Genomic DNA, 96,302 nt, shown 5'->3' with positions numbered 1-96,302 from the left:
GGCAGGCTGGCTATATCTGGCAGTGCTGCTTGATCTTTACTCACGCTCGGTTGTCGGTTGGAGCATGACGGAAAAGGCTGATCGAAATCTGCTGATCAGTGCTCTGCAAATGGCTCTTGCCAGGCGCAATCCCGGCCAGGGCTTGATGCACCACAGTGACCGCGGCGCGCAGTACAGTTCATCAGAGTATCGAGGATTGCTGACCAAGCACGGCATCGCCATCAGCATGAGCGCCAAAGGCGATCCCTATGACAACGCGGTCGCCGAGAGCTTCTTTAGCAACCTGAAGAACGAATTAACGCACCATCAGGTCTTCCATAGCCGCGAGCACGCCCGTATGGCAATCTTTAACTATATTGAGGTGTTCTATAACCGTCAGAGAATCCACCAAGGTTTAGGCTACAAAACCCCTGCTGAGGTTGAAGCCGCTGCCCCTTAACCAACCTGTCCGAGAAACCCGGGGTAGCCCAGTATGACCTCTACTGGCGGGTCCTCAGGCGAAATTTCGTTTAGAGAAAGCAGGCGGCGGACAAAGGGATAGGCCACTCCTGTTTTTAGTGGTTCCCTTTCCCTGGCGCGTTGGTACTCACGATAGATTTGTTCTCCATCGCGCCTGAACACCTCATCTGATTCGGTCAAATCAAAGAGGGCGCTTGAGGCAAGGCCGATAACTAAACGATTGCTGAGGTCGTACGGCATGATATCCCTAGGTCGGGGCGATAGGAATGCAATTGGGCATTTGGTGTAGCGGTAGTGTAATTAGAAAGCGCGATATATCCGTAGCTCCCGTTTTTCAAGCCGTGCTGCATGTACGAATAGTTCTACGTCGTAGCCATCAGCGCCGCCGCCTTGCGCGCCAGCCGGGCTACGCCGAAGCTCGTGGCCAATTCATGCCCTTCCAATTCCGCCAGCGGTACCCAGCGCGCGTCGCGCGCGTCGTCGCCTGCAACCGGCTCGCCGGACTGCCACCGGCACAGCACGGCGATCAGGATGAAGTGGCGGCGCAGGGCGCCGGCTTCGTCGCGGTCGAAGACGTCCACCGCGTCGAACACATGCAGCGGTTCGGCGACCACGCCGGTTTCTTCCAGCAGTTCGCGCGCGGTCGCCGCTTCGATGGTTTCGCCCGCGTCGATCTTGCCGCCCGGGAAGGCCCAGCAGTTCTCGTCGGGCGGGTTGGCGCGGCGCACCAGCAGCACGTGGCCGTCGCGGACGACGGCGGCGATGGTGGCGGGAATGGGGCGGGCGATGGGGGTGGTCATGCGGCGTTCCGACGTTGGGGCAGCTTGAAAGGGTACGCTTCCTGTCACTTAGCGCAAATCCCCGTGGTGCCGGACGGCATCCTTGGGCACACTGTAGCCGCGCCGAATCGAGCGCGTCAGACCAGAATCAAGGGGCAGCGCCATGGATACGCCGGACCGGCAGTTACGTTACTTCGTGCGGATCGCGGAACTGAAATCCCTGTCGCGCGCCGCCGAGGACCTGGACCAGACGCAATCCGGCCTCAGCCGGCAATTGGCCGCGCTGGAAGCGCACGTCGGCAAGCCCCTGTTCACGCGGACGGGCCGCGGCGTGGAGCTCACCGAGGCGGGCAGCCGCCTGCTGGACGGCATCCAGCCCGCCTACCAGAGCATCGACCGTGTCGTCGACACCGTGCGCCAGCTCGAAGGCGTGACCCACGGCACGGTGCGCCTTGCCACCGTGCATACGCTCAGCTACTACTTCATGGCCGAGGTCGTGGCCAGCTTCGTCAGCAGCCATGAACACGTGAACCTGTCCGTGATGGGGCGCAGTTCGCCCGACGTGGTGGCGCTGGTGGAGGGCGGCAAGGCCGACGTGGGCTTTGTCTATGACGCGGCGGTGGCCTCGGACACGGTGACGTCCACGCCGTTGTTCGACGACGAGATGTGCCTGATCGTGCGCCAGGACGTGCCGCTGGCCGACGCGGTGGACCTGGGCGGCATGCCGTTGCGGCTGGTCGGCTTTCCGCCCCACTATGCGCTGCGCAAGATGATCCACAGTGCGGGCCTGCAGCCCGAATTCATGGCCGAGGCCGAAACCATCGATGCCATGCTCAAGCTGGTGTCGTCGGGCGTGGGCGCCTGTATCCTGCCGTCGCGCATCCCCGAGAAGCTGCTGACCGACTACGGCTTGCGCAAGGTCGGCATCCGCAGCCCCGTGCTGCGCCGGCGGGTGGTGGCGATCACGCCGGGCCAGCGCCAGCCCTTGCCGCTGGTGGCCGAGCTTCTGGCTTGCGCGCATCGCATCGCGGCGGCCTAGAGGCTGCCAAGCCGCAGTCGGCCGAATAGCAGCTATGAGCCTGGCTGCATGGCTAGATCGCGCGGCGGTTTCCATACTGTCCTGACCTTGCGCGGCGTCCGTCGACGCCGGACGCACAGGACATCAAGGGGAACCCATGACCACCGCATTGCGAGAGAAATCCTATTTCGACACCCGCGCTACGCAGGAAATGGCGCGCCATCTGCAGGCCGTGCCCCGCAGCATCCAGGAAACCATGGCCTACGCGTGCCGCATCCTGGCCATGACGGAGCAAGAGGCGGGCCTGGCCGGGCAGATCAGCGTGCGTTCGGCGCGCCCGGGCGCATATTGGACCCTGCGCTTCGGCCTGGGGTTCGACGAGGCCACGCCCGCCGACTTCATCGAGGTCGACCGCGACCTGCACACCCTGACGGGCGACGGCATGCCCAACCCGGCCACGCGTTTCCATCTGTGGGTCTACGAGGCGCGGCCCGACGTGCAGTCCATCATCCACACGCATTCGCCCTGGGCGTCGGCGCTGGCCGCGGCGCGCCAACCGCTGGTGATCTCGCAGATGGACATGACGCCGCTGCATGACGATTGCGCCTTCCTGGGGGAATGGCCGGGGGTGCCGATCGCGGATCAGGAAGGCGTGATCATTTCCGAGGCGCTGGGACGCAAGCGCGCCATCATCCTGGCCCACCATGGCTATCTGACGGCGGGCGGCTCTTGCGAGGAAGCGACGTATCTGTCGGTATACCTGGAGCGCGCGGCGCGCATGCAGATCCGCGCCCAGGCGTTCGGGCCGTTGACGCCGGTGGACGACGCCCTGGCCCGCGAAGCGCACGACTACCTGCTGAAGCCTTCGATCGTGCGCGCCACGTTCAACTACTGGGCAAGGCAGACGCACGGCATCGCGCCGCTGCCGCAGCCCCAAGCCTGATTCCGCTCGGATCCGATCACGACCTTTTCAAGGGGAGTCACGATGATGACGACCAAGCCTGCTGCTGCGCGCTCGCGCCGCGATTATGTGACGGCTGGCCTTGCCAGCATGATGGGCACCACCATCGAGTGGTACGACTTTTTCCTGTACGGCACCGCTGCCGCACTGATCTTCAACAAGATCTTCTTCCCCGCCTTCGACCCGCTGACGGGCACGCTGGCGGCGTTTGCCACGTATTCGGTGGGGTTCTTCGCGCGGCCGCTGGGCGGCGTGATTTTCGGTCACTACGGCGACAAGATCGGCCGCAAGTCCATGCTGTTGATCACCCTGCTGCTGATGGGCGTGCCCACCATCCTGATCGGGCTGATCCCTTCGTATGAGCAGATCGGCTATTGGGCCGCGGTGCTGCTGGTGCTGATGCGCTTTCTGCAAGGCATTGCGGTGGGCGGCGAATGGGGCGGCGCGGTGCTGATGGCGGTGGAGCATGCGCCGGAAGGCAAGAAGGGCTTCTTCGGCAGCCTGCCGCAAGCGGGCGTGGCGCCCGGCCTGATCCTGTCGTCGCTGGCAATGGGCGCGGTGGCCGCGCTGCCGGAAGAGGACATGCTGTCCTGGGGCTGGCGCCTGCCGTTCCTGGCCAGCGTGGTGCTGTTGCTGGTGGGTTGGTTCATCCGGGTGAAGGTGGCCGAGTCGCCCGATTTCGAGCAGATGCGGGAAAAAGGCGCCAAGGTCGAGGTGCCGGTGGCCGAAGTGCTGAAGCACCATCGCCGCGCGTTGCTGGTGGTGGTGGGCGCGCGTTTGGCCGAGGTGACGTGGTTCTACACGGTCGTGACGTTTTCGCTGGCCTACGCCACGGGCACGCTGGGCATCCCGCGGTCGGTCATGCTGGACGCCACGATCTGGGGGGCGGCGCTTGCCTTGTTCACGATGCCGCTGTTTGGCGTGCTGGGCGACAAGATCGGCCACAAGTGGGTGTTCATGGCGGGCACGGTGGGCATCCTGATCTGCGCGCCGGTGTTTTTCAGCTTGCTGGGGTCGGGCGACAAGGGCTCGATCATCGTGGCGGTTTGCCTGGCGGTGGGGCTGGTATACGCTTGCCTGTACGGCCCCGAGGGCACCTTGTTCTCCAGCCAGTTCCCCGCGAACGTCCGGTATACCGGCATTTCGCTGGCGGTGCAGGTGTCCGGCGCCATCGGCGGCGGCTTGGCGCCCATTGTGGCGACCTGGCTGCTGGCCAAGGGCGGGGGCGATCCGAAGTACGTGGTCTGGTACTTGAGCGCGTTGGGCGTGGTCGCCTTGATCAGCGCCTGGCGCATGCAGGGCGAGGCCGCCGCGCCGCCCGCGCTGCGCGTGCCGTCGGCGGCAAGAACCTGAGGACGCCATGAAAACGATCGACTATTACTTCTGGATGAATTCCGACTGGGCCTATCTGGGCGCCGACCGGCTTGAAGCGCTGGCCGTCCGGCAGCAGGCAGCGATCCGATACTTGCCCGTGGACCTGCCCGACGTCTATTCGCGCACCGGCGGCGTGCTGCTGGGGCAGCGGTCGCCCGAGCGGCAGGCGTACCGCGTGGCGGAGCTTGCGCGCTGGTGCACGAAGCTCGGCATCCACGTGAACCCGCAACCGGCGCACATGTGCCCCGACGCGGGGTTGGCCTCGCGCATCGTCATCGCGGCGGACCGTGCCGGCACGCCAGTGCTGGCGCTGTACAAGGCGATCCTCAAAGCGGAGTGGGTGGACGAGCAGGACATCTCCGACCCCGCCGTCTTGCGCGGCGTCCTGGAGCGGCTGGGCTTGCCGGCCGACCGCCTGCTGGCGGCGGCGGAGGACCCCGTCGTCGACGCCGCGTATCGGCGCAACACGGACGATGCGGTCAAGGCCGGCGTCTTCGGGTCGCCGTCCTATGTGTTCCGGGGCGAAGTGTTCTGGGGCCAGGACCGGCTGGACATGCTGGAGGAGGCGATCGCGGCGGCCCGGGAGGAGGCCTAGCGGGCGGTCGCGGACGGCGGGTTGCGGGTCAGGAAGCCGGTGGCGCGGACGATGTCCACGTCGTTGCGGCGGTCTTCATCCATGTAGGGCACCTGCTTGCGGAAATCCCGCCACAGCGCGGCCGTTCCCGTGCCCAGTTCAAGGTCCGGCCGTTGGGCGCGCCGCAGGTCCACGGCCTGGGCGGCATGCATCAGTTCCACCGCCAGCAGCATCGTCAGCCGGTCGATCTGGACGGCGACCCGGCGGCCGGTGGCGGGCGCGTTGGTGCCCACGTCTTCGATGTTGCCGGCCTGCGCTTGCACGTCGGTCACGATGGGCAACGACAATGTCCGCACATCGGTCGCCAGCGACGACACCGTTTTCTGGATCGGGCCATAGCCGATCGCGCCGTTGCCAGGGCTCAGGAATCGGGGTAGCGAGGTGAAAGCAGGGTCGGTCAGCCGCAGCGTGCGCTGCGCCGACAATTGCGCCGTCTGGGACAGGGCGACGCCCAGGCTTTGCAGCGGCAGCACCCAGGCGCTGGGGTCGAATCCGGCGGACGGCAGGACGGCGCCGCGCACCGGCCCGTCCGTGACGTAGAACCGGGCTTCGTAGCCCTGGGCGTCGGCCGCCGGCTGCGCGTCCAGCGCCACGGTGGGATTGTCGTCCGAGCTATTGATCTGGATCTGAAGCTGGCGCCGCAGCAGGCCCAGCATGTCGCGCGCCGCCCCATGCGCCTGGCTGACCGTGCGAAAGCTCAGGGGGTCTTGCAGGGCGCGTTTGGGGTCCGGTTGCCATAGGCCGCTGCCCTGCAGCAGGGCCAGCATGTGCGCCGCAGTTCGGCGCTGCCCGTCGTAGGGCCGTTGCGCCTGGGTCGCGGCCAGCAAGGGCGCAAGGTTCCCGTCCAGCCCTTCCAGCGACAAGGCGGCCACCGCGTCGGCCTGGTCCAGCAGACGGGCCGCGTCCAGCGCCGCCAGCGACGCGACGGCCGCGCCGTAGGCGTTTGAGCTGACGATGGCCAGGGCATCCTTGCCGAACGGGCGCACGGGCGTCAGGCCGGCCCGTTCCAGCGCTTCCGCGGAAGGCATGCGGCGGCCCTCGTAATAGGACTCGCCTTCACCCATCATCGCCAGCCCGATCTGCGCCAGGATGGTGATGTCGGCCTGCCCGACCGAGCCTTCGCCGAACATCACCGGCGTGATGCCGCGATTCAGGAACTCGGCATACTGGCGCAGCACCTCCACTTGCAGACCGGACCCGCCGAACAGCGCCGAATTCAGCCGGATCAGCATGGCCGCCCGGGTCGCGTCCTGCGGGGCTTCGGCGCCGTAGGCGGCGCTATGCGAACGCAGCAGGTTCCGGTTGAACTGTTCCGACACCTTGCGCACGTCGGGCGAGATGTCGCCGCCCTTGAAAAGCGTCTGGTCCTTGTTCAGGCCGACGCCGCGGTTCAAGCCGTATACGCGGCGATCCAGCCTGGCGTAGGCAAGCAGCAGCTCGAAGGAGCGTTGCGCGCGTGCGGTGGCGTCGTCGGCCAGCGCCACGCCGCAGCCCTGCCGGGCTACCGCGCCGACTTGCTCCAGCGTGAGCGACCGGCCGTCCAGCGTGACCGGGGCGCAGGCGGCCGACGCGCCGGACGGAAGCCATAGCGCCAGCAGCAGGGGCGCCATGAGGCCGGCCCGGCGCAGGGCCGGGGGCAGGGCGGCAAGGCGCGCGCCCGGGCGGGCGGCACTGGGGCGACGAAGCGGACGGGCAAGCGCGTGCGGCGCATGATGCATGGGCATTGCGGCTCCTGAAGGGACGGTGGCGGGACTGCGGGACCGTGGAAACGGGGCGGGCCACTAGCGTGGCGCGGGCGCGCCCAGCGGCAGGCGCATCAGGTCCTGGCCCAGCACGACGGGCCCCTTGAAGGTCTGGCGGGCCTTGAGCCAGTGTTCGGCGGGCGCGTCGCCGGGCACCAGGTGCGACAGCACCAGCGTCTTCACGCCCGCGCGGGTGGCCACGTCGCCGACCTCGCGCGGCGTGGTGTGCGCTTCCAGCAATTGCCGGGCCAGCGCCACCTGCCGGGCGTCCCAGGGCTTGGGGCCGACGATGTGGTCCACCCAATCCGGGTCGATCGCCTCGTGCACCAGGATGTCCGCGCCGCGCGCCAGCTTGACCAGGTTGTCGCTTGCCGCCGTGTCGCCCGAAAACACGACCGAACCGGCCGCCGTATCGAAGCGGTAGGCGAAGTTGGGGTACACGAGCCCGTGCGGCACCAGGATGGCGCTGACCTTCACGCACGCGTCCTGCCACACGGTGAACGGTTCCATGGGCGGCGCGGGATCGGTGTTCGGATCCTTGACGACGCCGGCCGGCACCGCGATATCGTGCGCCTGGAAGAACTGCCGGATGTCCGGCACGCCTTCGCTGCGCACGCGGATGTTCAGGTCCGCCGCCATGCCCGCGACGATTGACGCCACCAGGTCTTGCGTGCCGGGCGACGGGTTCTCCGGATGGATGACGACATCGTCCTTCATGCCCGGCGCCAGTGGAGGCAGCACCCCGCGCGGGCCAGGCCCGAAGACTTGCATGGAGGCCTTGGCGCGTCGCCGGGCGCTGGGGTCGTAGGCCAGCAGGTTGGCCAGATCGATGATGTGGTCGGTGTGCAGGTGGGTGAGGAACACCGCCTGTTCCGCGCCGGGTTTGATGCCCGCGCGGCGAAGCTGGCGGTAGGCGCCGGATCCCAGATCGACGATGTAGGCGCGCCCGTCCACCACCAGCGCCGACGAAATCCCGTGGGGCGAATCGTCACCGTACCAGGTAGGGCCGCCCGCCACGCCCAGCAGCACCAGTTCCGCAGGCGGCGGTTCGGCGGAGGCGGCCAGGGATGCCTCCGGCGCGAAGCCCGCCGCCGCCAGCGCGACCGCCACGGCGCCCAGCCGGCCCCAGCAAGTCCAACGGCCCCGACCGCCGGGCCGGGCCGGTTTGGCCTTATCCATGACGGCCTTGCGGCAAGACGGTCAAGGCCACCAGGGCAACGACGCAGGCGCCCATCACATACAGCGCGGGGGCGAAGGCCACGCCGGTGGTGTAGGTGATCCAGGTAAGGATGGCGGGTGCGAATCCGCCCAATATCGTCACCGCCGTGTTGTACGACAGGGACATGCCAGAGGACCGCACCGAGGTGGGGAAGACCTCGGACAGCGCCGCCGGCGCCACGCCGACATACATCGCCACCATCAGGCAGAACAGCGATTGCACGACGATCAGCGTGGTCTGCGTGTGGGACGCCTTCAGCCACATCATCAGCGGGTATACGGCGATCAGCAGCAGCAGCGCGGCGGCGCGCAGCACCGTGCGCCGGCCGTAGCGGTCGGACAGCGTGCCCGAGAACACGCAGCCGCCGATCAGGAACAGGTTGCCCACCAAGGCCGCCACGAAGGCCTGCGAACTGGAGAAGCCCAGGGATTTCTGCACGTAGATCGGCATGAAGATGATCAGCGCGTACGGGCCCACCGCCCACAGCACGGACATGCACAGGCCGGTCAGCAGTTCCCTCGGGTAGTCGCGCACCACGGCAAGCAGCGGCGTCTTCACGCGGTCGTTCTGGCGCGCCTGGCGTGCCTGCTCTTCGCGGAAGTGCGGCGTTTCGTCCAGCGCGCGGCGCATCCACAGGCCGACCGGCGCGATCGCCAGGCCGATGATGAAGGGAATGCGCCAGCCCCATTCGCCGACTTGCTGCTCGGTCAGGAAGGTGGTGACCAGCGTGGCCACCAGCGCGCCCAGCAGGTTGGATATGCCCATGCTGGCCTGGAGCCACGACGCGTACTGGCCGCGCTTGCCTTCGGGCGCATGCTCGACCAGGAAGGCAGTGGCGCCGCCCACTTCGCCGCCGGCCGAAAAGCCTTGCAGCACGCGGCCGCAGACGATCAGGAGCGGGGCGCCCACGCCGATGGCGGCGTAGGGCGGGGCGGCGGCGATCAGCAGCGTGCCGACGGCCATCAGCATGATGGTCAGCGTCAAGGCGGCCTTGCGGCCGGCCCGGTCGCCGTACGAACCCAGCACCAGCGCGCCCAGCGGACGCACCACGAAGCCCAGCCCGAAGGCCAGGAACGACGCCATCAGCTGCACGGTCGGGTCTTCGTTGTGGAAGAAGTTCTGTCCGATGTAGACGGCGAACAGCGCGTAGACCGTGAAGTCGTACCACTCCAGCGCGTTGCCCGCCGATGCCGCGATGACGGCTTTGCGGCCACTGCGCGATTGCGCGGAGGCCTGGGAATCGGCGTGGCCCGGCAAGGCCCCGATTCCCGGATTGATGACGACGTCTTTCATTGCATTCCCCATTGAGATCGTTTGCGCTGGAACCGCGCTATGTATTACCGCTGTCCGACTTTCCATTGGCTGAATCGCCTTGCGGCCCTATTGGCCACCCGCGCCGCGCGCGCCGGTGTCGATGCGGGCGATGCCCTTTATCCGCACCTCGTCCAGCGCGTCCTCGTAGCCGGCGTCCGCGTAGCGCAGCACGCCGCTGGCGGTGTCGTTGGTCATGGACAGGCGCAGGCGCTGCTCGGCCGCGTCGGTGCCGTCAGCCACCACGGTCACGCCCGCGCTGGTCATGTAGCCGCTGTAGCCGCCGCCGCCTGAGTGGATCGCGACCAGGTCCGCGCTGGACGAGCAATTGATCATCGCGTTCAGCAGCGGCCAGTCGGCGATGGCGTCCGAGCCGTCGCGCATGTTCTCGGTCATGATGTTCGGGTGCGCCATCGCCCCGGCGTCCAGGTGGTCGCGCGTGAAGGCGACCGGCGCGCCGAGGATGCCCTCGCGCACCATGCGGTTCACCTCCAGCGCCAGCTCGGTGCGTTCGCCGTGGCCCAGCCACGCGATGCGCGCGGGCAGGCCTTCGAACGGCACTTCCTTGCGCGCCAGCCGGATCCAGTTGGACACGATGGCGTTGTCGGCAAAGCGCGCCAGCACGAAGTCGTCGATCTTGCGGATGTCGTCGGGGTCGTTGGACAGCGCGATCCAGCGGAACGGCCCGATGGCGCGCGCGAACAGGGGCCGCAGGAACGCTTCGGTGAAGACCGGGATGTCGAACGCGCGTTCGACGCCGCCCTGCTTCGCGTGGGTGCGGATCAGGTTGCCGTTGTCGAACACCACCGCACCCTGGTCCTGGAAGCCCAGCATGGCGGTCACGTGGCGCACGATCGACGCGCGGCTGGCGTCCATCAGGCCGGGGATGTCGGTGCGGCGCAGTTCCGCTACCTGTTCAAGCGTATGGCCGGCGGGAATGTAGCCGTAGACCAGGTCATGCGCCGACGTCTGGTCGGTGACGATGTCGGGCACGATGCCGCGCGCCAGGATTTCCGGGTAGATGTCGGCGGCATTGCCCAGCAGGCCCACCGACAGGGGCTTGCGGCGTTCCTGCGCTTGCCGGATCAGGGCCAGGGCCTCGTCCAGCGTGTCCGCGCGATGCTCCAGGAAGCCGGCCTTGATGCGCTTGTCGATGCGCTCCGGGTTGATTTCAACCGTCAGGATGGCCGCGCCCGCCATGCGGCCGGCCAGCGGCTGCGCGCCGCCCATGCCGCCCATGCCCGCCGTCAGGATGAAGCGGCCCGCCAGGTCGTTGGCGAAGTGGCGTTCGGCGATGCGTGAAAAAATCTCGTAGGTGCCCTGGATCACGCCTTGCGAACCGATGTACTGCCAGTCTCCCGCTGTCAGCCCGCCCCAGCAGATCAGGTTGTCGCGTTCCAGCTGGTAGAAATTCTGGGCGTGGGCCCACTGGCCGACCATGTTGCAGTTGGCCATGATGACGATGGGCGCCATCGGATGCGTGCGCAACACGCCGATCGGCTTGCCGGACTGCACGATCAGGGTCTGGTCTTCTTCCAGTTCGTGCAGCGCGCGGACAATCGCGTCGTGCGAGGGCCAATCGCGCGCGGCGCGGCCCAGCGCCGCGTAGACCACCAGGTTGTCGGGGTCTTCGCCCACGGCCAGCACGTTTTCCAGCAGGCGCAGCAGCGCTTCCTGGCGCCAGCCTTTGCAGCGCAGCACGTTGCCGCCGGGGATGTTGAATTCTCGTTTCACGCCCATGTCCTCAAGGTGCCAACGCGTAGTCGGTGAAGGTCATGCCCAGCGCCTTCTCCACGATGGGGTAGACGGACGGGTCCGTCACACTGGAGGACAGGGGGATGTGCTGCTTGCGGACATGCAGAATGCTGACTTCCAGTCCGTCGCGCAGCTGGCCTGCGCTGACGGGGTTGCCGTCGGCGTCCAGCGTGGTGATCACGTCCGGATAGCAGGCGATGCGTTCGCCGTGGCTGTCGGTCACCGCCATGTGTTCGTTCATGACGTGGATCACGCGCTTGCCCGCGCCTTCGCCGATCTCGACCGTGCCGATATCGAAGGCCTCTTCGGTGTACTTGAGCGTGTTGCGCACGACCTTGCCCGTGCCGATGATCTCGCCTTGGGTGGCCTTGCAGATCGCGTCGATCACCGCGCTGCCGCCGCGCGCCTGCGCCGCCAGGATGGCCTCGCCCAGCGCCAGCGCGCGGCTGATGCCGCCAAGCGCCGCATGGCGGCGCACATACGAGGCGCGTATCGGGTTGCGGCAACTGGCGATGAAGCCGCCCGCCATGTCGGCCGCCTTGCGCAGCACGGGCGACACCCGGCCGGTGGCGCCGTGGATGGTCAGTTCCATATAGGCGTTGTTGGCGCGGTTGCCGCCGACGGCGCACTGGATCATGGGTTCGGGGCTGCCGGCCAGGCCCAGCGAACCCATGTCGCCGGTGGGATGGGCGCGGATATCGCCCACGGCGTCCACCACCTTGGTGCCCAGCACGGCCGACGGTAGCCAGCCGTTGAGCGTGCTGGACATGCCGTTCTGGCCGATGATCAGGCCGTAGACCCGTTCGCCCAAGGCGTCTTGCAGCCGCTCGGCCGCGCGGACATAGTCGATGCCTAGCATCTGCCAATCGGTCAGGCCGCCGGGCGCGCCGATGGCGGCCGCGGTGGCAATCCAGGCGTCGTCGGGCACTTCGTCCATCGACACCAGTTCGGGGCGGCCGATGGTGACCGCCAGCGACCCGAGTTCGCGTCCGTGCTCGGCCCAGCCGCCGCCGCCACAGGCGAACACCGAGCCGCCGCGCACGGCTGCCTCGACATCGCGCATTGTCAAAATCCTACCCATGATGACCTTCTCCCCGATTGCCGTTTCAATAGTTCCCCGCATGCTTTCGCGGGACAGACGGGGGCATCATAGGAACCAATTTTGATAATGTCGTATTACCTTTTATGCCTGCTGCATAACATCGTGTTAATGGTGGGCGGCAGCTCATAGCAGAGGCGAACCACCACGGGATTCCGTCCTAAGGGATATCCCCAGGGCATTGGCGCGGCAGGGGCCAGGCCTCAGGCGCGCTGGTCCATCGAATGGAGAACATCGATGAACGCCTGCGCCAGCCGCGACAGCGGCTGGAGTTGAAGGTGGAACACATTGACGGGCGCATTGACGGTTCCGACGATAGGCACGGTGACCACGTCCGACCAGATCGGGCCGGCCACGGTGATCTCGTCCACCAGCGCCACGCCGGCGCCGGCCTGGACCAGCGCACAGGCCACATGGGCCTGCTGCACTTCAATGCGCGGTTCGGGCTGGGCGTCGCCGCCGCCGAACAGCTTGTTGATCAGCATGCCGAACGGGATGTCGGCGCTATAGCCGATCAGGGGTTCATCCGCCAGGTCTTTCACCGTCACCTGTTTGCGCCCCGCCAGCGCGTGGCCTTTGGGCAGCACCGCCACGATGCTGTTCTCGTAGAGCGGCTGCCACGCCAGGCTGGGGTGGTCCACCGGCATGTAGGCCACGCCCAGCTCCACCTGCTGCGTCAGCAGCGATTGCAGCATCACCGACGGGATCAGCGTCTGCAGCACGATGCGCACTTCGGGGAACTGCCGGCGGAATTGCGCGATGGCGCGGGGCAGCAGCGATTGGCCCAGGCTGGGGCTGCACGACAGGCGTAGCTGGCCCTCGCGGTTCTCAGCCAGGTTGTCCGCCACTTCATTGACCCGCTGGACGTTCTGGTACAGCGCCGTCACTTCCACGAACAGGCGGCGGGCTTCCGGGGTGGGGTACAGCCGGCCCTTGATGCGCTGGAACAGCATCAGCCCCAGGCGTTGTTCGGTATAGGCGATCAGCCGGCTGACCGCGGGTTGGGAGACGAACAGCAGCTTGGACGCGCCGCTGATGGAACCGCTGAGCATGATGGCCCGGAAGACCTCGATCTGCCGCAGATTGAGTTTCATATGCTTAACCTGATGTTAATTCCTACGCACATATAAGCATAAGACGTTTTGCCCTGGCCGTTACTACACTTCCAGCACTCAACACAGGATGGAAGCGGTCATGAGCGAATTCGATTTGGTGGTGCGCGGCAATATCGTGGACCCGGACGGGGTGGCGATGGACGGTTGGCTGGCGGTGCGGGACGGCCGCATCGCGCAGCGTGGCACGGGCGAGGCACCCGCCGGCCGCGACAGCGTGGACGCGCGCGGCATGTGGATCATGCCCGGCGTGGTCGACGGCCAGGTGCATTCGGGCAGCCAGTTGAACCAGGAAGGCCTGGGCTGGGCGTCGCGCGCCGCCGCCGCCGGCGGCGTCACCGTCATGGTCGACATGCCCTACGATGACCCGGAACCGGTCGCCTCGCGCCCGCAGCTGGACGCCAAGATCGCCGAAGTCGAGCGCGACTGCCACGTCGACGTGGCGCTGTTCGGCACGCTGAATACGCAACACGGGTTGCAGGCCGCGGCCGGGTTGATCGAAGGCGGCGTCTGCGCCTTCAAGTTCTCGACCTTCGAAGCCACGCCGGGCCGCTTTCCCCGCATCGAGGAAGACGACCTGTACGACGCCTTCCGCCTGATCGCGCCGTCCGGGCTGGCCTGCGGCGTGCACAACCAGATGCAGGAGATGACGCGCAAGAACATCGCCCGCCTGGTCGACGCCGGCGACACGGGCTGGGACGCGTTCATGCGCGCCCATACGCCGCTGATCGAAAACCTGGCCACCGCGCTGATCTACGAGATCGGCGCCGAAACCGGCGCGCGCGCCCATGCGGTGCACGTGTCGACCTCGCGCGGCTTCGAGATCTGCAACATGTACCGGCAGAACGGCCATCGCGCCAGCATCGAGACCTGCGTGCAGTACCTGATGCTGAACCACGAAGAGCACACCCGCCGCTTCGGCGCCAAGACCAAGCACTATCCGCCGATCCGGCCCAAGGCCGAAGTGGATCTGCTGTGGACGCACATCGCCAACGACGACTGCACGTTCGTGTCGTCGGATCACGTCAGCTGGGGCCTGGAGCGCAAGCAGAACCCGAACGTCTTCAAGAATTCGTCGGGCGGCCCCGGCCTGGAGACGCTGCTGCCGGCGTTCTGGACCGGCTGCCAAGAGCATGGCATTTCGCCGTCGATGGTGGTGCGGCAGCTTAGCCGCAACCCGGCCCGGCACTTCCTGCTGGACGACCGCAAGGGCACGCTCGAGGTCGGCAAGGACGCCGACATCGTGATCCTGAAGCCCGAGCGCTACGCCTTCGACCCGGCGGGCAGCCTGTCGGCGGTGCAATGGAGTTCGTTCGAAGGACGCGAGTTCACCGTGCGCGTGGCGGGCACCTGGTGCCGCGGCCAGCAGGTCTACGACGGCCAGCGCATCGTCAACCAGAAGGGCGACGGCCGCTTCCTGCGTCCGCGCCAGGCATGAGGACGATGATGAACCCCGCCGGATCGTCCCCCTTGCCATTTCCCCCGCTCAATGCCGACCGCTTGTGGGCCCGCGTTGAAGCGTTGTCGCGCTTCACGCTGCCCGACGTGCCCTGGACCCGGCGCGCCTTCTCGCCGCTGTTCGACGAGGCCCGCGCCTGGCTGCGCGGCGAGTTCGAAGCCGCCGGCCTGGCCACCCGCCTGGACGCCGGCGGCAACGTGATCGGCACCCGCGCCGGCCGCGACCCCGCCCGCAAGCCGATCGCCACCGGCTCGCATTGCGACACCGTCATGGCCGGCGGCCGCTTCGACGGCATCATCGGCGTCTTGGCCGGCATCGAAGTCGCGCACACGATGCAAGAGCACGGCATCGAATTGGCGCACCCGTTCGAGGTCATCGACTTCCTGTCCGAAGAGCCCAGCGATTACGGCATCTCGTGCGTGGGCAGCCGCGCGCTCTCTGGCCAGCTGACGGCCGACATGCTGGCCGCCCGCAACCCCGGCGGCGAGACGCTGGCCCAAGGCATCGCCCGCATCGGCGGCGACCCGGCGGCGCTGCACGCGCCGCTGCGCGGCCCGGACGGCACCGCCGCGTTCGTCGAACTGCATATCGAACAAGGCCCCGTGCTGGAAAGCCGCGGCCTGCCGATCGGCGTGGTCACCAACATCGTGGGCATCCGCCGCGTGCTGATCGTGGTGGAAGGCCAGCCCGACCACGCGGGCACCACGCCGATGGACATCCGCCGCGACGCGCTGGTGGGCGCCGCGCGCATCATCGACGCGGCCAGCCGCCAGGCCAGCGCCGCCAGCGGCAATCCGCATTACGTGGTGGCCACCGTGGGCCGGCTGGCCATGACGCCCAACGCCGCCAACGCCGTGCCCGGCCGGGTGGAACTGACGCTGGAAATGCGCAGCGACAGCAACGCCGTGCTGGACACGTTCCCGGAAACGCTGATGGCGGGCGTGGTCGAAGACCTGAAGGCGCTGCGCCTGACGGCGGGTTTCACGCCGCTCAGCCGCGCGCAGCCCACCGACTGTTCGCCGCTGGTGATGGACGCGGTCAAGGCCGCGGCCGACCAGTTGGGCTACGCCTCGATGCGCCTGCCCAGCGGCGCGGGCCACGACGCCGTGTACATGGCGCCCACCGGCCCCATCGGCATGGTCTTCATCCCGTGCCTGAACGGCCGCAGCCACTGCCCGGAAGAGTGGATTGAACCCGCGCAGTTGCTGGACGGCACCCGGGTCCTGTACCAGTCGGTGCTGGAACTGGACCGGGTCTTGTGCAACGGGCTGCGCGGCTGAGCGGGGAACTGCCGGCTACTTCTTCACCAGCGGGCAGGTCGACTTCGACAAAGGCATGAACGCCTGATCGCCCGGCAGCGTCGCCACCAGCTTGTAGTAGTCCCACGGCCGTTTGGATTCCGACGGCTGCTTGACTTCAAACAGGTACATGTCGTGCACCATGCGGCCGTCTTCGCGGATGCGGCCGTTGGTGGCGAAGAAGTCGTTGATGGGCAGGGCCTTCATCTGCTTCATCACGGCGGTGGGCTCGTCGGTGCCGGCCGCCTGCACCGCTTTCAGGTAGTGCATCACCGACGAATAGGTGCCCGCCTGGCTCATGTTGGGCATCTTCTTCAGCTTGTCGTAGTAGCGCTGCGACCAGGCGCGGGTCTGGTCGTTCATGTCCCAGTAGAAGGCTTCGGTCAGCGTCAGGCCGGCGGCGGCTTCCAGGCCGATGGCGTGGATGTCGTTGATGTACAAGAGCAATCCGGCCATTTTCTGGCCGCCCTTGGTCAGGCCGAATTCGCTGGCCGCCTTGATGGCGTTGACGGTGTCGCCGCCCGCGTTCGCCAGCCCGACGACTTGCGCCTTGCTGGCCTGGGCCTGTAGCAGGTAGGACGCGAAATCGCTGGATCCCAGCGGGTGGCGCGAGGCGCCCAGCACCGTGCCGCCGTTAGCCTTGACCACTTCGGTGGCGGACGCCTGCAGCGTGTGGCCGAAGGCGTAGTCCGCCGTCAGGAAGTACCAGGTCTTGCCGCCTTTCTCGACGGTGGCGCGCGCGGTGGTGTTGGCCAGCGACCAGGTGTCGTAGGTGTAGTGGACGGAATAGGGCGAACACAGGTCGTTCGTGATGCGCTCGGTGCCGGGGCCGCTGAAGACGACGATCTTCTTCTTTTCGCGGGCCACTTCCAGCACGGCCAGCGCGGGGGCCGACCCCGCCACGTCCATGATCGCGTCCACCTTCTGGGTGTCGTACCATTCGCGCGCCTTGGCGGCGGCGATGTCGGCCTTGTTCTGATGGTCCACGACCATCAGGTCGATCTTCTTGCCCAGCACCGTGCCGCCGAAGTCGGCGATCGCCATTTCGGCGGCCGTGGCGCTGCCCTTGCCGGTCACGTCGGCGTAGACGCCGCTCATGTCCAGGATCAGGCCCAGGCGGACGATGTCGTCAGAGATCGCGGCGGGTTGGGTCGCCGGTTGGGCGGCTGCCGGGGCCATCATGGCCGCAGCGATGCCCGCGGCCATGGCGGTGGTGGTGAACAAGCGGGAAAGCGTGCTGCGGCAATGCGATGAAATCCGGGGCGTGTTGGCGTAAGCCATGGTTTGTCTCCTCTTGTGCCGGATCTGTCTGGAACCTGCTGGCGCTTGATTGGCGTGATGCCGCGCTCTATGGGGTCTGGCCGCGAAACGGGGGGGTGATGGCGGGATAGGCTCCTTGGGTTGTCGGGGTGAAGGATGGGATCAGCGCTGGGTCAGCAGATCGAATTCCATCCGCACCTTGCGGAACGGGAACTCCAGCCGTGCGAAATACACCACGCGGCCGTCGATGCAGGCGTAGCGCCGCAGTTCGGCAACCGGCGACGACACGGGAATCTGCAGCGATTCCGCGGACTCCTGGCCGGCTTCGATCACGTTCAGCACCTGGCGCGCTTCGGTGATGCGGGCGCCGTAGAACTGGTCCAGCACCGGCGCGACGGTGCTTTTCTGGATGCGGGCGCGGTGTTTGCGGAACAGGCCGCTTTCCAGGAACACCTCGCTATAGCAGAAGGGGCCCGCGTCGGTGGTGTGCACGCGCCGCAGATACTGGAAGCTGCCGCTGCGGTCCGCGCCGCAGGGCATGCCCAGCGTATCGGGCAGCGGCGAATCGGCGCTGGATTCCACCAGCGACACCGTGCCCAGCTGATTGCTCAGTTCCACCGTTTCCGCCCAGGTCTTGGGGATCAGCAGCGTCGGCGTTTCCGGCAGTTCGGCATTGACGAACGTGCCCGACCCGCGCGAGCGCCGGATCAGCCCGTCCTGCTCCAGCAGGCCGAACGCCTGGCGGATGGTCGCCCGCGAGATGCCATAGGTTTCCATCAGCGACTCCAGCGGCGGAATCTGCTGGCCCGGACGCCAGGTGCGGTTCTGGATATGGCTGCGGAACAGCGCCGCCGCTTGCAGGTAAAGCGGCTGGGGGCTGTGCGAGAAAAGCTTGCGGGCGGACATGGTCAGGGCGCGGGCGGGGGTGAAGGATCCGAGAGCATAGCCTCCGCCATGTCGCGCAGGCGGTGCTTCTGGATCTTGACCGAGTTGGCGCTTTCGACGGAAGGAAAGGCCTCCAGCACGGTGAAGCCCGCCGGCGCCTTGAAGCCGGCCATGGCGGCTTTGCAGGCGGCGGTCCAGCCCTCGGGGTCGGCCGCCGCGCCTTCCTGCAGCAGCACGAACGCGTAGGGCACGGTCTTGCCGTGGCGCGTGGCGCCCACCACCTGGCAGGCGCGCACGCCGGGCAGGGTCTCGACCACTTGCTCGATTTCAACCGGGTTCACCAAAAAGCCCGACAGCCGCAGGGAATCGCCCATGCGGGTCTGGAATACGAATTGGCGCGGCGTCAGCGTATAGCCCAGGTCGCCCGTCCTGAAATAGCCGTCGTCCGTGACGGCGTGGCGGGTGGCTTCGGGGTTGTCCAGATAGCCCTGCATCAGGCTGGGCGACAGGATTTCGATTTCACCGGACTGGCCGTGTGGCAGCACTTGCCCGGATTCGGGATCGCGGGCGCGCACGCGGGCCTCGGGGTAGACCAGCGTGCCGCCGGGCAGGTGCCGCGCCGAGACGTCGCCGTCGGCGGGGTTGCGCGGCTGGCCCGCCACCAGCGCGATCAACTCGCTGGACCCGTACAGGCCGGTCAGCGGCACGCCGGCCTCGCGGGCCAGGTCCAGCATGTTGTCCAGCGCGGGCGTGAAGCTGGCGAAGCCGAACAACCGCGCCGAGGCGAAAGCGCCGGGCGGCGCGGCCTGCATCATGCCCACCAGCGCCTCGTTGTTGGCGTAGGTGTGCGTGACGGCGTAGCGGGCGACGGCGTCGGCCGACTGCGCGGCGTCGAACACCGGCGCGCAGACGACCGGCACGCCTTGCGCCAGGCCGCCCGCCAGGGTCGCGAAGCCGAACGCGCCGCAAAACGGCGCGCTGGCCAGCACGCAACTGCCGTCGTCGTAGCCGAAGGCCTGCGCCACTGCCGCGCCGTGGCGCAACAGGGTCTGCTGGTCATGCAAGACGAATTTGGGTTTGGACGTGGTGCCGGACGTGGTGAAGCACAGCACGCCCGCGTTGCCGTGCGCGGGCGGCGGCGGGGCGTCCGTGGCCAGCAGGTCCGCGTAGCGGTGCGCCGGCTTGCCCGCGAGGGTTGCGACGGCGGGTTCGTCCGCGCCGGTCAATGCCACGACCCCTTGCAGGCGCGTCAAGTGGGCGGGGTCGACCCCGTCGAGGATGCCGGCGAAGTCGATACCCTTGAAGCCCGGCCAGAACACCAGCCAATCCGCTTGCCCGCGCCCCAGGATGTCGGCCACTTCCAGCGCGCGAAAGCGCGTGTTGACGGCCAGCACCAGGGCGCCCAGGTGCGCAGAGGCCAGGAAGGATTCCACCCAGGCCGCGCAGTTGGGCAGCCAGACGGCCACGCGGTGGCCGGGGCGCACGCCGATGCGGGCCAGCCCGGCGGCCAGCGCCCGGCTTTGCGCACGCAATTGCGCCGCGCTGATCCGTTGGCCCTGGTCGATCAGCAGGGGGGCGTCGGGGCGGCGCGCGGCCAGCGCGTCCAGATGGCCGGAAAACGTCGAAGTCAGTACGGACATGGCTTACACCGTGGCGATCGGCGTCACGGGGGAACCCACCGCGCCGGGCATGCGCAAGGGCGGGGCGGTCAGCAGGAAGCGGTTGCGTCCCTGCGCATGCAGCCAATCGGCCAGGTCCTTCAGATACCAGAGCTCCGCCAGCGGCACGCCCAGCTTGAACAGGCAATGATGATGCAGGGGCAGGATCGAATGGCCGGGGCCGGACGTGCGCGCCGGGTAGGATTCCACCGCGTAGTTGTCCGCGCAAATGGCGGCCACGCCGCTGGCGGTGATCCAGTCCAGCAGCGCGGCATCGGCGCCGTCCAGCACGGCGCCGGTCTGTTCCAGCGCGTGCGGATCGGGCTGGCCATTCATGGCGACCAGGCTTTCGGCGAAACCGGTGCGCAGCACCAGCATGTCGCCGGGCTCTACGACGACGTTCTGGTCGCGCATCGCGGTCTGCAATGGTTCGTGGCCCACCAGCGTGCGGCCGGGGCCGAACGCGCGCGCCAGGTCCACCAGCACGCCGCGGCCCTGCATACCCTTTTCGGCATAGCGGCTGACGCTGAGCTTGCGGGCATAGGAGCCGCCCGGCGGGCAGCAGGCGTCGCCGGAGGCGTCCGGGTCGGCGCCGCCGAACACGTCCACGCCGGCGGCGTAGCCGTTGTAGTAGACGCGGCGGGCTTCACCGTCGCCCTGGATGTCGAACAGGGCGCCTACGTGGCACAGCCCGTCCCATTGCGTGGAGTACTGCATGGACATCGTCACCTGGTCGTCCGACAGCACGTCGACCGCCTCGGGCTGCACCTGCGACATCGCAAAGTTCAGATAGGGCGTGCCTTCGCGGAAGGTCGGCTTGAGCACGGGCGCATGGCGGCGCGGATTCAGCACGTTGCCGCCGGGCAGGTCCAGCGGCAGCGACAGGCAGAAGACCTTGCCCGTGCGCACTTCGCGCACCGCCTGCAACACCTTTTCTTCCGTCAGCAGATTCAGCCGGCCCAGTTCGTCGTCCGGCCCGAAGTCGCCCCAGGTAGATCCTTCGGGGCGTTGCGTCCAGCGTTTCATTTGCTTGTCTCCTATCGGTTTTCTATGTTTTTATAACTATAGTACGTATTTACGTACTTTGAGTATCCCCAACGCCTTAAGAAGAAATCCGCAACCAGCGGGTTCGATAGGAGACAAGACCATGACGCATTTCGTGCACCTGCGCGCCGGGCGGCGCTGGCTGGCAGCCGCCGCCCTGGCCGCCGTGGCGCTGCCCGCGGCCCACGCCGCCGGCTATCCCGACCATCCCGTCACCGTCGTCGTGCCGTATCCGCCGGGCGGCGGCGCCGACATCTTCGGCCGCGCCATCGCCAATGCGCTGCAGCCGGGCCTGAAGCAGACCGTGCTGGTCGAGAACAAGCCGGGCGCGGGCGGCAACATCGGCATGGCCTATGTGGCCCGCGCCAAGGCGGACGGCTATACGCTGGGCCTGGGCACGATCGGCACGCAGACCATCAACCAGTTCCTCTACAGCAACATGACGTTCGATCCCGAACGCGATCTGGTGCCGATCGCGCTGGTGTCCACGACGCCCAACGTGATCGCCGTCAGCGCCAAGTCGCCCTACAAGACGGTGGCCGACGTCATCAAGGCGGCCAAGCAATCGCCGGACAAGAAGCTGACCTACGCCTCGCCCGGCATCGGCTCGTCGGTCCATCTGACGGGCGCGTACTTCGAGTCGATGGCGGGGGTGACGATGCTGCATGTGCCGTTCAAGGGCACGTCCGCGTCCTTGCCGGCGGTGGCCGGCGGACAGGTGGACCTGCTGTTCGACAACCTGCCGGGCGCGCTGGCGCAGATCAAGGACGGCAACCTGGTGCGCGGCGTGGCGGTCACGTCCGGCCAGCGCGACCCGTCGGTGCCGAACCTGCCCACCGTCGCCGAATCCGGCCTGCCGGGGTTCGACGTCACGGCCTGGTTCGCCCTGTACGCGCCCCGCAACACCCCGGCGCCTGTGGTCAAGCAATTGATAGACGCCGCCCGCAGCGGCCTGCAAAGCCAGGCCATCGCCACCAATTTCGCCACCATGGGCGCCAAACCCGGTACGCTTTTCGGCGACGACCTGGCCGCCTTCGAGCGCGACGAACGCAAGAAATGGGGCGGTCTCATCAAAGACAAAGGAATCACCGCGCAATGAACACCCCCATCGCACTGGTCACCGGCGGCAGCCGGGGCATCGGCCGCGCCATCGTGGCGCGGCTGCTCGAAGACGGCTACCAGGTCGTCAATTTCAGCCGCCGGCCGCCCGACGAGGCGCTGCCCGGCGAAACCTTCCGCTCGGTCGACCTGGGCGATGCGGCCGCCACCCGCGAGGCGGCGCGCGAACTGGCCGTCGAACGGCCCGTGCTGCACCTGGTCAACAACGCCGGGATGATCCAGGTGGCCAACATCGAGGACGTGTCCGAAGAAGACCTGCTGCGCACCATGGCCTTGAACGTCACGGCGCCCGTGCTGCTGATGCAGGCGCTGCTGCCGGGCATGCGCCAGGCGGGCTACGGGCGGGTGGTCAACATCGGCAGCCGCGCCGCGCTGGGCAAAGGCGGGCGGACGGTCTACGGGGCGTCCAAGGCCGGCTTGGCCGGCATGACGCGAACCTGGGCGCTGGAGCTGGCCGCCGACGGCATCACCGTGAACACGGTATCGCCGGGGCCGATCGCGACTGAATTGTTCAACCAGTCGAATCCGCCGGGCCAGCCCAAGACGCTGGCGCTGGAGGCCTCCATCCCCGTGGGTCGCGTGGGCCAGCCGGAAGAGGTGGCGCACAGCGTCGCCATGCTGCTGGACCGCCGCGCGGGCTTCATCACGGGGCAGTTGCTGTACGTCTGCGGCGGTATGTCGGTGGGGCTGGCCGGCTAAAGGCTGTCGTCCAGTTCCCAGGGGAATTCCGGCGTGACCTGCAGCGACAGGCCTTGCGGCCATAGCAGCTTGTGCAGCCGGATCACCTCAAAGGCGTAGACGTTTTCCGCCACGGGCGAGTCCTGGTCGAGGATGGCGCGCGCGGCGTGGACGCCGGTGCCCAGCGTCGCCGACAGGCGGGCGATGGCCGTCGCCCGCGTGATGCCTTGGGGGCGCGCGCGCACCGTGTAGGGCGTGCGGTCATGGAACGGGTGGGCCGGGTTGGTCGTGGCCACCATCCAGCCGCAATGCGCGCATTCCGCGATCAGGCTCATGCCCTGCGTGCGCGTGGCTTGGGGATGGCCGCATTGCGGGCAGGGGCTGTCGGTGATCGGCATGTCAGGCCAGCGGGTCCGGCCGGCCGTGCAATGGCCCCACGTGCCGTTCGACCGCCTTGCGCGGCATCTTGCCGGCGCTTTGCAGCGCGCTGGCCCGTTCTTCGCGCAGGCGCCGCAGCACTTCGGTAGGCGCCACGCCGAAGTGCGCCGCGAATTTGCGCTGGAACGTGCGGCGCGACATATGGCAGGCATCGGCCATGTCGTCGACCGACCAGCGCGCCGACAGGCGGGCTTCGATCATTTCGACCAGGTCGCGGAAAGGCGCGGCCACGCGGTCCTGCAGGCGCAGCGTCTGGCTGTATTGGCGCTGGTCGCCGTCGCGGCGCATGAAGACGACCAGCCGGCGCGCCACCTGCTGCGCCAGCGCCGCGCCGTGGTCGCGTTCGATCAGCGCCAGCGCCAGGTCGATGCCTGCCGTGACGCCGGCGGACGTCCAGTACTTGCCGCTTTCGATGAAGATGCGGTCGTCCTGCACGCGCAGGGCGGGATACATCTGGCGCAGCCGGTCCGCCGAGCGCCAATGCGTGGTGACGGCCAGGCCGTTGAGCAGATCCGCCGCGGCCAGTATGAATGCACCGGTGCAGACGCTGCACGTGCGCGCGGCGCCGGCGTCGCGGCGGCGCAGCCATGCGCGCGTTTCCGCATGGGCGCTGGCGCGGTCGACACCGGGGCCGCCCGGCACCAGCAGCATGTCGACGGGGGCGTCGCCATCGTCCTCGAAGGTGACGTCCACCTGCATGCGCAGCCCTTGCTCCCAGGTGCTGACCACGGGCGCGGCGGCGATGGTGTTCAACTGGTAGAGGGGCATTCCCGCCTCTTCGTTGGCCGAGCTGAACGCCTGCCAGGGGCCGGCCAGGTCCAGCGGCTGGAAGCCGTCGAACAGCATGAACAGCACGCGTTGTGGCGCGTTTTCCGCCATTTGTGGCGCAACGGCGCCGGCGCGTCCGCCTATGCTGGGCGTTGGCGTTCTTGAAGGAGCATCGTCATGCATGTGAATTTTCTCTTGTTCGAAGGGCTGACCCAATTGGACATGACCGGTCCCTATGAGGTCCTGGCGAACGCGCCGGGCTTCACCGTGGATTTTGTCGCAAAAACGCGCGATCCGGTGCGATGCGACCGCGGATTGCAATTCGTGCCCACCCAGACGCTGGCCACCGCGCCGCAATGCGGCCTGCTGGTCGTGCCTGGCGGGCCGGGCACGGATGATGCCATTGTCGACCCCGATTGGGTGGCGTTTACGCGTCGGCAGGGGCTGGGCGCGCAATATCTGTTCGGCATTTGCACGGGGTCGTTGCTGTTGGGGGCGGCGGGCCTCTTGCGCGGCAAGCGGGCGTCCAGCCATTGGCGCGCGCGCGAGCTGCTGTCGCACTTCGGCGCCACGCCCAGTGAAGAGCGCCTGTGCGTGGACGGCAACGTCTACACCGCCGGCGGCGTGACCTCGGGCATCGACATGGGGCTGAAAGTGGTGGCGGCGCTATGTGGCGACGACGTCGCCAAGCTGATCCAGTTGCAGATCGAATACGACCCCAAGCCGCCGTTTCCGGGCGGCACGCCCAAGACGTCCGAGCCGGCGGTGGTCGAGCGCTACATGGAGTTGTCGCAGGCGCGCTTCGAGCGGCGGCGGGCGGCGGTGGAGCGGGCGGCGGCGGCCATGCCGTAGGGGGGGCCGGGCTACTTGCCCAGGTGATCCAGCGGCAGCGGGCTTTGGGGCTTGACCGTCTGGATGGCGAAGTTGCTGCGGATGTCCTTCACGCCGGGCAGCTTCAGCAGCGTGCCCAGCAGGAAGCGTTCGTAGCCGCGCAGGTCCGGCACCACGACTTGCAGCAGGAAGTCGGATTCGCCGGACACCAGGTGCGCCGCGATCACTTCCGGCAGCGCGCTGACTTCCTTGCGGAACTGGTCGGCGTCGCGCTCGTGGTGCCGTTCCACCTTGACGCCGACGAAGACGGTCAGGCCCAGGCCGACTTCGTCCGGCGCCAGCCGGGCCTCATAGCCCTGGATCACGCCGGCTTCCTCCAGCATGCGCACGCGGCGCAGGCAGGGCGAAGGCGACAGGCCGATCTGCGCGGCAAGCTCCACATTGGTCAGACGGCCGTTCTGCTGCAATGCTTCGAGAATGCGCCGGTCGTAGGCGTCTAGTTCATGTTTTGGCATGGACTGAAGAAATGGGTAAGTAAAGAAGATGGATATGCCAATCATGGTAATCGGATTGGCATGAATTGCAAGCACATGCCAGCCCGATTTTCCTAGAATGGTCGCCTTGTTGAGCCTGCGTGGGAGAGAGCGGCGATGGCCGATATGGCGATGTTTCTTGGGGCCTTGCTGATTGTCTACGTGGTGCCCGGGCCGGACATGATCCTGCTGCTGGAAACCGGGGTGCTGCGTGGCCGGGGGCAGGCGTTGGCGGTGGCCGTCGGGCTGGCCATCGCGCGCGCCGCCCATGTGACGCTGGCCGCGTTGGGACTGGCGGCCTTGTTCAAGACCCATCCGTGGGCGTTCGATGCCGCGCGCACCGTGGGCGGCATCTACCTGATGTGGCTGGGCGTGCGGCTGCTGCGTGCCGGGCCTATGGTGCTGGACGCCTCCGGCCAGGAGCCGCCGCGCGGTTCGGGCCTGGGCGGCGCGCTGCTGGCCGGGGTGCTGACCAACGTGCTCAATCCGAAAGCGTTGCTGTTCTGCTCGGTGCTGCTGCCGCAGTTCGTATCGCCGGCCCATGGGCCGATCGGCCAGCAGTTCGCGGTGCTGGGCGTCATCCTGGTCGGCCTGGGGTTGGCATTCGACGTCGTCTGCGCGCTGGCGGGCGGGGCGGTGGGGCGCTGGATGTCATCCAGCCCCCGGGCGCAGAAGGCGCAGAGCGTGGTGTTCGGCACCGCGCTGATCGGTTTCGGCCTTCGGCTGACCTTCGCGCAGCGTCCTGCCTGAACCTCCCTTACTTGCCGAAAGCGTAGGCGCCTTCGTCCACGTCTTCCTCCTTGGGAGGGGGCGGCGTGGCGCCGTCCTGCAGCAGTTCCGCCGGCGTCAGGCCCTTGGTCAGTTCCAGGGCCTGGCGTTCGAACAGGCGCCGGTACAGGCCGCCCTTCAAACGGATCAGCGCATCGTGGCTGCCTTCCTCGATGATGCGGCCACGGTCCATCACCAGCAGGCGGTCCAGCGCGCGCACGGTCGACAGGCGGTGCGCCACTACCAGCGTGGTGCGGCCTTCCATCAGCCGGTCCATCGCCTGCTGGATCAGCACTTCGCTTTCGCTGTCCAGGCTGGAGGTGGCCTCGTCCAGGATCAGGATGGGCGAGTCCGCCAGGAACGCCCGCGCGATCGCCACGCGCTGGCGTTCCCCGCCCGACAGCTTCACGCCGCGTTCGCCCACCAGCGTGTCGTAGCCCTTGGGCAGCGACATGATGAAATCATGCGCGCTGGCAAGCCGGGCGGCCTGCTCGATCTCGGCCTGGGAGGCGCCGGGACGGGCATAGGCGATGTTCTCCGCCAGGGTGCGGTGGAACAGCACCGGGTCCTGCTGCACGATGGCGATCTGGCTGCGCAGCGACGCCTGCTTCACCTGGGCGATGTCCTGCCCGTCGATGGTGATGCGGCCGTCGTTCACGTCGTACAGGCGCTGGATCAGCTTGATGAACGTGGTCTTGCCCGAACCCGAATGGCCCACCAGCCCGACGCGTTCGCCCGGCGCGATGCGCGCGGAGAATTTGTCGTACAGCGCGGTGTTGTGCGACCCGTAGCGGAACGTCACGTCCTCAAAGCGGATTTCGCCCGCGGTGATGCGGATCGCGCCCGCGCCGGCGCGGTCGGCCACGCCCAGCGGCTGGCGTTCCATCGCCACCAGTTCTTCCATGTCGTTGACCGAGCGCTGCAGGTTGCGGATGTGCATGCCCACGTCGCGCAGATAGCCTTGCAGCACGAAGAACATCGTCAAGGTGAACGTGATATCGCCCACAGTCGCCTGGTTGCGCGACCACAGCAGCAGCGACGCGCCCAGGATGGCCGCCTGCATCGCCACCAGCATCGCGCCCTGGATGCCGCCGTTCAGCGTGGCGCGCACCCAGGTGCGGCGCGTGCGGTTGCGCCACTTGTTGACCACGCGGTCCAGCCGGACTTCCTCGCGCGTTTCCGCGCCGAAGGCCTTGACGACCGCATTGCAGCTGACGGCGTCGGCCAGCGCGCCGCCCATGCGCGTGTCCCAGGCGTTGCCCAGGCGCGCGGCCGGCGCCACGAAGCCGAGCGACAGCGCGGCGGTGACGGCGATGTACAGCACCGAACCCAGGCCCACCACCAGCCCCATCAGCGGCCAATGCGCGCCCAGCAGGGCCGTGGCGCCCACCAGCATCACGACGGACGGCAGCAGCGCGACCAGCAGCGTGTCGTTCAGGATGTCGACCGCCCACATGCCGCGCGTGATCTTGCGCACCGTCGAACCGGCGAAGCTGTTGGCATGCCAGTCGGTGGAAAAACGCTGCACGCGATAGAAGGCATTCGACACGATGCCGTTCATCATCTTCAAGGTGAAGGTGATGATGTTCTGGAACACGGCCTGGCGCAGCAAGGTGCCGCCCACGCCCAGCGCCACCAGCAGCCAGAAGGCGGTGATGGCGGCGCTCCAGGCCAGCTCGTTGCCGCTTGAGCCGGACGCGACGGCGTCGACCAGACGGCCCGCGTACATCGGGGTCAGGATGTCGGCCACCGCCGACAGCAGCGCCAGCACCACGATGACAAGCGTGCGCCAGGGTTGCAGGCCCCAGTGGCGGAAGGTGAAGCTCAGGACATCCTTAAAGGCCTGTCCTCGAAAGTCAATTTTTTTTCTAGCCATAACAATGGCCTGGCGGCACAAGACACGCCAGGATGTCCTTGTGAGGAAAGAGGGATAACAAGCCGGATGCCAAGGGCACCGGCGACTGCGTTCAGGAGTTTGGAGCGGGCACGGAGGACCAGTCGCTAGGTAACGGTCTAGCGATGGATCCGCGCGGGCGACGACTTAATGGCGTCGCGGGGACACGCGCGGGATGGCGTTGGGCATGGGGTGAGTCATCATGCAGCCTCCCTGTCGGTGATTTGAGTGGACGAAAAAAGGAAATGGGCAAAGGCCCGTATTGCTGATTCTATAGAAGTGATGTAGGCGAATCAACGGGGGCGGCGCCCGTTGCATGCCGAGTGTGGGTTTTTTTCAACTCGGGCACGGCGCGGCACGGGACGTGGCGCGGCGGGCGGCCCGCAGCGCAAGCCGCATGGCCAGCCCCCATCACGCGGACGTGAACAGGTCGGCAGGCAGTTGCGCGACGGCTTCGTAAGTCAGGCGGATGTGGGCGGCCAGCAGCGTGCAGGCGTGGTCGGCGTCGCGCGCCAGCGTGGCGTCCAGAATGCCCTGGTGTTCATCGTGCAAATCGCGGGCGATGGGCTTGTGAGTGACGGTCAGGCGGCGGTAGCGCTCGGCCTGCTGATACAGGATGCCCAGGAAATGATGCATCCAGCGCGACGGACAGGCGCTGATCAGTTCGCGGTGGAATTCGCGGTTGCGCTGTTCCCATTCTTCGAAGCGCGCTTCGGGGTCCGTCGCCAGGCGCTGTTCCGCCTTGCTCAGCCGGTGGAAGGCGGCCAGCACCGCGCTTTCCCAGGTGTCGTCGCCCACGGCGATCGACTGGCGCAACGCTTCGGTTTCCAGCAGCACGCGGTTTTCAGTGATGTCGCGAAAGTCTTCCAGCGAAATCGGCGTGACGTGAAAGCCGCGCTGCCCCTGCGCGATGACCAGCGCGTCGGACACCAGCAGCGCCAGCGCTTCGCGCAGCGTACCGGCGCCCACGCCGTAATCGTCCTTCAGGTGCTCGACCCGCAGGCGCGAGCCGGGCGGATGTTTGCCCTGGATGATGTCGCGCCGCAGATTGACGTAGGCCGTGCCCACCAGCGTGTTGGCCGAGGCGGTGTGGGCAAGCGAGGGGAGCGGGGTTCCGTCTGACATGAAGAGCACTGTAGCACTACGCCGAAAAAATCTCGATAAAAATTGTTGACTTCGAGATTTACGCTGCCTATCGTAGAAAAAAGCGCCGCCACACCGCGGAAAAATTCCCCCGGCACCATGTCGGCGGCAGGCGCACGAGGAGACAAGCAGTGATACGGCTACATGACATCCGGTACGTCCGGCTGGGCACCCGTGATCTGGACGCCGCGGTCCGCTATGCGACCGCGGTGCTGGGGCTGGAGCTTGCCCGCAAGGAACACGGGGCGGCGTATTTCAAGTCCGACTCCCGCGACCACACCCTTTGCTATTTCGAAGGCGATCCGCGCGACCACACCGCCGCGTTCGAAGTGGATTCGCCGGAAGAGCTGGAGCGGGCCGGTGCCGTGCTGGAACGCAGCGGCTACCAGGTCGCCGCCGGCCGGCGCGAAGACGCCGAGCAGCGCTACGTGCGCGATTTCCTGCAATTCACCGACCCGTCCGGCAATCGCATCGAACTGGTGCTGGCGCCGCATCACAGCGGCCGGCGCTATTTTCCCGGCCGCGATGCCGGCGTCACCGGGTTCTCGCACATCGGGCTGCGCACGCTGGACCCGCGGCGCGACGAGGCCTTCTGGACAGGCCTGCTGTCCGCCCGCGTCAGCGACCGCATCGGCGAGGCGCCGCTGCTGCGCATCGATGAAGTCCATCACAAGATCGCGCTGTTCCCGTCCGCGTATCCGGGCGTGCAGCACATCAACCATCAGGTCGAAAGCATCGACGACATCATGCGCGCCTGGTATCAGCTGCGCGAATGGAACGTGCCGATCCGGTTCGGCCCCGGCCGGCATCCGACCTCGGGCGCGATGTTCCTGTATTTCGACGGCCCGGACGGGATGATCTACGAATACTCCACCGGCGTGCGCCTGATCAGCGCCGAAGAGGAAAAGACCCACCGGCCTCGCAGCTTCCCCGCCGTGCCGTCATCGTTCTGCATGTGGGGCGCCAAGCCCGATATCCCGGAGTTCAAGACATGAGCGCAGTGCGCAAGGACGCCAGCGATGGGCAAGAGACGCTGGTGCGCGTCGCCGCGCGCGCGCTGGCCCGGGCCAACCTGGTCCACGCCTACGGGCATTGCAGCAGCCGGCTGGACGCGGATCATTTCCTGGTGTGCGCGGCGCGGCCCATGGGCCTGATCGCGCCCGGCGAGGCGGGCACGGTGGTGCCGGTGCATGGCGAGCTGCCCGACGGCGTGCTGGGCGAAGTGCGCATCCATCAGCATATCTATCGGCTGCGCCCCGACGTCGGCGGCGTGGTGCGTTCGATGCCGCCCACCGTCATGACGCTGTCTTCGGCGCGTGTCACACCCGCGCCGCGCCATGGCATGGGCTCGTATTTTTCGCCCGCCGTGCCGCTGTGGGACGACCCCCAACTGGTGCGCAGCGATGCGCAGGCGCGCGGCGTGGCCGAGACGCTGGGCGCGGCCAGCGCGATCGCGATGCGCGGCAACGGCGCCGTGGTGGCGGCCGCGTCGCTGATGCACGCCACCGTGCTGACCTGGTATCTGGAAGACGCCGCCCGCATCGAATGGCAGCTGCGCGCGGCGGGGCTGGCCGACGGCGGACCCGTCCTGTCGCCGGAAGAGGCCGCCGCGCGCGCGGTGGGCACCGGCCGCATCTATGAACGCATGTGGGAATTCCTGATTGCCGGCGACCCCGAAGGCGCGCTGGCCGACCTGTCACAACCGAGGGCGCAATGACCGATTTCCGTAATTTCATCGACGGCCGCTGGGTCGAGACCGGAAAGACCTTTGACAACCGCGACCCGGTCGACAACCGGCTGATCGGCCGGGTGCACGAGGCGGGCGACGCCGAAGTCGACGCCGCCGCGCGAGCGGCCAAGGCGGCGTTGCGCGGCCCATGGGGCACACTGAAAACGCAGCAGCGCGTGGAGTTGCTGCACGCGGTGGCCGACGGCATCACCCGCCGCTTCGACGATTTCGTCGACGCCGAGATCGCCGACACCGGCAAGCCCTACGATCTGGCCAGCCACTTGGACATTCCGCGCGGCGCCGCCAATTTCAAGATCTTCGCGGACCTGATCCGCAACGTCCCCAACGAGACCTTCGACCTGGAAACGCCCGACGGCGGACATGCGTTGAACTACGGCGTGCGCGTTCCGCGCGGGGTCATCGGCGTGATCTGCCCGTGGAACCTGCCGCTTTTGCTGATGACCTGGAAGGTCGGGCCGGCGCTGGCCTGCGGCAATACCGTCGTGGTCAAACCGTCCGAAGACACGCCGGGCACCGCCACCTTGCTGGGCGAAGTCATGAACGAAGTCGGCGTGCCGCCCGGCGTCTACAACGTGGTGCACGGCTTCGGCCCCGACTCCGCGGGCGAAAAACTCAGCCGCCATCCCTTGGTGGACGGCATCACGTTCACGGGCGAGACCCGCACCGGCCAGGCCATCATGCAGGCGGCGGCCGTGGGCGTGCGGCCGGTGTCGTTCGAACTGGGCGGCAAGAACGCGGGCATCGTGTTCGCGGACGCCGACTTCGACCGCGCCGTGGCCGGCATCGCGCGCGCGGCGTTCGACAACACGGGCCAGGTCTGCCTGGGCACCGAGCGCGTCTATGTGCAGCGGCCCATCTTCGAGCGCTTCGTCGCGGCGCTGGGCGAGCGGGCGCGCGGCTTCAAGCTGGGGCGTCCCAAGGACCCGGGCGTGAACCTCGGGCCGCTGATTTCGCAGCGCCACCGCGACAAGGTGCTGAGCTACTACGCCCGGGCCAAGGAAGAGGGCGCCACCGTGGTGGCGGGCGGCGGCGTCCCGGACATGCCCGACGGCCTGGCCGCCGGCGCCTGGATCCAGCCGACCGTGTGGACCGGCTTGCCGGAATCTTCGGCGGTCATCCAGCAGGAAATCTTCGGGCCGTGCTGCCACATCGCGCCCTTCGACACGGAAGAGGAAGCCATCGCCCTGGCCAACGCCACCCCCTACGGCCTGGCCGCGACGGTATGGACCAGCAACGTGGGCACCGCCCACCGCCTGGGCGCGGCGCTGGACGTGGGCATCTGCTGGATCAATTCGTGGTTCCTGCGCGACCTGCGCACGGCGTTCGGCGGCGCCAAGCAATCAGGCATCGGCCGCGAAGGCGGCGTGCATTCGCTGGAGTTCTACACCGAGCTGCGCAATGTCTGCGTGAAGCTCTGACGCGTCAAGGCAGGCGCCGCACAGAACGGCGCCGCCGCCCAACCCCCAAGGAGACATCTCATGCAAGCAATCCCAAGCGGCCTGGCCGCGCTGGCCACGGCGGCGGCCCTGGCCGTGGCGGCGCCGCAATCGGCGCGCGCCGACATCCGCATCGGCTTCACGGGCGTGCTGTCCGGGCCGCAGGCGGCGCTGGGCCAGGACCAGTACGACGGGCTGATGCTGGGCATCGAGCAGTTGGGCGGCAGCCTGGGCGGGCAGAAGGCGGTGGTGATCCGCGACGACGATCAGCTCAAGCCCGACGTGGGCGCGCAGATCGTGCAGAAATTCATCGAAAAGGACAAGGTCGACGTGATGGTCGGGCTGGGCTTTTCGAACGTGCTGATGGCCGAGCTGCGGCGCATCAAGGAATCCGGCGTGGTGGCGCTGTCCACCAATGCGGGGCCGGCCCCGATCGCCGGCCGCATGTGCCTGCCGAACCTGTTCGTGCTGGGCTGGCAGAACGACAGCATGTCGGAGGCCATGGGCAAGTACGTGAAAGACCTCGGCTACAAGCGCGCCTATCTGATGTCGGCCAACTACCAGGCGGGCAAGGACAAGCTGGCGGGCTTCAAGCGCTTCTATGGCGCGGCGCCGGCCGACGAGGTCTATACGCAGTTGGGGCAGCTGGACTATTCGGCCGAGATCTCGCGCATGCAGTCGGCCGGCCCCGATGCGCTGTTCGCCTTCTACACCGGCGGCGTGGGCGTGAACTTCGTGCGCCAGCTGCGCCAGGCAGGGCTGATGGACAAGCTGCCGTTCTTCTCGGAAAGCCTGATCGACTCCAACACGCTGACCGCGTTGAAAGAGCAGGCGGTGGGCGCCATCTACGGCACGCCCTGGGCCACCACGCTGGATAACCCGCAGAACCGCAAGTTCGTCGAGACCTTCAAGGCCAAGTACGGCCGCCTGCCGTCGGAGTACGCCGTGGGCGGCTACGACGCGGCCTACCTGCTGGACGCGGCCGTGCGCGCCCAAGGCGGAAAAGTGGGCGACAGCAAGTCGCTGGCGGCGGCCGTGAAGGCGGCGGGCGCCACCTTCCCGTCGGTGCGCGGCAAGTTCCGCTTCAACACCAACAACATGCCGGTGCAGAACCTGTATGCGTACCAGGTGGTGAAAGAGGGCGACGGCATCGGCCTGAAGCAGCTGGCCACCGTGCTGACGGACCATCAGGACGCCTACGTGGCGGACTGCCCGCTGAAGTGACGGGCCGGCGGCCCTCGGGAGACGTCCGATGAACGGATCGCTGCTGTTGTCGCAATTGCTCAATGGCCTGCAGCTGGGCGCGTTGCTGTTCCTGATGTCGTCGGGGCTGACCCTGATCTTCGGCATCATGAACTTCATCAACCTGGCGCACGGTTCCCTCTACATGATCGGCGCCTTCCTGGGGGCGACCGCCTACAACGCCAGCGGCTCGTTCGCGTTTTCGATCCTGGCTGCGGTGGCGGGAAGCGGCTTCGTGGGCGTGGTGCTGGAAAGGCTGATCGCGCGCCCGCTGTACCGGCACGACCATCTGTACCAGGTGCTGGCCACGTTCGGGCTGATGATGTTCTTCAATGAACTCGCGTCCGTCATCTGGGGCAGCCGGCCGTACTACGCCGCCGTGCCGCAGGGGCTGGAAGGGGCCGTCAACCTGTTCGGCAACGACTATCCGGTGTACCGCCTGATGATCATCGGGGTCGGGGCGCTGGTGGCGGTAGGCGCCTGGTTCCTGATCCAGCGCACGCGCTTTGGCATGCTGATCCGTGCCGGCGCCAGCAACGCGCCCATCGCCAGCGTGCTGGGCGCCAACGTCGACCTGCTGAAGACGCTGCTGTTCCTGCTGGGGTCGGTGCTGGCCGGCGTGGCGGGCGCGCTGGCCGGGCCGATCCTGTCGGTGCAGTCGGGCATGGGCGAACCGGTGCTGATTCTGGCGCTGGTGGTGATCGTGGTGGGCGGCATCGGATCGGTGCGGGGCACGCTGATCGCGGCGTTGCTGATCGCGATGATCGACACGCTGGGGCGGGCCTTCCTGCCGGACCTGCTGCGCGCGGTGTTCGATGCGCCCGTCGCCAATGCAGTCGGGCCGGCGCTGGCGTCGATGCTGATCTACGTATTGATGGCCGTGGTGCTGGCGGTCCGCCCGCAAGGCCTGGTCTTTTCGGCGCGCCGTTGAACCGCGCGCCAATGAACAAGGGCAATCCATCATGCAAGAACCAATCTGCCGGCGCTGGGCGCTGCCGCTGCTGTTCGTGGTCCTGGCCGCCGTCCCGTTCGTGGCGCAGTGGCTCGGCGAACCCTTTTATGTGACGCTGGGCGCGCGCATCCTGATCTACGCGCTGGCGGCGCTGGCGCTGAACCTGGTGCTGGGTTTCGCCGGGCTGGTCAGCTTCGGCCACGCCATGTTCCTGGGCCTGGGCTGCTATGCCGTGGGTATCCTGAGCTTTCACGGCATCGGCAACGGCTGGGCGCAGCTGGCCGTGTGCATCGCGGTCTGCGCGCTGGTCGCGCTGGTGGTCGGGACGGTGTGCCTGCGCACGTCGGGCATCGGTTTCATCATGATCACGCTGGCCTTTGCGCAGATGTTCTATTTCCTGGCGGTCAGCCTGCGCGAGTACGGCGGCGACGACGGGCTGAACATCTACGAGGCCAGCGCGTTCGGCCTGTTCGACCTGGACGGCAGCCAGCCGGTCTATTGGGCGGCCTGGGCGCTGCTGCTGGCGGCCAGCCTGGGCATGCTGCGGCTGCGGCGTTCGCCGTTCGGCATGATCTTGCGCGCCACGCACGCCAATCCCCGGCGGGTGGACGCGCTGGGCTACTCGGTGTTCGGCGTGCGGCTGGCGGCCTACGTGGCGTCGGGCGTGCTGACGGGCATCGCGGGCCTGCTGCTGGCCAATCTGACCGCGTTCGCCTCGCCCAGCTACATGTCGTGGCCGGTGTCCGGCGAGCTGATCGTCATGGTCGTGATCGGCGGCCTGGGCAATGTGCTGGGCCCGATCGTCGGCGCCGTGGCGTATCTGCTGCTGGAAGAGGCCTTCAAGAGCGTCACGCAGCATTGGATGCTGCTGATGGGGCCGGTGGTCGTGGTGATCGCGATGCTGGCCCGGGGCGGCTACGGCCGATCGCTGGCGTGGCTGCGGCCGAGGCGGCCCGCGCAGCCGCCGCTGGACGTGGAAGCCCAAGCCCAGGCCCAGATCAAGGTCAAGGAGGCATCGGTATGACGGCCGCCGCGACTGCCGCAAGAACCGATGCCGCGGGCGCCCCGGCGGCGCTGGCCACCCGCGACCTGGTGCGCCGCTTCGGCGGGCTGGCGGCGACAGACGGCGTGTCGCTGGATGTCGCGCCCGGCGAGCTGCACGCGCTGATCGGCCCCAACGGCGCGGGCAAGACTACGCTGATCAACCTGCTGTCCGGCGAACTGCGGCCCGACGGCGGTTCGGTCAGCCTGGGTGCGGCGGATGTTTCGCGCGCGACCGTCCAGGAACGCGTGGCGTTGGGCATGCTGCGCTCGTATCAGGTGACCTCGGTGTTCGACAGCTATACGGTGCTGGAGAACGCCTGCCTGGCGGCGTTGCGCAAGCGCCGGCGCGGGCTGTCGGCCTGGACGGCGCTGCGCGATTGCGCCGACGTGGTGGAGGCGGCGCGCGACGCGTTGCGCGCCTGCCGCCTGGACGCGGTTGCCGAGTCGCCCGTGGAAAGCCTGGCCTACGGCCAGCGGCGCCAGCTGGAGATCGCCATGGCGCTGGCGGGCCAGCCGTCCGTGCTGCTGCTGGACGAGCCGATGGCGGGCATGAGCGCGGCCGAAAGCGCAGGCGTCATCGCCTTGCTGCGAAGCCTGAAAGGCCGCTACACGATTGTGCTGGTGGAACACGACATGAACGCAGTCTTCGCGCTGGCCGACCGCATCAGCGTACTGGTCTACGGCAAGGTCATCGCCACCGGCACGGCCGACGCGATCCGCAACCACCCCGACGTGCGCCGCGCCTATCTGGGCGACGACGCCGACGCTTAAAGGAGCCGCCATGTTGACGATACGCGGATTGACGGCCGGCTACGGCCACTGCCAGGCGCTGTTCGGCGTGGACCTGGACGTGGGGCAGGGGGAAGTGGTGGGGCTGATCGGCCGCAACGGCATGGGCCGCAGCACCGTCATCAAATGCCTGTTCGGCCTGCTGCCCGCCAGCCAGGGCAGCATCCAATACGGCGACCGGTCGCTGCGCGGCATGGCGCCGTACCGGATCGGCCGGCTGGGCTTGTCGCTGGTGCCGGAAGGGCGCCAGATATTCCCCACGCTGACCGTGGAAGAGAACCTGGTGGCCACCGCCAGCGAACGCGGCCGCGCCCAGGCCTGGACGTTGCCGCGCGTGTACGCGCTGTTTCCCCGGCTGCGGGAACGCCGCGCCAACCTGGGCACGCAACTGTCGGGCGGCGAACAGCAGATGCTGGCGCTGGGGCGCGCGCTGATGACCAACCCCAGCCTGCTGGTGCTGGACGAAGCCACCGAAGGCCTGGCGCCCGTGGTCCGGGCCGAGATCTGGCGCGTGCTGGCGCAACTGAAGTCCGAGGGGCTGTCGATGATCGTGGTGGACAAGAACACCACGGCCCTGCTGCGCCTGTCCGACCGGAACGTCATCCTGGACAAGGGCGCGACGGCGTGGCGCGGCAGTTCGGCGGAATTGTCCGCGCGGCCCGACCTGGTGGCCGCTTACGTGGGAGTCTGAAATGAAACTGCAGGACAAGGTAGCGCTGGTCACCGGCGCGGCGGGCGGCATCGGGCTGGCGATTGCGCGCCGGTTCGTGGACGAGGGCGCCTACGTGCTGCTGGCGGACCGCAAGGAAGCCGAACTGGCGGCGGCCGTGCGGTCGCTGGGCGAACGTGTGGCGGCACACGTCGCCGACGTGACCGACCCGGCCGCGGCTCAGGCGCTGGCGGATGATTGCGTGGCGCGCTGGGGCGGGCTGGACATCTGCGTCTGCAACGCGGGCGTGATCCGGGCGGCGGATTTCCTGGACCTGACGCTTGAGGACCTGGATGCCGTCATGAACGTGAACGTGCGCGGCACCTTTCTGGTGGCCCAGGCGGCGGCGCGCGCGATGGTCGCGGGCGACCGGCGCAACGGCGCCATCGTGACGCTGTCGTCGATGACCGCGGAGCTGGCGATGCCGGACCAGCTGGCGTACGGGGCCAGCAAGGGGGCGGTCCGGCAGATGACGAAGTCGATGGCCTTGTCGCTGGCGCCGCATGGGATCCGCGTGAACGCGATCGGGCCAGGCAGCATCGACACCGAGATCCTGGCGACGATCACGAACGACCCCGTCGCCCGGCGTACCGTCTTGTCCCGCATTCCCATGCAGCGCCTGGGGCAGACGGACGAAGTGGCGAAGGTGGCCGTGTTCCTGGCGGGCGACGATGCCAGCTATGTCACGGGGCAGACGGTGTACGTCGACGGGGGACGGCTGGCGCTGAACTATACGGTCGCCGTGCCGGAGTGACCGCCGCGAATCCCGCCCAGCATTGCTGCGTGAAGGTGTACAGCGCGTCTTGCGCCGTCAGGGGCGTGCGTCCGGCCAGGCGCGCCAGGACGTAGTGGCCCTGGCGTTGGCGGTCCGGGGGGATCGGCACTTCCACCAGTTTCCCGGCCGCCTGTTCATGGCGGGTGACGCAGAGCACGCCCAGCAGTAGCGTGTCGGTGTGCAACGCCAGGTCCACCAGGGGGTCCAGATTTTCGCAGCGCGTCGTCACCATCGATTCGGGCGCGCCGCCGGGCCCTAGCGTTTCGGCCAGCCGCAGCGAGACTTCGGGGCTGAGCGTGCTGGACGCCACCGGATACTGGCGGATCTGCTCAATGCCGACCCGCTTGTGGGACAGGATAGGATGGCCCTTGCGGCACACCATCCCGGCGCGCAACGGCGCAAGCGGCCGCGCATCGATGTCGGCCGCGTCATACAGCATGCGCGCGTCGCAGACCATCGCGTCGATGCGTTCGCCGCGCAGCATGTCCAGCAGCGTGGCCGTGGCGCCCAGTTCGACCCCCACGCGCACCTGGGGATGGTTGGCCGCCATATGGGTCAAGAAAGGCGACAGCAGCAGGGACGCCGGCGTGGGGCTCAGGCCGATGGTCAGCGTGCCGGATTCGCCGCTGTGCAGTGTCTTCAATTCCCGCTGCAGCTCCGCTTCTTCGAAACGCATGCGGCGGGCGCGTTCGGCCACGCAGGCGCCATAAGGCGTCAGGCGGACCTGGCGCGTGCCGCGGTCCAGCAGCGGCAGGCCAAGCTCGGCCTCAAGCGCCTGGATGCTGCGGCTGAGCGCCGGCTGCGACAGGTTCACCTTTTCCGCCGCGCGTGAAAACGTGCCGTGTTCAACGACGGCCAGCAGGTGCTTGAGTTTCTGGAAGTCCATGTGGTAAGCGCATGAAAGCTATGAAATAAATGCATTGGAATTATAGTTTGGCGCTTCGTATCATGGTCCGTAGACGGCGCCCGCAAGAGGTGCCGCGCCCCGCGCCCGGGTCTCGCACCGCGGCGCGGCCTATCAATACGGAGACAGATTCACATGAAGCAGCACTTGTTGTCGGCCGCCATCCTGGCGGCCTGCGCCGGCGTGGGCGCGGCCCACGCGCAACGTTCCACCGCCGTTGACGCCTCGCCTGTAGCCGCCGCGCCCGCAGGCGCCGAAGCCCGCGCATCGCGCCCGGCCGGTGGCCAGGTGACGATCCGGCGCGACGAATACGGCATGCCCCACGTCTATGCCGGCACGGTGTACGGCATCTTCTACGGGTACGGTTATGCGGTCGCGCAAGACCGCCTGTTCCAGATGGAGATGGCGCGCCGCAGCACACAGGGCAAGGTGGCCGAAGTGCTGGGCGAAAAGATGGTGGCGTTCGACAAGTCGATCCGCGGCAACTTTTCGCCGGAGCGCATCCAGCGCCAGTTGGCCGCGCTACCGGCCTCTGAACGCCAGATCCTGGACGGCTACGCGGCAGGCATGAACGCCTGGATCGCGCAGGTGCGCGCCAAGCCGGACAGCCTTACTCCCAAGGAATTCAACGACTTGCAGTTCCAACCGTCGGACTGGACGCCGTATGACGTGGCGATGGTGTTCGTGGGCACCATGGCCAACCGGTTTTCGGATGCCAACAGCGAGATCGACAACCTGGCGCTGTTGACCGCGCTGAAGGACAGGCACGGCGACGCGCGCGCCATGCAGATCTTCAACCAGCTGCGCTGGATGACCGACAGCCGTGCGCCGACGACGGTGCCGGAAGAAGAGGGCGTCTACCGGCCAGAAGCGGCGATGGCGCCGGCCAGGGTGTCGTACGCATTGCCGCGCTACGACGGCACGCCGCCCATGCTGGAGCGCGTGGCGCGCGACCCGCAGACGCGCGGCGTGCTGGACGAGGCGCCCGCCGCCGTGCCGGCTCGCCTCCTGGCGCAGTTCGCGGATTCCGGCCAGCCCGGCATCGCCGGCTTTCCGACCACCAGCAACATGTGGATCGTGGGCCGCGACCACGCCAAGGACGCGCGCTCGATCCTCTTGAACGGGCCGCAGTTCGGCTGGTGGAACCCCGCCTATACCTACGGCATCGGCCTACATGGGGCGGGTTTCGATGTCGTCGGCAATACGCCGTTCGCGTATCCCAGCATCCTGTTCGGGCACAACGCGCACGTGACCTGGGGGTCGACGGCGGGCTTCGGCGACGACGTGGACATCTACGCCGAAAAGCTCGATCCGGCCGACCGCACGCGGTACTTCCACAACGGCGAGTGGAAGACGATGGAAAAGCGCACCGAGCTCATCGCCGTCAAGGGCGGGGCGCCCGTCCTGATGGACGTGTACCGCACCGTGCACGGCATCGTCACCAAGTTCGACGACAAAGAGCATGTGGCCTATGCCAAGGCGCGCGCCTGGGAAGGCTACGAGCTGCAATCGCTGATGGCCTGGACGCACAAGGCGCAATCGCGCAACTGGGACCAATGGAAGCAGCAGGCCGCGCGCCATGCGCTGACCATCAACTGGTATTACGCGGACGACCGCGGCAACATCGGCTACGCGCACACGGGCTTCTACCCCAAGCGCAAGCCAGGGCATGACCCGCGCCTGCCGGTGCCAGGCACGGGCGAAATGGACTGGGACGGCATACTCCCGTTCGCCACCAATCCGCAGGTCTACAACCCGCGACAGGGCTTCATCGCCAACTGGAACAACCAGCCCATGCGCGGCTATCCGTCCACCGACCTGTTCGCCATCGTCTGGGGCCAGGCCGACCGCTACGCCGAGATCGAGACCCGCCTGAAGGCCATGACCGCCAACGGCGGCAAGGTCAGCCCGCAGCAGATGTGGGACCTGATCCGCACCACCAGCTATGCCGACGTGAACCGCCGCCACTTCCTGCCGTTCCTGCAGCGCGCGGTGGCGGGGCTGCCCGCCGACGACGCCCGCGCGAAACTGGTCGCGGGATTGCAATCGTGGGACGGGATGGGCACCAGCGACAAGCAGCCGGGTTTTTATGACAATGCCGGGCCGGCGGTGATGGACGCGTGGCTGCGCGCCATGCTGAAGGCGACGCTGGCCGACGAGATGCCCGCCGACTTCTTCAAGTGGTACAGCGCCACCGGCTACCCCACACCGGCCGCGCCCGCGACCGGATCGGTCAACCTGACCGTCGGTGTCAAGGTGCTGTTCAACGCGTTGGCCGGGCCGGACGCCGGGGTGCCCCAACAGGTCGATTTCTTCAACGGGCAGCGTCCGGAAGCCGTCAGCCTGGCTGCGCTGGACGAGGCGTTGGCCACCTTGCAGAAGGCGTATGGCCAGGATCCCGCCGCATGGCGCATCCCCGCGCCGCCGATGGTGTTCGCGCCCAAGAATTTCCTGGGCGTGCCGCAGGCGGACGACAAGGCGGTGCTGAGCTATCCGGCCACCCAGAACCGCGGCACCGAAAACAACATGACGGTGTTCGACGGCAAGGGCGTGTACGCCGTGGACGTGGTGGCGCCGGGGCAGAGCGGCTTCGTCGCCCCGGACGGCACCCCGTCCGTCCACACCCGGGACCAGTTCGACCTGTACAACCGCTTCGGCAACAAGCGCGTCTGGTTCACGGATGCGGAAGTGCGCGCCAACGCTACGTCGGTTGAGACGCTGCGCTATTGACCGCGTAGCCGCCCTGGTGGCTGGCCAGGCGCGCATAGGCCCCTTGCTTTCTCAGCAACTGGTCGTGCGTGCCGGCCTCAGCCAGGGTGCCGCGCTCCAGCACCAGAATCAGGTCGGCGTCGCGGATGGTGGACAGCCGGTGCGCGATCACCAGCGTGGTGCGGTGGCGCATGAGCGTGTCCAGCGCGCCGCGCACCTGCATTTCCGACAAGGTGTCCAGGTGCGACGTGGCCTCGTCCAGGATCAGGACGGGCGCGTTCTTCAGGAAAGCCCGCGCGATCGAAATGCGCTGGCGCTGGCCGCCGGACAACTGCATGCCGCGTTCACCGACTGGCGTCGCCAGGCCCTCGGGCAGCGTGCGCACGAAGTCCGTCAGCGCCGCCTGGTCCAGCGCGCGGGCCAGGTCTTCCGGCGTGGCTTCGGGACGGGCCAGCCGGATATTGCCTTCCAGCGTGTCGTTGAACAGATAGGTGTCCTGCGTGACCAGCGCCACGCGTTCGCGCAGCCCGTCCAGTTGCAGCTGGCGCACGTCCACGCCGTCCAGCTTCACCACGCCCAGGCGCGGATCCCAGAAGCGCAGCAGCAGGCTGGCGACCGTGCTTTTACCCGCGCCGGACGCGCCCACCACCGCGACAGTGGCGCCGGCGGGCGCCTTGAAGCTCAGGTCTTTCAGCGTGTCTTCGCGCTTGCCCGGGTAGGTGAAGCTGACATGCTCGAACGCCAGCGACAGGCCGTGCGTCGCCACGGGCGGGGCCAGCGGGCCGTCGGTGACCGGCTCCGGTTCGTTGGCGACCACATGCAGGCGGCGGGTGGCGGCGATGGTGTCGGCCAGTTGCCGGCTGACCTGCGAGATCTCGGAGACGGGCAGGAAGGTCGCCAGTGCGATCAGCACCAGCAGGGGCAGCATGCTGGCCGACAGCGCGCCGGCCGACACCTGCAATGCGCCCACGACGGCCACGGCCAGCCCGCCCAGGCCCATCGCCACTTCGAACCACGCGGTCTGGCGGGACAGGTCGCGCAGGATGTCCAGGCGGCGGATGCGGTACTGGTCGGCGACTTTCAGGAACTCGTCGCGCCGGCGGCCTGTGGCCTGGAACGCGGTCAGGTCGGCCAGGCCCTGGATGGTGTCGGTAGTGTGGGCGCTCATTTCGCCCAGGGCGTGACGGGCCTTGTCGCCCAGCGCATCGACGTGGCGGCGGCCGCGCACGGGGGACACCCAGGCATAGGCCAGGAAGGGCAGCAGCGCCAACGCCACGGGCCAGCTGTACACGCCCAGGAAGCCCAGCACCGACAGCGGCACCACCACCGACACGATGGCGGGGGCGATGGTGTGGGCGTAGAAGTATTCGACCATCTCCACGTCCTGCGTCGCCAGCGCCACGAGGTCGCCGGAGCGGCGTTGCAGCAGGTAGGCGGGCGCCAGGCGTTCCAGCTTGTCGTACAGCTTGACCCGCATGTCGGCCAGCAACTGGTAGGCCATGGCGTGCGCCAGCCAGGATTCCAGCCAGTGGAACAGCGCGGCCAGCGGCGCGGCGATCAATAGCCCGACGATCAGCCCCGACACCTCGCGGCCGTCGCGGATGGCGGCCACGATCAGCGCGCTGAAGACGCCCACGCCGATGAATGCGGCGACGCGCGCCACCCCCAGCAGGATGGTGGCGGTCAGGGTGCCGCGCCAGGGACGCACCACCGACAGCAGCGTGCCCAGCGTGGCGCGCCAGCCGACCTGCTCGGCATCCTGGTCCAACGAGCGCAGGGCGGGGCCTTGCTTGTCGTCGGAGGCAACCGCGGCTGCCTCGTGCGGCTGCGCCAGGGCGGCTTGGGCCGGCGCGGGCGATCCGGCCGACGGGTTCTGGTGCGCGGCAGCCTGCTCATGCATCAGGCGGTAGTACAGCCCGCGCTGCGTCATGAGGTCCGCATGCGGGCCGGCTTCCACGACGCGGCCCTGGTCCAGCACCAGGCTGCGGTCGGCGCCGATCACGCTGGCCAGGCGATGGGCCAGGATCAGCGTCGTGCGTCCCGCCATCAGGCGGTCCAGCGCCTGCTGGATCAACGCCTCGTTTTCGGTGTCCACTGACGACAGCGCTTCGTCCAGGATCAGAATGGGCGCGTCGCGCAGCAGCGCGCGGGCAATCGCTACGCGCTGGCGCTGGCCGCCCGACAGTTGCAGGCCGCGCTCGCCGATGCGGGTCGCATAGCCGTCCGGCAGCGCCATGATGAAGTCGTCGATATTGGCGGCCCGGGCGGCCGCGCGCACCTGTTCATGCGTGGCGCCGGGTCGCCCCAGCCGCAGGTTGTCGTCGATGGTGCCATGGAACAGCGTGATGTCCTGGCTGACCAGCGCGATGTGCGACAGCAACGTCTGGGTGTCCAGTGTGTTCACGTCATGGCCGCCGACGCGGATGCTGCCCGACTGGGGCACGCACTCGCGCAGCAGCAGGCGCACGATGGTGGATTTGCCCGCGCCGCTGGGGCCGACGATGCCGACCCGTTCACCGGCCGCGATGCGGAACGCCAGCCCCTGGTGGGCGTGGCGTTCTGGCGTGTACGAGAACGCCACGTCGTCGAATTCGATGGTGGGCGCCAGGCGGGCGGGCGCGACGCTTGCGGCGCGGGTGTCCGGAGCCGGGGTCAGCGGCTGCGCATCCATCAGGGCGTGGATGCTGACCGCGGCGGATTGGCCCAGCATGCCGCGGTGCAAGACCGACCGCAGGTCGCGCAAGGGGCGGAAGATCTCGGTGCCCGCCATCAGCACGATCAGCAGCGCTTCGACGCTCATGTCGCCAGCGGCCACGCGCCAGGCGCCGAGCGTCAACGCCAGCGCCGCGCCCAGCGCCACGCCCAGGTCGCTGATGCCGCGCGTCAACAGGCTGACCGATAGCACCCAGAAGGTGTTGTCCGACAGGCTGCGAGCGCGGGTGGCCAGCCGTTGGCCCCACGCCTTGCCCTGGCCATAGGACTTCAGGGTGGGCAGGCCCTGCACCGCGTCCAGGAAGTCTTCGCCGAACGCGTTCAGCGCGCGGGTGCGCGCCTGGCTGGCGCGGCGGTCAAGCATATGGACCGCCATCGGGCCGAACAGCGCGAACAGCGCCGCCGCCAGGAAGACCAGCGCGGTGGGCACGTCCCAGAACGCGATCACGGCAAAGATGGCGAAGGGCGCGGCCGCAGCGATGGCGACTTGCGGCAGGTACTGGCCGAAGAACGTCTGCAACTGCTCGACGCCGTCCACCACCGTCAGCATGACGCCGCCGGTGCGCTGGTTGGCGAACCACGCCGGCCCAAGGCTCACGATGCGGTCGTACAGCTTGCCGCGCAGCGTCTGCTGGATGGAAGCTGACGTGCGATTGGCCTGCACGGTGCGCCAATGGTCGAACACGGCGCGCAGCAGCACCATTGCGCCGACGCACAGCGCGGGCGTGATCCAGTCCTGCCAGGGCGCGCCGTCGAACACGCGGGCCAGCAACTGGCCCAGGAACACGTAGCGGGCGATGCCCGCCGCCAGCGCCAACAGGCCCAGGAAAATCCCGCCCGCCATGCCGGCGCGCAAGCCGGCCGTCAGTTGCCACAATCGAGAGTCGAAATACATATCAATGCTCCATCCAGAGCCTGCATGGTCACTGATCCGATGCGCGCGCGAAAGCGATAGTTTTTCAATCATGGGTTGAGATAAACTCAACCCATGGCCGACCTTCCCACCCATACGCCGCCGCTTGCCGCCTTGCGCACCTTCGAAGCCGTCGCCCGGCTGGGCAGCCTGAGCCGCGCCGCCGCGGAATTGCATGTGACCAAGAGCGCAGTCAGCCATCAACTGCGCGCACTGGAAACCGACCTGGGCGTTGCATTGCTGCGGCGCGGCGGCACCGTGCGCCGCGCCGAAACCACCGAAGCCGGCGCCGATCTGCTGGTTTCCGTACAACAGGCGTTGACCCTTCTGGACACCGCCTGCCGCAATGCGCGGGCCACGGCGCGCGACCGCCGGCGCTACACGCTGAACGTGTCGGCCAACCCGTCTCTGGCCGCGCTGTGGCTGGCGCCACGCATCGGCCGCTTCATCGAATTGCATCCCGACATCGGCGTCCAGGTCTACCTGCACGCCAGCCAGGACCCGGCCTGGAAGGCGCAGGACATCGACCTGGCGTTCCTGCACGTGCGCACCCAGGGCCCGCATCTGGCCGAACCGGGCGACATTCCGCTGATGACCGAAACCGTCGTGCCGGTGTGCAGCCCCGCGCTGATCGCCGAGGCCGACCGCAACGACCCGCGCGCCTTCCTGCGCCATCGCTGGCTGGAGGAAAAGCACATCGACAGCCCCGAAACCGATTGGCGCACGTGGAGCGCCCGGCTGGGCCTGTCCGATGCCGACCGGCAGGCCCCGATGGTGCTGAGCGGCCTGAGCACCATCGTCGCGGCAGCCGCCGCCGGGGTCGGCATCGGGCTGGGCCGCGCGCCGCTGATCGACGAAGACCTGGCCAGCGGCCGGCTGGTGCCGCTGATGCCCCAGTTGCGCATGCCCGGCTCGTGGGGCTACGTGATGCGCCTTCAGGCCAACCGGCCGATGGACGCGTCGCTGCCCGCGCTGGTGGAGTTCCTGGCCGAAGAAGGGCGCAGCACTGGCGCATGGCAGGACGGGGCGCCGGTGACCGCCGAGCCGATATCGAGGATGCCGTGAATCTGATACGGAGACCGGCCGGCCTGGGCCTCGCCGCATCGCTGTTTTTCCTGCTGGGGCTGGCGGGCGAGGCGCCGGCGCAGACGCCGGCTCCGGCCGACGCCTTGTCCGACTGGGACGCCCACGGCCGCGCCGAAGGGTTGGCGAGGCCCGATACGCCCTGCCAGGACTTCCTCAAGGCCTTGGGCAAGAAGCCGGACTACGTCGAATACCTGGGGTGCGAGCAGGACGACGATTCCTACATCCAGCCCATGGAGGCCCGCTATCGCGTCAGCGGCGACGTTGCGGCGAAGATGGAAGCCTATCTGGGCCAGGCCTTCGGCATGCCGGCGCTGGAATACGTCTGCTGCGGTTGGGGCAATCGCGGGCCGTTCTTTTGGCGCGACGGGCCCGGCGGCGTCAACTACGAAGTCAGCATGGGCGTTGAAACGTTGCGGATCCCGCGCGACCAGTGGCAGAAGATCCCCAGCTTCAGCGTCCGGGTCGGCGTGATCAGGAAGAGTCCGTAGCAGACCGCAGCCGCACCCAGGCCTAGTCGCTCGTCAATTCCATGCTGCGCGTGACCTCTTCCTGCACGCGTTCCCAGATGGACCGTTTCAGCTCCACGAAACGCGGCGATAACTGCACGTCCGCGCTGCGCGGATGCGGCAGGTCGTTCTGGATGTCCTGCACGATGCGGCCAGGCTTGGATCCCATCACCGCCATGCGGGTGGACAAGGTCAGGGCCTCGTCGATGGAATGCGTGATGAAGACGATCGTCTTGCCGCTTTGCTCGTAGATCGACAGCAACTGCTCCTGCAGCACCTGCCGCGTCATCGCGTCCAGCGCGGCAAACGGCTCGTCGAACAGCATCACGTCGGGGTCGTTGGCCAGCACCCGCGCGATCGACACCCGTTGCTTCATGCCGCCGGACAACGCGTGCGGATACTTGTCGGCCGCTGCTTTCAGGCCCACCATTTCGATGTACTTGCGGGCGATCGGCGCGCGTTCCTGCCGGGACATGCCGCGCATCTTCAAGCCGAATTCCACGTTTTCCTGCACGGTGCGCCACGGGAACAGCGCGTACTGCTGGAACACCATGCCACAGGCGGCGGTCACGTCGGTGACGGTGCGGCCGTTGATGGCGACGGAGCCGGTGTTGGGCGTGATGAAACCCGCCATCAGGTTCAGCAAGGTGGACTTGCCGCAGCCGGACGCGCCCAGCAGCACCAGGAATTCGCCGCGCTTGACCTCCAGGTCGACGCTGTCCAGCACCGGCACGTCGCCATAGGACTTCGAGACGCCTTTCAGCTGGATCATCGTGTCGTTCATCGTTGCCATGCCAGCACCCATCGCTCAAGAAGCCGCAAACACAGATCGGTCACCAGCACGGTGAAACTGATCAGCACCATGCCCAGCACCACGGTGTCGGTCTGGAAGAATTCCTTGCCGTTCATGATCATGAATCCCAGGCCTTCCTTGGACGCCACAAGTTCGGCCGAAATCACACAGGTCCAGGACAGGCCCAGGATGATCTTCATGCCCGACAGGATCTGCGGCAGGCAGCCCGGGAACAGCACTTCGCGCATTACCTGCCAGCGGTTGGCGCCGAGGTTGCGCGCCGCCCGCACCAGCACCGGGTCGATGCTGCGCGACGCCTCCATCACATACAGCAGCGCCGGCACGAACGATCCCATGAACACGATGCTGTACTTTTGCGTTTCGGTGATGCCGAACCACAGCAGCGACAGCGGGATCCAGCTCATGGAAGGCAGCGGACGCAGGAACGAGATGATGGGGTCGAACACCGCGCGGGCCACCTTCGACGTGCCCAGCAGGATGCCCAGCGGAATGGCGACGACGACCGCGGCCAGGAAGCCCACCATCACGCGGCGGGTGGAGGCCAGCACGTTGTAGAACAGGGTGCCCTGGTCGGACATCGACAAGGCCCGCGCCAGGACTTGCGACGGCGCGGGCAGGAAAATGGGGTCGACCGCGCCGGCGCGGCACAGGCCTTCCCACAGCAACAGGAAACCGAGAAGCGAAAACACGCTGATCCAGATCAGCCGTGTTTCCCTGGCAGGCGAACGCGAAGACATAGGCGAACGTCCCGCGCTTACAGCGACGGCGCCGGCAGGTACGAGGCCTGGACCCAGTCCTTGACCTGCGGCGCCTTGTCGATCTGCTTCAACGTCACCAGCATCTCGGCCAGTTGCTGCATGCCCGCGACGAAGTTGCCCGGCTCGACCATCAGCCCCTTCTGGTCCGCGGCGGAATACCACTGCGTCTGCTTGATGACGGCCAGTTGCTCGTCCTTGGACAGGCCGGTCAGCTCCAGCAGCACGCCGGCAGCCTCGTCGGGCTGGCCGGTCAGCATGGCGTTGGCCTGGAAGATGGCGTGCAGGAATTTCTTCACGGCCTCGGGGTTCTCGCGCCCCAGCTTGGCGTGTGTCAGCAGCACGTCCGGCCCGGGGGTGATGGCGTACTGCTTGTAGAGCGAGAACGCGGTGTCGTCCAGCAGCACATGCGTGCCCGGCACGGCCTTGATGCGGTCGAAGGCCGGCGTCCACGCCACCGCCGCGTCGACCTGCCTGCCCTGATAGGCGGACAGCAGGTTGGTGGCGGGAAGATTGATGATGGAGACGTCGCGATCCGGGTTCAGGCCGGCCTGGCGCAGCACGTCCAGCAGCAGCACATGGGCGCTGGACGCATAGGTCACGCCGATCTTCTTGCCCTTCAGGTCTGCCACCGATTTGACGTCTTCGCGCACCAGCACGCCTTCGGCGCGGCCGAAATTGTTGGGCGTGGCGATCACCTGGAACTGGCGCGCGCCGGCGGCCATCAGGGCCAGCGACGACACGACGCCGGTGCCGGCCAGGTCGATGTTGCCCGCCATCACGGCGCTCATGCGGTCGGACGACGTGGCGAAGCTCTGCCACTTGATGTCCAGGCCCTGTTTGGCGAACAGGCCCGTCTTCATGGCGATGTAGGCGGAATAATGGCCCAGCCAGGCCGAGCCGCCATAGGTGTACGAGGCGCTGGCGGCACGGCCGACCATGGGAAAGCCCAGGGCGCTGGCGCCCGCCAAAGCTGCGGTGCGCACCAGCATGGCGCGGCGAGTCATGTTCATATTTTTCCCCTACTGGAATGTAGATTGACCGATAGATGTCATGTCGCCGGCACTCTGGGGTGCGGCAGGCCAGACTGTCACCCGGTAGCCGCCCTGCGGCGTGAATATAAGGAGCGGCGATGGTCAAAATTCGCCGCGCTTAAGCAATCCGCCCGGGCGGCCGGCATTTCATCGGCGGCTTTATTAAGTATTCGCGCTGCTTATATTGCGGCGGCCGCGAACGGGCAGGTTCACACTCGCGGCACTTGTCCTTGGAGCCTTGTCCGTGAAAAGTTTTGACGTGATCGTGATTGGTGCCGGCGTGATCGGCAGTTCGGTAGCCTTCCATCTGGCCGAGCTGGGCGCAAAGCATGTGCTGGTGCTGGACCGGGCCACGATCGGCGCCGGCACGACATCCCAGTCGTCCGGTATCCTGCGCACCCACTATTCCGTGCGCGAGAACGTGGAACTGGCTCAGCGGTCCTGGAACGTGTTTAACAATTTCGCCAGCTACGTGGGCGACGACGAAGCGTCCTGCGGCCTGGTCAAGTGCGGCTATCTGATCAGCGCGGCCGACAACGACAAGCTGGAACCCTTGCGCGGCGCGCTGGCGCAGCAGCGCGCGCAGGGCATCGCGCTGGAACTGCTGAACGCTGCCCAGGCGCGCGAGCTGCTGCCCATCGCCTCGTTCGATGACGCGGCGCTGATCGGCTTCGAGCCCGAGGCCGGCTTTGCCGACGCTTACCTGGTGGCCACCAGCTTTGCGCGCGGGGCGCGCCGGCGCGGCGTGACCATCCGCGAAAACGTCGACGTGCGCAACCTGCTGGTCGAAGGCGGCCGCGTGGTGGGTGTGTCCACCTCCGAAGGCGACTATGCCAGCCCGCTCGTGATCAGCACGCAAAACATCTGGACGTCGGAACTGGCCGTCTGGACCGGCGTGGCGATGCCTGTCGCGCCGGAGCGCCACGCGGTGCTGGCGTTGGAATGCGAGGCCGCGCCCTACACGTATTCGATGCCGGTCTATAAAGACCTGGCGTCCCCCGGCATGCTGTATTGCCGCAGCTACGGCGGCAACCAGATGCTGGTCAGCGAGGGCATCGTGGGCGAGGCCCTGCAAAAGAGCGACGCCGAACAGGGCGATATCCCGCTGGACTACGTGGCGGAAGTGGGCGAGCAGGTGGCCGCGCGCTTCCCGGCCTATGAGACCGCCGGACTGGCGTCGTCCTGGACCGGCGTGTATGACGTGACGCCAGACTGGAACCCGGTGTTGGGCCGCGTGCCCGGCGTGCAGGGGCTGATCGTGGGCTTCGGCTTTTCGGGCCACGGCTTCAAGTTGTCGCCGACGGTGGGCCGCGTGCTGGCGCAGGAGGCGTTGGGGCTGGCGACCGACGTGTCGCTCAAGCCCTACGACATCGGCCGTTTTGAACGCGGCGCGCTGCTGACCGGGAAGTACGGCCTTGGCGCCGTCTCCTGACCGTATGCGTATCGCGCAGGCCGATTGGCAGGGCTTGCCGTCCGAGCCGTGGAAGAACGGCGGCGGCGTCACGCGCACGCTGGCCGTGGATGCGCAGGCGCCGCCGCGTTGGCGCATCAGCATCGCCGACATCGAGCGCGACGGCCCGTACTCGCGGTTTCCGGGCCATGACCGCGTTTCGGTCGTGCTGTCGGGCGAAGGCGTGGTGCTGCAAGGCGGGGGCGAGGGGCTCGTCTTGCTGCCTGGCGTGCCGACGGCCTTTGCCGGCGACGTCGCTTTCCAGTCCCGTTTGCTGGGCGGCCCGGTGCGGGTCTTGAACCTGTTCGTGCTGCGCGGCGCGGCCCAGGCCACCGTGTCCTGTTCCGGCTGGGGGCAAACCGTGCCGCTTGCCTTGGCCGCGGGCTCGCTGGCGCAGGGCGCCGGCGCAGCGCAGGTGTTCGGCTTCACCGTCGAGGGAGGCGGCGGGCCGTTGCGCGAGGGCCGGGCGGATGCCGTGCAGCTGGACCTGCGCGTGGCTGCGCCCCGCATCGCCTGACCTGCCGTTTCCCCGCACCCGGTGGCGGGGCAGTCAATGAATCCTTACTTCAGGAGTGTTCGCATGAAGGTATTAGCCGCGGTCAAGCGCGTCGTCGACTACAACGTCAACGTGCGCGTCAAGGCCGACCAGAGCGGCGTGGACATCGGCAACGTCAAGATGTCGATGAACCCGTTCGATGAAATCGCCGTCGAGGCGGCCGTGCGCTTGAAAGAGCAGGGCGCGGCGGCAGACGTGGTCGCCGTGTCTTGCGGCACGGCGTCGTCGCAGGAAACGCTGCGCACCGCGCTGGCGATCGGGGCCGACCGGGGCGTGCTGGTGCAGACCGACGCGGCGCTGCAGCCGCTGGCCGTGGCCAAGCTGCTGCGCGCCGTCGTGCAGCAGGAGCAGCCCGCGCTGGTGATCCTGGGCAAGCAGGCGATCGACGACGACGCCTGCCAGACCGGGCAGATGCTGGCCGCGTTGCTGGGGTGGCCGCAAGCCACCAATGCCAGCGCCATTGCCATCGACGGCGGCATGGCGCGCGTGACCCGGGAAGTGGACGGCGGCCTGGAAGTGCTGGAACTGGCGCTGCCGGCCATCGTCACCGCCGACCTGCGGCTGAACGAACCGCGCTATGTCACGCTGCCCAACATCATGAAGGCCAAGAAGAAGCCCCTGGACATCCTGACGCCCGAGGCGCTGGGCGTGGATCCGGGTTCGCGCCTGGAAACGCTGCGTGTGGAAGAACCCGCCGCGCGCGCGCCCGGCGTCAAGGTGGCGGACGTGGCGGCGTTGATCGACAAACTCAAGAACGAAGCAAAGGTGATCTGATGACGGTTCTGGTTATTGCCGAACACGACAACCGCGCATTGGCCGGCGCTACGCGCAACGTTGTCGCCGCCGCAGGAAAATTGGGCGTGCCGATCCACGTGCTGGTGGCCGGCGCGGGCGCGCGGGCGGTGGCGGACGCCGCAGCACGCATCGCGGGCGTTGAGAAAGTGCTGCTGGCCGACGCGCCCCATTTGGGCGACGGCCTGGCTGAAAACCTGGCCGCGCAGGCGGTGGCGGGCGCAGGCGGCTATACGCACCTGTTCCTGGCCGCCACCACGCAAGGCAAGAGCGTGGCGCCGCGCGTCGCCGCTTTGCTGGACGTGGCGCAGGTGTCGGACGTGGTCGAGGTGCTGTCGGCCGATACGTTCAAGCGCCCCATCTACGCGGGCAATGCGATCGCAACGGTCAAGAGCGGCTATCCGGTCGTCGTGGCGACGATCCGCCCGACCGCGTTCGACGCGGCACCGGACGAGGGCGGCAGCGTGCAGGTGGACACGGTGCCGGCCGTAGCCGATACCGGCCGGGCGCGTGTCCTCAGCCGCGAGCTTGCGGTGTCGGAACGTCCGGAACTGGGAGGCGCGCGCGTGGTGGTGTCGGGCGGGCGCGGCCTGGGCAGCGCCGAAAACTTCAAGTTGCTGGATCCCTTGGCCGAGAAATTGGGCGGGGCGCTGGGCGCATCGCGCGCGGCAGTGGATGCCGGCTATGCGCCCAATGACTGGCAGGTGGGGCAGACCGGCAAGATCGTGGCGCCGGCGCTGTATGTCGCCGTCGGGATCTCGGGCGCCATCCAGCATCTGGCCGGCATGAAGGATTCCAAGACCATCGTCGCCATCAACAAGGACGGCGACGCGCCGATCTTCGGCGTGGCGGATTACGGGCTGGTCGGCGATCTGTTCGAAGCCGTTCCCGCCTTCACGGCAGGGCTATGACGCAGCCTTGACGCCCCATCGGCGCAACAGCGCATCAGCGCCGCATGCTGCGCCACAACGTGGCGGGCGGCAGCCCCAGGGCCGGGGCGATGTCTTTCTGGATCAGGCGTTCCACCGCCATCAGGATCACGTCCCGCGCCTCGGTGGGCAGCTTGCCCACCTCCTGCTGGCGCGCCGCCAGATACAGCGTGCGCGACAGGCTGGGATCGTCGCTGCGCGCGACGCCCAGGTAGGGCGCCAGCGGCAGGACGCGCAACTGGTCCACGAAGTGGCGCGATTGCCAGATGCACAGCGGCGTGCTGATCGCGAAGCCGATGCCGGCCGTGACCAGGCTGAGCAGCGGATCGGTATTGTCGAATTCAAAGGTGCGCTCGATCATCACGTCGTGCGATTCGAGCAGGCGGTCGATTTCGGCGCCGATGAACGAACGCGCGCTGTAGCGGATGAACTGCGTGCGCTTGCCCAGTTCCTTCAGCGTATCGATCTTGTCCATGTCCATCGTGCGCGGCACGATCAGCACATAGGGTTCGCTGAACAGGCTGATTTTCTTGATGGTGGGCTTGCCGGCCACGGCGCTGGTGGTGACCACCAGGTCCAGCTGCCGGTCTTCCAGCTGCTTGTCCAGCACGGGCGTGATGCCCGACCACAGCCGGATCTGGCGCGATGCGCCGGACAGGCCGTGGATCAGCGTGGGCCCCAACGTGCCCGCGAAGGAATCCACGCAGCCGAAGCGCACGATGTTGCGTTTGGCCCGGCTCAGGTTGCGCACGCTTTCCGTCATGTCGCCCGCCTGGGCCAGCAGGCGCGCGGCGTGGTCGAACAGCAGTTCGCCGGCGGGCGTGGGCCGCGCCGGCCGCGTGCTGCGGTCCAGCAGTTCAGTCGACATCGCGCCTTCCAACTGCTTGATCCGCTGCGATACCGCGGCTTGCGACAGGCCCAGCAAGCGCGCCGCGCCGGAAACGGACGCGGCTTCCACCACCGCCACCCAGGTCAGCAGCAGGCTCCATTCCGGATAGTTTTCCGTCGTGCTGAACGAAAATCGGTTCATCGCCTGAGGTGTCCTGGGCAGAGGGGGGAGGCGGGTCAGCGCTGGCGCGCCGTGGTCTGCCGCAGGGCGGCCTGGACCATGCCTTCGACCACCGGGATGACCTTGCCGGCCAGGTCGGCGCGCCAACCATAGGGGTGGGTTTCGTCCATGTAGGTGGACTGGCACATTTCCAGCTGGATCGCGTGGATGTTGTCGGCCGGCGCGCCATAGTGGCGCGTGATGTAGCCGCCCTTGAAGCGGCCGTTGATGGCCCAGGTGTAGTCGGTGCAGACGTCCAGCTGCTGCTTGACCGCCGCCAGGATGTCCGGGGCGCAAGCGGCGCCGTCGGACGTGCCGATGTTCAGGTCGGGCAGCTTGCCCTCGAACAGGCGCGGCAGCACGCTGGCGATGGAATGCGCTTCCCACAGCAGCACTGTGCCGTGCTCGGCCTTGATGCGGTCCAGCTCTTCGCGCAGCTTGGCGTGATACGGCTGCCAATAGGTTTGCAGGCGATGCGCGCGTTCGGCGTCCGTCAGCACGGCGTCGTTCTGGTAGAGCGCGTCGCCGCGGAACGTCTGGGCCGGGCACAGGCCGGTCTTGGTCTGGCCGGGGTAAAGGCTTTCATCGTTGGGCGGGCGGTTCAGGTCCACCACATAGCGCGAATAGCGCGCGCCGATCACGGACGCGCCCAGCGCCTGGGCGAATTGGTACAGCGTGTCCAGATGCCAGTCGGTGTCGCCGGACTGAAGGCCCAGCGGCGTCATCTGCGCGCGCTGCGTGTCGGGGATCTGGCTGCCCAAATGGGGGATGGAGATCAGCAGCGGGGCGGTGCCGCGGCTGAAGTGATAGATGTCGCTCAAGGGAAAACTCCGGGTAACAAAAACGGTGCGCTGCGGGATTAGGCGCAGTAGACGGGCATGGGTATCGCTTGCATGCTAGGCAGCGCGGCCCGTCCTGGCAATTGCATCAGTTTAATGGATGTTGATGATCAGGCTGGGTGATGCAAAGGGCCGTGGGCAATTCGGTGAAATCCCGGCCAGGTCGCATAGCACGTGTCCGAGCCCTCGGTGTTTTCCCGAGGAAGCGGCTTTTTTCTTGTGTCAGTACTAACCACTAGCCGGCGCCGCATGCCCCCGTGCAGAGCGCCCGGTAAAACCCTTGCGTATAACCCTGAGGAATAGCCCAAGCACTTCAAGGACTTTGACGCCATGGTGTCCCGCTTCTAGTCTGCAGTCACGCCGTACCTCCGACTGCAAATTTCGAATGCCGCCAGCGCGCGGCGCACAAGGGAAGTCATGAAACGTCCTGTACACCTCGCCCTGACGGCCGCGCTCCTGGTGGCCTGTAGCACCGGCCTGGCAACGCCGGCGCAAGCGCAAGAGCGCCCCGTGCTGCGCGTCAGTTCCGGCGCCGCGGACAACGCCACGCTCGACCCCCACCGCGCGACCTCCACCGCGGACAAGGGCGTGGCCGCGCAGATGTTCGATGCGCTGGTGCAGTTTCCGGCCGGCAGCGCGGATCCCAAGGCGTTGGAGCCGGACCTGGCCGAACGCTGGGAAGCGTCCGCCGACAGCAAGGTGTGGACGTTCCACCTGCGCCACGGCGTCCAGTTCCATGGCGGCTACGGCGAGTTGAAAGCTGAAGACGTGGTCTATTCCATCCAGCGCGCGGGCGACCCCAACCGGTCCAGCTTCGCGGCCGCCTTCGCCATCATCGACAAGGTCGACGCGCTGGACGACTACACCGTGCGCTTCACGCTGAAGTACCCCGACGCGACCTTCCTGGGCCGCGTCTCGAACTATCACGGCGGCAACATCGTCAGCAAGAAGGCCGCCGAGAAGCTGGGCGACAAGTTCGGCGCCGCACCCATCGGCACCGGCCCATTCGCCTTCGGCGAACACGTGACGCAGCAGTATGTGAAGCTGGTGGCCAACGACGCGTACTTCCGCGGCAAGCCCAAGCTGGGCGGCATCCTCTACCGCATGATCCCGTCGGACAGCGCGCGCGAACTGGCCTTCACGTCGAACGAGATCGACGTGATGCAGGGCAAGCGCGAACAGCGGTGGGTTGAACGGTCGGCCAAGCGCGGCATGAAGGTCGATATCTTCGAACCGGCCGAATTCCGCACGCTGCATCTGAACCGCAACGTCAAGCCGCTGGACAACCTGAAGGTGCGCCAGGCGGTCGCCGCCGCGATCAACGTCGACGAGATCGTGCGCTATGCGGGCAAGGACGTGGCCGACAAGGGCTGCTCGGTGGTGCCCAACGGCTACCTGGGCCAGGACTGCAGCGCGGGCGCCTACGCCTACGACGTGGAGCGCGCCAAGAAGCTGCTGGCCGAAGCGGGGTATCCCAACGGCGTCGAGATCAAGTCCGTCGTGTCGAACATCTCGGCGCAGCAGCCCATCATGGAAATCGTGCAGGCGCAGCTGGCCAAGGCCGGCATCAAGCTCAATATGGAAGTGGTGGACCACGCCACCTACCAGGCCAAGAGCCGCCAGGACCAGAGCGGGCTGGTGTTCTACGGCGCGGCGCGGTTCCCCAACGCCGACACCTACCTGACCGAGTTCTACGACTCGGCCGCCGCCATCGGCGCGCCCGGCGCGATGTCGAATTTCTCGCATTGCTCGGTGGCCGACGACGCGATCCGGCAGGCTCGGGTGGAACCGAATGCGCAGAAGCAGCTGGCCTTGTGGAAGGACGCGCAGGTGAAGATCCATGACGACGTCTGCGCGGTTCCGTTGTTCGGCCTGAAGCAGGTGTGGGCGCGGGGCGACCGCGTGAATTATGGCTACGCCTTGAAGGGCGCGCTGAACCTGCAGCCGCCCGTCACCGAACTGACGACGGTGACCGCGCCCTGATCCGCGCCCCGGCCGTCACTGCCCCTTGAGCACTTCGCGGGAGACCTGCGCGGCCACGTCGCGGGCTTCTTCGACAAACGCCTCGACCAGCGCCGCGTTGCGCGACGTGTGCACGCGGCACAACTGGAAGTGGAACAGCAGCTCCGGATCAAACCGCCGCAACACCATGCGGCTATGCAACCCTTCGGCGAACAACGGATGAATCAAGGAAACCCCCAGCCCCGCCGCGACGAACTCGCAGGCCGTCGGCGCCGTGTTGGTGTCCAGCACCACGTTCAGTCGGGCGCCGGCCTGGCCGAACGCCTGGCGCACCAATTCGTGCGTCTGGCTGTCTGCGCCGAAGGACACGAACGGCAAGCCGCTCAGATCGTGCGGCCGCACCACGCGCTTGCGCGTCAGTTCGTGGTTCGGCGGCATGGCGCAGAACAACGGGTACTGGAACAGCGGCTCGCGGTCGATGTAGGGGTTGTCGACGCGGCTGCCCACCAGCGCCACGTCGATGTGGCGGGTGGCCAGCCAGTCCGCCAGGAACAGCGACCCGCGGCTTTGGATCGACACGCGCACATCGGGATGCCGCTTCAGGAACTGCATGGTCACGCGGCGGATGAACGGGCCGGCCAGCGCGGGCAGTACGCCCACGTTCAGCGTGCGCTGTTCGTCGCGGCGGATCGAATCGACCGCTTGCTCGACTTGGCGCAGACCATTGAAGACGCGGTCGATCTCTTCGTACAGCCGCATGCCTTGGTTGGTCAGCGCCAGCTTGCCGCGCACGCGGTCAAACAGCGCCAGGCCCGTCTCGGCTTCCAGATGCGACAGCAGCTTGCTGACCGCGGGCTGCGACACGCCCAGCGCGACGGCCGCCTGGCTGGCGGTGCCGTGTTCGACGACGGCCTTGAACGCCTCGATCTGCCGCAAGTTCAACGTCTGATTCATGCCATAACCTGTTTTGATGGAAACCCGTTTTCCTGTCGCAAAGGTTATAGCGCCGGATTCGCCCGCACAAGAAGGAATCGCCATGCGCCAGGACTTTGACGTCATCGTGGCGGGCGCCGGGATGGTTGGCGCCGCGATCGCCTACGGGTTGGCGGGGCAGGGGCGGCGCGTGCTGATGCTGGACGGCGCCGATACCGATTTCCGCGCGGCCAAGGCCAATTTCGGGCTGGTCTGGCTGCAAGGCAAGGGACACGGCCATCCCGCCTATCAGCGCCTGTCGCATCTGGCGGTGCAGGCCTGGCCGGACTTCGCGGCCGCCCTGGAAGCCGACAGCGGCATGACGCTGGCTTACGAACGCCGCGGCGGACTGCATTTCTGCCTGAGCGACGCCGATCTCTCCGCCCGCGCGGCGCGCCTGGCCGCCTGGCACGCGCAAGCGCCGGAACTGGCGCCCTGTACGCAGTTGCTGGAGCGCGGCGAACTGCTGCGCCGTTTCCCGACGATGCGCCTGGGGGCGGATGTGGCGGGGGCGAGCGTCGGCGGCATGGACGGGCACGTCAACCCGTTGCGGCTGCTGGCCGCGCTGCAAGCCGCGTTCTTGACGCGCGGCGGAACCCTGCTTAACCGGCATGCCGTCACCGCCATCGACGCCTTGGCCGGCGGCGGTTTCACCGTGCGGGCGGGCAGCTTCCAGGCGCGCGGCGAACGCGTGGTGATCGCCGCGGGCCTGGGCTCGGCCGCCCTGGGAGCGATGGTCGGGCTGGACGTGCCGCTGCGGCCCCAGCGCGGCCAGATTTTGGTCACCGAACGGCTGGCGCCCCTGCTGCCGGTCCCGGCCAGCGGCATCCGCCAGACTGCCGAAGGCACCGTCATGGTCGGCCTGACGCAGGAAGAAGTCGGATACGACCTGGGCACCACCTCGGCCGCCGCGGTGCGCATGACGCGCAACGCGCTGCGCATCCTGCCCGATCTGGCGCACGCCAGGCTGGTGCGGCACTGGTCCTGCCTGCGGATCATGACGCCCGACGGCTGCCCCGTTTACGCAAGTTCTCCTCTTCACCCCGGCGCGGACATCGCGCTGTGCCATTCGGGCGTGACGCTGGCCTCATTCCATGCCGGGCCCTATGCCCGCGCATTGGCCGGCGGCGCGCCGCTCGACACCTTGGATGCCTTTCACCATGAGCGTTTCAATGTTCAGAAAGCTGCATGAGTCCGGCGCGCCAGCGCTGACACTCACGATAGACGGCCAGCCCGTCGCCGCCGAGCCCGGCGAAACCGTGGCGGCCGTGCTGCTGCGCCAGCAGACGGCGGCCACCCGGACCACTCCCGTGCATGACAGTCCGCGCGCGCCGTTTTGCATGATGGGCGTGTGCTTCGACTGCCTGGCCATCGTCGATGGCGTGGCGTCCACCCAGACCTGTCTGGTCACGGTGCGCGACGGCATGCGCGTGGAACGCCAGTTCGGCCGCCGGAGCGTCCTGCCATGAAGCGAGAATTCGACGTAGTGGTGATCGGCGCGGGCCCCGCCGGCATGAGCGCGGCCATCGGCCTGCGCGGCCAGGGCCTGTCGGTGCTGGTGGTGGACGAGCAGCCCGCGCCCGGCGGCCAGATCTGGCGGGCGGTCGAGGCCGTGGCCGATACCCCGGCGGGCCAGCTGCTGGGCAGCGAGTACCGCGCCGGCGCGGCGCTGGCGCGCGCATTCCGCGACAGCGGCGCAACCTATCAGCCGCAGACGCAGGTCTGGCAGATCGAGCCTGGCTGGCATGTGTACATGACGCAGGCCGGGCAAGCCGAAGCGGTACGCGCCGATCGCATCGTGCTGGCGCTGGGCGCGCAGGAGCGGCCTGCGCCGTTTCCGGGCTGGACCCTGCCGGGCGTCTTGACGGTGGGGGCGGCGCAGATCCTGTTGAAGACGTCGCGCCAGGTGCCGGCGGAACCGGTGTGGGTGGCGGGCAGCGGGCCGTTGCCGCTGCTCTACATGGCGCAGCTGCTGCGCGCGGGCGGCAAGGTCGCCGGGTGGCTCGACACCTCTCCGCCGGGCGGATGGCGCCGGGCGCTGCCCTGGGCCGGCGCGGCGCTGGCGGGGCGGGCTGATATCGCCAAGGGCTTGGCGTGGCTGCGCGAGATCAAGGCCGCGGGCGTCAAGCGCGTGCGCGGCGTCACCGCGGTGCGGGCGTTGGGCGAAGGACGCTTGCAGGAAGTGCAATACACCGATGCGGATGGCAAGACGGCGCGTGCGCCGGCCAGCGTGCTGCTTTCGCACGAAGGCGTGGTGCCGTCCATCCACATGACCCGCGCGCTGGAGTGCGACCATTCCTGGAACGCGCAGCAGTTCTGCCTGGTCCCGGATCTGGACGAATGGGGCCAGACCAGCCGCCCCGGCGTCTACGTCGCGGGCGACGGGGCAGGCATCGGCGGCGCGCAAGCCGCTTGCGTGCGAGGCGAGCTTGCCGCGATCGGCGTGGCCAGGGATGCCGGCCGGCTGACGCCGCAGGCCGCGGCGGCAAAGGCCGCGCCGTTGCGCGATAAGCTGGCGTCGCTGCTGCGCCTGCGTCCGATGCTGGACGCCATGTATCCGCCAAGGCCCGCCATTTTTTCGCCGCCCGACGACACCATCGTCTGCCGCTGCGAAGAGCTGACGGCGGGCGATATTCGCAAGGCCGCGGCCATCGGCCAGCCCGGCCCCAATCAGATCAAGTCGTACACGCGCGCCGGCATGGGCCCGTGCCAGGGCCGCCAGTGCGGCTACACGATCGCGCACATCATCGCGGCCGAACAGAACCGGCCGGTGGCGGAAGTGGGGTTCTACCGTATCCGTCCGCCGCTCAAGCCCTTGACGCTGGGCGAACTGGCGTCGCTGGACATCGAGGAAAAGCAGCCATGAGCGCGCGCACTTGCGATGTGATCGTGATCGGCGGCGGCCTGCACGGCCTGTCGGCCGCATTGCAGATGGCGCGCCAAGGCAAGCGGGTGGTGGTGATCGAACGCCATTGGGTCGGCCGGCACGCCTCGGGCGCCACGGCGGCCGGCGTGCGCACGCTGAACCGCGACCTGGGCGAACTGGACCTGTCACTGGAGGCGATGGACATGTGGCATGACATGACGTCGCTGGTCGGGGACGACTGCGGCTTTCACGCCAACGGGCAGATCTGCGTGGCCGAAACGCCCGCGGCGCTGGCCGCCCTGGAAGCCCGCGTCGGCGGCTTGCGCGCCAGCGGCTACACGCACGAGGAACTGATCGGGCCCGACGAGTTGCGGCGGCTGCTGCCCGAACTCAGCCACCATTGCCTGGGCGCGTCGATCGCGCGGCGCGACGGTGCTGCCGATCCGCACCGCGCATTGCGCGCGTTCCGCCACAGCGCCGAAGCCGCCGGCGTGACGATCATCGAACACTGCGGCGTGACGGGCCTGGCGCGCGCCGGCCAGGATTGGTGCGCGCAGACCGACGCCGGCGCCTGGACCGCGCCGTATGTGGTCAACGCGGCCGGCGCCTGGTCGGCCCGCATCGCGGCCATGGTGGGCGACGACATCCCGCTGGCGACCAAGTCGTCCATGATGATGGTCAGCGAACGCTTGCGCCCCTTCATCAAACCCGTGGTGGCCATCATGGGCCGATCGCTGTCGTTCAAGCAATCCGACCAGGGCACGCTGGTGATCGGCGGTGGCCTGCAAGGCATTCCCGACCTGGACCGCGAGACGTCCACGGCGCGGATGCAGGTGCTGGCCAAGGGCGCGCATGCCGCCACCGACCTGTTCCCGGCTGTGCGCGATATCCGCATCGTGCGCGTGTGGGCGGGCCTGGAGGCGAAAACGGACGACATGCTGCCCATCGTCGGCCCGTCGCCCAACGCGCCGGGCGTGTTCCATGCCTTCGGTTTTTCGGGGCACGGCTTCGAGCTGGTGCCGGTGGTCGGCGCCGCGCTGACCGACCTGGTGGTCAGCGGGCAGACCCGCCGCGCCATCGGCAACCTGCAAGCCCGGCGCCTGATGCGGGCGAAGGGCGCCGCGCCGGAGCAATCATCATGATGCGCTACGCTATCAAGCGGCTGCTGCTGGCCATCCCGACGCTGTTGGCCATGCTGACGGCCGTCTTCATCCTGGTGCGGCTGGTGCCGGGGGATCCTGCCGCGGTGATGCTGGGCGATCAGGCCAGCGCCGAAGCCCTGGCCGCGCTGCGCTTGCGCCTGGGGCTGGACCTGCCCACGCATGTGCAGTACCTGCGCTTTCTGGGCGATATGCTGACGGGCAACTTCGGCGTGTCCATGGCCAGCGGCCGTACCGTGCTGCAAGAGGTGTCGCTGGTGTTGCCCTGGACGCTGCAGCTGACGGCGGCGGCCATCGTCATCGGCGTGGCGTTCGGCCTGCCGATGGGCATCTGGGCCGCGCTGCGCCGCAACGCCTGGCCGGATTACCTGGGCCGCCTGCTGTCCCTGACCGGGCTCTCCTTTCCCGCCTTCGTGTCCGCGATCCTGATGCTGCTGGTGTTCGCCATCCAGCTGCGCTGGTTCCCGGTCATCGGCGCCGTCGGCTCGGGCGACTGGGCCACGCAATTGCGCGGCCTGGCGCTGCCCGCCTTCAACCTGGGGCTGATCATGATGGCCTACGTGATGCGCGTCACGCGCTCATCCATGCTGGGCGTCATGGGCGAAGACTACGTGCGCACTGCGCGGGCCAAGGGCGTGCGCCCGATGCGGCTGATCCTGCGCCACGGGTTGCGCAATGCGCTGATTCCCATCGTGACCGTGGTGGGCCTGTACTTCGGAACGCTCATCGGCAACTCGGTGCTGACCGAGATCGTGTTCAACCGGCCGGGCCTGGGCAAGCTGATCCTGGGCGCGCTCAACAGCCGCGATTACACGCTGCTGCAAGGGCTGATGGTGGTGTTCGCGTCGTGTGTGATCGTCGTCAATCTGCTGACCGACCTGGTGTACGGGCTGGTCGATCCCAGGGTGAAATACAAATGAGCGCTGTCGCCGCTATCCCCTCGTCGCGTCCCAATGCCCTGTGGCAGGCATTGTCCAAGAACCGCTTGTCGTGGATCGGCATCGGCCTGCTGCTGCTGATCGTGCTGGCCGCCGTGTTCGCACCGTGGCTGGCGCCCCACGATCCCTTGCAGCAGAACATCGCCTACCGGCTGGAGCCGCCGTCGGCGGAGTTCTGGCTGGGCACCGACAGCTACGGGCGCGACGTGCTGTCGCGGTTGATCTACGGCGCCCGCGTATCGCTGCTGGTGGGCTTTGTCGCCATCCTGATCGCCATGTGCATCGGTTCGGCGCTGGGCATCCTGGCGGGCTATCTGGGCGGCCTGGTCGATCAGCTGATCATGGGCCTGGTCGACGTCCTGCTGTCCTTTCCCACCTTGCTGCTGGGTCTGATGGTGGCCGCCATGCTGGGCGCCAGCCTGGAAAACCTGATCATCGCCATCGCCATCACCGAAATCGCGCCGTTCGTGCGGGTGGCGCGCGCGCCCACCATCGCCTTGAAGCAGCGCGATTTCGTCGAGGCGGGCAGGGCGCTGGGCTACGGGCCGATACGGTTGATGGGCGTGCACATCCTGCCCAACATGGTGTCGGACGTGGTGGTGCTGGGCTCGCTGTGGATGGCCTCGGCCATCCGCACCGAAGCGTCGCTGAGCTTTATCGGCCTGGGAGTGCCCCCGCCCGCGGCCACGTGGGGCAGCATGATCCGCGAGGGCTTCGAGAACATCCTGGACGCCTGGTGGCTGACGGTGTTTCCCAGTGTCGCGATCCTGTTGACCGTCCTGGCGCTGAATCTGCTGGGCGACGCCCTGCGCGATGCCATTGATCCCAAGCTGCGTTCGGAGCGTTCATGAATCCCCAGACGAACGGCCTGTCCGATTCCCACGTGCCGGTGCTGGAGCTGCGCGACCTGCGTACCGAGTTCCGCGTAGGCGGCGCCTGGCATGCTGCGGTACGCGACGTGTCGCTGCAAGTCGCGCGCAACGAAACACTGGCGATCGTCGGCGAATCCGGCAGCGGCAAGAGCGTGACGGCCTTGTCGGTGCTGCGCCTGTTGCCGGAAGCCGGCGCCCGCCACGGCGGCGGCCAGATCCTGCTGGATGGCGCCGACCTGTCGACGCTGTCCGAAAAGCAGATGATGAAACTGCGGGGCGAGTCCATCGCGATGATCTTCCAGGAGCCGATGACGTCGCTGAACCCCACGATGACGGTGGGCGACCAGATCGCCGAGGCCATCCGCCAGCATCGCCGGCTGCCGTGGGCAGAGGCGCGCCGGCTGGCGCTGGCCGTGCTGGAAGAAGTGAAGATCCCGGCCGCCGCCAAGCGTTTCGGCGACTATCCGCACCAATTCTCCGGCGGCATGCGCCAGCGCGTCATGATCGCGATGGCCTTGGCGTGCAAGCCCCGGGTGCTGTTGGCCGACGAGCCGACCACCGCGCTGGACGTCACGATCCAGGCGCAGATCCTCACGCTGCTGTCCGACCTGAAGGCCGCGCACGGCATGGCGGTGCTGTTCATCACGCACAACCTGGGCGTGGTGGCGCAGATCGCCGACCGCGTCGCGGTGATGTATGCAGGAGAGGTCGTTGAGACCGCCGACGTGCAGACGCTTTTCGCCAGGCCCACGCACCCTTACACCGAGGCGCTGCTTCGGGCGATGCCGCGGGTGGACGCCGACAGCGCGGTGCTGGAATCCATTCCCGGCGGGGTGCCCGCCATCACCGCGATGCCGAAAGGCTGTGCGTTCGCGCCGCGCTGCCGGCTGAAGGAGGCGCGCTGCGAAACCGAGCGGCCTGCGCTGACCCGTATCGGCGCGTCTCACCAGGTGCGCTGCGTGGTGCGCGCCGAACCGCATGGGGGCAAGGCATGAGCGATCTTCTGCAGGTGCGCAACCTGGTCAAGCGCTTCGAGATCGGAGGCGGTTGGCTGGGGGGCGAAAAACAAGTGGTGCGGGCGGTCAACGACGTGTCGTTCAGCGTTGCGCGGGGACAGTCGCTGGGGCTGGTGGGGGAGTCCGGCTGCGGAAAATCCACCGTGGCGCGCACACTGCTGCGGCTGATCGAGCCGGACGAGGGCAGCATCCTCTTCGACGGGGTGGACGTCCGGCAGGCCGGCGCCTCCGCCATGCGCGCACTGCGCCGGCGCATTCAGATCGTGTTCCAGGATCCGTATGCGTCGCTTAACCCGCGGCGCACCGTGCGCCAGGCGCTGTCGGAACCGCTGTTCGTCCACAAGCTGGGCGATGCAAGGCAGATCGCCGCCAAGGTGGATCAGGCCATCGGCGAAGTGGGGTTGCCGGTTTCGGCGCTGGACCGCTATCCGCATGAATTCTCGGGCGGCCAGCGCCAGCGCATCGGCATCGCCCGCGCGCTGGTGCTGGACCCCGAACTGATCGTGGCCGACGAGCCGGTCTCGGCGCTGGACGTATCGGTCCAGGCGCAGATCCTGCAACTGCTGGAACGCCTGAAGCGCGACCGCGGCCTGTCGTTCGTGTTCGTCTCGCACGACCTGGGCGTGGTGCGCCATTTCTGCGACACGGTCAGCGTGATGTACCTGGGCCGCATCATCGAGCACGGGCCCACCGCGCAGGTGCTGGACCGCCCATTGCATCCGTACAGCCGGGTCTTGCGGGATTCGTCGCCCGTGCCGGATCCGGCGGCGCGCATCCGCTTGCTCAAGATCGAAGGCGAAATCCCCGCTCCCACGCATTTGCCGCCGGGGTGCACGTTTCATCCGCGCTGCGCGCGGGTCCAGGCGGACTGCGCCCAGCGGGTGCCAGTGTTGGAATCGATGGGCGGGGGGCGGTCGGCGGCCTGTTTCCATCCGCTGGTCGAAGCGGCCGCGGTGACAGTCTAGGCGCGGGGCCTGGGCCGCGCGCCGGCGTCAGCCCGCGATGCTGCGGTTGCTGCTGTCGCGCACGACCAGATGGGGCGGCAGCCGCACGCTGTCCGGCTGGCCGCCGGCCAGCTTCTGCAGCAGCAGCGCAAGGCCCAGCCGGCCCATCTCGTGCATGGGCGAATGGATCGTGGTCAGGCCGATGGGCAGCGCGCCCGCAAGCGGCGTGTCGTTGTAGCCCACGATGGCGACGTCGCGGCCGGCTTCCAGGCCCTGGTCGCGGGCGGCGCCCATGACGCCGACGGCCAGGAAGTCGTTGACGGCGAAGATCGCGGTGGGGCGGTCGGCGGGCGACAGCAGCCTGGCCCCGATGTCGCGGCCGGCGTCCGTGTCGAACGGGCTTTCGATGCGCCAGTGCGCCGGCACGTCCAAGCCGTGCTGCGCGCAGTACGCGAAGAAGCCCTCGGAGCGGTCGCGGCCGGTGCTGGCGAACGATTCGCCCACCATCACGGCGATGCGCCGGTGGCCCATGTCCAACAGGTGCTTGGCCGCCAGCCGGCCGCCTTCCCGGTCGTCGCAGGTGACCGCGCAATGGTGGTCGGCATGGCGGCTGACCAGCACGAAAGGCACGTCGCGCCGCGCCAGTTCGGCCAGCAGCGGATTGGGCGTCGCATTCTCGGGCGCGCTGTGCGCATCGCCCAGGATCAGGCCGTCCACGCGGCGCGCCAGCGCCATGTCGATCAACTTGCGTTGCTTGTCGGGCTCGTCCTGCGTGTTGGATACGAAAGTCAGGTAGCCGTGCTCGGCGGCGGCCTCGTCGATGCCTTCGTAGATGGTGGCCAGCACCATGTCCGACAGCCGGGGCACCAGCACGCCGATCGTGCGGCTGCGCCGCGTCTTCAGGCTGGCCGCGTGGGGGTTGGTTTGGTATTGCAATTCGGCGGCAAGCGCCCGGATGCGTTTCACCGTGTCCGGGGCCGCTGCGCCGCGCGCATCGTCTTCGGATCCGTTCAAGACCCGGGACACGGTTGAAACGTTCAACCCGAGCTCCCGCGCCAGGCTTTGCAGCGTGACAGGGCGCGTTCTATTCATGGGGCTGGAGGATACACGCGGAAATAGCGCAGCAGGGCGTATCCCGGCAACCTAGGGTTTTCACTGAATCGATTTTTGGAATCAGACCCCTTAGCATTGCGCAACCCAAACGTTTGGGTAAACCGACTGGATCGAATCGCAATGACACCTGAAAGCCAGAATTCCCGGTTCCGGTACCGGATCTTCACCATGGTCGTGCTGCTGGCGCTGATCAACTACATCGACCGCGGCGCCATGTCCTACGCGGCCGCGCACATCACCGGCGAGTACGGCCTGGACCGTGGCGCATGGGGCTCCGTGCTGGGCTACTTCGGCTACGGCTACATGGTCGGCGCGCTGTTCGGCGGCATGCTTGCCGACCGCTACGGCCCGCGCAAAGTCTGGATCGTGGCGGGCGTGGCCTGGTCCGTGTTCGAAATCGCCACCGCCTGGGCGGGGGATTTCGGCCTGGCCTTCCTGGGCGGTTCGGCGCTGGCGGGCTTCGCCACCATCCGCATCCTGTTCGGCGCGGCCGAAGGCCCGGCGTATTCGATCATCAACAAGACCATCGCCAACTGGGCGACCACCCGCGAACGCGGTTTTGTCGTGGGGTTCGGCCTGCTCAGCACGCCGCTGGGCGCCTTGTTGACGGCGCCCGTCGCCGTGGGCCTGCTGACGCTGACCGACAGCTGGCGCGCCATGTTCTTCATCTTGGGCGGCGCGGGGCTGCTGGTGCTGGTGTTCTTCATGCGCATCTTCACTGACCGTCCGGAAACCAACCCGCGCGTGACGCCGGAGGAACTGGCCGAAATCCAGGCCTCGCGCGCCCAGTCGGCCACCGGCGCACAGGCGGCGGATGCGCCCGTGCTGCCGTGGTGGAGCTTCTTCCGCAGCAAGACGCTGTTGCTGAACACGCTGGGCTATTTCGCGTTCATGTACGTGAACTTCCTGCTGTTGACCTGGACGCCCAAGTACCTGCAGGACAACTTCGGCTACAGCCTGTCGTCCCTCTGGTACATGGGCATGATCCCGTGGACCGGCGCGTGCGTCACCGTGCTGCTGGGTGGCCGCATTTCAGACCTGCTGTTCAAGCGCACCGGCAGTCTGAAGATCGCCCGCAGCTGGTTCGCCGCCGCCTGCCTGCTGGCCACCACCTTGTGCTTCCTGCTGGTCTCGCAGGCGCAGTCGGTATTCGCCGTCATCGCCCTGATGACCTTGGCCAATGCGCTGAACGCCTTGCCCAACTCGGTCTACTGGGCGGTCGTGATCGACACCGCGCCGTCCAACCGCGTCGGCACCTTCAGCGGCCTGATGCACTTCTTCGCCAACATCGCCTCCATCCTGGCCCCGACCCTGACGGGCTATCTGACGGTGCGCCACGGCTACTCGGTGATGTTCATCGCCGCGTCGGTCGCGACAGCCGTCGGCATGGTCGCCATGCTTCAGGTGCGCCCGGGCGTGGGCCCGCGCATGCCCGCCAATCAGGCCTTGCCTTCCGGAGCCGCCAAATGACCCGACCCCACTCGTCCTTGCCGTCGCTTGCCGTCGAACCCGGGTTCTTCCGCGGTCGCCGCATCGCCGACCTGCAGCAGGCCATGGCCAGCGGCAGCCTGACCGCCCAGGATCTGGTGCGCCACGCGGGCGCCGCCATCGAACGGCTGAACCCGCAGTTGAACGCCTTCGTCCATGTGGACATCGCCGCCGCGCTGGCCACCGCCTGCGAACGCGACGCCGAACGGGCCGGCGGCAAGGTGAGGGGGCCGCTGCACGGCATCCCCGTCGCTATCAAAGACAACGTCGATACGGCCGACATGCCGACGACGGTCGGCGCCGCCCACTTCCTGGGTCGCCAGCCGCTGGCCGACGCGCGTTGCGTGGCGCTGCTGCGCGAGGCCGGGGCCATCGTCGTGGGCAAGACGCTGACGCACGAGTTCGCATACGGCCCCACCGGCGACCGCAGCGTGCAGGGCGCGGCGCGCAACCCCTGGCGCACGAGCCAGATGACGGGCGGTTCCAGTGCGGGCAGTGCCGCCGCTGTTGCCTCCGGCATGGTGCCGGTGGCGCTGGGCACGGACACCGGCGGCTCCGTGCGCGTGCCGTCCGCGTTGTGCGGCCTGGTCGGCTTCAAGCCTACGCACGGCCGTGTCTCCGATGCCGGCGTGTTTCCGCTGGCGCCCACGCTGGAAGATCCCGGCGTGCTGGCCAGCTGCGTGGAAGACGCGCAAGTCTTCATGCAGGCATTGACCGGCGGCGCGATGGCGCCCCAGGCGGCGCCCGCTGCGGCTGCTGCGGCCGGCCTGCGGATGGGCTGGGTCGCCAACGCTCCCTTCGCGATCGATGACGCGGCGGTCACGGCGTGCGCGCGCGCCGCGGCGGAACGCTTTGCCGGCGGCGCGGTGCCGCCGGCGCCCGAGGTCACGCGGCACGCGCGCGCCTTGCAAAGCGCGCTGGGCGCCATCCAGCGCGCCGAAGCCTATGAAGTCCACGCGGAGCGCGTCGAATCCGAACCCGGAAAATTCGACCCCGAAGTGCTGGAACGCCTGCGGGCCTCGCGCCCCGTGCAAGGGTGGGAGTACGTGCGGGCCATCAAGGAACGGGCGCGCCTGCAAGCCGAATTCGCGCGGTTGTTCCAGGACGTGGATGTGCTGGCGCTGCCCGCCGTCGCCATCACGGCGCCCGCGTTGCAGCAACGCACCGTGGCGGGGCCGGGCAGCGCCGGCGTGCGCGAAACCCTGCTTGGCCTGACCAATCCGTGGAACGTGTTGGGGTTGCCCGCCATCAGCCTGCCCGTAGGCTGGGTGGACGGCATGCCGGTGGGCTTGCAGCTGGTGGCCGCGGCCGGCACCGACGAGGCCCTGCTGGCGCTGGCCGCCAGCCGCTGGCAAGCGCCGCAAGCGGACTGACGTGACAGGCCTGCCGGCGCCGCGTCGCGTGCGCGGGCAGGTCCCGCATGCTGCGCCGCGGCATGCCGCGGTGGAATGGCGGCGGTAGTTTTTTTCGTTTGCGGCGTTTCCGGGCGGCTCCCAGAATGGCTTGGCGACGCGGGCTTGCCGGCCTGCGCCGACATCCAATAAAAATGAGGAGACGTTGTATGCAGGGCATCACCCGCAATCCGTTGTTCGTGGCCGTCTTGGGCGCATCGGCGCTGTTCGTCGCCTTGCCGGCCAAGGCGGTGTCGCCGCCACCCGCGCAAGGGCAGAACGGCATGGTCGCCAGCGCCCACAAGCTGGCCAGCCAGATCGGCGTGGACGTGCTGAAGCAGGGCGGCAATGCGGTGGACGCCGCCGTCGCCGTGGGCTATGCCCTGGCCGTGACGTTGCCGCAGGCGGGCAACCTGGGCGGAGGCGGCTTCCTGGTGATCCGCATGGCCGACGGCCGCGAGACCATGGTCGACTTCCGCGAGGCCGCGCCCCTGGCCGCCACCGCCGACATGTACCTGGATGCGGACGGCAAGGTGCGCCGTGAAGCCGTGTCGCGGTCCTGGCTGGGCGCGGCGGTGCCGGGCACCGTGGCGGGGTTGGAGTACGCGCGCGGTCACTACGGGACCATGCCCAGCAAGCCGCTCGTGATGCCCGCCGTGGCGCTGGCCCGCGACGGCTACGCGCTGACCCAATGGGACGACGTGGTGGCCCACGCCGACCTCTTGACCACCTTCGCCAAAACCGACGCCTATGTCGGCAAGTATTTCCTGAACGGCGGCCGGCCCTACCGCGCCGGCGAAACGTTCCGCCAGCCGGCGCTGGCCAAGACCTTGCAGACCATCGCGGACAACGGGCCGCAGGCGTTCTACCAAGGGTGGATCGCGGACGAGACCGTGCGGGCCAGCAAGGCGGGCGGCGGCATTTTCGCACCCGAGGACTTCGCCCAGTACAAGGCCCTGACCTACAAGCCGATCCACTGCAACTATCGGGGCTACGAATTGGTGTCGGCCGCGCCGCCCAGTTCAGGCGGGATTTCCTTGTGCGAAAGCCTGAACGTGCTGGAAAACGTGTCGCTCAAAGACATGGGCCTGCGCTCCGCCGCCAGCACGCACCTGTACATCGAAACGCTGCGCCGCGCCTTCGCGGACCGCAACATTGAACTGGGCGATCCGCGCTTCGTCGAGAACCCGGTCGACAACCTGATCTCGAAATCCTATGCGCAACAGGTGCGCGCCAGCATCGACCTGGGCCGCGCGACGCCCTCGTCCGCGATCAAGGGCGGCACGCCGGTCAAGGAAGGCAGCCACACCACGCACTACTCGATCGTCGACAAGGCGGGCAATGCGGTATCCGTCACGTACTCGCTGGGCCTGCGCTTCGGCACCGGCAAAGTCGCGGGCGATGCGGGTTTCTTCCTGAACGACACCATGGAAGGCTTCACGGCCAAGGTCGGCGCACCCAACGTGTTCGGCCTGATCCAGGGCAAGGCGAACGCGATCGCGCCCGCCAAGCGTTCGCTCAGCTCGATGACGCCCACGGTGGTGCTCAAGGACGGCAAGGTCTACATGGTGACGGGCAGCCCGGGCGGCCCGCGCATCATCACGACGACGCTGCAGACCATCCTCAACGTCATTGACTACGGCATGGACGTGCAAGCCGCCGTCGACGCCCCGCGCATCCACCATCAATGGCTACCGGATACCGTCTACCTGGAGGCGGGCGCGCTGTCGCCGGACACGCAGGCGCTGCTTGAGAAAATGGGCCACACGTTCAAGGTCGAGGAAAACTGGAGCGTGGCCGACGCCATCGTGGTGGACCGGGACCGCGGCCTGATCTTCGGCGGCCATGACAACCGGGCGCCGGCAGGCGCGGCGCTAGGCTACTAAGGCGCAAGTTCCGGCGGGCCCGCATCCAGGCCCGCCCGGGCAGGCGTCCGCCGTCCTCCTGCCTAGATCGGACCGACCGAGGTCCCGAACCGGATGGCGCGGCGCCTGCCCTCGACCGAGACTTCCTCTTCGCCGTCGTCCGCGTCCGCCGGGCGCAGCCATATCATGGCGGACAAGCCGTTTTTGGCGTCATAGCTGCCGAACCAGTCGATAAGCCGCGCGACATAACAGCGCGTGCCCACGTGCACCGCCATGTCGGCCACGGTCTCGTACGAGTAGTGCCCCGCGCCGTACTGGTAGTAGCGGTCCCGCTCGTCGTCTTTCACGCCGTCGGGAATCGGGCACAGCGGCCGGTCCGGCGCGCCGGGCAGGTTGACGGAATCGCCGCCGCCTTGCGGGGCTTCGGGATCGACCTTGGCCAATGCCTGCGTCAGGCCGGCATGCAGCGCGTCGTCCAGCACGCGGACCTCCGCCTTGTCGGCGCGCTTCTGCTGCCTGGGCACTTGCAACTGATAGCGGTACTGGATGGTCAGGGTGGGGACTTCGCCCACGGCATGGAAGGGCCGCAGCAGATAGACCTGGTCCACGCCGTAGTTGCTGTTGCGGTAAGCCGCGTAGATCCGGCCGTGCAGCCGGACCCAGTCGCTGGCCTGGTTCGAACCGCGGCCGTTCAACGTGTACAGGCCTGATACGGCATCGCCGTCGGACCCGGTCGCCTCGGTAAAGCGCCCGCCGGCGCGACGCAGGGCGCCGACGTCTGAAAACAGGCCGGTGCCGCCGGTGTAGGAATCGATCACCAGGTCGCGCTGGCCGTCGCCGTCCAGATCCATCAGGGTGTAGGACGCGGCCCCGTTCTCGCCGCCGGCGTCGATGCCGGACGCCTGCAGCGCCTTCCACTCGTCGGGCGTCACGCCCTCGGGCCGCTTGACGGGAAACCTGGCTTCGTCATCATCTTCATTCGCGCGGACATTGGAGAAAGTCGTCATGCCGCGCTTGACGGCTATCGCCGCCAACGCGTCTTCCAGCGGGAACTCGGCGTTCTTGCCGCTGGCGGCCTCGACCGCCTGGCGCAGGTCTTCAAGGGCCAGCCGGTCGGTCTCGTCCGGCACATAGGCCGTGGCGCGGCGCAGCATGTCCTGCAAGGCGCTCAGGCGCAGCAGATACTGGTCGCGGATGCAGCTGGCGTCGGCGCCGCAGCCATTGCGCGCGCGAAGCCAGTCGCGCTGGTCCTGCCGCAAGGCGGCGCGTCCGTCCGGCAGGGCCGCGCTCAGTTTGGCGTATGCGGCCGACAGATCACTGTCCTGGCGCAGCAGGCCCGCGTCGGCGCAGATTGCCCGTTCAGTGGGGGTCTTCGCTAACGTGCAATTCATGCCGGCGGCAAGCACGGGCGAGGCAAAGGGCGCCAGCGCCAGCAGGGCGGCAAACAAGGGCTTGGGGATCGGAGTCAAGGTTCGGCGAGAGGTGGGTAAGGTACAGTGCATTACACGATTGAACCGTTGAACCCGGCAAGCCGCCTTTTGCGGCTTGCGCAATATTTTTGAGTTCCATGATTGACGACCTGATTCAACTGGGCAAACTGATCAGCCTTGGCTTGGCGCTGATGCTGCCGCTGGCCAATCCGCTGACCTCCATGACGCTGCTGCTGTCCCTGGGCCAGCAGATTCCCTACAAAGAACGTGAACGCCAGGTCACCCAGGCGGCTTTCTATGTCGTCGGCATCATGCTGGTGACTTACTACGCCGGCGCGTGGATCATGCACACGTTCGGCATCTCGATCCCGGGCCTGCGTATCGCGGGCGGGCTGATCGTGGTCAGCATCGGATTCAGCATGCTATTTCCAAAGGCCGACTCCAGCACGCTTGAAGCCGGGGTGGCGGCCGATGCCCAGCACCAGCGGCAAACGCCCAACATCGCCTTCGTGCCGCTGGCGCTGCCCGGCACGGCGGGGCCAGGCACCATCGCCATGATCATCAGCGGGGCCGCGTCGGTCGATACGGCGATCACGCCCGACTACGCGTCGTGGGTGATCGCCGTGACGCCGGTCATCGTATTCGCCTTGCTTGGCGTGTTCTTCTGGATCTGCCTGCGCTCGGCGGGCCGCATCGTGGCCGTCATCGGCCAAAGCGGCGTCGAAGCCATCTCGCGCGTCATGGGCTTCCTGCTGGTCTGCATGGGGGTGCAGTTCGTGATCAACGGCGTCCTGGAAATCGTCAGCCAGCATGCCGGCGGATAAGCTCGCGGCACGCGGAGGATGGCCGCGCCGGTGCGCAGCCTTCATCGGCCGTGTCGCCGGCAGCCTGCTGGTGGCGGCCTCCGCATTGTGGGGCGTGTTGGCGCTTGCCTATCAGGCGCCCGGCGGGGCGTGGGGCAAAGGCGTGGCGGGGCTGCTCTGGACCATGCTGTGCCTGGGCGCGCTTGCGGCCTTGTGGCGCCGGGGCCCGTGGCGACGGCGCGCCGGCTGGGCGTACCTGGCGGGTGCGCTCGCGCTGTGCGGCTGGTGGCAGACGCTTGCGCCTTCCAATGACCGCATCTGGGCGGATGACGTCGCCAGGATGTTGCGCGGCACGGTGCAAGGGCCGATCGTCACGCTGGAGAACGTGCGCAATTTCGATTGGCGTTCCGATGACGACTACACGGCGCGCTGGGAAACCCGCCAGTACGATCTGGACCAGCTCGTGTCCGTGGACATGGCGCTGTCGTATTGGTCGGGGCCGGCGATTGCCCACACGCTGGTGTCCTTCGGTTTTGCAGACGGCCGCCATGTGGTGTTCTCGGTCGAGATCCGCAAAGAGCGCGGTGAACAATTCTCCGAGATCGGCGGGTTCTTCAAGCAATTCGAATTGAGCGTGGTGGCGGCGGAAGAGCGCGACATCCTGTACGTGCGCGCCGGCCCGCGCGCCGAAAGCCTCTATCTGTATCCGGTGAGCATGCCCGTGCCGGCCATGCGTGAGTTGTTCCTGTCGTACGTCGCTACCGCCAACGCGCTGATTGATACGCCGCGCTTCTATCACACGGTGACTGCCAACTGCACGACGCTGGTCTATCGGATGGTGCGCGCGATCGTCCCCGGATTGCCGCTGGACACCCGTATCCTGCTGTCGGGCTATCTGCCCGAATACCTGTATGAGCAAGGCGGCCTGGACGCCAGTGTTCCGCTGGAGGTGTTGCGCCAGCAGGCCGCGATCGGCCCGTTGGCCGCGCCCGGCGACGACGCCCTGGCATTTTCCCGCCGGATCCGTCTGCACGGGGCGCCCGCGCCGGCGGGCGCAAGCCAATAGCCGCCGCTATACCTGGTAGGCGCGCAGCAGCGTATCGACGCCGTAATGGCAGGTGGCCAGATGCTCGGCCCGCGGGCCGTCGGCGTAACCGCCGACCAGCCGGGCGTGGAACGCGATGCCATTGATCAGGTTGCCCAAGGTCAGCGCGGCCTGACGCGGGTCGTCGATATTCAGTTCGCCGCGTTCACAGGCGTGGCGCAGGCATTGTTCCAGCGGCGCGTGCAGTCGCGTGTCGACCGCCTGTTGCAGCGCCGCGGCCAGTTGCGGCATGCGGTGGCACTCCGACACCAGCAGGCGGTGCAGGGTGGCCGACCGGGGCTGCACGGCATAGGCCAGCAGGCGCACGGCCAGATCGTGCAGCGCCGCGCCCACCGCCTGGCCGGGCGGCGTCGCCAGGAACACCGCGGTCCGCAGCTTGTCCAATTCGAACTGCAGCACGGCGGCCAGCATGCCTTCTTTGTTGCCGAACAGCTGGTAGGCGGTCGCGGAGGATCCACCGGCCTGTTGCACGATGCGCTGAATGGAGGTCTGGGCATAGCCGTGTTCCAGCAGTGACTGGCTGGCCGCTTCAAGCAGCCGCAGCCGTCGGGCTGCGCCCTTGCTGGTCACTGCGCGCGGCATCGAATCGGCCGGTTCGTCCATTACCTGTTTCTCCCTGTTTCCAACCCGTGTATTTCAGGGGAATTTACTCGAGTTCCACCTTGTAATGTAGAGTACATTACACTTTAAAGCGCTTCACGCGTGCGCGTTTCCCACGTGAGTTTTGGGCCTGGTATCGGAACCGGGCTGTTTTGAAGGAGGGCGCCAAGATGTCCTGGCTGACCCTGAGCATTGCCCTGATCGTCGTGGCCGCCGTCGGTGCGGTCCTGCTGCGCCACCCTGGTGTCGTCCTGTATGACTGGATCGTCACCCGTCGGGCCGCTGCCCGCGCGCGTCCCGCAGTCTCGCTGGCGCGTCCCGTGCTGGCTGGCGCCCCGGGACCGCAGCGCCCCGCCGAGCGCGCCGAACCCGCCGCCCTGGCCGGATAGCCAAAGGGCGCGGCACTCGTGGCGCCGCTCGGCGGATTTTAATTGGGGACGCATTTTGCGGCCTCTCCGGCCTCTCCGGCGTCAACGACCCGGTCGTTGCAACCCCAGATGCCCGCGAAGCGTGCTGTGTTCGTACTCGGTACGGAAGAGCCCGCGGCGTTGCAGGACTGGAACCACTTGATCGACGAAGTCGTCGATGCCGCCGGGCAAGGCGGGCGGCATCAGATTGAAGCCGTCCGCGCCGTCGTTCATGAACCAGGTTTCCATCTTGTCGGCGATCTGTTCGGGCGTGCCGACCATCGTGCAGTGGCCGCCGCCGGCCGCCAGCCGCCCCAGCAGTTGGCGCACGGTAGGCCGTTCGGTCTCGATGATCCGCAGAATGGTCGCGTAGCGGCCTTTCGGGCCCTTGAAGTCGGATAGCGAAGGCAGCGCCGGCACGGGCGCGTCCAGTTCCCAGCCGCTGCAGTCCTGCAGCACGAAAGTCCCCAATTGGCGCAGCGACGCGTCGCTGGGCAGCAGTTCGTCCAGCTCGCGCTGCTTGGCGCGGGCCTCGGCTTCGGTGGACCCGACGTAGGTGACCAGGCCCGGCATGATCGGGACGAAGGCGTCGCGGCCCGCCGCGCGCACGCGCTGCTTGATGTCGCGGTAATAGGACTGCGCGGCAGGCAGGTCGTACGCCACGGCATAGATGGCTTCTGCGCGCCGGGCGGCCAGGTCGCGGCCCTGGTCGGATGCGCCGGCCTGGAACAGCACGGGGTGGCCTTGCGGCGGGCGCGGGACGGTCAGGGGGCCGTCGACCAGGAAGTGGTCGCCGTGGTGGTGGATCGGGTGGACCCGTTCGGGCACGCCGTAGACGCCGCTGCGGTCGATGGCCAGGGCCTCGTCTTCCCAGGAGTCGAACAGGCGCAGCGCGACATCCACGAATTCTTCGGCGCGCGCATAGCGCCAATCGTGCCCGGGCATGGCTTCGTAGCCGTGGTTGCGGGCCTCGGCATCGAACATGGAGGTCACCACGTTCCAGCCCATGCGGCCGCCGGAAATGTGGTCCAGCGACGCGACCATGCGGGCGGCATGGAAGGGCGTGAAGAAGGTGCTGGACACGGTGCTGATCAGGCCGATGCGGCTCGTGGCCCGCGCGATCGCCGCCATGGTGGTCAGCGGCTCGAGGTACCAGCGCGGACCATCGCCGATGTTGTCGGTGGATTGGCCGTCGGCGAAGAAGATGGCGTCCAGCTTGCCGCGCTCGGCGGTGCGGGCCAGGGCTTCGTAATAGCCGATGTCGCCCAGGCGCTCGGCGGCCGAATCCGGGTGGCGCCAGGCGGCGCGGTGGTGCCCGCAGCCGAAGATGAACAGGTTCAAGTGCAGCATGGCGGTCAGTTCTTGACGAGGCCGCCGTCCACGACCAGGTTCTGGCCGGTGACGCTGCGCGACCACGGGCTGGCGAAGAACAGCACGGCATCGGCGAATTGCTCGGGCGTGGTGACGGCGCGCAGCGGCGTGCTGGCGGCGATCAGGTCGAACACCGCTTCGGGCGTGGCGGCCGACGCGTCGGTCGTGCGCAGCAGGCCGCCCGACACCATGTTGACGGTGATTCCGTCCGGGCCGAGGTCATGCGACAGCGTCCGGGTGAATGACAGCAGGGCGGCCTTGGCGGCCGTGTAGTCGTGGTACGGCACGACCGGGTTCTGGACCAGGTTGGTGCCGATGTTGATGATGCGGCCGACGCCGGCGGCGCGCATGCCGGGCAGGGCGGCCTGCGTGGTGTTCAGCGCGCCGCGCATGGTGCCTTCGATCTGCTGGTTCAGGTTGTCCCACGTCAGCGTGTCGGCGTGCGGGCGGGCGTCGCCATTGAACTGGAAGGCGGGCAGGGCGTTGTTGACGACGGTCGTGACCGGCATGCCGAACCGGCTTTGCGCCTGCGCGATCATGGCTTGGACGGCCTGCGCGTCGCGCACGTCGGCGCGGATGGCCAGCGCGCGGTCTGGCGCGGTGGCGGCCAGCGCCTGGGCGGCATCGGCGCTGTTCAGGTAGTTGATGACGACGCGCGCGCCTTCGCGCAGGAAGGCGCGTGCGATATGCGCGCCCAGGCCCCGGGCGCCGCCCGTGACAAGGACCAATTGTTCGTTCAAGGCGGGGGCGGAATGTGCAGGGGACATGATCAGGCTCGTCGGTTCCATCGGCAGGCACGCAAAACGGGTGCCGCAAGCGGGCGAACTTAGCATGAATCAATGCGCCGTTGACATTGCCTCGCCGCTCTCCTAACCTTGCGGCAATTCCTGGGGGAGCCCTGTTTCGGGCTGAGATTCCGCGTCGTCGCGGTAACCCTTTGAACCTGATCCGGGTAATGCCGGCGAAGGGAAGGACATCGCACGACTCGCGCGCCCTCCCTAGACTTTCATCCATCTTGCGGCCCCCTGCATCCGGGCGGGCCGCCGTGTTGCGCGCCCGGTTTCCAGCCGGTAGCGGGAGGGCCGTTCCGCATGTTGACCCAATCCACCGCTTTGATGTGGCTGCTGCTGTTTTCAGGCGGCTTCGCGCTGGCCAGCGTGCTCTATACGCGGCGCAAGCGCGGCACGCTGGAAGACTACATCGTGGCCCGTAACAGCCAGGGCGCCTTCGGCACCATCCTGACGCTGATGGCGTCCACGCTGGGCGCATGGATCCTGTTCTCGCCGGCGCAAGCGGCCACCTGGGGCGGTCTGGCCGCGGTGATCGGCTATGCGCTGGGATCGATGTCCCCGCGCCTGGTGATGATCCCGCTGGGCCGGCGCATGCGCGAACTGATCCCGCACGGCCACACGCTGACCGAATTCCTGATGGCGCGCTATGGGCGGCCGATGTACGGGCTGGCGCTCTTCATCATGCTGTTCTACCTGTTCATCGCCCTGTCGGCCGAAGTCACCGCGATCGCCAAGCTCGTTACCATGCTGGCCCCGGTGCCGCTGTGGGCCACCGCGGCCATCGTGATGGGCACGACCTTGCTTTACACCACCTACGGCGGCCTGCGTTCGTCGATCTTCACCGACCAGGTGCAGATGATGGTCATCGTGCCCCTGCTGGTGGTCCTGTGCGTGGTCGGCTGGCAGGCCGCGGGCGGCGCGCTGCCCACGATCGAAGCGCTGCAGGCCAAGGCCCCCCAGCTGCTGGATGTGACCGATCCCGGCGGCGTGAAGGCCGGGCTGACGTTCTTTGTGGCGATCCTGCTGACGGGCATCTTCCACCAGGGCAACTGGCAGCGCATCTATGCGGCGAAAGACACGCGTTCGATGCGCAACGGCTTCTTGCTGGGCGGCATCCTGGCCGCGCCGTTCATCTTCCTGATGGGCTTGTTCGGCCTGGCCTTCGTGGGGTTGGCGCCGGCGGGCGACAGCTCGATCGCGCTGTTCAGCGTCATCATGCCGCACGCGCCCGCCTGGTTCGTGATCGCGCTGATCCCGTTGGGCCTGTCGCTGGTGATGAGCACGGCCGACACCGCGATCAGCGCCGTCTCCAGCATTGTCGCGGTCGACATGCGCCGCCTGATGCCGAACGCCAACGGCATGGACATGAAGCGGCTGGCCCGCTGGGCGGTGCTGCTGCTGGCCATCCCGGTCATGATCGTGGCCTCGCAGGGCTACAGCGTGCTGTACCTGTTCCTGCTGGCCGACCTGCTGTGCTCGGCGGCCGCGTTCCCCGTGTTCTATGGATTGTTCAGCCGCAAGCATGACGGCCTGACGGCGACCACCGCGACAGTCACCGGCTTGGCGGCGGGCCTGTTCTTTTTCCCGGCGCCGGGCGACAAACCCACGTTCCTGCTGGAATCGTTCTTGCTGGCGGCGTTCGTGCCGGTCGTGACGACGGTGCTGATGCGCCTGGCGCGGCGCGGCCGCCAGGAATTCGATTTTTCGACCCTGAGCGCGGCGGTGCGCCGGCTGGACCGGGACGCGGTGTAGGCCAACGCGGCCACAAAACAGAAAAGCCTTGGAGCACGGCGACGTGTCCAAGGCTTTTCTGTCTGGAATTTGGTGGAGCGGAGGAGGATCGAACTCCCGACCTTCGCATTGCGAACGCGACGCTCTCCCAGCTGAGCTACCGCCCCAATGAAGCAAGACCAAAACTATACAGGAACAATCTGGCGGCGCGCAACACGCCGCCCGACAAAAATTCTCAGACGAATTCCAGCGTGGCGACGACTGGCGCGTGGTCCGACGGCTGTTCGTTGCGGCGCGGTTCCTTGTCGATCACGCAGGCGACGCAGCGCTTGACCAGCGGCGCTGACAGCAGGACGTGGTCGATCCGCAGGCCGGCGTTGCGGCGGAAGGCGAACTGGCGGTAATCCCACCAGGAAAACGACTTCTCGGGCTGCTCGAACAGGCGGAAGGAATCGGTGAGGCCCAAGTCCAGCAGGGCGCGCAAGGCGGCGCGTTCCGGTTCGGACACCAGGACCTGGCCTTCCCACTTTTCGGGGTTGTGCACGTCTTCGTCGGCGGGGGCGATGTTGTAGTCGCCCAGCACGGCCAGGCGCGGGTACTGCTTGATCTCTTCGGCCAGCCACTTGTGCATGGCTTCGTACCAGGCCAGCTTGTAGACGTACTTGTCGGAATCCAGCGACTGCCCGTTGGGACAGTAGGCGCACACGACGCGCACGTCGCCTTCGGGGCTGGGGAAGGTCAGGGCCAGCACGCGTTGCTGGGGGTCTTCGTAGCCCGGGATGTTGCGCACCATGGACGTGCCCGGCATGCGCGACACGATGGCGACGCCGTTATAGGTCTTCTGGCCGGCCCAGACCGCGTGGTAGCCGGCTTCCTTGAAGGCGGCTTCGGGGAACTTGTCGTCGGTGAGCTTCAATTCCTGGATGCACAGCACGTCGACCGGATTGGCGGCCAGCCAGTCCAGGACCTGCTGCAGTCGCACGTTCAGGGAGTTCACGTTCCAGGTGGCTAATTTCATGATTTTTGCAGACCGTTTGTTTATGCGGTTCTCAGGGGTGCTGCCTTCCAAAAACCCGGTCTAGCTGTTTATCTGGCTACGCATCCGGGGCGTGGTTGGCAGGCGCCGGGGTCAAGGCCAGATGATACCTGCTCATGCCGCCTTCTTCCGCTTGCTCTGTTCGGCCAACGCTGGCGCCTCGGCCGGTGCCGGGTGTCGGGCTGCGCGTGGCGCGCCCACGCGCTACAGCCACGCCGTCGAGATAAGAGCGATGCAACCGATGATGAGGCTCGCGATCATTATCCACGCCATTTGCACGGCTATTTTTCGTTCTCTGCGTCCCGCGTTGGGATCGGCTGTGTTCGCCAATCGAAGCTGCTCCCAAGTCGATGCGACTCCCGCCTCCCGGCTATGCAAGCTGGCAGTGGTTTTTGCGAACTCGCGCGATTTCCCAGTGAGTTTCAGCGCGGGAAATGCAAGCAGCAGGCCAAGCAGAAACGACCCGCTCGCAGCCAGTGCGCCAATAGGGCGCGCATGGCCCGGATAGCCGATCAGAAGAATGACTCCTGCTGCCAACCCGGCAAGATTCAACGCTCCCAGCGCTTTCAGCGCCTGGAGTCCCCAGTCCCCGGTAGCATCCTCTGTGAAACTGCTGACGGAATTCCAATACTGGGAGTCCCTGGTTGATGCCTCAAAGAAAAAGGTCAACTCCGTTCGCAAGTTGGATTCGTATCGTTCATCGGGACTGGATTCGCCATGCCATTGGAGTGCGAATTTCTTGCTTCGCACAATGCTCACGGCGTGTTGTTTCGCCCAGCATTGAGCGACATCTATCGCATCGTCTTCGGTCAAAGTGGCACCGTACTTTGTCCTGTTGCTCATATTTTGTCCCCATATGTGGGACAGTGTATGAACGAAACGGATCAAAACTCGGAATTGCGGTTCTTCTTTCTTTGCCCGCCTTGCTCTAAATCAACGTTTTACGCAAAACACAGATCCCGGCCTGGACGGTCTGGTGATCGCTTCGGTCAACAAATCCGTGAGAATTGCTGAACATTATCGCCAGTATCATTTCGTAGTATCTCCACTGAAAGAAAAATGAAAGGTGGAGAGACATGGCGATTTGCAGTGAGTGCGAGAACATCGTGCCGGACACCCGTGGGGCGCCCGGCCATGCCGGGCTGGTCAGCCTTGGCCCGGTGCGCAGCCTGGAGGCGGTCAGTCGCAAGGCGGCCCACGAAGCATTTGTCTGCGTGGTCTGCGACACCGGATGGGATCATCTGGACGACAAGGGCGACCCCACGGCCGGGTGGAAGCGATGCTGACGGTCGTACGGCCCCAGCCACCCTGATCAATGCTCCGAGCCGCTGTTCAGCATGCGGCTCTTCGCTTTTTCGATGTGTGCGCGCATGACGTTGCGGGCGCCGTCCGCGTCCTGCTCCTGGATCAAGCGGTAGATGTGCCGGTGTTCGTCGATGGCGGCGCGGGTGCGCTTCCAGGGTTCGCTGTGGACCAGGTGGCGCATGACGTTCACGGCATGGCTGACGTCGTATTCCAGCGACTTCAATACGTGCACGAAACGCTGGTTGCTGGTGGCCGCCGCGATGGCGCGGTGAAAGCCGTAGTCGTGATGGTGGGCGATGGCGCCTGAGGCGTCGGCTTCTTCGTAGCCGGTCAACATGCGGTCCATCTCGCGCAGGTCGTCGGGCGTGCGGCGCAGGGCGGCCAGGTAGGCGCATTCGGGTTCGATCACCCTACGCAGTTCCAGGCCTTCCAGGATGTGGCCGACGCGGCGCGCGGGATCCACGGCGGGCATGCCGCCCATCAGGTCGGGCTTGGCGCGCACGTAGGTGCCGGACCCGCGGATGGAGTCCACCAGCTGGTCTTCGCGCAGGCGGTCCAGCGCTTGCCGCACGACAGGGCGCGACACCTCGAACAGCGCGGCCAGTTCCAATTCCGTGGGCAGCTTGTTGCCGGGCGCGATCTTGCCGGTCGCGATGGCGTAGAACAGGCTTTCATAGACGCGTTCGGCAAAGCGCTCGGCGCGCACATAGCCCAAGCCCGAGGCCACCTCGGCCAGCACGTCCAGTTCGGGACGGGGGCGGGTGGCGGCTTCCAGCAACGATTCCAGTTGCGGGTCACGCACGTCGCTCATCAGCGCGCTCCTGAAAAAAATGCCGGGTTTGTCATTAGCGATGACAAGCGGCGGCGGGGTGGGATTCCGGCTTAAATCCCTGAAATATCAGGGAATACCCGAGGTGCCAGGAAAATGTCCTGAAGCTTGGGACAAAAGCTGTCAATTCAATTGACAAGTTACGGCGGCCTCTCGTACCTTGCTTGAATCCCCTGGCTTTGTGCCCGAGGCGCTTTCCGCGCGTCGGCGCCATTTCCGCAACCGGCCGTCCGGCCGCTACTTTACTCCGCACATCGTGACTCAGAAGAACTTTATCGCCAACCAATGGGTGGCCGCTGCCGCCGGTGAAACTATTCCTGTCCTGAACCCGTCCGATGGCAACGCCTTCGAGGCGATCGCCCGTTCCGGCGAGGCGGACATCGATCGCGCCGTGCAGGCCGCGCGCCAGGCGTTTGAAGGCGAGTGGGGCCAGATGGCGCCCGCCGCGCGCAGCCGGCTGCTGATGCGTGTCGCGTTCGCGTTGCTGGACCGCCAGGAGGAATTGGCGCAACTGGAATCGGCCGATACGGGCAAGCCCATCAAGCAGGCGCGCGCGGACGCCGCGGCGGTCGCGCGCTATTTCGAGTTCTACGCCGGCGCGGTCGACAAGCTGCACGGCGAGACCATCCCCTACACCCCGGGTTTCACGGTGCTGACCGTGCGCGAAGCGCATGGCGTCACCGGCCACATCGTGCCCTGGAACTACCCCTTGCAGATCTTCGGCCGCAGCGTCGGCGCGGCGCTGGCCGCGGGCAATGCGTGCGTGGTCAAGCCCGCCGAAGACGCGTGCCTGTCGCTGTTGAAGCTGGCCGAGATCGCCGCTGAAGTCGGCCTGCCCGCCGGCGCTTTGAACATCGTCACCGGCTACGGCCACGAGGCCGGCGCCGCGCTGACCGCGCATCCCGGCATCGACCACATTTCGTTCACCGGTTCGCCGCAGACGGGCAAGATGGTGGCGCACGCCGCCGCTGAAAACCATGTGCCGGTCACGCTGGAACTGGGCGGCAAGTCGCCGCAGGTCGTGTTCGACGACGCCGACCTCGATGCCGCCATGCCGGTGCTGCTGGCCGCCATCATCCAGAACGCCGGCCAGACCTGCTCGGCCGGCAGCCGCGTGCTGATCCAGCGCGGCGTCTATGAAACCGTCATCAAGCGCCTGTCGGATGCCTTCTCGGCCACCGTCACCGGCGCGGCCGCGCAAGACCTGGACGTGGGTCCGCTGATCAGCGCGCGCCAGCACGACCGCGTGCGCGGGTTCCTGGCCGAAGCCGAGGCCGAAGGCTTGAAGGTCGCCGCCCGCGGCAAGCTGGCGGACGCCGCGCCGGAGGCGGGCTTCTACCAGCCGCCGGTGCTGTTCCGCGACGTGCCGCCCGACAGTCGCCTGGCGCAGGAAGAAGTGTTCGGCCCGGTGCTGGCCGCGATGGTGTTCGACACCGAGGAAGAAGCGCTGGAAATCGCCAACGGCACGCTGTATGGCCTGGTGGCCGGCGTGTGGACCCGCGACGGCGCGCGCCAGATGCGCCTGGCCCGCAAGCTGCGCGCCGGCCAGGTCTTCGTCAACAACTACGGTGCCGGCGGCGGCGTGGAACTGCCGTTCGGCGGGTCGCGCCAATCGGGCTACGGCCGCGAGAAGGGCTTCGAAGCGCTGTATGGCTTCACCACGCTGAAGACCATCGCGATCCGTCATTGATGCCGCGGCGGGTGGCGTTCGCCACCCGGTCTTGCGGGGCGGTTCCTGGCAAAATATCGGTTAACGTTGATGTTTTGCTTCAGGGGCCTGCCGCCCCGTATTCAGGATCCGTATGTTCACCGGTATTGTCCAAGGCACCGCGAAGATCGCGAAGATCGCGGATCGCGAAGGCCTGCGCACCTTTACGCTGGAATTTCCCCCTGGTTTCTGCGTTGACCTGGCCATCGGCGCCAGTGTCTCGACGGACGGCGTTTGCCTGACGGTCACGGAACTGCTGTCAGAGAACCAGGCGACCTTCGATGTCATGCTGCAAAGCCTGGCCATCACCACGCTGGGCAGCTATGCCGAAGGCGACCGCGCCAACGTCGAGCGCGCCGCCCGGGACGGGGCCGAGATCGGCGGGCATCCGCTATCGGGCCATGTGGACTTCACGTCCGAAGTGGTCATGGTGAAGTCGTCGGACACCAATCGCCTGATGCGTTTCAGCATCCCCCCGGATTTCCGCAAGTACGTGTTCGCCAAGGGCTACATCGCCATCAACGGCGCCAGCCTGACCGTGTCGGAAGTGAACCGCGCCGAGGGCTGGTTCGAAGTCTGGCTGATACCCGAAACCCGCCGCATGACGGTCTTCGAGGACAAGCAGGCGGGCGACTTCGTCAATATCGAAATCGAACGCAGCACCCAGATAGTGGTGGACACGGTGCGCGAGACGGTCCAGGAAAGCCTGGGCAAGCTGCAACCGCTGCTGGAAGCCATCCTGAAAGAGAAGGGGCTGACGCTGGAAGATTTCGTCAGCCCTCAAGGCAAGCTCAAATAAGCCCGGCTGGCTGGCCGGGCGCGGTTCACTCACCCGCGAACGGCCGCCCCAGGGGGCGGACCCGGATGCCGGGTTGCAGGCGGGTCCAGGGCAGGTCCGCCGGGTCGGCCTGCATCGGCCCCGGCGCCTTGGCCACCAGCACCTCGTGCGCGATCGGCTGGAAGTCGGCGCGGAAATGCACCGAGCTTTTCACGACCAGTATCCCCATCTCTTCGGGCTGCACGCCGCCGACGCGGAACAGGTTGCGGTCCAGCATCTGCGCCTTGCTGGCGCTGACCACGACACGCACGCCGCCGATCCGCAAGCCGGCGACCGCGCCCAGGTCCACGTCCATGCCATGCATCATCGGCCCGTCAAAGCGCAGCTTGCCGGGCGATAGCGTTTCGACCACGAATTCGCCTTCGAAGGCGGTGTCGCCCGCCACCCCGGATTGGCCGCCCAAGCGCAGTGCCACGGTCTTGCCGATGCCGGCGGCGGTGGCGGCGCGGACGGCGTCCGGGTCGTAGAACAGGCCCAGCGCCGCGTTCTGCGCGTCCGCCGCGACCAGCGCGCGCAGCATGCCCGTGGTGTTGGCGTCGCCGCCCGCGCCCGGATTGTCCTGGGTGTCGGCGATGACAACGGGACGCGATGCGCCAGCGGCCAGGGCTTGTGCGCGCCGGACGGCTTCGGCCGGTTCCAGGAAGTCCGGCGACCATTGCGGCTCCAATTCCAGCACGCGCCGGTACAGCGTATCCGTGACCTGTTCCACGGCGGCCGCATCCGTGCCGTAGGCCCAGACCACGGGGCCGCATTCCGGGAAGTCCGCCGCCGGGAAGCCGGGCGCGAACGAGACGGAGGCGACGCCCGGCGTCTGTTCCAGCCGGGCCAGTGCTTCGTACACGCCTTGCGACGGCTGCAGCATCGTGCACATGCCGTTGATGGGGATCAGGAAGGGCAGGCGGCGTTCGCTGCGCACCCATCGGCTGCCCGCCGCGATGCGCGCCAGCAGCAGGCGCGCGGCATGTTCGCCAGTATCCGCCATGTCCACGTGCGGATAGGTGCGGAAGGCGGCCAGCCCGTCGGCTTCGCGCAGCATTTCCGCGGTGACGTTGGCGTGCAGGTCCAGGCTGGCGATGACCGGCACGTCCGGGCCCACGATCCGGCGCATGCGCGCCAGCAATTCGCCTTCGCCGTCATCCAGGTGTTCGGTGACCATCGCGCCGTGCAAGTCCAGGTAGACGGCGTCGTACGGGCCCGCGCGCGCGGCATCCAGGATTTCGCCGGCGATGCGTTCGTAGGCGTCGCGGGTGACGTGGGCGGACGGACTGGCGCCGGCCCAGATCACCGGGTGCACGGTATGGCCTTGCGCCTGGATGGCGTTGATGAAGCCGCCCGCGGGAATGTTGACCGAGCGCAGCGCCAGCAAGTCGTCGCCGCGCACCATGGCGGGAAAGCCTTCACCCCGCACGAAATTGTCGTAACCGGCTTTGGACGGCGCAAAGGTATTGGTCTCGTGCTGGAAGCCAGCCACCAGGATATGCATGTCGTTTCCTCTTGTTCATTGGGATAGCGCGCAACATCCGGCAGTGTGGCATGAGAGAGGCGGCCGGGCATCGGAAAAAGCGGCTTGAATCATCATGGCGTGGACGGACGGTCGCCGGTGTCGGCGCCCCGTCCGGTGCGTCGCATGGCGTTACTTTTTTGCGTAATACTAATTTGTAGATTAAGCGCTGGAAACGATTTCCGGCCAGTTATGCTCTGAGACCCGCATAAAAAGCCATAAAAATGCAGAAACTCCCATGAAAAGGGCGTCTTGGGGCGGGTCCGACTACAATGGCGGCACTTTCGGAGGTTTCTATGTCGGTAATATCCGATATCAAAATACGCCCCCTGGAGCGCGGCGACCTGCACTTCGTGCATAAGATCAACAACAACGACGTCATCATGCGTTATTGGTTCGAAGAGCCCTACGAGGCCTACGACGAACTGGTTGCCCTCTATGACCGCCACTTGCACGACCAGAACGAGCGGCGCTTCATCATCGAGCACGACACCGGCCAACCCGCCGGCCTGGTGGAGCTGGTGGAAATCGACTACATCCACCGCCGTGCGGAATTCCAGATCATCATCGCGCCAAGCTATCAGGGCCGGGGCTACGCCAAAGCGGCAACCCGCATCGCGGTGGGCTACGCGTTTCGCGTGCTGAACCTGCACAAGGTCTACCTGGTGGTGGACAAGGACAACATGGCGGCCGTGCACGTGTACGAACGCTGCGGTTTCCAGATCGAAGGGCTGATGAAGGAAGAGTTCTTTTCCAACGGCGCCTATCGTGATGCCTACCGCATGGCGCTGCTGCAGCACGAGCATCTGCGCGATGTGGGCCCCGGTGCGCCGGATGCCCCCGTACTGCGCGATTGGCCGCAGGAAGAACAGACGGGCTGAGCGCCCGTCCGTCCGTTTCCGTCTTGAGGCTGCGCGCCTCAGGCTGCCGCGCGCAGCAGGCGCAGGCCGTTGGCCACCACCAGCAGGCTGGCGCCCACGTCGGCGAACACCGCCATCCACAGCGTGGCGTTGCCGGTCATGGCAAGCGTCAGGAACACCACTTTGATGCCCAGCGCCAGCGTGATGTTCTGGATCAGCACGCGATGGGTCGCGCGCGACAAGCGCAAGAATGTGCCGATCTTGCGCAGGTCGTCGTCCATCAATGCCACATCGGCGGTTTCGATGGCCGTGCCGGTGCCGGCCGCGCCCATCGCGAAACCGATGTCGGCGCGGGCCAGCGCCGGCGCGTCGTTGATGCCGTCGCCCACCATGCCCACGCGGCCGCTGGGCGCCAGCTTGCTTTCAATGGCGGCCAGCTTGTCTTCAGGCAACTGGTCGCCGCGGGCTTCGTCGATGCCTACTTGCTTGGCGATGGCCTGCGCGGTGGGGGTGTTGTCGCCCGTCAGCATCAGGGTGCGCACGCCCAGCGAATGCAGGTCGGCGATGGCGGCCGCGCTGGTGGGCTTGACGGTGTCGGCCACGGCGGCCAGCGCCATCACGCGGTGGCCGTCGGTCAGCGCGATGGCGCTCTTGCCTTGGCGTTCCAGCTCATCCAGCCGCGCTTCCAGCTTGGGGCTGGACACGCCCAGTTCGCGCATCAGGCGGCGGTTGCCTAATTGGTAGGTCACGCCGTCGATCTGCGCGCTGACGCCGCGGCCGGGCAGGGCGGTAAAGGCCTCGACTTCCAGCAGGGTATGGCCTTCGTCGCGGGCCGCGTTGGCGACCGCCAGCGACACCGGATGGTCGGAGCGGGCCGCCAGGCTTGCGGCGATCAGGGCCGCGGGCTGGCGGGCCTGGTCGGACACGTCCCATTCCTGCAGGTCGGTCCGCACCGGCTTGCCGTGCGTCAGCGTGCCGGTCTTGTCCAGCGCCAGCCACTTCAGGTTGCGGCCTTCTTCCAGGTAGACGCCGCCTTTGACCAGGATGCCGCGCCGCGAGGCCGCGGTCAGGCCGCTGACGATGCTGACCGGCGTGGAGATCACCAGCGCGCACGGGCAGGCGATGATCAGCAGCGCCAGCGCGCGATAGATCGCGTCGAACCACGGCTGGCCCCACAGCAGGGGCGGCACCACTGCCACCAGCACGGCCACGGCCACCACGACGGGGGTGTAGATGCGCGAGAAGCGGTCGATGAAGCGCTGGGTCGGCGCGCGGGCGCCTTGGGCCTGTTCGACGGCGTGGATGATGCGCGCCAGCGTCGTGTTGCCTGCGGCCGCCGTCACGCGGTATTCGAACGAGCCCGCCGCGTTCACGGTGGCCGCGAACACGGGGTCGTCCTTCGCTTTTTCCACGGGCAAGCTTTCGCCGGTGATGGGGGATTGGTCCACGGCGGAACTGCCGCTGACAATGATGCCGTCGGCGGCGATGCGTTCGCCGGGGCGCACGCGCACCACGTCGTCCACTTGCAGTTGGGCGGCGGGCACTTCCAGCCAGGTGCCGTCAGCCTGGCGCACCGTGGCCGTTTCGGGCGCCAGGTCCAGCAGGCCGCGGATGGCGTTGCGCGCGCGGTCCAGCGAACGCGCTTCGATCAGTTCGGCCACGTTGAACAGGAACATCACCATGGCCGCTTCGGGCCACTGGCCGATCACGACTGCGCCGGTGACGGCGATGCTCATCAGCGCATTGATGTTGAGGTTGCCGTTGCGCACGGCGATCCAGCCCTTGCGGTAGGTGGTAAGGCCGCAAGCCAGGATGGCGGCCACGGCGAACGCCGCCGTGACGCCCAGCGGCCAGCCGGCGAAATGCGAAAACTCGGACAAGGCGGCCAACACGCCCGAGCCGCCGATCAGCCACCAGTTCACGGGCTTGGCGGCGGGGGCGGGGGTGCGGGGCGCGCCGTCGGCCAGCGGTTCCGGCGTCATGTCCAGCGACTTGATGGCGGCCATGATGCGGTCCAGCGCGCCCTCGGCGTGCACCACCGTCAGCACGCGCTGCATCAGGTTGAAGTCCATCGCATGCACGCCGTCCAGGCCGTCCAGCTTCTTGCGGATCAGCGTTTCCTCGGTAGGGCAGTCCATCTGCCCGATGCGCAGGCGCGCCAGCAATTGGCCGGGCCCGGCGGCAAGCGTGGCGCCGCCATCGCCGGACAGCGAGAGGTTCTCCATGTCGTGCGCGTGGCCGCAGCAAGCGGCTTCCGGCTGCGCATGGCGATGGCCGCCGTTCTGGGCGTGGTCATGCTTGTGGTCGTGATCGTGATCGTGGGCATGGTCATGGTCATGATCGTGCCCCGCCTTGCCATGCGCGTGCCCGTCATGCGCGCCGCCTGTGCAGCGGGCGCCGCCTTGTCCGGCGGGCAGGGATTCGTGGTTTTTGACTGGAGGGAGGGACATCGTCTTCGCCTTTTTTAAGCTGATGGCCGTATTCCACACCTTGGAGTTACTATAGGGTCAACCCCAACATTCAATCGGATGCGATCCAGGGAGGCGCGATGCGTATTGGCGAATTGGCTACCGCGGCGGGCACCACCGTCGAAACCGTCAGGTACTACGAGAAAGAAGGGCTGCTGCCCGCTCCGGAGCGCGGCCTGAACAACTACCGCAGCTACGGGCAACCGCATCTGGAACGGCTGCGCCTGATCCGCAACTGCCGGGCGCTGGACATGACGCAGGACGAGATCCGCGCCATCCTGTCGCTGGCCGACAACCATCAGACGGGGTGCGGCCCCATTAACGAGTTGTTCGACGAGCACATCTCGCACGTGGATGAGCGCATCGCCGAACTGACGCAGCTGAAGACGCAACTGACCGAATTGCGCCAGCGCTGCCTGTCGGCGCGGCCCGACGCGGAAGACTGCGGCATTCTGCACGGCCTGTCTGAAATGCAGGTCGAAGAGCGCCAGGAGCGGCACACGCACCTGGGCTGAGCGCCCGAACCCCTTAGGGAAAGCCCGATCCGTCTGGAACGGATCGGCGGATTGTTTTGCCCAAAATCAGGATGTAAGATGTCCAACATCCAACAAATGACGGATCCGGCCGGCGCAGGCAGGCAAGGATTCCGATCAATAAAACGCGAGGCAGACAATCATGGATTCCAAACCCCTGAGCCGTTTCACGGTTCTGGACCTGACCCGGGTGCGCTCCGGCCCGGCCGCGGTGCGACAGTTCGCGGACTGGGGCGCGACGGTGATCAAGATCGAAGAGCCGGGCGACGAACAGGACGACAAGCCGGGCGGCTCGGCGCAGTTCGCCGACTACCAGAACACCCACCGCAACAAGCGCAGCGTGACGCTGAACCTGAAGCATCCGCAGGGGCGCGCCTTGTTCCTGGACCTGGTGCGCCAGGCCGACGTGGTGGTCGAGAACTATCGCCCCAATGTGAAGTTCAAGCTGGGCATCGACTACGAGTCGCTACGCGAGGTGAACCCGCGCATCGTCTATGCCAGCGTATCGGGCTTCGGGCAGGACGGCCCGTACGCCGGGCGTCCCGGCCTGGACCAGATCGCGCAGGGCATCGGCGGATTGATGTCTGTCACCGGCGAACCCGGCCGGGGGCCGATGCGGGCGGGCATCCCGATCGCGGACCTGACGTCGGGCCTGTTCTGCGCGATCGGCATTTTCATCGCCTTGCTGGAACGTGAAGTGTCGGGGCTGGGCCAGTGGGTGCAGACGTCGCTGCTGCAATCGCAGGTCTGGATGATGGATTTCCAGGCGATGCGCTGGCTGATGAACGGCGAGGTGCCGGGGCAGAGCGGCAACGATCATCCCACCAGCAGCCCGACAGGCGTCTTCCCCACGCGCGACGGCTATATGAATATCGCCGCGATGGGCAACGACATGTACGCGCGCCTGTGCCGCGTCCTGGAGATTCCGGCGCTGATCGAAGACGAGCGCTTCCTGACCGTGCCGTTGCGCGCCAAGCACCGCACGGCGTTGAACGCCGCCATCGGCGAGCGCACGGCGACGCGCGACACCGCCGATTGGATCGCGCGAATGAACGAGCAAGGCGTGCCGTGCGGACCGATCCTGGGCATGGACCAGACATTCGAGGACCCGCAGGTGCGCCATCTGAACCTTAGCCGCCAGATCCAGCATCCGGCGCTGGGGCCGATCTCGGTCGTCGGCCAGCCGATGATACTGAGCCGGACCGGGGCGGGCGAGATGCGGCCGGCGCCGGAACGCGGCGAACACAACGGCGACGTCTACGGGGGCATGCTGGGGCTGGCGCCCGCCGAATTGCGGCAACTGGCCCAGGACGGCGTGATCTGACGCACAAGGCTAATATCGCCGCCATGGCTGCCGGCAACAAGGCAGCCTCGACGGAGACCCCCCATGATGAATGCCCCTTCCCCCGCCACCGACCAGGTGTTTTCCAGCCTGGGACGCCCTGACAACCTGCCCGATGAAATCGCCGCGCAGATTCGCCAGAAGATCGTCTCGGGCGAATTCGAGCCTGGCCAGCGCCTGCCCACGGAATTCGAGTTGGCGCAGATGTTCGCGGTCAGCCGGAACGTCGTGCGCGAAGCGATCGCGCGGCTGAAGCTGTCGGGGTATGTGGATACCCGGCGCGGCGTGGGCACCTTCGTGGCGCTGGACGTGGGCACGCGCAATTTCGAGATCGCGCCCGAAGACCTGCTTTCGCCCGAACCGCTTGCGCACATTTTCTGGCTGCGCGTCGAACTGGAGTCCGGCGCGGCCGCCCAGGCGGCGCTGCACCGCAAGCCCGAGCAGATCGAGACCTTGCGCCAGGCGCTGCTGCGCGTGGACGCGGCGGGCAACGACTGGCAGGCCGGCGCGGACCACGCCCTGGACTTCCACATGGCCGTGGGCGAAGCCACCAACAATCCCTATTTCGTCCGCCTGCTGGCGCATTTGCGGCATGTGTTCCGCAGCGCCGTGCGCACGCTGCGCTACACCAGCGCCGGCACCGAGCGGGTGGCCGAGATCGAACGCGAGCACCACCTGATTTTCGACGCGATCGTCGCCGGCGACAGCGACGCCGCCCGATTGGCCATGCGCACGCATCTGACCAACGGCATTCAACGACATCAGACAGTCATACAAGGAAAGCAACCGTGAACACAGAACGCATCCTGCAAGACGAGATCACCGAACACATCGTGGCTGAAAAGCGCGGGGCGGTGGGTTGGCTGACCTTCAACGATCCGCAACGCCACAACGCGGTGTCGTATGCGATGTGGGAGGCCATTCCGGTTGTGCTGGACGCGTTCTCGAAGGACACGCGGATCCGCGCGGTGGTCTTGCAGGGGGCGGGCGGCAAGTCGTTTGTCAGCGGCGCGAACATCTCGCAGTTCGACACGCTGCGCAGCGGCGAAGACGCCGTGCAGGAATACGAGCGCGTCGCCGAGGCGGCGCAACTGGCGCTGTACGACTACGACAAGCCCACGCTGGCGTACATCCAGGGCTATTGCATCGGCGGCGGATTGAACATCGCGCTGTGTTGCGATATCCGCGTGGCGTCGGAAGACAGTTCGTTTGCCATTCCCGCGGGCAAGCTGGGCCTGGGCTACCGGTTGACGGCGATCCGCAACCTGGTCACGGCGGTCGGCCCGGCCAATGCGCTGGAGATCTTCCTGACGGCAGCGCGCTACACCGCGGCCGAGGCCAAGGAACTGGGCCTGCTCAGCAAGGTGGCGCCGGCCGCCGAATTGCCGGCGGTGCTGGAAAAAATGCTGGGGCAGATCCAGGCCAATGCGCCGCTGACGCTGCGCGCCGGCAAGCGGATGATCCGCCAGATGCAGCAGCTGGGTCCGGAAGTCGACATCGAAGGCATGCGCCGGCTGGTGATGGAGTGTTTCGCAAGCAATGACTATCGCGAAGGCCGCAAGGCGTTCGCGGAAAAGAGAGCGCCGGTGTTCACCGGCACCTGACCCCGGCGCCAGGCCGGATTCCCCATGCAGGTCCCACGGGCCGCGCGCTTGTCCGGCGCGGCAGGGGGATCGCTGCGTCTTGAATCCGGCCCGGGTCCGGTCCACCCCCGGCATCCGCCCCGTTTCCCCGGCGGCGGAGCCACAGATCGCGCAGACAAGCGCGGCGACGAGGAGACAGAGATGAACACGACTACCCTGAGCGCGGCGCTGGCAGGATTGGCGTTGGCGTGCGCCGTGGCGCCCGCCCATGCCCAGAACAGCTATCCAAGCCAGCCCATCCGCATCATCGTGGGCTATTCCGCAGGCGGCACGACCGACATCCTGGCGCGCGCGCTGGGCGAACAACTCAGCAAGGAACTCAAGCAGCCCATCATCATCGAGAACAAGGCCGGCGCAGCGGGCAACATCGCCGCCGCCTCCGTGCAGCAGGCAGCGCCCGACGGCTACACACTGTTCATGGCGACGGTGTCCAGCCACGGCATCAATCCCGCCGTGTACCGGAAGTCGCTGGGCTACGACCCCGTGAACGGGTTCACGCCGGTCAGCATGATCGCGTCGATTCCGCTGGTGCTTGTCACCAATCCGAAGCTGCCGGTCAATTCGGTGGCCGACTTGATCGAACTGGCGCGCGCCAAGCCGGGCGATCTGAACTATTCGTCCAGCGGCAACGGGTCGCCAGTGCACGTCGCGGGCGCGATGTTCGCCTCGGAGGCGCATGTGAAGATCCAGCACGTGCCTTATCGCGGCGGCGCGCTGGCGAATTCTTCGGTCATGAGCGGCGAGACGCAGTTCAGCTTCGCGACCCTGCCCGCGGCGTTGCCGCAGGTCAAGGCCGGTAGCCTGCGTGCCCTTGCCGTCACCACGCGGGAACGTTCGACGGAACTGCCGGATGTGCCGACCGTGGCCGAAACGTCCTCGTTCAAAGGCTACGAGATCAATACGTGGAATGCGCTGATGGCGCCCAAGGGCACGCCCGACGCCGTCGTCGCCGTGCTGAATCAGGCCGTGGCGCGGGCCCTTGCCGTGCCTGCGTTGCAAACCCGCTTCAAGGGCGAGGGGGCGACGCCCGGCGCCAGCAGCCCGGCGGAGCTGGGGCAGTTCGTCAATGCGGAGCTGGCGCGGTGGGCGGCGGTCATCAAAGAGGTGAACATTCAGATCGAATGACCTCTGGCCCGGCGTGGGGAAGCCGGGGGGCGGGCGGGACTTGGCGTAATATGAGAATCTATTTCTTTCCCATTTGCGCCCGAATCAATGACCGTATCCACCACCGCCACGCCGCTGCACGCCCTGACCACGCGCCGTTCCGTGAAGTTCCTGCGGGGCCCGGCGCCCAAGCCCGACGAAATCGAACAGATCCTGCAAACCGCCATGTCGGCGCCCGACCATGGCGCGCTGCGCCCGTGGCGCTTTGTCGTGATCCAGGGCGAGGCCATCGGCAAACTGGCGGACGTGGCGCTGGACGCAGTCAAGCGCAGCGGCGACCCGCGCATGACGCCTGAAAAGGAAAAGTCGGTGCGCGAATGGATGGCCGGCGTGCCGCTGTTCATCGCCGTGGCGCAGAAGATCGCGCACGACAACACCAAGATCCCCGAACACGAACAGTTGCTGGCCACGGGCTGCTCGGTCATGAACATCCTGAACGCCGTCCACATGCTGGGCTACGGCGCTTTCTGGAGCACCGGCGTCGGCACCTACGTCGAAGACGTGCAGAACGCGTTGGGCCTGGATTCGCTGGACTACCGTTTCCTGGGCTATCTGGCCATCGGCACGCCGGGTTGCGCCGTGCCGCCGGCCAACCGCCCCGACTACCGCGAGTTCGTCACGGAGTGGACCGGTCCGGTCTGATCGCGGTTGCGGCGCCGGGGCGCCCCGGCCCGCGGGTCGGGCGCCCGGCGCGGCTTCTCAGTTGGGCTGAACGTTCGCGCGTTTCATGACGTCCAGCCATTTCTTGTTTTCCGATTCGGCAAACGCCGCGAATTCGCCGGCGTCCATCTTGCTGGGGATGATGCCGTCGCTCGCCAGCCGCTTCACCACCACCGGCATGGCCGACGCGTCGCGCATGCTCTGGTTCAACCGGTCCACCACGGGGCGCGGCGTGGCTTTCGGCACCCAATAGCCATACCACGATGTCACATCGAAGCCGGCGATGCCGGATTCGGCGATGGTGGGCACGTCCGGCAGCAGGTCGATGCGCGAGGCCGATGTGATGGCCAGCGCGCGCAGCTTGCCCGCCTTGATCTGGGGCAGGGCGGTGGCCACCGACGCGTACAGCACATCGATGTGCCCGCCCAGCACATCCGTCAGGGCCTGGCCGGTGCCGTTGTACGGAATGTGGGTGATCTGCACGTCTGAACTCAGGTTGACCAGTTCGCCCACCAGGTGCGGCAGGGATCCCAGGCCGCCTGAGGCGAAGGTCACGCTGCCGGGCTTGGCGCGCGCGGTCTCGATCATGTCGCGGAAGCTCTTGATC

89 protein-coding genes, 1 tRNA gene and 1 riboswitch (1 of these 91 cut by a window edge) are annotated in these 96,302 nt (G+C 67.5%); of the genes, 53 read left to right on the top strand and 37 right to left on the bottom strand.

Annotation, left to right across the window (positions count from 1 at the left end; all coding sequences use genetic code 11):
* The coding region (locus A9973_RS18090) for an IS3 family transposase (protein WP_183015100.1) at positions 1-439 on the top strand (439 nt) is incomplete at its 5' end.
* Here the strand turns inward: A9973_RS18090 and A9973_RS18085 are convergent.
* Positions 436-699 carry a 5'-nucleotidase gene (locus A9973_RS18085; RefSeq protein ID WP_255469207.1) on the bottom strand — a complete coding sequence of 88 codons (264 nt, stop codon included), beginning with the start codon at positions 697-699 and terminating at the stop codon, positions 436-438. The two genes, A9973_RS18090 and A9973_RS18085, sit on opposite strands and share 4 nt — an antisense overlap.
* Positions 700-821: 122 nt before the next feature.
* The gene (locus A9973_RS18080) at positions 822-1,259 is read right to left on the bottom strand and encodes an NUDIX hydrolase (RefSeq protein ID WP_183015099.1); all 438 of its coding nucleotides are present in this window, start codon (positions 1,257-1,259) and stop codon (positions 822-824) included.
* Between the two features lie 142 nt (positions 1,260-1,401).
* On the opposite strand from A9973_RS18080, the gene A9973_RS18075 reads away from it, so the two are divergent.
* The 4 genes from A9973_RS18075 (at position 1,402) to A9973_RS18060 (ending at position 5,186) form a co-directional block, all read left to right on the top strand.
* Positions 1,402-2,277, top strand: a complete 876-nt coding sequence (locus tag A9973_RS18075; RefSeq protein ID WP_183015098.1) for a LysR family transcriptional regulator — start codon at positions 1,402-1,404, stop codon at positions 2,275-2,277.
* A 136-nt stretch (positions 2,278-2,413) separates the two neighbouring features.
* Positions 2,414-3,199, top strand: coding sequence for an aldolase (locus tag A9973_RS18070; protein ID WP_183015097.1), 786 nt, complete (start codon positions 2,414-2,416; stop codon positions 3,197-3,199).
* A gap of 42 nt (positions 3,200-3,241) precedes the next feature.
* Positions 3,242-4,570, top strand: coding sequence for an MFS transporter (locus A9973_RS18065; protein WP_183015096.1), 1,329 nt, complete (start codon positions 3,242-3,244; stop codon positions 4,568-4,570).
* Between the two features lie 7 nt (positions 4,571-4,577).
* Complete coding sequence (locus A9973_RS18060) at positions 4,578-5,186, top strand: 2-hydroxychromene-2-carboxylate isomerase (protein ID WP_183015095.1); 609 nt, start codon at positions 4,578-4,580, stop codon at positions 5,184-5,186.
* On the opposite strand, the gene hutH is transcribed toward A9973_RS18060, so the two are convergent.
* The 6 genes from hutH to A9973_RS18030 form a co-directional block, all read right to left on the bottom strand.
* Positions 5,183-6,949 carry a histidine ammonia-lyase gene (gene hutH / locus A9973_RS18055; RefSeq protein ID WP_183015094.1) on the bottom strand — a complete coding sequence of 589 codons (1,767 nt, stop codon included), beginning with the start codon at positions 6,947-6,949 and terminating at the stop codon, positions 5,183-5,185. The genes A9973_RS18060 and hutH overlap by 4 nt on opposite strands.
* Positions 6,950-7,006: 57 nt before the next feature.
* The gene (locus A9973_RS18050) at positions 7,007-8,146 is read right to left on the bottom strand and encodes an MBL fold metallo-hydrolase (protein ID WP_183015093.1); all 1,140 of its coding nucleotides are present in this window, start codon (positions 8,144-8,146) and stop codon (positions 7,007-7,009) included.
* On the bottom strand, positions 8,139-9,479 hold the full coding sequence (locus A9973_RS18045) for an MFS transporter (protein ID WP_183015092.1): 1,341 nt from the start codon (positions 9,477-9,479) through the stop codon (positions 8,139-8,141). The genes A9973_RS18050 and A9973_RS18045 overlap by 8 nt, the downstream gene beginning before the upstream one ends.
* Before the next feature lie 87 nt (positions 9,480-9,566).
* On the bottom strand, positions 9,567-11,237 hold the full coding sequence (locus A9973_RS18040; protein ID WP_183015091.1) for a urocanate hydratase: 1,671 nt from the start codon (positions 11,235-11,237) through the stop codon (positions 9,567-9,569).
* A 4-nt stretch (positions 11,238-11,241) separates the two neighbouring features.
* Positions 11,242-12,333, bottom strand: a complete 1,092-nt coding sequence (locus A9973_RS18035; RefSeq protein ID WP_183015090.1) for a DUF917 domain-containing protein — start codon at positions 12,331-12,333, stop codon at positions 11,242-11,244.
* Positions 12,334-12,554: 221 nt separating this feature from the next.
* Positions 12,555-13,445 carry a LysR family transcriptional regulator gene (locus A9973_RS18030; protein ID WP_183015089.1) on the bottom strand — a complete coding sequence of 297 codons (891 nt, stop codon included), beginning with the start codon at positions 13,443-13,445 and terminating at the stop codon, positions 12,555-12,557.
* 100 nt (positions 13,446-13,545) lie between these two features.
* Between A9973_RS18030 and A9973_RS18025 the strand changes: the two genes are divergently transcribed.
* Positions 13,546-14,901, top strand: a complete 1,356-nt coding sequence (locus tag A9973_RS18025) for a dihydroorotase family protein (RefSeq protein WP_183015088.1) — start codon at positions 13,546-13,548, stop codon at positions 14,899-14,901.
* Positions 14,902-14,906: 5 nt separating this feature from the next.
* Positions 14,907-16,202 carry a Zn-dependent hydrolase gene (locus A9973_RS18020; protein WP_255469206.1) on the top strand — a complete coding sequence of 432 codons (1,296 nt, stop codon included), beginning with the start codon at positions 14,907-14,909 and terminating at the stop codon, positions 16,200-16,202.
* A 15-nt stretch (positions 16,203-16,217) separates the two neighbouring features.
* Here A9973_RS18020 and A9973_RS18015 read toward each other — a convergent pair whose 3' ends face one another.
* The 4 genes from A9973_RS18015 to A9973_RS18000 form a co-directional block, all read right to left on the bottom strand.
* The gene (locus A9973_RS18015; RefSeq protein WP_183015087.1) at positions 16,218-17,501 is read right to left on the bottom strand and encodes an ABC transporter substrate-binding protein; all 1,284 of its coding nucleotides are present in this window, start codon (positions 17,499-17,501) and stop codon (positions 16,218-16,220) included.
* A gap of 141 nt (positions 17,502-17,642) precedes the next feature.
* On the bottom strand, positions 17,643-18,386 hold the full coding sequence (locus A9973_RS18010; RefSeq protein WP_169274384.1) for a GntR family transcriptional regulator: 744 nt from the start codon (positions 18,384-18,386) through the stop codon (positions 17,643-17,645).
* Between the two features lie 2 nt (positions 18,387-18,388).
* Positions 18,389-20,005 (bottom strand): AMP-binding protein, encoded by a 1,617-nt coding sequence (locus tag A9973_RS18005; protein WP_183015086.1) that lies wholly within the window; start codon positions 20,003-20,005, stop codon positions 18,389-18,391.
* Between the two features lie 3 nt (positions 20,006-20,008).
* Positions 20,009-21,049, bottom strand: a complete 1,041-nt coding sequence (locus A9973_RS18000; RefSeq protein ID WP_183015085.1) for a cyclase family protein — start codon at positions 21,047-21,049, stop codon at positions 20,009-20,011.
* 121 nt (positions 21,050-21,170) lie between these two features.
* Here A9973_RS18000 and A9973_RS17995 point away from each other — a divergent pair, with 121 nt between their 5' ends.
* The gene (locus tag A9973_RS17995; protein ID WP_183015084.1) at positions 21,171-22,166 is read left to right on the top strand and encodes a tripartite tricarboxylate transporter substrate binding protein; all 996 of its coding nucleotides are present in this window, start codon (positions 21,171-21,173) and stop codon (positions 22,164-22,166) included.
* Complete coding sequence (locus A9973_RS17990; protein ID WP_183015083.1) at positions 22,163-22,885, top strand: SDR family NAD(P)-dependent oxidoreductase; 723 nt, start codon at positions 22,163-22,165, stop codon at positions 22,883-22,885. Before A9973_RS17995 ends, A9973_RS17990 begins: the two co-directional genes overlap by 4 nt.
* On the opposite strand, the gene A9973_RS17985 is transcribed toward A9973_RS17990, so the two are convergent.
* Both A9973_RS17985 and A9973_RS17980 read right to left on the bottom strand, forming a co-directional pair.
* The gene (locus A9973_RS17985) at positions 22,882-23,262 is read right to left on the bottom strand and encodes a hypothetical protein (RefSeq protein ID WP_183015082.1); all 381 of its coding nucleotides are present in this window, start codon (positions 23,260-23,262) and stop codon (positions 22,882-22,884) included. The two genes, A9973_RS17990 and A9973_RS17985, sit on opposite strands and share 4 nt — an antisense overlap.
* A 1-nt stretch (position 23,263) precedes the next feature.
* The gene (locus A9973_RS17980) at positions 23,264-24,181 is read right to left on the bottom strand and encodes a GlxA family transcriptional regulator (RefSeq protein ID WP_183015081.1); all 918 of its coding nucleotides are present in this window, start codon (positions 24,179-24,181) and stop codon (positions 23,264-23,266) included.
* Between the two features lie 66 nt (positions 24,182-24,247).
* On the opposite strand from A9973_RS17980, the gene A9973_RS17975 reads away from it, so the two are divergent.
* A complete protein-coding gene (locus A9973_RS17975) occupies positions 24,248-24,922 on the top strand; it encodes a DJ-1/PfpI family protein (protein ID WP_183015080.1) in 675 nt (224 codons plus the stop codon).
* A gap of 11 nt (positions 24,923-24,933) precedes the next feature.
* Here A9973_RS17975 and A9973_RS17970 read toward each other — a convergent pair whose 3' ends face one another.
* Positions 24,934-25,416, bottom strand: coding sequence for an Lrp/AsnC family transcriptional regulator (locus A9973_RS17970; RefSeq protein ID WP_183015079.1), 483 nt, complete (start codon positions 25,414-25,416; stop codon positions 24,934-24,936).
* Positions 25,417-25,560: 144 nt separating this feature from the next.
* Between A9973_RS17970 and A9973_RS17965 the strand changes: the two genes are divergently transcribed.
* Positions 25,561-26,184: a LysE family translocator gene (locus A9973_RS17965; protein ID WP_255469205.1), complete on the top strand. Its 624-nt coding sequence runs from the start codon at positions 25,561-25,563 to the stop codon at positions 26,182-26,184.
* A gap of 7 nt (positions 26,185-26,191) precedes the next feature.
* Here the strand turns inward: A9973_RS17965 and A9973_RS17960 are convergent, their stop codons facing one another.
* Together A9973_RS17960 and A9973_RS17955 are read right to left on the bottom strand one after the other, a co-directional pair.
* Positions 26,192-28,078: an ABC transporter ATP-binding protein gene (locus A9973_RS17960; RefSeq protein WP_183015077.1), complete on the bottom strand. Its 1,887-nt coding sequence runs from the start codon at positions 28,076-28,078 to the stop codon at positions 26,192-26,194.
* Between the two features lie 429 nt (positions 28,079-28,507).
* On the bottom strand, positions 28,508-29,221 hold the full coding sequence (locus A9973_RS17955; protein WP_183015076.1) for a GntR family transcriptional regulator: 714 nt from the start codon (positions 29,219-29,221) through the stop codon (positions 28,508-28,510).
* Between the two features lie 149 nt (positions 29,222-29,370).
* On the opposite strand from A9973_RS17955, the gene A9973_RS17950 reads away from it, so the two are divergent.
* The 9 genes from A9973_RS17950 to A9973_RS17910 are packed head-to-tail and all read left to right on the top strand — an operon-like array spanning position 29,371 to position 37,915.
* Positions 29,371-30,234, top strand: coding sequence for a VOC family protein (locus A9973_RS17950; RefSeq protein WP_183015075.1), 864 nt, complete (start codon positions 29,371-29,373; stop codon positions 30,232-30,234).
* The gene (locus tag A9973_RS17945) at positions 30,231-30,956 is read left to right on the top strand and encodes a class II aldolase/adducin family protein (protein ID WP_183015074.1); all 726 of its coding nucleotides are present in this window, start codon (positions 30,231-30,233) and stop codon (positions 30,954-30,956) included. Before A9973_RS17950 ends, A9973_RS17945 begins: the two co-directional genes overlap by 4 nt.
* A complete protein-coding gene (locus tag A9973_RS17940; protein WP_183015073.1) occupies positions 30,953-32,407 on the top strand; it encodes a 2-hydroxymuconic semialdehyde dehydrogenase in 1,455 nt (484 codons plus the stop codon). Before A9973_RS17945 ends, A9973_RS17940 begins: the two co-directional genes overlap by 4 nt.
* 60 nt (positions 32,408-32,467) lie before the next feature.
* Positions 32,468-33,649, top strand: coding sequence for an ABC transporter substrate-binding protein (locus A9973_RS17935; protein WP_183015072.1), 1,182 nt, complete (start codon positions 32,468-32,470; stop codon positions 33,647-33,649).
* A gap of 28 nt (positions 33,650-33,677) precedes the next feature.
* Positions 33,678-34,598: a branched-chain amino acid ABC transporter permease gene (locus tag A9973_RS17930; RefSeq protein WP_183015071.1), complete on the top strand. Its 921-nt coding sequence runs from the start codon at positions 33,678-33,680 to the stop codon at positions 34,596-34,598.
* Between the two features lie 31 nt (positions 34,599-34,629).
* On the top strand, positions 34,630-35,643 hold the full coding sequence (locus tag A9973_RS17925; protein ID WP_183015070.1) for a branched-chain amino acid ABC transporter permease: 1,014 nt from the start codon (positions 34,630-34,632) through the stop codon (positions 35,641-35,643).
* Positions 35,640-36,434 carry an ABC transporter ATP-binding protein gene (locus A9973_RS17920; protein WP_183015069.1) on the top strand — a complete coding sequence of 265 codons (795 nt, stop codon included), beginning with the start codon at positions 35,640-35,642 and terminating at the stop codon, positions 36,432-36,434. The genes A9973_RS17925 and A9973_RS17920 overlap by 4 nt, the downstream gene beginning before the upstream one ends.
* 10 nt (positions 36,435-36,444) lie before the next feature.
* Positions 36,445-37,143: an ABC transporter ATP-binding protein gene (locus tag A9973_RS17915; RefSeq protein WP_183015068.1), complete on the top strand. Its 699-nt coding sequence runs from the start codon at positions 36,445-36,447 to the stop codon at positions 37,141-37,143.
* 1 nt (position 37,144) lies between these two features.
* Positions 37,145-37,915, top strand: coding sequence for an SDR family NAD(P)-dependent oxidoreductase (locus A9973_RS17910; RefSeq protein ID WP_183015067.1), 771 nt, complete (start codon positions 37,145-37,147; stop codon positions 37,913-37,915).
* Here the strand turns inward: A9973_RS17910 and A9973_RS17905 are convergent.
* On the bottom strand, positions 37,845-38,822 hold the full coding sequence (locus tag A9973_RS17905) for a LysR family transcriptional regulator (RefSeq protein ID WP_183015066.1): 978 nt from the start codon (positions 38,820-38,822) through the stop codon (positions 37,845-37,847). The genes A9973_RS17910 and A9973_RS17905 overlap by 71 nt on opposite strands.
* A 153-nt stretch (positions 38,823-38,975) precedes the next feature.
* On the opposite strand from A9973_RS17905, the gene A9973_RS17900 reads away from it, so the two are divergent.
* Positions 38,976-41,570 (top strand): penicillin G acylase, encoded by a 2,595-nt coding sequence (locus tag A9973_RS17900; protein ID WP_183015065.1) that lies wholly within the window; start codon positions 38,976-38,978, stop codon positions 41,568-41,570.
* Here the strand turns inward: A9973_RS17900 and A9973_RS17895 are convergent.
* The gene (locus tag A9973_RS17895) at positions 41,542-45,156 is read right to left on the bottom strand and encodes an ABC transporter ATP-binding protein (RefSeq protein WP_183015064.1); all 3,615 of its coding nucleotides are present in this window, start codon (positions 45,154-45,156) and stop codon (positions 41,542-41,544) included. The two genes, A9973_RS17900 and A9973_RS17895, sit on opposite strands and share 29 nt — an antisense overlap.
* 93 nt (positions 45,157-45,249) lie before the next feature.
* On the opposite strand from A9973_RS17895, the gene A9973_RS17890 reads away from it, so the two are divergent.
* Entirely contained in the window at positions 45,250-46,239 is a 990-nt protein-coding gene (locus A9973_RS17890) for a LysR substrate-binding domain-containing protein (RefSeq protein ID WP_183015063.1), read from the top strand.
* On the top strand, positions 46,236-46,748 hold the full coding sequence (locus A9973_RS17885) for a DUF4952 domain-containing protein (RefSeq protein ID WP_220805557.1): 513 nt from the start codon (positions 46,236-46,238) through the stop codon (positions 46,746-46,748). Before A9973_RS17890 ends, A9973_RS17885 begins: the two co-directional genes overlap by 4 nt.
* A 22-nt stretch (positions 46,749-46,770) precedes the next feature.
* Here the strand turns inward: A9973_RS17885 and A9973_RS17880 are convergent, their stop codons facing one another.
* The 3 genes from A9973_RS17880 to A9973_RS17870 are packed head-to-tail and all read right to left on the bottom strand — an operon-like array spanning position 46,771 to position 49,348.
* Complete coding sequence (locus A9973_RS17880) at positions 46,771-47,559, bottom strand: ABC transporter ATP-binding protein (protein WP_183015061.1); 789 nt, start codon at positions 47,557-47,559, stop codon at positions 46,771-46,773.
* Positions 47,547-48,317 carry an ABC transporter permease gene (locus tag A9973_RS17875; RefSeq protein ID WP_183015060.1) on the bottom strand — a complete coding sequence of 257 codons (771 nt, stop codon included), beginning with the start codon at positions 48,315-48,317 and terminating at the stop codon, positions 47,547-47,549. Before A9973_RS17875 ends, A9973_RS17880 begins: the two co-directional genes overlap by 13 nt.
* Before the next feature lie 17 nt (positions 48,318-48,334).
* Positions 48,335-49,348: an aliphatic sulfonate ABC transporter substrate-binding protein gene (locus A9973_RS17870; protein WP_183015059.1), complete on the bottom strand. Its 1,014-nt coding sequence runs from the start codon at positions 49,346-49,348 to the stop codon at positions 48,335-48,337.
* Positions 49,349-49,613: 265 nt separating this feature from the next.
* On the opposite strand from A9973_RS17870, the gene A9973_RS17865 reads away from it, so the two are divergent.
* The 4 genes from A9973_RS17865 (at position 49,614) to A9973_RS17850 (ending at position 53,078) form a co-directional block, all read left to right on the top strand.
* A complete protein-coding gene (locus tag A9973_RS17865; protein WP_183015058.1) occupies positions 49,614-50,801 on the top strand; it encodes an FAD-binding oxidoreductase in 1,188 nt (395 codons plus the stop codon).
* 4 nt (positions 50,802-50,805) lie between these two features.
* Positions 50,806-51,336: a HutD family protein gene (locus A9973_RS17860; protein ID WP_183015057.1), complete on the top strand. Its 531-nt coding sequence runs from the start codon at positions 50,806-50,808 to the stop codon at positions 51,334-51,336.
* Between the two features lie 63 nt (positions 51,337-51,399).
* Positions 51,400-52,149 carry an electron transfer flavoprotein subunit beta/FixA family protein gene (locus A9973_RS17855; protein ID WP_183015056.1) on the top strand — a complete coding sequence of 250 codons (750 nt, stop codon included), beginning with the start codon at positions 51,400-51,402 and terminating at the stop codon, positions 52,147-52,149.
* Positions 52,149-53,078 carry an electron transfer flavoprotein subunit alpha/FixB family protein gene (locus A9973_RS17850; RefSeq protein WP_183015055.1) on the top strand — a complete coding sequence of 310 codons (930 nt, stop codon included), beginning with the start codon at positions 52,149-52,151 and terminating at the stop codon, positions 53,076-53,078. The genes A9973_RS17855 and A9973_RS17850 overlap by 1 nt, the downstream gene beginning before the upstream one ends.
* A gap of 34 nt (positions 53,079-53,112) precedes the next feature.
* Here the strand turns inward: A9973_RS17850 and A9973_RS17845 are convergent, their stop codons facing one another.
* Both A9973_RS17845 and hutG read right to left on the bottom strand, forming a co-directional pair.
* Positions 53,113-54,126: a LysR family transcriptional regulator gene (locus tag A9973_RS17845; protein ID WP_183015054.1), complete on the bottom strand. Its 1,014-nt coding sequence runs from the start codon at positions 54,124-54,126 to the stop codon at positions 53,113-53,115.
* Positions 54,127-54,161: 35 nt separating this feature from the next.
* Positions 54,162-54,965 carry an N-formylglutamate deformylase gene (hutG, locus tag A9973_RS17840; RefSeq protein ID WP_183015053.1) on the bottom strand — a complete coding sequence of 268 codons (804 nt, stop codon included), beginning with the start codon at positions 54,963-54,965 and terminating at the stop codon, positions 54,162-54,164.
* A gap of 435 nt (positions 54,966-55,400) precedes the next feature.
* Here hutG and A9973_RS17835 point away from each other — a divergent pair, with 435 nt between their 5' ends.
* The gene (locus tag A9973_RS17835) at positions 55,401-56,966 is read left to right on the top strand and encodes an ABC transporter substrate-binding protein (protein WP_183015052.1); all 1,566 of its coding nucleotides are present in this window, start codon (positions 55,401-55,403) and stop codon (positions 56,964-56,966) included.
* A gap of 15 nt (positions 56,967-56,981) precedes the next feature.
* Here the strand turns inward: A9973_RS17835 and A9973_RS17830 are convergent, their stop codons facing one another.
* A complete protein-coding gene (locus tag A9973_RS17830; protein WP_183015051.1) occupies positions 56,982-57,899 on the bottom strand; it encodes a LysR family transcriptional regulator in 918 nt (305 codons plus the stop codon).
* An 82-nt stretch (positions 57,900-57,981) separates the two neighbouring features.
* Here A9973_RS17830 and A9973_RS17825 point away from each other — a divergent pair, with 82 nt between their 5' ends.
* The 8 genes from A9973_RS17825 to A9973_RS17790 are packed head-to-tail and all read left to right on the top strand — an operon-like array spanning position 57,982 to position 65,734.
* Complete coding sequence (locus A9973_RS17825) at positions 57,982-59,109, top strand: FAD-binding oxidoreductase (protein WP_183015050.1); 1,128 nt, start codon at positions 57,982-57,984, stop codon at positions 59,107-59,109.
* A complete protein-coding gene (locus tag A9973_RS17820) occupies positions 59,090-59,386 on the top strand; it encodes a (2Fe-2S)-binding protein (RefSeq protein ID WP_183015049.1) in 297 nt (98 codons plus the stop codon). The genes A9973_RS17825 and A9973_RS17820 overlap by 20 nt, the downstream gene beginning before the upstream one ends.
* Positions 59,383-60,783 (top strand): NAD(P)/FAD-dependent oxidoreductase, encoded by a 1,401-nt coding sequence (locus A9973_RS17815; RefSeq protein ID WP_183015048.1) that lies wholly within the window; start codon positions 59,383-59,385, stop codon positions 60,781-60,783. Before A9973_RS17820 ends, A9973_RS17815 begins: the two co-directional genes overlap by 4 nt.
* Positions 60,780-61,925, top strand: a complete 1,146-nt coding sequence (locus tag A9973_RS17810; protein WP_183015047.1) for an FAD-binding oxidoreductase — start codon at positions 60,780-60,782, stop codon at positions 61,923-61,925. Before A9973_RS17815 ends, A9973_RS17810 begins: the two co-directional genes overlap by 4 nt.
* The gene (locus tag A9973_RS17805; protein ID WP_183015046.1) at positions 61,922-62,863 is read left to right on the top strand and encodes an ABC transporter permease; all 942 of its coding nucleotides are present in this window, start codon (positions 61,922-61,924) and stop codon (positions 62,861-62,863) included. The genes A9973_RS17810 and A9973_RS17805 overlap by 4 nt, the downstream gene beginning before the upstream one ends.
* Positions 62,860-63,732 carry an ABC transporter permease gene (locus tag A9973_RS17800; protein WP_183015045.1) on the top strand — a complete coding sequence of 291 codons (873 nt, stop codon included), beginning with the start codon at positions 62,860-62,862 and terminating at the stop codon, positions 63,730-63,732. The genes A9973_RS17805 and A9973_RS17800 overlap by 4 nt, the downstream gene beginning before the upstream one ends.
* On the top strand, positions 63,729-64,748 hold the full coding sequence (locus A9973_RS17795; RefSeq protein ID WP_183015044.1) for an ABC transporter ATP-binding protein: 1,020 nt from the start codon (positions 63,729-63,731) through the stop codon (positions 64,746-64,748). Before A9973_RS17800 ends, A9973_RS17795 begins: the two co-directional genes overlap by 4 nt.
* Positions 64,745-65,734, top strand: a complete 990-nt coding sequence (locus A9973_RS17790; protein WP_183015043.1) for an ABC transporter ATP-binding protein — start codon at positions 64,745-64,747, stop codon at positions 65,732-65,734. Before A9973_RS17795 ends, A9973_RS17790 begins: the two co-directional genes overlap by 4 nt.
* A gap of 27 nt (positions 65,735-65,761) precedes the next feature.
* On the opposite strand, the gene A9973_RS17785 is transcribed toward A9973_RS17790, so the two are convergent.
* Positions 65,762-66,805: a LacI family DNA-binding transcriptional regulator gene (locus A9973_RS17785; RefSeq protein WP_183015042.1), complete on the bottom strand. Its 1,044-nt coding sequence runs from the start codon at positions 66,803-66,805 to the stop codon at positions 65,762-65,764.
* Positions 66,806-66,946: 141 nt separating this feature from the next.
* On the opposite strand from A9973_RS17785, the gene A9973_RS17780 reads away from it, so the two are divergent.
* From A9973_RS17780 to ggt, 3 genes are all read left to right on the top strand, one after another.
* Positions 66,947-68,296, top strand: coding sequence for an MFS transporter (locus A9973_RS17780; protein WP_183015041.1), 1,350 nt, complete (start codon positions 66,947-66,949; stop codon positions 68,294-68,296).
* Positions 68,293-69,687, top strand: a complete 1,395-nt coding sequence (locus A9973_RS17775) for an amidase (protein ID WP_183015040.1) — start codon at positions 68,293-68,295, stop codon at positions 69,685-69,687. The genes A9973_RS17780 and A9973_RS17775 overlap by 4 nt, the downstream gene beginning before the upstream one ends.
* Positions 69,688-69,875: 188 nt before the next feature.
* A complete protein-coding gene (ggt, locus tag A9973_RS17770; protein WP_183015039.1) occupies positions 69,876-71,591 on the top strand; it encodes a gamma-glutamyltransferase in 1,716 nt (571 codons plus the stop codon).
* 62 nt (positions 71,592-71,653) lie between these two features.
* Here the strand turns inward: ggt and A9973_RS17765 are convergent, their stop codons facing one another.
* The gene (locus tag A9973_RS17765; RefSeq protein WP_183015038.1) at positions 71,654-73,039 is read right to left on the bottom strand and encodes a lysozyme inhibitor LprI family protein; all 1,386 of its coding nucleotides are present in this window, start codon (positions 73,037-73,039) and stop codon (positions 71,654-71,656) included.
* Positions 73,040-73,137: 98 nt separating this feature from the next.
* Between A9973_RS17765 and A9973_RS17760 the strand changes: the two genes are divergently transcribed.
* Both A9973_RS17760 and A9973_RS17755 read left to right on the top strand, forming a co-directional pair.
* On the top strand, positions 73,138-73,824 hold the full coding sequence (locus A9973_RS17760) for a MarC family NAAT transporter (protein WP_304503367.1): 687 nt from the start codon (positions 73,138-73,140) through the stop codon (positions 73,822-73,824).
* Positions 73,811-74,869 carry a DUF4105 domain-containing protein gene (locus tag A9973_RS17755; protein WP_183015037.1) on the top strand — a complete coding sequence of 353 codons (1,059 nt, stop codon included), beginning with the start codon at positions 73,811-73,813 and terminating at the stop codon, positions 74,867-74,869. Before A9973_RS17760 ends, A9973_RS17755 begins: the two co-directional genes overlap by 14 nt.
* A 6-nt stretch (positions 74,870-74,875) precedes the next feature.
* Here A9973_RS17755 and A9973_RS17750 read toward each other — a convergent pair whose 3' ends face one another.
* Positions 74,876-75,511, bottom strand: a complete 636-nt coding sequence (locus A9973_RS17750) for a TetR/AcrR family transcriptional regulator (protein WP_183015036.1) — start codon at positions 75,509-75,511, stop codon at positions 74,876-74,878.
* Between the two features lie 167 nt (positions 75,512-75,678).
* Between A9973_RS17750 and A9973_RS17745 the strand changes: the two genes are divergently transcribed.
* Positions 75,679-75,897 (top strand): hypothetical protein, encoded by a 219-nt coding sequence (locus tag A9973_RS17745; RefSeq protein WP_183015035.1) that lies wholly within the window; start codon positions 75,679-75,681, stop codon positions 75,895-75,897.
* 81 nt (positions 75,898-75,978) lie between these two features.
* Here the strand turns inward: A9973_RS17745 and A9973_RS17740 are convergent, their stop codons facing one another.
* Both A9973_RS17740 and A9973_RS17735 read right to left on the bottom strand, forming a co-directional pair.
* Complete coding sequence (locus A9973_RS17740; RefSeq protein WP_183015034.1) at positions 75,979-77,265, bottom strand: LLM class flavin-dependent oxidoreductase; 1,287 nt, start codon at positions 77,263-77,265, stop codon at positions 75,979-75,981.
* A gap of 5 nt (positions 77,266-77,270) precedes the next feature.
* Positions 77,271-78,053: a 3-oxoacyl-ACP reductase gene (locus tag A9973_RS17735; RefSeq protein ID WP_183015033.1), complete on the bottom strand. Its 783-nt coding sequence runs from the start codon at positions 78,051-78,053 to the stop codon at positions 77,271-77,273.
* Positions 78,054-78,165: 112 nt separating this feature from the next.
* Positions 78,166-78,273: riboswitch (TPP riboswitch) on the top strand.
* A 104-nt stretch (positions 78,274-78,377) separates the two neighbouring features.
* Here A9973_RS17735 and A9973_RS17730 point away from each other — a divergent pair.
* Positions 78,378-79,829: a sodium:solute symporter family protein gene (locus A9973_RS17730; RefSeq protein WP_183015032.1), complete on the top strand. Its 1,452-nt coding sequence runs from the start codon at positions 78,378-78,380 to the stop codon at positions 79,827-79,829.
* Positions 79,830-79,899: 70 nt separating this feature from the next.
* On the opposite strand, the gene A9973_RS17725 is transcribed toward A9973_RS17730, so the two are convergent.
* The 3 genes from A9973_RS17725 to A9973_RS17715 all read right to left on the bottom strand — a co-directional run bounded on the left by A9973_RS17725 (position 79,900) and on the right by A9973_RS17715 (position 81,687).
* Positions 79,900-79,975: transfer RNA gene (locus tag A9973_RS17725), tRNA-Ala, on the bottom strand.
* 68 nt (positions 79,976-80,043) lie between these two features.
* The gene (gene xth / locus A9973_RS17720; protein ID WP_183015031.1) at positions 80,044-80,826 is read right to left on the bottom strand and encodes an exodeoxyribonuclease III; all 783 of its coding nucleotides are present in this window, start codon (positions 80,824-80,826) and stop codon (positions 80,044-80,046) included.
* A 222-nt stretch (positions 80,827-81,048) separates the two neighbouring features.
* The gene (locus tag A9973_RS17715; protein ID WP_183015030.1) at positions 81,049-81,687 is read right to left on the bottom strand and encodes a hypothetical protein; all 639 of its coding nucleotides are present in this window, start codon (positions 81,685-81,687) and stop codon (positions 81,049-81,051) included.
* Between the two features lie 233 nt (positions 81,688-81,920).
* Between A9973_RS17715 and A9973_RS17710 the strand changes: the two genes are divergently transcribed.
* Entirely contained in the window at positions 81,921-82,130 is a 210-nt protein-coding gene (locus A9973_RS17710; protein ID WP_183015029.1) for a hypothetical protein, read from the top strand.
* 26 nt (positions 82,131-82,156) lie between these two features.
* Here the strand turns inward: A9973_RS17710 and A9973_RS17705 are convergent, their stop codons facing one another.
* Positions 82,157-82,960: a FadR/GntR family transcriptional regulator gene (locus A9973_RS17705; RefSeq protein ID WP_183015028.1), complete on the bottom strand. Its 804-nt coding sequence runs from the start codon at positions 82,958-82,960 to the stop codon at positions 82,157-82,159.
* Positions 82,961-83,234: 274 nt separating this feature from the next.
* On the opposite strand from A9973_RS17705, the gene A9973_RS17700 reads away from it, so the two are divergent.
* Both A9973_RS17700 and A9973_RS17695 read left to right on the top strand, forming a co-directional pair.
* Positions 83,235-84,668 (top strand): aldehyde dehydrogenase family protein, encoded by a 1,434-nt coding sequence (locus A9973_RS17700; protein ID WP_183015027.1) that lies wholly within the window; start codon positions 83,235-83,237, stop codon positions 84,666-84,668.
* 112 nt (positions 84,669-84,780) lie between these two features.
* The gene (locus A9973_RS17695; RefSeq protein ID WP_183015026.1) at positions 84,781-85,485 is read left to right on the top strand and encodes a riboflavin synthase subunit alpha; all 705 of its coding nucleotides are present in this window, start codon (positions 84,781-84,783) and stop codon (positions 85,483-85,485) included.
* Positions 85,486-85,510: 25 nt separating this feature from the next.
* Here A9973_RS17695 and A9973_RS17690 read toward each other — a convergent pair whose 3' ends face one another.
* Positions 85,511-87,007: a M81 family metallopeptidase gene (locus A9973_RS17690; RefSeq protein WP_183015025.1), complete on the bottom strand. Its 1,497-nt coding sequence runs from the start codon at positions 87,005-87,007 to the stop codon at positions 85,511-85,513.
* Between the two features lie 314 nt (positions 87,008-87,321).
* Here A9973_RS17690 and speG point away from each other — a divergent pair, with 314 nt between their 5' ends.
* Entirely contained in the window at positions 87,322-87,906 is a 585-nt protein-coding gene (gene speG, locus A9973_RS17685; RefSeq protein ID WP_169272671.1) for a spermidine N1-acetyltransferase, read from the top strand.
* Between the two features lie 38 nt (positions 87,907-87,944).
* Here the strand turns inward: speG and A9973_RS17680 are convergent, their stop codons facing one another.
* Positions 87,945-90,335 carry a cation-translocating P-type ATPase gene (locus A9973_RS17680; RefSeq protein ID WP_255469204.1) on the bottom strand — a complete coding sequence of 797 codons (2,391 nt, stop codon included), beginning with the start codon at positions 90,333-90,335 and terminating at the stop codon, positions 87,945-87,947.
* A 98-nt stretch (positions 90,336-90,433) separates the two neighbouring features.
* Here A9973_RS17680 and cadR point away from each other — a divergent pair, with 98 nt between their 5' ends.
* The 6 genes from cadR to A9973_RS17650 all read left to right on the top strand — a co-directional run bounded on the left by cadR (position 90,434) and on the right by A9973_RS17650 (position 95,677).
* Entirely contained in the window at positions 90,434-90,868 is a 435-nt protein-coding gene (gene cadR, locus A9973_RS17675) for a Cd(II)/Pb(II)-responsive transcriptional regulator (RefSeq protein ID WP_006224078.1), read from the top strand.
* A 160-nt stretch (positions 90,869-91,028) separates the two neighbouring features.
* Positions 91,029-92,210 (top strand): CaiB/BaiF CoA-transferase family protein, encoded by a 1,182-nt coding sequence (locus A9973_RS17670; protein WP_183015024.1) that lies wholly within the window; start codon positions 91,029-91,031, stop codon positions 92,208-92,210.
* Positions 92,211-92,273: 63 nt separating this feature from the next.
* Positions 92,274-93,020, top strand: coding sequence for a FadR/GntR family transcriptional regulator (locus tag A9973_RS17665; RefSeq protein ID WP_183015023.1), 747 nt, complete (start codon positions 92,274-92,276; stop codon positions 93,018-93,020).
* On the top strand, positions 93,017-93,832 hold the full coding sequence (locus tag A9973_RS17660; protein WP_183015022.1) for an enoyl-CoA hydratase: 816 nt from the start codon (positions 93,017-93,019) through the stop codon (positions 93,830-93,832). Before A9973_RS17665 ends, A9973_RS17660 begins: the two co-directional genes overlap by 4 nt.
* Positions 93,833-94,012: 180 nt before the next feature.
* Positions 94,013-94,996, top strand: coding sequence for a tripartite tricarboxylate transporter substrate binding protein (locus tag A9973_RS17655; protein ID WP_183015021.1), 984 nt, complete (start codon positions 94,013-94,015; stop codon positions 94,994-94,996).
* Between the two features lie 87 nt (positions 94,997-95,083).
* Positions 95,084-95,677 (top strand): nitroreductase, encoded by a 594-nt coding sequence (locus A9973_RS17650; RefSeq protein WP_183015020.1) that lies wholly within the window; start codon positions 95,084-95,086, stop codon positions 95,675-95,677.
* 57 nt (positions 95,678-95,734) lie between these two features.
* Here A9973_RS17650 and A9973_RS17645 read toward each other — a convergent pair whose 3' ends face one another.
* Positions 95,735-96,302, bottom strand: partial view of a tripartite tricarboxylate transporter substrate binding protein gene (locus tag A9973_RS17645; protein ID WP_183015019.1) — the 3' portion only. The gene runs 398 nt beyond the window's last position; 568 of the gene's 966 nt are visible here — the last part of the coding sequence; the start codon falls outside the window, past its right edge; the stop codon is at positions 95,735-95,737.

This window comes from Achromobacter sp. UMC46 (assembly GCF_014170335.1).
Taxonomy (GTDB): domain Bacteria; phylum Pseudomonadota; class Gammaproteobacteria; order Burkholderiales; family Burkholderiaceae_B; genus Achromobacter.
Note: the sequence above shows the minus strand (reverse complement) of the source record. Positions and strands in the feature narration are given on the sequence as shown.

What these genes read in the sequence shown, in the direction of transcription:
- A9973_RS18050 (WP_183015093.1), bottom strand. Translation starts at nt 8,146, where the DNA reads ATGGATAAGGCCAAACCGGCCCGGCCCGGCGGTCGGGGCCGTTGGACT.
- A9973_RS17855 (WP_183015056.1), top strand. Translation starts at nt 51,400, where the DNA reads ATGAAGGTATTAGCCGCGGTCAAGCGCGTCGTCGACTACAACGTCAAC.
- A9973_RS17860 (WP_183015057.1), top strand. Translation starts at nt 50,806, where the DNA reads ATGCGTATCGCGCAGGCCGATTGGCAGGGCTTGCCGTCCGAGCCGTGG.
- A9973_RS18080 (WP_183015099.1), bottom strand. Translation starts at nt 1,259, where the DNA reads ATGACCACCCCCATCGCCCGCCCCATTCCCGCCACCATCGCCGCCGTC.
- A9973_RS17975 (WP_183015080.1), top strand. Translation starts at nt 24,248, where the DNA reads ATGCATGTGAATTTTCTCTTGTTCGAAGGGCTGACCCAATTGGACATG.
- A9973_RS17990 (WP_183015083.1), top strand. Translation starts at nt 22,163, where the DNA reads ATGAACACCCCCATCGCACTGGTCACCGGCGGCAGCCGGGGCATCGGC.
- A9973_RS17755 (WP_183015037.1), top strand. Translation starts at nt 73,811, where the DNA reads ATGCCGGCGGATAAGCTCGCGGCACGCGGAGGATGGCCGCGCCGGTGC.
- A9973_RS17800 (WP_183015045.1), top strand. Translation starts at nt 62,860, where the DNA reads ATGAGCGCTGTCGCCGCTATCCCCTCGTCGCGTCCCAATGCCCTGTGG.
- A9973_RS17670 (WP_183015024.1), top strand. Translation starts at nt 91,029, where the DNA reads ATGGATTCCAAACCCCTGAGCCGTTTCACGGTTCTGGACCTGACCCGG.
- A9973_RS17880 (WP_183015061.1), bottom strand. Translation starts at nt 47,559, where the DNA reads ATGGCAACGATGAACGACACGATGATCCAGCTGAAAGGCGTCTCGAAG.
- cadR (WP_006224078.1), top strand. Translation starts at nt 90,434, where the DNA reads ATGCGTATTGGCGAATTGGCTACCGCGGCGGGCACCACCGTCGAAACC.
- A9973_RS18030 (WP_183015089.1), bottom strand. Translation starts at nt 13,445, where the DNA reads ATGAAACTCAATCTGCGGCAGATCGAGGTCTTCCGGGCCATCATGCTC.
- A9973_RS17795 (WP_183015044.1), top strand. Translation starts at nt 63,729, where the DNA reads ATGAATCCCCAGACGAACGGCCTGTCCGATTCCCACGTGCCGGTGCTG.
- A9973_RS17905 (WP_183015066.1), bottom strand. Translation starts at nt 38,822, where the DNA reads ATGGACTTCCAGAAACTCAAGCACCTGCTGGCCGTCGTTGAACACGGC.
- A9973_RS17910 (WP_183015067.1), top strand. Translation starts at nt 37,145, where the DNA reads ATGAAACTGCAGGACAAGGTAGCGCTGGTCACCGGCGCGGCGGGCGGC.
- A9973_RS17890 (WP_183015063.1), top strand. Translation starts at nt 45,250, where the DNA reads ATGGCCGACCTTCCCACCCATACGCCGCCGCTTGCCGCCTTGCGCACC.
- A9973_RS17965 (WP_255469205.1), top strand. Translation starts at nt 25,561, where the DNA reads ATGGCGATGTTTCTTGGGGCCTTGCTGATTGTCTACGTGGTGCCCGGG.
- A9973_RS18000 (WP_183015085.1), bottom strand. Translation starts at nt 21,049, where the DNA reads ATGAAACGCTGGACGCAACGCCCCGAAGGATCTACCTGGGGCGACTTC.
- A9973_RS17870 (WP_183015059.1), bottom strand. Translation starts at nt 49,348, where the DNA reads ATGAACATGACTCGCCGCGCCATGCTGGTGCGCACCGCAGCTTTGGCG.
- A9973_RS18060 (WP_183015095.1), top strand. Translation starts at nt 4,578, where the DNA reads ATGAAAACGATCGACTATTACTTCTGGATGAATTCCGACTGGGCCTAT.
- A9973_RS17735 (WP_183015033.1), bottom strand. Translation starts at nt 78,053, where the DNA reads ATGTCCCCTGCACATTCCGCCCCCGCCTTGAACGAACAATTGGTCCTT.
- A9973_RS18025 (WP_183015088.1), top strand. Translation starts at nt 13,546, where the DNA reads ATGAGCGAATTCGATTTGGTGGTGCGCGGCAATATCGTGGACCCGGAC.
- A9973_RS17775 (WP_183015040.1), top strand. Translation starts at nt 68,293, where the DNA reads ATGACCCGACCCCACTCGTCCTTGCCGTCGCTTGCCGTCGAACCCGGG.
- A9973_RS17650 (WP_183015020.1), top strand. Translation starts at nt 95,084, where the DNA reads ATGACCGTATCCACCACCGCCACGCCGCTGCACGCCCTGACCACGCGC.
- A9973_RS17740 (WP_183015034.1), bottom strand. Translation starts at nt 77,265, where the DNA reads ATGCTGCACTTGAACCTGTTCATCTTCGGCTGCGGGCACCACCGCGCC.
- A9973_RS18035 (WP_183015090.1), bottom strand. Translation starts at nt 12,333, where the DNA reads ATGGGTAGGATTTTGACAATGCGCGATGTCGAGGCAGCCGTGCGCGGC.
- A9973_RS17710 (WP_183015029.1), top strand. Translation starts at nt 81,921, where the DNA reads ATGGCGATTTGCAGTGAGTGCGAGAACATCGTGCCGGACACCCGTGGG.
- A9973_RS18045 (WP_183015092.1), bottom strand. Translation starts at nt 9,479, where the DNA reads ATGAAAGACGTCGTCATCAATCCGGGAATCGGGGCCTTGCCGGGCCAC.
- A9973_RS17825 (WP_183015050.1), top strand. Translation starts at nt 57,982, where the DNA reads ATGCGCCAGGACTTTGACGTCATCGTGGCGGGCGCCGGGATGGTTGGC.
- A9973_RS17655 (WP_183015021.1), top strand. Translation starts at nt 94,013, where the DNA reads ATGAACACGACTACCCTGAGCGCGGCGCTGGCAGGATTGGCGTTGGCG.
- A9973_RS17925 (WP_183015070.1), top strand. Translation starts at nt 34,630, where the DNA reads ATGCAAGAACCAATCTGCCGGCGCTGGGCGCTGCCGCTGCTGTTCGTG.
- A9973_RS18085 (WP_255469207.1), bottom strand. Translation starts at nt 699, where the DNA reads ATGCCGTACGACCTCAGCAATCGTTTAGTTATCGGCCTTGCCTCAAGC.
- A9973_RS17780 (WP_183015041.1), top strand. Translation starts at nt 66,947, where the DNA reads ATGACACCTGAAAGCCAGAATTCCCGGTTCCGGTACCGGATCTTCACC.
- hutH (WP_183015094.1), bottom strand. Translation starts at nt 6,949, where the DNA reads ATGCCCATGCATCATGCGCCGCACGCGCTTGCCCGTCCGCTTCGTCGC.
- A9973_RS17745 (WP_183015035.1), top strand. Translation starts at nt 75,679, where the DNA reads ATGTCCTGGCTGACCCTGAGCATTGCCCTGATCGTCGTGGCCGCCGTC.
- xth (WP_183015031.1), bottom strand. Translation starts at nt 80,826, where the DNA reads ATGAAATTAGCCACCTGGAACGTGAACTCCCTGAACGTGCGACTGCAG.
- A9973_RS18020 (WP_255469206.1), top strand. Translation starts at nt 14,907, where the DNA reads ATGATGAACCCCGCCGGATCGTCCCCCTTGCCATTTCCCCCGCTCAAT.
- A9973_RS17695 (WP_183015026.1), top strand. Translation starts at nt 84,781, where the DNA reads ATGTTCACCGGTATTGTCCAAGGCACCGCGAAGATCGCGAAGATCGCG.
- ggt (WP_183015039.1), top strand. Translation starts at nt 69,876, where the DNA reads ATGCAGGGCATCACCCGCAATCCGTTGTTCGTGGCCGTCTTGGGCGCA.
- A9973_RS18075 (WP_183015098.1), top strand. Translation starts at nt 1,402, where the DNA reads ATGGATACGCCGGACCGGCAGTTACGTTACTTCGTGCGGATCGCGGAA.
- A9973_RS17960 (WP_183015077.1), bottom strand. Translation starts at nt 28,078, where the DNA reads ATGGCTAGAAAAAAAATTGACTTTCGAGGACAGGCCTTTAAGGATGTC.
- A9973_RS17810 (WP_183015047.1), top strand. Translation starts at nt 60,780, where the DNA reads ATGAGCGCGCGCACTTGCGATGTGATCGTGATCGGCGGCGGCCTGCAC.
- A9973_RS18010 (WP_169274384.1), bottom strand. Translation starts at nt 18,386, where the DNA reads ATGTCCGCCCGCAAGCTTTTCTCGCACAGCCCCCAGCCGCTTTACCTG.
- A9973_RS17920 (WP_183015069.1), top strand. Translation starts at nt 35,640, where the DNA reads ATGACGGCCGCCGCGACTGCCGCAAGAACCGATGCCGCGGGCGCCCCG.
- A9973_RS17705 (WP_183015028.1), bottom strand. Translation starts at nt 82,960, where the DNA reads ATGAGCGACGTGCGTGACCCGCAACTGGAATCGTTGCTGGAAGCCGCC.
- A9973_RS17815 (WP_183015048.1), top strand. Translation starts at nt 59,383, where the DNA reads ATGAAGCGAGAATTCGACGTAGTGGTGATCGGCGCGGGCCCCGCCGGC.
- A9973_RS17995 (WP_183015084.1), top strand. Translation starts at nt 21,171, where the DNA reads ATGACGCATTTCGTGCACCTGCGCGCCGGGCGGCGCTGGCTGGCAGCC.
- A9973_RS17785 (WP_183015042.1), bottom strand. Translation starts at nt 66,805, where the DNA reads ATGAATAGAACGCGCCCTGTCACGCTGCAAAGCCTGGCGCGGGAGCTC.
- A9973_RS17715 (WP_183015030.1), bottom strand. Translation starts at nt 81,687, where the DNA reads ATGAGCAACAGGACAAAGTACGGTGCCACTTTGACCGAAGACGATGCG.
- A9973_RS18015 (WP_183015087.1), bottom strand. Translation starts at nt 17,501, where the DNA reads ATGGCTTACGCCAACACGCCCCGGATTTCATCGCATTGCCGCAGCACG.
- A9973_RS17690 (WP_183015025.1), bottom strand. Translation starts at nt 87,007, where the DNA reads ATGCATATCCTGGTGGCTGGCTTCCAGCACGAGACCAATACCTTTGCG.
- A9973_RS17680 (WP_255469204.1), bottom strand. Translation starts at nt 90,335, where the DNA reads ATGTCCCTCCCTCCAGTCAAAAACCACGAATCCCTGCCCGCCGGACAA.
- A9973_RS17665 (WP_183015023.1), top strand. Translation starts at nt 92,274, where the DNA reads ATGATGAATGCCCCTTCCCCCGCCACCGACCAGGTGTTTTCCAGCCTG.
- A9973_RS17820 (WP_183015049.1), top strand. Translation starts at nt 59,090, where the DNA reads ATGTTCAGAAAGCTGCATGAGTCCGGCGCGCCAGCGCTGACACTCACG.
- A9973_RS17730 (WP_183015032.1), top strand. Translation starts at nt 78,378, where the DNA reads ATGTTGACCCAATCCACCGCTTTGATGTGGCTGCTGCTGTTTTCAGGC.
- A9973_RS18005 (WP_183015086.1), bottom strand. Translation starts at nt 20,005, where the DNA reads ATGTCCGTACTGACTTCGACGTTTTCCGGCCATCTGGACGCGCTGGCC.
- A9973_RS17970 (WP_183015079.1), bottom strand. Translation starts at nt 25,416, where the DNA reads ATGCCAAAACATGAACTAGACGCCTACGACCGGCGCATTCTCGAAGCA.
- speG (WP_169272671.1), top strand. Translation starts at nt 87,322, where the DNA reads ATGTCGGTAATATCCGATATCAAAATACGCCCCCTGGAGCGCGGCGAC.
- A9973_RS17980 (WP_183015081.1), bottom strand. Translation starts at nt 24,181, where the DNA reads ATGGCGGAAAACGCGCCACAACGCGTGCTGTTCATGCTGTTCGACGGC.
- A9973_RS17895 (WP_183015064.1), bottom strand. Translation starts at nt 45,156, where the DNA reads ATGTATTTCGACTCTCGATTGTGGCAACTGACGGCCGGCTTGCGCGCC.
- A9973_RS17850 (WP_183015055.1), top strand. Translation starts at nt 52,149, where the DNA reads ATGACGGTTCTGGTTATTGCCGAACACGACAACCGCGCATTGGCCGGC.
- A9973_RS17935 (WP_183015072.1), top strand. Translation starts at nt 32,468, where the DNA reads ATGCAAGCAATCCCAAGCGGCCTGGCCGCGCTGGCCACGGCGGCGGCC.
- A9973_RS17835 (WP_183015052.1), top strand. Translation starts at nt 55,401, where the DNA reads ATGAAACGTCCTGTACACCTCGCCCTGACGGCCGCGCTCCTGGTGGCC.
- A9973_RS18065 (WP_183015096.1), top strand. Translation starts at nt 3,242, where the DNA reads ATGATGACGACCAAGCCTGCTGCTGCGCGCTCGCGCCGCGATTATGTG.
- A9973_RS18070 (WP_183015097.1), top strand. Translation starts at nt 2,414, where the DNA reads ATGACCACCGCATTGCGAGAGAAATCCTATTTCGACACCCGCGCTACG.
- A9973_RS17915 (WP_183015068.1), top strand. Translation starts at nt 36,445, where the DNA reads ATGTTGACGATACGCGGATTGACGGCCGGCTACGGCCACTGCCAGGCG.
- A9973_RS17750 (WP_183015036.1), bottom strand. Translation starts at nt 75,511, where the DNA reads ATGGACGAACCGGCCGATTCGATGCCGCGCGCAGTGACCAGCAAGGGC.
- A9973_RS17930 (WP_183015071.1), top strand. Translation starts at nt 33,678, where the DNA reads ATGAACGGATCGCTGCTGTTGTCGCAATTGCTCAATGGCCTGCAGCTG.
- A9973_RS17790 (WP_183015043.1), top strand. Translation starts at nt 64,745, where the DNA reads ATGAGCGATCTTCTGCAGGTGCGCAACCTGGTCAAGCGCTTCGAGATC.
- A9973_RS17830 (WP_183015051.1), bottom strand. Translation starts at nt 57,899, where the DNA reads ATGAATCAGACGTTGAACTTGCGGCAGATCGAGGCGTTCAAGGCCGTC.
- A9973_RS17760 (WP_304503367.1), top strand. Translation starts at nt 73,138, where the DNA reads ATGATTGACGACCTGATTCAACTGGGCAAACTGATCAGCCTTGGCTTG.
- A9973_RS17940 (WP_183015073.1), top strand. Translation starts at nt 30,953, where the DNA reads ATGACCGATTTCCGTAATTTCATCGACGGCCGCTGGGTCGAGACCGGA.
- A9973_RS17945 (WP_183015074.1), top strand. Translation starts at nt 30,231, where the DNA reads ATGAGCGCAGTGCGCAAGGACGCCAGCGATGGGCAAGAGACGCTGGTG.
- A9973_RS17845 (WP_183015054.1), bottom strand. Translation starts at nt 54,126, where the DNA reads ATGAACCGATTTTCGTTCAGCACGACGGAAAACTATCCGGAATGGAGC.
- A9973_RS18040 (WP_183015091.1), bottom strand. Translation starts at nt 11,237, where the DNA reads ATGGGCGTGAAACGAGAATTCAACATCCCCGGCGGCAACGTGCTGCGC.
- A9973_RS17805 (WP_183015046.1), top strand. Translation starts at nt 61,922, where the DNA reads ATGATGCGCTACGCTATCAAGCGGCTGCTGCTGGCCATCCCGACGCTG.
- A9973_RS17955 (WP_183015076.1), bottom strand. Translation starts at nt 29,221, where the DNA reads ATGTCAGACGGAACCCCGCTCCCCTCGCTTGCCCACACCGCCTCGGCC.
- A9973_RS17875 (WP_183015060.1), bottom strand. Translation starts at nt 48,317, where the DNA reads ATGTCTTCGCGTTCGCCTGCCAGGGAAACACGGCTGATCTGGATCAGC.
- A9973_RS17900 (WP_183015065.1), top strand. Translation starts at nt 38,976, where the DNA reads ATGAAGCAGCACTTGTTGTCGGCCGCCATCCTGGCGGCCTGCGCCGGC.
- A9973_RS17985 (WP_183015082.1), bottom strand. Translation starts at nt 23,262, where the DNA reads ATGCCGATCACCGACAGCCCCTGCCCGCAATGCGGCCATCCCCAAGCC.